The sequence below is a fragment of the Streptomyces sp. WMMB 322 genome, from assembly GCF_900090145.1.
Taxonomy (GTDB): Bacteria; Actinomycetota; Actinomycetes; order Streptomycetales; family Streptomycetaceae; genus Streptomyces.
This window is the reverse complement of sequence record NZ_FMHI01000002.1, coordinates 343,561-453,865: the sequence shown is the minus strand read 5'-3', so window position 1 is coordinate 453,865 and position 110,305 is coordinate 343,561. Positions and strand designations below refer to the sequence as shown.

Sequence of the window (110,305 nt, the reverse complement as noted above, 5' to 3'; positions counted from 1 at the left end):
TGTCCTCGCCGTGGATCGAAATGCCGTCATGCCCCGGGTCGCCGCGGGTGCCCCTACCCCCTGACCCTTGGCCCATGCCCGGACGCCGGAATGACCCCGCTCCCGCGTTGGAGGCTACAGGCTCGGGGAAGTCGAATGGACGGTGCCGGATCAGCCATCCAAGCGGCTGCGGCACCCGGCTGGCAAGTTCGCAGGCGACGGGCGGGAGGCCAGGCGGGACGGGGTCCGGGGCCCGTGCGTGCGGTCACGCACACCGGGACTTCCGGCGCAAGAGTCGCGGTGCAGCAGAGCCGTGACAGTTGTGGCCGCAGGTTACGCATCCGATTACGGAACGGGCACTGCGCTTGACGTGGCAGAGCCCTCCGGCAGACTTGGGCGGGTATAAGAATCAGGGAGTTTCCGGGGCTTGAAATCTGCCCTGAAAAAACTGTGCGGGGGCATGCCGCCGAGGGGGAGCAGTCAGATGAGTGACGTCGGCGGACAGGCAGACGCGGAGTACGCGGGCCGCACGGTCGGGAACGGCCGTTTCCAGCTTCGGAGTCTGCTCGGCGCCGGCGGCATGGCCTCCGTCTACCTCGCGTACGACTCCGTTCTCGACCGCAAGGTCGCGGTCAAGACCCTCCACACCGAGCTGGGCCGTGAGCAGTCCTTCCGCGAGCGCTTCCGCCGCGAGGCACAGGCTGTCGCGAAGCTCACACACACCAACATCGTCTCGGTCTTCGACTCCGGCGAGGACGAGATCGACGGCGCGATGGTGCCGTACATCGTCATGGAGTACGTCGAGGGCGAGCCGCTGCGCTCCGTGCTGGACGAGGACATAGCGAGCCTCGGGGCGATGCCCGCCGAGAAGGCGCTGAAGATCACCGGCGACGTGCTCTCGGCCCTGGAGGTCAGCCACGAGATGGGGCTGGTCCACCGGGACATCAAGCCCGGGAACGTGATGATCACCAAGCGCGGCGTCGTCAAAGTCATGGACTTCGGCATCGCGCGGGCAATGCAGTCCGGTGTCACGTCGATGACGCAGACCGGCATGGTCGTCGGCACGCCGCAGTACCTGTCGCCGGAACAGGCCCTGGGGCGGGGCGTGGACGCGCGTTCCGACCTCTACTCGGTCGGCATCATGCTTTTCGAACTGCTCACCGGGCGGCTGCCGTTCGACGCCGACTCCCCGCTGGCCATCGCGTACGCGCACGTGCAGGAGGAGGCGCCCACTCCGTCGGCGATCAACCAGTCGCTGACGCAGGCCGTCGACTCGCTGGTCGCGCGCACTCTGCGGAAGAACCCGAACGAGCGCTTCGACTCCGCAGAGGCGATGAACGAGGAGTGCAGGCGCGTCGCCCGGCAGACCGCGGGCGGCGCTCCCTCCATCATCCAGGGCGGCCCGCCGGCGCAGAGCGGCGCGGGAGTGGGGCATGCCGTCTTCCCGCAGGTGGGCGAGGGCACCCCGCCGCCGCCCGGAGCGCAGCAGCCCTATCCGCTGCAGCAGTACGGCGCGTTCGGGCCCTCCACGCCTCCGCCGCCCAGCACCGCTCCGATGGGCCAGTACGCGCCGGGCACGCCGTACGGCCTGCAGCAGGGCGCAGGGCAGCACACGCCCCCGCCGTACACGGTCTCCCCGCAGCCGGCCGGCGGCGGTGGCGGGCGCAAGAACAACACCCCGCTGATCGTCGGTTCGGTGATCGCGGTGGCCGTCGTGCTCACCGCGGTGATCATGGCGCTGGTGCTCGCGCAGGGCGGGAACGACGACGACCCCGAGGCCAAGCCCATTCCCACCGAATCCGCTGACAGGGTCACGCCTGAAGCCGAGCCCAGCGCAACCGCCGAAGACGGCGGGGTCAACGGTTTCAAGCCCGAGGACAAGTCCAAGACCATCGAAACCCGCCGGTGCACGGACGCACCTGACAGCTACTCGGACAGGGACAAGAAGATCGTCCCCGACTTCACCTACAAGAACCTGGACTCGGTGAAGAAGTGCATCAAGGCGGCGGGCTGGAAGCTCGGTGAGATCTCGCACGAGGACGAGAACATCTGGGGCAAGAACATGGTCCTGGAGCAGTCGCCGGACGGCATCGAGTACCTGGACCCGGAGGAGGACAAGATCGACCTGACGGTCTCCACCGGCAAGCCCAGCGACTGACGGGTCCGCACCACCAGTCGACCGCAGCCGGAACCGAGCCGGTCGAACCGGTACGAGCCGGTCGAGCCGTCCAACCGGCAGGGGGCGCCCGGCGCGCATCGCATGTGCGTCGGGCGCCCCCTTCTGTCAGCCCGCTCCTGCTGCCCGTTCTCTCTGCGAGCGGCGCGTCAGCCGTCGGCGGACGCGGGCTCCGCCGGCCTGCGCACCTCGACGGTCCGGAAGCGGTCGGCGACGAAGGCGGTGTCGCACAGCGCCGCGTTCGCGGCCGGATTGCCGCCGGAGCCGTGGAAGTCGGAAAACGCCGCCGTCTGGTTGACGTACACCCCGCCGGTGAGATTGAGGGAGAGCTGAGCGCACTCGTCCATGCAGGCGTCCTCCACGAGGCGCTCGGCGACCGGCGACGTGGTGTAGGCACCGACCGTCATCGCGCCCTTCTCACGCACCGTTCGCCGCAGCAGCGCCACAGCGTCCTCGGTCGAGTCGACGGCGACCGCGAAAGAGACCGGACCGAAGCACTCCGAGAAGCACGCCGCCTGCGACTCCGGCTTCGCGGAGTCCAGCTTGACGATGACGGGCGTGCGCACCTGCGCCCCGGGAAAGTCCGCGTTCTCGATCGACCGTGATTCCAGGGCCACTTCGCCCAGCGAAGCGGCCGACTCGACGCGCTCACGCACCTGTTGGTTGACGATGGCGCCCAGGATCGCGTTCGCACGGGCGTCGTCGCCGAGCAACTTGCCCACTGCGGTGGCCAGATCGGCGACCACCTCGTCGTAGGACTTCTCGCCGGCGTCGGTGCTGATGCCGTTCCGCGGGATCAGCAGATTCTGCGGGGTGGTGCACATCTGTCCGCTGTAGAGCGAGAGCGAGAAGGCGAGATTGCCCAGCATGCCCTTGTAGTCGTCGGTGGAGTCGATGACCACCGTGTTGACCCCCGCCTTCTCGGTGAAGACGCGGGCCTGGCGGGCGTTGCTCTCCAGCCAGTCGCCGAAGGACGTCGAACCCGTGTAGTCGATGATGCGGATCTCGGGACGGACCGCCAGGTCCTTCGCGATGCCCTCGCCCTCCCGCTCGGCGGCGAGCGCCACGAGGTTCGCCTCGAAGCCGGCCTCCGTCAGCACCTCGCGGGCGATGCGCACCGTCAGTGCCAGCGGCAGCACGGCACGAGGGTGGGGCTTCACCAGCACCGGATTGCCCGTGGCGAGGGAGGCGAAGAAGCCCGGGTAGCCGTTCCAGGTGGGGAAGGTGTTGCAGCCGATCAGCAGCGAGACGCCACGGCCGACCGCCGTGAACCGCTTGCTGAGTTCGAGGGGCTCACGCTTGCCCTGCGGCTTGGACCATGCCGCCGCCTCGGGAGTGCGGACCTGCTCCGCGTACGCGTAGGCCACGGCCTCCATGCCGCGGTCCTGGGCATGCGGGCCGCCCGCCTGGAAGGCCATCATGAAGGCCTGCCCGCTGGTGTGCATCACCGCGTGCGCGAACTCGTGCGTACGGGCGCTGATCCGGGCCAGGATCTCCAGGCACACCGCCGCCCGCAGCCTGGGGCCCGCCTCGCGCCACGCCGGCATCGCCTTGCGCATCTCGGGCAGCAGCACGTCGAGGTCGGGACGTGGGTACTCGATGCCCAACTCGAGTCCGTAGGGGGAGACTTCGGTCGAGACCCAGCCGCCCTGCGGGCCCGCCGTGCCCGGCTGCCCGTCGATCTCGAAGCGGCCGCCGCGCAGCGCGTCGAAGGCGGCCTGGCCCTGTCCGGCGCTCAGCGAGCCCGCGATGGCCGAGTCCTCCCCGTACGCCTTGGGGTGCTCGGGGTGCGGCGACCAGTAGTCGCGGCTGCCGATCGCCTCCAGAGCACGGTCGAGAGTGGGACTGTGCCTCTCGAGCAGCCCGGCCGCGGAGAGCGGGGGACTGCCGGCCGGGGTCGCGGATGTGGTCACGGGTGCGGTCACGAACGACCAACTCCTCGTCGGGCTGGGGGCTGGGTGGCTGGCGCTGTCCTGCGCCGCATCGCCTGCCCGGGCCTGCTGGATGTGCACGGCCGGGCAGGCCCTTGCACGGCTGCACGGGCTGTCGGTCCTGCGGCGACAGGTAGATACTGCAACCGAACGATCGGTCGGTGCAAGGGGGAAGGTGAGCCTGTGGACAACGCGGATAGCATCGGCCGCATGCCGGTCAAGCGCGACACCTACACGCCCGATTCGCTGCTGAAAGTCGCCGTGGAGGTGTTCATCGAGCGCGGTTACGACGGCACCTCGATGGAGCACCTGTCGCAGGCCGCCGGCATCTCGAAATCGTCGATCTACCACCACGTGCGCGGCAAGGAGGAGCTGCTGCGCCGGGCCATAAACCGCGCCCTCAACGGGCTCTTCGGCGTCCTCGACGAGCCGCGTGCGCGCGAGGGCCGCGCGATCGACCGGCTCGAACACGTCACGCGCCGCACGGTCGAGGTGCTCATGGCGGAGCTGCCCTACGTGACGCTGCTGCTGCGCGTACGCGGCAACACCGACACCGAGCGGTGGGCGATGGCGCGCCGCCGCGAGTTCGACCACCGCGTCTCCGAGCTGCTGAAGCAGGCCGCGGCGGACGGCGACCTGCGCGGCGACGTCGAGATCAGGCTGGCGACCAGGCTCCTCTTCGGCATGATCAACTCCATCGTGGAGTGGTACCGGCCCTCGCGCGCCGGCCGCGGCGGCACCGCCACCAGCGACGAGGTCGCAGAGGCCGTCGTACGCGTCGCCTTCGCCGGCCTGCGCAGCTGACGACGCCCGTCCGACGGCCCCACGACGCCCGCACCCAGGCCTGCCGGCAGCGGCGCCGCCCCGGTTCCGGCGCCGGGGGCGGGGCGGCCGGACCGCGCCACCGGGGCCGGGCCGCCCGGTCCTGCCCGGTCCCGCGTCAGCCGCGCTCCCGGGGCTGCGTGTCGACGAGGACGCCCGGATTGAGGATGCCCCGCGGGTCGAGCGCCGACTTGGCGGCCCTCAGCGCGAGGGCGAAGGGTTCGGGGCGCTGACGGTCGTAGCCCGGCCTGTGGTCCCTGCCGACGGCGTGATGGTGGGTGACGCTCGCGCCGTGCCGCACGAGGATCTCCATGGCCGCGCTCTTGATCTCGTCCCACATCGCGGCCTCCGCGCCGCGGCGGCCCGTGGCGATCACCGTGAAGTACGGGGCGGCGCCGTCCGGATAGACGTGCGTCAGGCGGCAGTTGACGAGCCCCGGGCTGCCCGTGACCTCCTCCACCGCGGCCCCGATTCCGGCGCGTACGGCTTCGTAGAGGCCGGTGAACCGGTCCCAGGTGCACGCCGTCTCGAACGTCTCGGTGATGGCGCTCATCCGCGCCAGCCCGTCCCGCAGGTACGGCATGCGCAGGAAGGCCGACCGCCAGGCGCCCACGGCGTCCCCCTCGCCCGCCTCGGTCCCGCTGCCGCCGCTGCCGCCGGGATCGCCGACCGTGCCGCCGTGGTCGCGGGCGAGGGCGCACAGCTCCGCGAGCCGCCCGTCCACCGGGTGGTGCGCGGACTCCACGCCGAGGACGAGCACGCTCTCCGCGTCCTGCGCGGCGCCGGCGAGGGCCGCCTCACCCGGGTCGAGCAGCCTGCAGTTGGCGGGGTTGAGCCCGGCCTGCGCGATGGCGCGCACGGCCTCGACGGCGTCCGCGAACGCGGCGAAGCGCACGGCGGCGGACGCCTTGTGCACGGGACGGTCCTGCAGCCGCATCCACGCCTCGGTGATCACGCCGAGGGTCCCCTCCGAGCCCAGGAAGAGCCGGTCGGGGGACGGGCCCGCGCCCGAGCCGGGCAGCCGCCACGAATCGCAGACGCCGGCCGGGGTGACCACGCGCATCGACTCGACGAGGTCGTCGATGTGCGTGTACAGGGTGGCGTAGTGGCCACCGGCGCGGGTGGCCAGCCAGCCCCCCAGCGTGGAGAACTCGAAGCTCTGCGGGAAGTGGCGCAGCGTCAGCCCCCCGCCGTGCCCGCGGAGCTGGTCCTCGAGCGAGGGCCCGAACACGCCGGCCTGGATGCGGGCGGCCCTGCTGGTGGTGTCCACCTCCAGCACCCGGTCCATGGCGGACAGGTCGAGGGAGAGCACCCCGGCGTGGTCGCCGCCGCGGTACTCGACCCCGCCCGTGACCGAACTGCCGCCGCCGTAGGGGATGACGGCCACGTCCGCCGTGCCCGCCCAGTCGAGCAGGTCCACCAGTTCGGTCTCGGTGCGCGGGTGGGCGACGAGGTCGGGTGCGGCGGCCATGTCGCCGTGCAGCGCGCGTACGACGTCCCGGTAGGCCTTGCCGTAGGTGTGGGCTGCGCGGTCCGCCGGCCCGTCCGAGACCAGATGCGCGAGCGCGCCGGGCGCCCGGATCCGCGGCGACGCCATGGTCAGCTCCCCGGTCCCCGGAACCGGAAGCGGCTCCTCCGGGAGGCCGGGGAGCAGCGCGGCGAGAGCCCGGCACTCGCTGTCGGGCAGGGCCTGGTCGGTGCGTCCCCACCCCCACCAGGACCTGCCCGCACCTGCGTGTGCCCCGGCGCCGGGGCGGGCGGGACCGCCGCTCGCGTCCGGTGAGTGCTCCCTGGCCGTCATGGGTGACCTTTCGCTCCGGCGGTCCGCGGCCGGGGTGACCGCGGACGGAAAATTACCGAAGGGTAATGACGCGTGCGCCGCCGGCGCAAGATCGCCGTGGGCGTCCGCCGGGCCCGCCGGGCGTCAGATGTCCGGCTCCAGGTGGGTCTCCTCGAAGACCAGCAGCGTCCGCGTGCTGATCACCTCGGGGATCGAATGGATCCGCGTGAGCACCAGTTCGCGCAGCGACCTGTTGTCGGCCGTGTGCACCAGCAGTAGCACGTCGAAGTCTCCGCTGACCAGCGCCATGTGGGCGGCCCCCGGCAGCCGCAGAAGCTTCTCGCGGACGCTGCGCCACGAGCCCTGCACGATCTTGAGCGTGATGTACGCGGAGGCGCCCTGCCCCGCCCGTTCCTCGTCGATGCGGGCGCTGAAGCCACGGATCACTCCGTCGTCGACCAGACGGCCGATGCGCGCGTAGGCGTTCGCGCGGGAGATGTGGGCCTGTTCCGCCAGCGCGCGTACGGACATCCGGCCGTCCGCCCGCAGCAGCCGCAGTATGGCTCTGTCGACGGAGTCGAGGGGACGGACCGGGGGACGGACTTCCAGCCCTTCCGGCTCGGCCCCGCCGGCGCCGTCGGGATCGCCGGCCGGACCGGCAATCTGTCCGTCCGGCATGCCCTGCGGCCTCCCCTCACTGGACGTCTTGCCTCCATCGAACGCACGGTCGCTCAACTTGTCCACAGCCTGACGCCGCCTGTAGCCAAAATGTGCCGTCAACCGAACAATCGGTAGGGGAGTGCAGCAACACGCCTCCGCCCATCGGGGCCTGTCCGGTGACCCGCCCCCGGACAGGCCCCGGCTCCAGCAACCGGCCCCCAGCGAGTGAGGTGCTCACCCATGACCGTCCTCGAGCAGTCCGGTGCCTACCACCTCGCACCACCCCCGGCCTGGCGCCCCCGCCGGGACCCGGCCCCCCTGCTGCCCGACCGGGAACCGCTGCGGCTGCTCGGCACGGGCGCGGAGCTCGACGGCGCGCTGCTCATCGAGCTGTACGGACAGCTGGTGCGGGGCCGCCGGTACAACGAGCAGGCCACGGCTCTGACCAAGCAGGGCCGCCTCGCCGTCTACCCCTCCTCCACGGGACAGGAGGCCTCCGAGGTCGCGGCGGCGCTGGCCCTCCGCGAGCAGGACTGGCTCTTCCCCAGCTACCGGGACACCCTCGCGGCCGTCGCCCGCGGCCTGGACCCGGTCGCCGTGCTCTCGCTGCTCCGCGGCGACTGGCACAGCGGATACGACCCGCGCAGCAGCCGCGTCGCCCCGCTCAGCACCCCCCTGGCGACTCAGCTTCCGCACGCGGTGGGCCTGGCCCACGCAGCCCGCCTCAAGGGCGACGACGTCGTCGCGCTCGCCATGGTCGGCGACGGAGGCACCAGCGAGGGCGACTTCCACGAGGCCCTCAACTTCGCCGCCGTGTGGCAGGCGCCCGTCGTCTTCCTCGTGCAGAACAACGGCTTCGCGATCTCCGTGCCGCTGGCGAAGCAGACGGCCGCGCCGTCCCTCGCGCACAAGGCCGTCGGCTACGGAATGCCCGGCCGACTCGTCGACGGCAACGACGCGGCAGCCATGCACCATGTGCTCACGGACGCCGTGGAGCGGGCCCGCAGGGGCGAGGGCCCCTGCCTCGTCGAGGCCGTGACGTACCGCCTCGACGCACACACCAACGCCGACGACGCCACCCGCTACCGGGAGAACTCCGAGGTGGAGGCCTGGCGCGAGCACGACCCGCTCGTGCTGATGGAGCAGGAGCTGCGCTCCCGAGGTCTCCTGGACGACGCCGGCGCGGAGAAGGCCCGGGAAGAGGCGGAGCGGATGGCGGGCGACCTGCGCGAGCGCATGCACCGGGAGCCGGAGTTGCGCCCGATGGACCTCTTCGACCACGTCTTCGCCCACAGGACGGCGCAGTTGGACCAGCAGGCGGAGGGACTGCGCGCCGAGCTCGACGCCGCCGGGGCCGAGGAGCCCCCGGCGGGCGACCGGAACGCCCACGAGCAGGTGCACACAGACGAACGGGGGAGCCGGAAATGAGCACAGCGACGGGCACGTCGTTGCAGCCCGGTGCGCAGCCGCCGCGCGAGCCGGCACGCAAGCCGTCCACGATGGCGCAGGCCCTCAACCGCGCACTGCGCGACGCCATGGCCGCCGACCCGGACGTGCACGTCTTCGGTGAGGACGTCGGCAAGCTCGGCGGTGTCTTCCGGGTGACCGACGGCCTGGCGGCGGAGTTCGGGGAGAACCGCTGCACCGACACCCCGCTCGCCGAGGCGGGCATCCTCGGCACGGCCGTCGGCATGGCCATGTACGGCATGCGGCCGGTGGTCGAGATGCAGTTCGACGCCTTCGCGTACCCCGGCTTCGAGCAGCTGGTCTCGCACATCTCGCGGATGCGGAACCGCACGCGCGGCGCCCTTCCCATGCCGCTGACCGTCCGGGTGCCCTACGGCGGCGGAATCGGCGGCGTCGAGCACCACAGCGACTCCTCCGAGGCGTACTACATGGCCACGCCCGGGCTGCACGTCGTCACACCGGCGACGGTCGCCGACGCGTACGGGCTGCTGCGCCGCTCCATCGCGAGCGACGACCCGGTGATCTTCCTGGAGCCGAAGCGGCTGTACTGGGGCAAGGACGACTGGTCGCCGCAGGAGCCGCAGGACGTGCCCGGCATCGGCCGCGCCGTGGTCCGCCGCCCGGGCACCTCGGCGACCCTCATCACCTACGGCCCGTCGCTGCCCGTCTGCATGGACGCCGCCGAGGCCGCCGCGCGGGACGAGGGCCTGGAGCTGGAGGTCGTCGACCTGCGGTCGCTGGTCCCGTTCGACGAGGAGACGGTCGTGGCCTCCGTGCGGCGCACCGGCCGGGCCGTGGTCGTGCACGAGTCGACGGGTTTCGCCGGGCCGGGCGCGGAGGTGGCGGCACGCGTGAGCGAGCGCTGCTTCCACTATCTGGAGGCGCCGGTGCTGCGCGTCGCGGGCTTCGACATCCCGTATCCGCCGCCGATGCTGGAGCGGCATCATCTGCCGGACGTGGACCGGGTGCTGGACGCCGTCGCGAGGCTCCAGTGGGAGAGCGAGTGGCGTGAGGGCGAGGGGCCCGTGGGTGCCGGGGAAGGGGTCGGCTGATGGCCTCCGTACGGGAGTTCACCCTCCCCGACCTGGGGGAAGGACTGACGGAAGCCACCGTCGTGCGGTGGCTCGTGTCCGTCGGCGACGTCGTGGCGGTGGACCAGTCCGTCGTCGAGGTCGAGACGGCCAAGGCGCTCGTGGACGTTCCCTGCCCCTACGGCGGCGTCGTCACGGCCCGCTACGGCGACGAGGGCACGGAAATCCCGGTCGGGGCACCCCTGTTGACGGTCGCCGTGGGCGCACCGCAGGACGGGGCACCGCCGGCCGCGCCCCGCACGGGGACGGACGGTGAGGCGGATGCCGGCGCAGCATCGGACGCCGTGGCGGGTGCCGCCACCGCAAACGGAACGGGCACCGCACACGGGACGGGCACCGCCCGCGGGACGGACAGGGGCGCGGGGTCGGACAGGAGCGCCGGCGCCGCCGCGGAGAGCTCCGGAAACGTGCTGGTCGGCTACGGCACGGCAGCCCCCGCGGGCCGCCGTCGCCGTGCGCGCCCTGTGGACGGCTTCCGCGCCGGTTCCGCCGCTGCGTCGGCCCCGTCCTCTGCCCCGGCTCCTGCCGCGCCGCCGACTCCCAGGGCGGTGCGGCAGGGTCCGGTCCCGGTCATCTCCCCGCTCGTGCGGCGGGTGGCCCGGGAACACGGTCTCGACCTGCGCGGCGTCACCGGCTCGGGCCCCGACGGGCTGATCCTCCGCGCGGACGTCGAGCGGGCGGCACGCTCCCGCACGGCGCCGCCCGCCCAGCCGGCACCGCCGGCACCACAGGCCCAGCCGCAGCCGCAGGCGCAGCCCGCCCCCCTGCCCGAGGCACGCCCCGCCGCCCCGGCGGCACACGCGGCGCAAGAGACGGTCACCCGTATCCCGCTGACCGGATTCCGCCGCACCGTCGCCGACAAGATGTCCCGCAGCCGCCGGGAGATCCCCGACGCGACGTGCTGGGTCGACGCCGACGCCACCGAACTGCTCGCCGCCCGCAGGGCGATGAACTCGCCGTCCCTGGAGGCCCGGGGCGCCCCCAAGGTCTCCCTGCTGGCCCTGCTCGCCCGCATCTGCACGGCGGCACTCGCCCGCTTCCCGGACCTCAACGCCACCGTCGACACCGAGGCCGGCGAAGTGGTGCGCCACTCGGCGGTGCATCTCGGCTTCGCCGCGCAGACCCCGCGGGGGCTCGTCGTCCCGGTCGTACGGAACGCGCACACCCTCGACGCCGTCGGGCTCAGCGAGGAGCTCGCCCGGCTCACCGGGTCCGCCCGCGACGGCACCCTCAAGCCGGGCGACATGACCGGCGGCACCTTCACCCTGAACAACTACGGCGTCTTCGGCGTCGACGGCTCGACCCCGATCATCAACCACCCCGAGGCAGCGATGCTCGGCGTGGGCCGGATCGCCGAGAAGCCGTGGGTCCACGAGGGGCAGCTGGCCGTGCGCCGGGTCGTGCAGCTGTCGTTCACCTTCGATCACAGGGTGTGCGACGGCGGCACAGCGGGCGGCTTCATGCGGCACGTCGCGGACTGCGTGGAACAGCCCGCGGTGCTGCTCCGTACGCTCTAGGGCGTGACACCTGACGCCCACGCGCACACCCACGACGCCGTCGTCCTCGCGGGCGGCGGCGCCAGGCGGCTCGGCGGCGCCGACAAACCGTCGCTGACCGTCGGGGCCCGCACCCTCCTCGACCGCGTGCTGTCCGCCTGCGCCGACGCGTCCACCACGGTCGTCGTCGGCCCCCGCAGGCCCACGCACCGGCCGGTGGACTGGGTGCGGGAGGACCCCCCGGGAGGAGGTCCGCTCTCCGCGCTCGACGCGGGCCTGCGCGGCGTCACCGAGGAGACGGTGCTCGTCCTCTCCGCCGACCTGCCCTTCCTGCGGGCGGAGACCGTACGGACGCTGCTCTCGGCCGTGGGCGATGCGCCGCGCACCCACGCGGAAGGCGGCCCCGGCGGCAACGGGCCGGCGGACGGCGAAGCGCCCGAGGGCGCGCTGGTCAACGACGGCCGCGACCAGCCGCTGCTCGCCGCCTACCGCACCGAACCGCTGCGCCGCGAACTGGCTCTGCTGCGCACCGAATACGGCAGCCTGACGGGTCTCCCCTTGCGGCTGCTCCTTCCTGAGCTGAGACTTCGTCGCATCGACATCGATGTTGGTCACCGACCGACCGCCACCGACGCCCTCGACTGTGACACCTGGGAAGACGTCGCGGCGGCGAGGGCCCGTATCAGGGAGCATGACACCGTGCTGGACGAATGGATGGCCGCGGCGAAGGCCGAACTCGGCGTCGACCTGGATGTCGACACCGCCGCACTGCTCGACCTGGCCCGCGACGCGGCACACGGCGTCGCACGCCCCGCCGCCCCGCTGACGACCTTCCTCGTGGGTTACGCCGCCGCCCGCCGCGGCGGCTCTCCCGAAGACATCGCGGAGGCCCTGGAGAAAGCGGCCCGGCTGGCCGCGCGCTGGGCCGAGGAGAGCGAAGGGGAGCAGGGCGACGGGCGATGAGCGGCGCCGACGAACTCGACGAGGCCGTCGCCCTGGCGAACGGCGCCGCCCACGGCGCCCGCAGGGGCGACGGCCGGGAGGCTCCCGAGGGCGGTGAGACCCCGCGGCCCCGCAGCGGCGATGCCGCGAGCGGGACGGGGAGGGGCGCCGGGAACAGGACGGACCGCGAATCCGGCTCGCAGACCCGCGACGTCCCGGGCTCCGCCGACGGCTCCGGTGCCGGCTCCGGTACCGACGGCGGCCCCCGCGGGGGGAGCCCGGCCCCGTCCCCGGACGACGGTGACGAACTGGCCGCCCCGGACTGGGTCACCCCCCGCTCCGCGCGGGGCGGCGGCCACCGGTCCGGACGGACGGCGGGGGAGGCGCCGTCCCATGCCCGCGACGCCCCCTGGCCCGACGCCCGCACTCACGCCGCACGGGCCGCCGGCCCGCTCCCCTCCCTCGCTCTCCCCCTCGACCAGGCGCTGGACCATACGCTCGGCGCCCCGCTCGACGCCCTCACGGACCTGCCGTCCTTCGACACCTCGGCCATGGACGGGTGGGCCGTCTCCGGCCCCGGCCCGTGGTCCCTGGCGGACGACGCCACCGGCACCGGCATCCTCGCCGGTGACACCTCCGAGCCACGCCCGCTGCCGGACGGCCGTGCGATTCCCATCGCGACAGGTGCGCGCATCCCGCCCGGCGCGAGCGCGGTGCTGCGTTCCGAGTACGGCGAGAGCGAAGGCGGGCGGCTGCGCACGACGCGGCGCCCGCAGCCCGGTACGGACATCCGCCCGCGCGGCCAGGAGTGCCGCTCCGGCGACCGGCTGCTGCCGGCCGGCACCCGGGTCACCCCCGCCGTGCTCGGTCTCGCCGCCGCCGCGGGCTACGACCGGTTGACCGTCACCAGGCGCCCGCGCGCGGAAGTCCTCGTGCTGGGCGACGAGTTGCTGCACCGCGGCGTCCCGCACGGCGGCCGCATCCGCGACGCGCTCGGCCCGGCGGTGGCGCCCTGGCTCTCGGCCCTGGGCGCGGAGGTGATCGTCACGCGGCGTCTCGGTGACGACGCCGAAGCGCTCCACGAAGCGGTCGCCACGACGACGGCCGACCTCCTCGTCACCACGGGAGGCACCGCACGCGGCCCGGTCGACCATCTGCGTCCCACGCTCGCCCGCGTCGGAGCCCGTCTCCTCGTGGAGGGCGTACGCGTGCGGCCCGGGCATCCCATGCTCCTGGCCCGGCTGCCGGAACGGCAGGAGCCGGGCACGGGCGGCGGTCCGCTTCTGGTCGGTCTGCCGGGCAATCCCCTCGCGGCGGTCTCCGGTCTGGTGACGCTCGCCGCGCCGCTGATCCGTGCGCTCGGCGACCGGCCCGCGGAGCGGGAGGTGTTCGCGCGGATCACCGAGGACGTGCAGGGGCATCCGCGGGACACGCGGCTCGTGCCGGTCGCCTTCGCCCCCGCGGCGTCGCGGGCCCGCCCGCTCCACTTCAACGGCCCGGCCATGCTCCGCGGCGTCGCCACCGCGACCGCCCTCGCGGTGGTCCCGCCGGGCGGCGCCTCCTCGGGCAGCGACGTCCAGGTGCTGCCGCTCCCCTGGTTCGCGTGGTGACCGCGCGGTGAGGACACAGCCCGACGGGAGCGACCAGTACCGCATCCTGCTGCCGCGTTCCGAGGTCAGCCCGCCCGTGCAGGTGGGGCGGCGCCTGCTCGCCGCGCTCCTCGTACTGATGACGACCGTCCTGATCGTCTACCTCGGCCGCGACGGGTACACCGACAACGCCGACGACAACGAGGTCTCCTTCCTCGACGCCGTCTACTACACGACCGTCACTCTCTCGACCACCGGCTACGGCGACATCGCGCCCGCGAGCGACAGCGCCCGCATCGTGAACATCCTGCTCGTGACGCCGCTTCGCATCCTGTTCCTGATCATCCTCATCGGCACCACGCTCGAAGCTCTCACCGACCGCACCCGCGAGCAGTGGCGCCTGTCCCGTTGGAGGTCCCAGTTGCGCGACCACACCGTCGTCGTCGGCTTCGGCACGAAGGGCCGTTCGGCGGCGCAGACGCTGCTGTCCACCGGTGTGCGCCGGGACCGGATAGTGGTGATCGACCCGAACCACCACGTCGCGAAGGCCGCGAACGACGAGGGCTACGTGAGCGTCGTCGGCGACGCCACCCGGAGCGACGTACTCGCCCGCGCCGAGGTGCGGCGGGCCAAGCAGATCGTGATCGCGACGCAGCGCGACGACACCGCGGTGCTCGTCACGCTCACCGCACGCCAGCTCAACCGCCGCCTCAAGATCGTCGCGGCGGTGCGGGAGGAGGAGAACGTGCCGCTGCTGCGGCAGTCGGGAGCGGACTCCGTGATCACGAGCGCCAGCGCCGCCGGCCGCCTCCTCGGGCTCTCCGTGCTGAGCCCGAACGCGAGCTCCGTCATGGAGGACCTCATCCAGCAGGGTTCGGGGCTCAGTCTCACCGAACGTCCCGTCACCAAGGCCGAAACGGGCCGCTCACCGAGGGAGTGCAAGGAACTGGTCGTCACCGTCGTGCGGGGGCACCGCCTGCTCGCCTACGACGATCCGCAGACGGACCCGCTCCAGTCCACGGACCGCCTCGTGGTGATCCAGCGTGCGGCTGCGCCGCATCCGTCGGACACCGGGCTGGGCAGCACCGACCCGACGCACAGCGGCACTCCCGGTCCCGGGGGCTCCGAAAGCGAGCCGGGCACGGGCGGCCCGTCCGGCCCGGGCTCCGTCGGTTTCTGGCGCGGTGAACGCGGGGGCGGCGACTGACCGTCCGTCTCCGCGGCCCGGTCGGCACGTCAGCACCCGCGGATGCGGCGGGAGTTGGGGCACGGCAGCCACAGGCCGCCGCGAACCGGGCGGCGGACGGGAGGACCGGGACGGGGCGCCGGCACGGAAGTTGAGCCGCCGGCCGGCGTGGCCACGAGCACGGCACGTACGAGCGCCGCGGAAAGTACGGTGCGGGGCGGTGCCGCATCTTCGGGGCCCGGGAGTAGCGTTCGGCCCCATGGGTACGTCCAACTCCACGATGCACGCGGTCACCATTCCCGAACCGGGCGGGCCCGAGGCCCTCGTCTGGGCCGAGGTCCCCGTCCCCGAACCCGGCGAGGGCGAGGTGCTGGTCGAGGTCGCGGCGAGCGCCGTCAACCGCGCCGACATCCTCCAGCGGCAGGGCTTCTACGATCCGCCGCCCGGTGCCTCCCCCTATCCCGGCCTCGAGTGTTCGGGCCGGATCTCGGCAGTGGGCCCCGGTGTGAACACGTGGGCCGTCGGCGACGAGGTCTGTGCGCTGCTCGGCGGCGGCGGCTACGCCGAGCAGGTCGCCGTCCCCACGGGCCAACTGCTGCCCGTACCGGAGGGAATCGACGTGCAGACCGCCGCGTCCCTGCCCGAAGTGACCAGCACGATCTGGTCGAACGTCTTCATGGTCGCGCATCTGCGTCCCGGCGAGACGCTGCTCGTGCACGGCGGTGGCAGCGGCATCGGCACCATGGCGATCCAGCTGGCGAAGGCCGTCGGCGCGAAGGTGGCGGTGACGGCGGGCAGCAAGGAGAAGCTGGACCGCTGCGCGGAACTCGGCGCCGACATCCTGATCAACTACCGCGAGCAGGACTTCGTCGAGGCGGTGCGTGCGGGCACCGACGGCAACGGCGCCGACGTCATCCTCGACATCATCGGCGCGAAGTACCTGGAGCAGAACATCAAGGCGCTCGCGGTCAACGGCCGTCTCGCCGTCATCGGCCTCCAGGGCGGGCGGAAGGCCGAGCTGAACCTGGGAGCGCTGCTCGCCAAGCGGGCCGCCGTGACGGCGACTTCGCTGCGGGCTCGTCCCGCCTCGGAGAAGGCGGCGATCGTCGCGGCCGTTCGCGAACACGTGTGGCCGCTGGTCTCGGACGGCCGGGTGCGTCCCGTCGTCGACAGGACCGTGCCGATGAGCAGTGCCACGGACGCGCACCGGGCCATGGAGGAGAGCAGCCACGTGGGGAAGATCCTGCTCGTTCCCTAGAGCTTTCCGCAGTACGGGAAGCAGACGGCAGAGACCCTTCCGGATGCCGGACTTGTCCAATTGTGCAACGCTGATTGCATTATTGGACCTCCGCAACGGGAGGGTCTCTGCCGTGCGGCACAGACGTGACACCCTCACCCCTGCCCATATCCGCAGACTCCGTGTGACCGCGGTGATGCCGTGCGTGGCCGCGATGCTCGTCGCGGCTCTCACGGGGGCAGCGCCCGCTCCGGGTTCGCCCTCCGGCGGGCACAGGGCCTCCGCGGTGGCGCACGAGCACGCGGACCCCGCGGTGAAGTCTCCGGATGATCACGGAACTTCGCCCGTGGGGCCCCCTCCCCCTGCCTCGTCACGGACGGACGAGGGCGGCCCCCGCGACTACGGCGCCGCAGGCGACGCAGCCGGCGACGGTCCGGGACTCTTCGGCACCCAGGATCTCCACGAGCCCGGGCCCGGCACGGGCTACGGCTCCGCGCCCTCCTCGCAGCATCCGCCCACGACCGCCGCAACGCGCCATGTCTCCCCCGTGCTTCCCCTGGGCGCCGGGATGACGCTGATCGGTCTGGGACTCGCCCTGATCGCGCTCCGGTTGAGGCGCGCGTGACGCCCGGGGCGGCGAACGTCGCGGCGGCCCCCTGCCCGTGCGCGGCCCGGTGAGGGACTCCGCGGACACCCGGCGACGCCATGAGTGCAGAATGGGGGCATGACACAGCCGAGCAACGAACGCCCGAAGGAGAACAAGCACGTCCTGGTGGTCGGACCGGACGGCATGGCTCTCGGCAGCGCCGACTCCAAGGCGGGCGGCGAGGACGGCGAGGAGCAGGCTGAGGTCCCCGTCACGGAGATGGTCGAGCAGCCCGCGAAGGTCATGCGCATCGGCAGCATGATCAAGCAGCTCCTCGAGGAGGTGAAGTCGGCCCCGCTGGACGAGGCGAGCCGGGTGCGGCTCAAGGAGATCCACACCAGCTCCATCAAGGAGCTCGAGGACGGTCTCGCCCCCGAGCTGATCGAGGAACTGGAGCGGCTCTCGCTGCCCTTCACCGAGGACACGGTGCCGACCGACGCCGAGCTGCGCATCGCCCAGGCACAGCTGGTGGGCTGGCTCGAAGGGCTCTTCCACGGCATCCAGACGGCGCTCTTCGCGCAGCAGATGGCCGCACGGGCGCAGCTGGAGCAGATGCGCAGGGCACTGCCTCCGGGGACGCTCCCCGAGGACGGCACCTTCGGCGACGAGGAGCCGGGGCGCCCCGCCCGCTCGGGCGGCCCGTACCTCTGAGGCGTGCGTGTGCGTGCACCGGCCCGGCCCCGGCGGGTCGGCCTGTCCTGCGCGTGACGTCGGGCCCGTCCTGCGCGTGACGGTGTCGCTCCCGGCGCGCGGACGGCAGGCAAGGGCGCTCAGCTCCGCGCCGGACCGGCCGCGCCGGGCGGCTGTGCGTGTCCCGCCATCCAGTGGTAGAGCGTCATCGCGACGCTCGTGGCCAGGTTGTAGCTGGAGACCTGCGGCCGCATCGGCAGGGCCACCAGGTGATCGGCGCGATCCCGCAGCCCGTCCGAGATCCCGTGCCGCTCCGACCCGAACGCCACGAGCGCGTCGTCGGGCAGCACGAGACCGCGGATGTCCCGCCCGGCGGGGTCGAGCGCGTAGAGCGGACCCGGCGGGAGACCTGAGGGTTCGCACCGCCTTACGGCTGTCGCGAAGTGCAGTCCCGCGCTCGCCCTGACCACGTTGGGATGCCACGGGTCGACCGTGCCGGTGGTGAACACCCCTGCCGCGCCGGCTCCCGCCGCGAGCCGGATCACCGCCCCCACGTTGCCCAGATGGCGCGGGTTGTCGAGCACGACGACGGGTGCGGCGCGGACGTCCGGAACCTGCCCGCTGCCGCGTACGGCCAGCGCCGCGACGCCCGTGGGGTGGGGGCGCGGCACCAGCCCGCTGAGCGTTCCCGGCGGCACCTCGCTCAGGAGTCCGCTCATCGGCTCCGTGAGATCGGGCGCGAGGTCGGCGGCGAGCGCGAGCACCGCCGCGCGGTCCTCCGTCAGCGCGAGCGGGACGCCCGCGCCGAAGCGCAGTGCGTGCTTGAGGGCATGGAAGCCGTCCAGCAGCACGCTGCCGTCCGCGAGTTCCCGCCACTGCCGCAGCAACTCGGCCGCGCGCACGCCGCGGCGCCCCGTGGAGGGGTCGGCCGCCCCTGTCTCGTCTCCGGCGGTCATGGCGTCAGCGTACGGACACCCCGTCGTCCTTACGCTGCTGAGGTACCGAAGCGGGGGACGTCCCGCCGTCGGCACCGTCGGCACCACCGTCGCCGTCGTCGGCGTCTCCCGGACCGCCTCCGCTGCGGTTCCCGGCTGCCCGTCCGGGAGCCAGCCGGGCCAGCACCCGGCGTCGGCCGCCGTCGAAGCGGTGACCGAGCCAGACGAGGGCGACGGTCGGCAGGAAGACGGCGTCGGCCGCGATCATGGCCATGGAGAAGAACGGCAGCCCGAGCAGCACGGCGATGCTCATGTGCTCCGCGATCATGGCGGCCAGCAGGGCGTTCTTGACGCGCCTGTTGAACAGCGTGAACGGGAAGGCCACCTGGACCGCGACGGTGCCGTAGGTGATCAGCAGTATCAGCAGGCCGTTGGCGGCCAGGAAGGAGCTGAGCTCGGGCCAGGGCGAGAAGTAGTCCAGGTTCATCGGGTAGTAGACGGCGGTGCCGTCCTGCCACCGGGAGCCCTGGATCTTGTACCAGCCCGCCGTCGCATAGATCAGGCAGACCTCCACGACGATGACCAGCAGCGCCGCGTTGTGCACGAGGTTGGCCAGCATGTCGCAGACGGTCCGCGCCTCGCTGCCGGGCATGTAGCGGTTGACCGTCCACCATGCGGCCTGCGCGGCCCACAGCGTCCAGAAGAACAGGCCCCAGCCGATGCTGAGCCCTCCGGCCACGGTCGACGCGAGCATGATCACGCCGAAGACGGTCCACAGCACGACACCGGTCACGTCACCGCCGGCGTGCGCGGGCGGACCGCCGGACGTACCGGCCGCCGCCTTCCTCCGCTGCCGCCGCGCATCGAGGGACCAGACCTGGGCGCAGCGCGTGAGCACCACGTACATCGCCATCAGGTGGATCACGTTGTCGCCGCCGTCGCCCATGAAGACGCTGCGGTTCTGAAGCGTCAGCACGCCGACCATGTAGACGACCGACGCGGTCCGCGTGCGCCAGCCGACGACGACCGCGACGCTGGCGGCGACGGCCAGCGCGTAGACGAACTCGAACCACGCGGTGCTGTCGGACCACATGAGCACGGTGAAGGCGTGGTTGGACTCGATCAGCCGCTCGGCCAGCTTCCAGCTCCAGGGGCCGTCGGGCCCGTACAGCTCGTGGCGGTGCGGGAATTCGCGGAGCAGGAAGAAGAGCCAGGTGAGGGCGAAGCCGATCCGCACGACCGCCGCCTGGTACGGGGCGAGGGCCTCCACGGTGACCCGGGCGAGGCCGCGCGAGACGAAGCTCTCCTCCTCCGTCGCGGTCGCGGCCGCGGGCTCCCCGGAAGGGGTGCGCTGAAGTTCCGTCACTTGTCCCAGCCCCCCGGGAGGTCCGCGCTGGCGACCTGCCACCAGGGCTGCACCTGGTATTCGGTCTTCGAGTCGGTCTTCTCGTTGCTCCAGGGGGGAGGACCGACGGGCGTCGTCGCGGAACGGACCTGTATTCGCTCGACGGTTCCGCCGTTGAGCTCGGTCCCGAAGCGCAGCATGACTATTCGCCTGATGTAGCTCTCGGACAGTTCGCCGCGCAGGCCGACGGGCTTGCCCTTGTCGTCGTGGGAACCGCGGTAGAACTCCCAGCCACGGCGGAGTTCGTTCTGCACGGTGTGGCTGGGGGCGAGGCTGTGATCGATGGCCTCGCCGTCCATCTTCGAGAGGTTGACCCAGCCGGTCGTCTCGGAGGTGCCGTCGTCCTTGGCGACGCGGGCGCGCGCGTGGACGGCGATGTTCTGCTGGAGCGGGTTGGGCGCGAAGAGCTTCCAGTTCTGCTCGAACTCGGGATAGACGTAGTCGTCTATGCCCTGCCCGTGCTTCTTGCTGAGCGTGTTCGAGGGAGCCACGTGCAGGAAGACCATGGAGAGGTGGACGGCGACCGCGAGGACCACCGCCGCCGCGGCCACGGCCACGACCGCGCGGCCGAACCGGGAGAGGCCCTCGGGGCCCGGAACCTCCCTCTCGGCCCTGGCGGGCCCGGTGGAACCCCCGTCCTCGGCCATGGCAGGCCCGGTGGAACCCCCGCCCTCGGGGCCGGCGGGCCTGGTGGAACCCCCACCCTCGGGGCCGGAGCGCCCGGGGGGAGCCCCGCCCTCGCGTGGTGGCCGGGGCCGCGCCTCCGCATGTGGCGCCTGCTGCTCTTCTGGCTCCATGCCCTCCCCTGCTCCCCGCGTTCATGCGTCGGCCGGCCGATACGACCCCCAGAGATTATCGAGCCTTGACACCCTGTGGGCCCTCAGCTCACCATTGAACCGAACGATCGGTCGGTTGGGATTGCGGCTTCGGCCGCCGGCAAGGGGGTCGGGATGACATCGGTGCTGCTCGGCGAGGGCGGGCAGGCCGCCGGAGAGCCGGCGGAGCCGCTCGCGGCCTTCGACGGCGCCATCGCCGCGGACGAGCGGATCGAGCCGCGCGACTGGATGCCGGACGACTACCGCAGCACGCTCGTCCGTCAGATGGCCCAGCATGCGCACTCCGAGATCATCGGCATGCAGCCCGAGGCGAACTGGATCACGCGGGCGCCCTCGCTGCGCCGCAAGGCCATCCTCATGGCCAAGGTGCAGGACGAGGCGGGGCACGGCCTGTATCTCTACAGCGCGGCCGAGACGCTGGGCACCAGCCGCGACGAGCTGCTCGACAAGCTCCACTCGGGCCGCCAGAAGTACTCCTCGATCTTCAACTACCCGACGCTGACGTGGGCCGACGTGGGCGCGATCGGCTGGCTCGTCGACGGCGCCGCGATCACCAACCAGGTGCCGCTGTGCCGCTGTTCCTACGGGCCGTACGCGCGGGCGATGATCCGCATCTGCAAGGAGGAGTCCTTCCACCAGCGGCAGGGCTTCGAGCTGCTGCTGGCGCTGAGCCGGGGTACCGAGGCACAGCACGCCATGGCGCAGGACGCGGTGGACCGCTGGTGGTGGCCGTCGCTGATGATGTTCGGGCCGCCGGACGACGAGTCCGCCCACAGCGCCAAGTCGATGGAGTGGAAGATCAAGCGGCACTCCAACGACGAGCTGCGCCAGCGCTTCGTCGACATCTGCGTACCGCAGGCGGAGGCGCTCGGCCTGACCCTTCCCGACCCGCAGCTGAGCTGGAACGAGTCGCGAGGGCACTGGGACTTCGGCCCCATCGACTGGGAGGAGTTCCGCCAGGTACTCAAGGGCAACGGGCCGTGCAACGAGGAGCGGCTGCGCCGCCGCCGCGAGGCCCACGAGAACGGCGCCTGGGTACGTGATGCCGCGGCGGCGTACGCGGCGAAGCACGCGTCCCCGGCCCGTGGCAGGGTGCGGGAAGCGGACCTGACGGAGACGGCGGTGAGCGCGTGATGAGCGGTACGGACTGGCCCCTCTGGGAGGTGTTCGTACGCAGCAGGCGCGGCCTGTCGCACACGCACGCCGGAAGCCTGCACGCCCCCGACGCGGAGATGGCGCTGCGCAACGCGCGCGATCTCTACACGCGCCGCTCCGAGGGCGTCTCCGTGTGGGTCGTGCCGTCCCACGAGATCACGGCGTCCTCGCCGGACGAGAAGGACCCGTTCTTCGGTCCCGCCGCCGACAAGCCCTACCGCCACCCCACCTTCTACGAAGTGCCGGAAGGGGTGCGGAACCTGTGACGGGCGCCGAGGGGCTCTCCGCGCGCAGCGCGGCCGCGCTGACCGATCCGCTGCTGCCACTGGCGGACGACGCGCTGGTGCTCTCCCACCGCCTGGGGGAGTGGGCCGGGCACGCCCCCGTGCTGGAGGAGGAGCTGGCCCTGGCCAACATCGCCCTGGACCTGCTCGGGCAGGCCAGGGCCCTCTACGCCGAGCTCGGCGACGAGGACGAACTGGCCTTCCTCCGCGAGGAACGGGCCTTCCGCAACTGCCAGTTGGCCGAGCAGCCCAACGGCGACTTCGCCCACACGATGATCCGTCAGCTGTACTTCTCCGCGTGGCAGGAGCTGCTGTACGGCCAGCTGGCCGCACTCGGGCAGCCGCTGGCCGCGAAGGCGGTCAAGGAGTCGGAGTACCACCGCGACCACGCCGAACACTGGACGCTGCGCCTCGGCGACGGCACGGAGGAGAGCCACGAGCGCACCCAGCGCGCCGCGGACTCCCTGTGGAGGTTCACGGGTGAGCTCTTCGAGCCCTGGGGGCACTTCCCCGCGAAGCGCGGGGAAGAGGGGGCCGGTCCGGTCGGCGAGGTCGACTGGGAGGCCCTGCGCACGGGCTGGACGGAGCGGATCACCTCCGTGTTCCAGCGGGCCACCCTCACGGTGCCCGGGTCCCCGCAGTCCTGGGGGTCCCCCCAGGCCCACCAGGGCCGAGGGGGAGCATGGGCGGCGGGGGCGGGGCGGCAGGGCCTGCACACCGAGTCCTTCGGCCGGATGCTGGCCGAGATGCAGCATCTGCACCGCAGCCACCCCGGAGCGTCGTGGTGATCCCCACGCTCGGCCCCGGGGGGCCTGGGAGCCTCGGGGGGCCTGGGGAGCCGGCGCCCCCCACCGGCACCGGGACCCGGGCGGAGATGCCCGCGGACGCGGCCGGGCAGGGAGCGGACGCGGCCGGTCAGCGGCAGCGGGAACTGGAGGCGTGGGCCGGTTCCGTCCCGGACCCGGAGCTTCCCGTCATCACCCTCGCCGAGCTGGGCGTGCTGCGCGGCGTCCGCGAGACGGCACCGCACGGCCCCGTCGAGGTCGAGCTGACCCCCACCTACACGGGCTGCCCTGCGGTGGAGGCCATGACCGCCGACATCGAGCACGTGCTGCGTGAGCACGGCGTTCCCGAGGTCACCGTGCGCGTCGTGTACGCGCCTCCGTGGAGCACCGACGATATATCGGACGAGGGCCGTCGCAAGCTCGCCGCCCACGGCATCGCGCCCCCGCGCGCCGGCGCCTCGGCATCCGGCGGCCGTGCCCCGCAGGGCCCGGTCCCGCTGACGCTCGCCATCCGCTGCCCGAACTGCGGCTCGACGGAGACGACGCTGCTCAGCCGCTTCTCGTCCACGGCGTGCAAGGCGCTGCGCCGCTGCGAGTCCTGCCGGGAGCCCTTCGACCACTTCAAGGAGGTGTGAGGGCGCCGTGAGCACCTTCCATCCGCTGCGCGTCACAGCCGTCGACCAGCTCACCGACGATTCCGTTGCGCTCACCTTCGCCGTCCCGCCCGAGCTGCGCCACCTCTACGGCTACTCGCCGGGCCAGCACATCGCGCTGCGCCGGCACCGCGCCGGGGGCGACGCCGTCGCGGCGGGCGCCGAGGTCCGGCGCACCTACTCGCTGTGCGCGCCCGCCTGCGACGAGCCGTCGGAGCTGCGCATCGGCATACGGGGCGTGGAGGGCGGCGACTTCTCCAGCTATGCGGTCAAGGAGCTGCGGCCCGGCGACACCGTGGACGTCCTGCCGCCCACGGGCCGCTTCGTGCTGGAGCCGCGCCCGGGCCGGTTCGCGGCCGTCGTCGGCGGCAGCGGCATCACCCCGGTGCTTTCGATCGCCTCGACGCTGCTCGCACGTGAGCCGGAGGCGCGCTTCTGCCTCGTACGGAGCGACAGGTCCACGGCGTCGACGATGTTCCTTGAGGAGACCGCGGACCTCAAGGACCGCTTCCCCGACCGCTTCCAGCTGGTCACGGTCCTCTCCCGCGAGGAGCAGCAGAGCGGACTGGCGAGCGGCCGCCTGGACGAGCGGCGGCTGAGCGCGCTGCTGCCGTCGCTGCTGCCGGTGCCGGACGTCGACGGCTGGTACCTGTGCGGGCCTCTCGGCCTGGTCGAGGAGGCGTCACGGGCCCTGCGCGGCCTCGGCGTACCCCGTGCCCGCATCCACCAGGAGATCTTCCACGTCACGGAGGTGCCCTCGGCGCCTGTCGCCTCGCGCGCGGACGCGGGCGGACTCCGCTCGGTGTCCGTGACGGCCAACCTCGACGGCCGCTCGGGCTGCTGGCCCATGGACGACGGCGAATCCGTGCTGGAGACGGTGCTGCGCCACCGCGCGGACGCGCCCTTCGCCTGCAAGGGCGGGGTCTGCGGCACCTGCCGGGTCCGGCTCGTCTCCGGTGAGGTGCGGATGGAGCGCAACTATGCGCTGGAGGACGACGAGTTGGAGGCGGGCTACGTGCTGGCCTGCCAGTCCCGCCCGGTGAGCGAGGCGGTAGAGGTCGACTTCGACGGCTGAGACGCCGCCGTGAAGGAGCCGGACGCCCGCGGTGCCGACCGCAGGCACGGTGCCGGGCGACACCCGTGGCAGCAGCCGGAGTTGCGGCGCCGGCCTGCATGCGCGGACGCAATCAACGCCCGCGGTGCCAGGCTGAGTCGAGGCACCGGTCGGCACCGGCGCTGCCGACCGGATTTCGGTGACAGCCCAGGTTCCGCTGCGGGAGCAGAGCCCGTACACGGGGCGGGGTCAGAGCACGTGCGCGCTGTCGGCGTCGGCTGTCAGCGGTCGGCCGGCCGCCTCCCACGCGAGCATTCCGCCGTCCACGTTGACCGCGTCCACGCCCTGCTGCCGCAGGTACTGCGTCACCTGGGCGGAGCGCCCGCCAACCCGGCAGACGACGTAGACCCGCTCGCCCTCGCCGGCGCGCTCGGTCAACTCGCCCAGCCTGCCGACGAATTCGCTCATCGGGATGTGCAGTGCGCCCTCGGCGCGCCCTGCCGCCCACTCCTCGTTCTCCCGGACGTCCAGCAGCAGCGCGTCCGCAGGAACCGATGCGACATCGACCTGCGGCAACTGACCGAATTCCATGACGACTTGCTCTCTCTCAGTTCTCTGTCGGTTCTCTGTCGGTTCTCTGTCGGTTCTCTGTCGGTTCTCTGTCGGTTCTCTGTGGGTTCTCTGTCAGTTCTCTCTGAGCGCTCCGGAAGTGCTTTCGGTTTGCTCTTGAAGTGCACTCTCAGTGCTCTTCCGCACTCGCGCCCGCGGCCCCGGCCGTTCCGGCGTCGCGCTGCTCCACCAGCCGGGCCAGCTCGCGCTCGCGGTCGGCCACCTGTTCCAGCAGCTGCTCCGCGATCTCGTCGAGGAGCGCGTCGGGATCGTCGGGCGCCATCCTCAGCATGGCGCCGATCGCGCTCTGCTCCATCTCCGCGACCATCGCCGTGAGCACTTCCTTGCGCTCGGCCAGCCACTCCAGGCGTGCGTAGAGAAGCTCCCCCTCCGGCAGCTGCGGTTCCGGTTCCTCCTCGCGGGGACCGTTCTCCCACTCGTCCAGCAGGTTCCGCAGGGCGTCCGCATCCCCTTCCGCGTAGGCCTTGTTGACCCGTACGAGAAACTCCTCACGGCGCTGCCGTTCCGCGTCCTCCTGCGCCAGGTCGGGGTGTGCCTTGCGCACCAGCTCGCGGTAGGCCTTGCGCGCCTCCTCGCTGGGACGCACCCGCTCGGGCGGACGCACGTTCTGCCCGGTGAGCATGGCGGTGGCCTCCGGCGGCATGCCGTCGGAGTCGATCCACCCGTGGAAGAGCTCCTCCACCCGCGGCATCGGCAGCACGGCCGCCCGGGCCTCCTGCGCCTTGCGCAGATCATCCGGGTCTCCGCTGATCTCGGCGGTGACCTCGAGGATCGAGGCGTCCAGCTCGTCGAGGCGCGCGTACATCGGTCCCAGACGCTGGTGGTGGAGCCGCGAGAAGTTCTCCACCTCGATCCGGAAGGTCTCCACCGCGATCTCGAACTCGATCAGCGCGGTCTCGGCCGCCCGCACCGCCTGCTCCAGGCGCTCCGTGCCCGGTTCCCCGGAGCCGGGGGCCTCCTCCGGTGCCGTGGCTTCGCCGGACGGACCGGGCTTCTCGTGCTGTTCCGGCCGCTGCTCCGGCTCTTCGGCTTCCGGGTTCGCTTTCATCGGGCCCACCCTACGGAAGCGCTCCCGGCCTTTCCCAGCTCGCTCGTGGGATCAGGCCCTGAACTCCGTGGGGCAGCCCGCCGCTTCGTCCGGAAGGTGCGTGTCCGCCCACCGTGTGAGCTCCGTCATCGCCGGCCGCAGCGCCAGCCCGGCGTCCGTGAGCCGGTAGCTGACCCGCAGCGGCGGGCCCTCCTCCACGGAGCGCACGACGAGCCCCAGCGACGCCAGCTCGGTCAGCCTGTCGGAGAGCATCCGCTCGCTGATGCCGGGCACGGCCCGGCGCAGCTGCGCGAAGTGGCCGGACCCGTTCATCAGGGCCGCCAGGACGACTCCCGTCCAACGCTTGCCCAGCACCTGGAAGACGCGCGTGATGCTGCTCTCGGGCTCGCTGCACCCGCCTGCGGTGCCGAGCGCCCCCTCCTGTCGCGTCTTCTCCCCGGGCTCTGCCATGCGTCAAGGGTACTGCGCCCGCACAAGGGAGTGCAGAAAAGTAAGTACCTGTGTTATTAATAGCTACGTACTCAACACCACTTGCTTACGCACCCCCAGGAGCTTCCCTCATGGCCACGCTGCTTCACCTCGACTCCTCCGTCTTCCCGCAGGACGCCTCCGTCTCCCGCGACGTCGCCGCCTCCTTCCGCAAGGCATGGGAGGCGGAGCACCCGGACGGGACGGTCATTCACCGCGACCTGGCCGCCGAGCCGCTGCCGCACCTCGACGGCGTGGCGGCCTCCGCGGCCTTCGTCTCCCCCGAGGCCCGCACTCCCGAGCAGGCCACGGCCTACGCGCTGCGCGACGAGCTGGCCCGTGAACTGGAGCAGGCGGACGCCGTGCTGATCGGCGCCCCCATGTACAACTTCACGATCCCCTCGACCCTCAAGTCGTGGATCGACCAGGTGCTGATCAACGGGCGCACCTCGGCGACCGAGACGCCCTCGGCCGCCGGCACCCCCACCGTCGTCGTGGCCAGCCGCGGCGGCGGCTACGGCCCCGGAACGCCGCGTGAGAGCTGGGAGTTCGTGCAGAACTACCTCGGGAAGGTGCTCGGCGAAGCCATGGGCCTGGAGCTGGAGTTCGTCGTGCCGGAACTCACCCTGGCCGCCCGGACCCCCGGCATGGAGTCGCTGGTGGACCTCGCCGAGGCCTCACGCACCAGGGCCCACGAGGAGGCCGGCGCCCACGGCAAGACGCTCGCCGCGCGGCTGGCGGCAGCCTGAGGCCGGACGCCCGGAGCGCCGCGGAGGCACGGCAGCCTTCCGCCGGCGTGACTCAAGCGGCACGGCTCACGGTCCATCCCCCGGGACCGGCCGTGAGCCGGAGCGCGTCGACGCCTTTACCCGGATGTGGAGCGCGGCAGCGGCGCGCGGCAGCGGCGCGCGGCAGCGGCGCGCGGCAGCGGCGCGCGGCAGCGGCGCGGGGAGCGGCGCGCGCCCGAGGCGACCTGCACGACGCGGCAGGTCGGCCCCTCAGCTCAGCCCAGATCGAAGCGGACGTCCACCACGCCCTCGACGGAGCGGATGAGCCGTGCCGCGACCGGCGCCAGAGAGGAGTCGGGAAGCCGGCCACGCACGGTGGCCACCCCGTTCTCGACCGCGACCCGGAGACCGTCGCCCCCGCCGGGAAGCAGGCCGATCACCTCGCGGCGGATCTCCTCGGCGATGTCCTCGTCCTCCCGCAGGAACACCTTCAGGAGATCACCGCGGCTGACGACGCCGCGCAGCCTGCCCTCGCCGTCCACGACCGGCAGGCGCTTGACGTGCCTCCGCGCCATGATGCGGGCGGCCTCGGTCAGTCGGGCGTCCTCGCGGACGGAGACGGCGGGACTGCTCATCAGGTCACCGGCCGTCAGCGCGCCCGACTTCAGCAGCCGCGCCATGCGCTCGCGGGGCTCGTTCATGCCCGGAACGCCGTCGCGGTACTCCTCCTTGGCCAGCAGGTCGGCCTCGGAGACCACGCCGATGACGCGTCCGTCGGCCTCCAGGACGGGCACGGCGCTCACGCGCCACTCCTGCATGCTCCGCGTGACGTCCTTGAACGTGGCCTGCCGCCCGACGGCGACCACGGTGTGCGTCATCACGTCACCGACGGTCCGGGGCTGCGACCCGGGCGCGGGGCCCTGTGCATACGCGCCGTCGGGCCGGCGGTCCCGGTCCCGGCGGCGTACGTCGGCCTCGTGTGCCATGTCCACTCCCCTTTCCGGGGCGGCTCCGTTCCCGCGCCGGTCCCGGTTCCAGCGTGGAATCCGTCCGGCACGGCGGACCAGCCCCGAAGGGCCCCTCCGGGAGTGCCGAAGGTCCCGGCCGCGGGCAGGCGGGCCCCGGACCCGTGCGTTTGAAGGTGCGGGCCGTAAGACCCTGTGACCGGCCCGTTCGGCCCTCGTCCGGCTGTCTCCCCGGCTCGACCCTGGGGATGAGAAAAGTCCGTGAGAGAGCGAGGAGGGAGCGATCATGGCTGGATCAGTGGAACGCCGTCACACGGGGGCGACCCTGCCCGACCTGTTCGACTGGATCATCCCGGACTTCCCCGGGGCCGTGCCGACACTGCGCTCCGGTGCCCACAGCATCCGCATCGAGGAGAGCATGAAGGACGGCAAGTTCGAGCTGAACGCCGAGCTCCCCGGCATGGATCCCGACAAGGATGTGGAGATAACGGTCGAGGGCGACATGCTGACGATCCGCGCCGAGCGGAGCGAGACGAAGCAGGAGGGCAAAGGCCACTCCGAGTTCCACTACGGGGCGCTCGCCCGGGCCGTGAAGCTGCCTGCCGGGGCACGCCCGGACGAGGCCGAGGCGGACTACAAGGACGGCATCCTCACGGTGACGGTGCCGGTGGCCAAGCCCGGTGCCGAGGCGCGCACCATCTCGGTGCGACGGAACACCTGACCGGCCCGGCACGGTCACGTCGGCCGGCGGACGCCGCTCAGGCGCTGCTGCCGGCCGGCGCTCGTGAGGACGGACGGACCGTCGCGCCGCCTCCTCCACCGGCGCCGTTGCGCGGTGTGCCGTATCCGCCGCCGCCCGGGGTCTCCACCACCAGCACGTCGCCCGCGTCCACCTCGGCCGAGTCGCATGCGCCCATGGCGAGGCTGCTTCCGTCGGCGCGTTCCACGCGGTTCGAGCCCAGTGCGCCCGTGCCGCCGCCGGCCATTCCGTACGGAGGCACCCGCCGGTGGCCCGAGAGGGTGCTCACGGTCATCGCCTCACGGAAGCGGAGCCTGCGCACTGCGCCGTCGCCGCCGCGCGTTCTGCCCGCTCCACCGCTGCCGTGCCGGATGGCGAACTCCTCGACGAGCACCGGCAGTTGCCATTCGAGGACCTCGGGGTCCGTGAGCCGCGAGTTGGTCATGTGGGTCTGCACCACGGACGCCCCGTCGAAGCCGTCGCCCGCTCCCGAGCCCGAGGCGACGGTCTCGTAGTACTGGTGCCGCTCGTTGCCGAACGTGACGTTGTTCATCGTCCCCGAGCCCTCGGCCTGCACGCCCATGGCTGCGTAGAGCGCACCGGTGATCGCCTGGGACGTCTCGACGTTGCCGGCGACGACGGCGGCAGGGTGGACCGGGGCCAGCATCGACCCGGGCGGGATGATGATCCGCAGCGGCCTCAGGCAGCCGTCGTTGAGCGGGATGTCGTCGGCGACCAGCGTGCGGAAGACGTAGAGGATCGCGGCGGTCACCACCGAGGTCGGGGCGTTGAGGTTCGAGGTGAGCTGTTCGGAGGTGCCGGTGAAGTCCACGGTGGCGGAACGGTGTTCGCGGTCCACCGACACCCGTACGCAGATGGCCGGTCCGGAGTCGGTCTCGTAGCGGTACTCGCCGTCCTCCAGGGCGTCGACGACCTTGCGCACGGCCTCCTCTGCGTTGTCCTGCACGTGGTGCATGTACGCCTGCACCACGTCCAGGCCGAAGTGGCGGATCATCTGGGCGACTTCCTCGACGCCCTTCCGGTTGGCGGCGACCTGCGCACGCAGGTCGGCGAGGTTCGTCTCCGGGTTGCGGGAGGGGTACGGCGCCCCGGTGAGCAGCCGCCGCGTCTCCTCCTCGCGGAGCCGGCCGTCCTCGACGAGCAGCCAGTTGTCGAAGAGCACGCCCTCCTCCTGGATCTCCCGGCTGTCCGCGGGCATGGACCCGGGGGTCAGTCCGCCGATCTCGGCGTGATGCCCGCGGGAGGCGACGAAGAAGAGAATCCGCGGGCCCGCCGGGTCCTCGGCCTCCGCGGGGTCCTCGAAGGCCGGGGTCACCACGGTGATGTCCGGCAGGTGCGTGCCGCCGTTGTACGGGTCGTTGACGGCGTAGGCCTCGCCCGGCTTCATCGTTCCGGCCCGGCGCCGGATCACCTCCTGGACGGTGGTGCCCATGGAGCCGAGATGCACGGGGATGTGCGGGGCGTTGGCGACGAGACCGCCTTCGGGGTCGAAGAGCGCACACGAGAAGTCGAGCCTCTCCTTGATGTTGACGGACTGCGCCGTCGACTCCAGCCGCGCGCCCGTCTGTTCGGCGATCGACATGAAGAGGTTGTTGAAGATCTCCAGGAGGACGGGATCGGCCTCGGTTCCGACGTCGGCCCCCGCGGGGGCCACCACGCGCCGCACCAGCAGGTGACCCGTGGACGTCGCCGACGCGCTCCAGTCCGCGTCGACGACGGTCGTCGCGTTGGCCTCCGTGATGACGGCCGGCCCTCTCACGCGGTCGCCGGGCCGCAGCGACCCGCGGCGGTGCAGGGGCACTTCCCGCCATTTCCCGGCCGTCCAGAGCTGCACGGTGCCGCCCGCCGCCTCGCTCCCGCCCGGCCCGCCGGGTCCGCCCGGCTCGCCGGGTCCTACGGCGCCGCCGTCCGTCTCGCCGAGGCCGCCGAGGGCGGGCTCCTCCGTGACGCCGACGGCCTCCACCGACACGGCCTCCACGACGACGGGACGGTCCAGGAGGAACGAGTACATGGAACGGTGGCTCGCTTCGAACTCCTCTGTCATCGCTGCGGGTTCGCTGAGTCCGACGGCCAGTGCGGTGTCGGTCCCGTCGTAGCGCAGCTGCGCGCGGCGCGCCACGCGGACCCGGTCCTCGCCGATGTCCTGGTCGAGGAGTTCGGTGCGCGTCGCCGCCTCCAGGTCCGCTGCGACGGCCCGGATGCGCTCCATGTGCCGTTCCTCCAGCGTGAGCTCGACCGACTGTTCACGCATGGCTGTCGTGTCGGCCAGGCCCATGCCGAGGGCGGAGAGCACACCGGCCATCGGCGGGACGAGGACGGTGCGGATGCCGAGGGAGTCGGCGACGGCGCACGCGTGCTGGCCGCCGGCCCCGCCGAAGGTGGTCAGCGCGTACCGCGTGACGTCGTGGCCCTTCTGGATCGAGATGCGCTTGATCGCGCTGCTGATGTTCGTCACGGCGATGTGGAGGAAGCCCTCGGCGACCTGCTCGGGGGAGCGGCTGTCGCCGGTGCGTGCGCGGATGTCCCCGGCCAGCCCGTCGAACCGCTGCCGCACGGTCTCCCGGTCCAGGGGCCGGTCGCCGTCCGGGCCGAACACGTGGGGGAAGTAAGCGGGCTGGACCCGGCCGAGCATCACGTTGGCGTCGGTGACGGTCAGCGGGCCGCCGCCCCGGTACGAGGCCGGCCCCGGGTGGGCGCCCGCGGAGTCGGGCCCCACCCGGTACCGGCTGCCGTCGAAGTGCAGGACCGAACCGCCGCCCGCGGCGACGGTGTGGATGTCCAGCATCGGAGCCTGCAGGCGCACGCCGCCCACCTGCGTGCGCAGCACCCGCTCGTAGCCGCCCGCGTAGTGGGAGACGTCGGTGGAGGTGCCGCCCATGTCGAAGCCGATCACTTCGTCGAACCCCGCCAACCGCGACATCCGCGCCATCCCGACGATGCCGCCCGCCGGGCCGGAGAGGATCGCGTCCTTCCCGCGGAAGTGCCCCGCCTCGGCGAGGCCGCCGTTCGACTGCATGAACAGCAGGCGCACACCCCGCATCTCGTCGGCGACCTGCTCCACGTAGCGCCGCAGAACCGGCGACAGGTAGGCGTCGACGACAGCGGTGTCGCCGCGCGGCACGAGCTTCATGAGGGGGCTGACCTCGCTGGAGAGCGAGACCTGGGGGAACCCGGTCCGCTCGGCGAGTTCGCCGACGGCGATCTCGTGCTCCGGGTGCAGATGGCTGTGCAGGCACACCACGGCGACAGCCCGGATGCCGTCCTCGTAGGCACGCCGCAGCTCGGGCGCGAGTGCGTCGAGGTCCGGGGAGCGCAGCACCGTACCGTCCGCGGTGATGCGCTCGTCGACCTCGATGACCCGCTCGTACAGCGCCCGGGGAAGCGTGATCTCCCTGTCGAAGATGCGCGGCCGGTTCTGGTAGCCGATGCGCAGCGCGTCGCGGAAGCCCCGCGTGATCACCAGGGCCGTGCGCTCGCCCTTGCGTTCCAGCAGGGCGTTCGTGGCGACGGTCGTTCCCATCCGCAGCGCCTCGACCTCGCTGCCGGGGATGTTCGCGTCCGTCTCACGGCCGAGGAGCGTGCGGATTCCGGCAACGGCGGCGTCGTCGTACCGGGCGGGGTCCTCCGAGAGCAGCTTGTGCGTCAGCAGCGTGCCGTCGGGGCGCCGGGCCACGATGTCCGTGAACGTGCCGCCCCGGTCGACCCAGAACTGCCACCGTCCGGCACCCTCCGTCATGTCCGCTCCGTCTCCCGCGCGCCCGCCCGCGCGTCACGCCCCCGCCCGCCCACGCTCAGACCCCTGCCCGCTCCGAGCGGAGCCGGGCCGCGATGCCGCCGCCCCAGGCGCTCACTTCCTGCTGGTCGCGCAGGTCCCCGCCGGGTCCCTCCCCGAGCAGCCGCCCGGCCAGGGCGCCGCCCGCCCCGTCGGTGAGGCGGCCGCCGAACGTGCGGTGCTCCTCGGCGCCGAGCCTCCTCGCGATGCGCGCGACGCTGGGCGGGGGCGGGATCCGCTCCCGTCTGCGTGAGGTGTTGCGACGCCCGCTGCTGAAGAGCCACAAGGGCATGCGCCGCAGCTGGTGCCGGTGAAGGCGCGCGAAGCGGGTCGCGTCGCTGCGCCACCGCCCCGCGTACACGGCGGAACCCAGCACCACCGCGTCGTACCGGGAGATGTCGTGAGCCTTCTCGGCAGCGGTGACGTCCGCCTCCAGCCCTTTGTCGCGAAGCGTCTCACCGATCCACGCGGCGATCCCGGCCGTGGACCGGTTCCTGCTGCTGTAGGCGACGAGTACGCGGAGCAGAGTCATCGGGTCCTCTCCTGGTGCTCCTCTCCAGCGTCGGCGGCGCGCGCACGGTGTGCCAGGCCCGGTGGGCCCTGTACGGGGCGGGCCGAAGGTCCCTGGCGGGACGGCGCTCCCGCGGCCGGGGCCACGCGGCGGCGGGAAGAGCGGCAGGAGGAGGGGCGTCCAGGCGGATGTGGCAACTGCGGCAGGTGGCGGGCCCGGCCGTCGGCCGTGACACGGCCTCGGGCCCCGGTGTCGCGGGCATCCCTTGACCCCGTCGGCGTCAGAGCACCGTAAAGATCGCCCGTTGGGGCGTCAGGAACTCGTCAAGGGCGGCCGTGCCCGGCCCGCCGGGGAGTTCTCTCGTGCGTGAGCCCGCGTCCGCGGGCTTCACAGCCCGAGTTTCCCGGGGAGTTGCGATGGCCGATCTGGCTTTCGTCGTCACCGTCGTCGCGGTGTTCGCGCTCGTTGTCCTGGTCGCCAGGGGAGTGGCGAAGCTGTGAGCGCCGAGAACATCGCCGGCCTGGTCCTCGCCGTCCTCGTGCTGGGCTACCTGGTCGTCTCGCTGATCTTCCCGGAGAGGTTCTGACCGATGAACAGCACTCTCGCGGGCGTGCTCCAGGTCGGGGCGCTGATCGCTGCCCTGGCTCTGGTGCACCGGCCCCTGGGCGACCACATGGCCCGCACCTACAGCTCCACCCGCCATCTCCGCGTCGAACGGTGGATCTACCGCGCGATCGGTGCGAACCCCGCCGCGGAACAGCGCTGGCCCGCCTACCTGCGCGGCGTCCTCGCCTTCTCAGCGGTCTCCGTCCTCTTCCTGTACCTGCTCCAGCGGCTCCAGAACCGGCTGCCGCTGTCGCTCGGCTTCCGGCCGGTCTCCCCCGACCAGGCCTTCAACACGGCGGCCTCCTTCGTCACGAACACCAACTGGCAGTCCTACTCCGGCGAAACGACCATGGGGAACCTGGTGCAGACGGGTGGACTGGCGGTGCAGAACTTCGTGTCCGCGGCCGTCGGCATGGCCGTCGCCGTCGCGCTGGTACGGGGCTTCGCACACACGCGGACGGGCGAACTGGGCAACTTCTGGACCGACTTGGTGCGGGGTGTCGTGCGGATCCTGCTGCCGGTGGCGACGCTGGCGGCGATCGCCCTGGTCGCGGCGGGAGCGGTGCAGAACTTCGCCTCGCCGCAGGAGATCACCACGGTCAGCGGTGCAACCCAGCACCTGCCCGGGGGCGCGGTTGCCTCCCAGGAAGCGATCAAGGAACTCGGCACCAACGGCGGGGGCTTCTTCAACGCCAACTCCGCCCACCCGTACGAGAACCCCGACGCGCTGACGAACCTCTTCGAGATCTTCCTGCTCCTGGTCATCCCGTTCTCGCTGCCGCGCACCTTCGGCAGGCTCGTCGGCAGCGCCAGGCAGGGGTACGCGATCGTCGCCGCGATGGGAGTGATCTGGCTCGGCGCCGTGATCGCGGTGACTGTGCTGGAGTCCGCACATCCCGGGAGCGCAGCACAGGCGGCGGGCGGCGCGATGGAGGGCAAGGAGACCCGCTTCGGCGTCAGGGCGTCCTCCTTGTTCGCGGTCTCCACGACCATGACGTCGACCGGCGCGGTCGACGCGTCCCAGTCGTCGTTCTCGGCGCTCGGCGGCGGAGTGCTGCTGCTGGGCATGATGCTCGGCGAGGTGGCGCCGGGCGGTGTGGGTTCGGGCCTGTACGGGATGCTGATCATCGCGGTGATCGCCGTCTTCATCGCGGGGCTCATGGTCGGACGGACGCCCGAGTATCTGGGCAAGAAGATCCGCCCCAGGGAGATGAAGCTCGCCGCCTGCTACATCCTCATCACGCCGGCCCTGGTGCTGGCGTTCACCGGCACCGCTCTGGCGCTTGCGACGCCGCAGCTCTCGATCCTCAACTCCGGGCCGCACGGCTTCTCCGAAATCCTGTACGCCTACACGTCGGCGGCCAACAACAACGGGAGCGCCTTCGCCGGGCTGAACGCCGACACCCAGTGGTTCAACACCACTCTCGGACTGACGATGCTGCTCGGGCGGTTCCTGCCGATGGTGTTCGTACTCGCCCTGGCCGGATCCCTCGCCGGCCAGCGGCCGGTCCCGGCGAGCGCGGGGACGCTGAAGACCCAGAAGCCCCTCTTCTCCGGGCTGTTGGTGGGCGCCGTGCTGATCGTGGCCGGTCTGACCTTCTTCCCCGCACTCGCACTCGGCCCGCTGGCGGAAGGGCTGTCATGACGATACGCACCGGCAACCGCACCGGCATCCCCGCACCCTCACATCCCGGGACACCCCCAGCGAAGGACACCACCCCCATGTCACCGGCCGGCTCCGCCGCACACCCGGCGGCCTCCCAGAACCCCTCGCCCGGCATGTTCGACCCCCGGCAGCTGCTGACGTCCGTGCCCGGAGCCTTCCGGAAACTGGACCCGCGGCTGATGGTCAAGTCGCCCGTGATGTTCGTCGTCGAGATCGGCTCGACGCTGACGACGGTGCTGGCGATCATCGACCCCGGCTGGTTCGCATGGTCGATCGCGGTATGGCTGTGGCTGACCGTCTTCTTCGCCAACCTCGCCGAAGCGGTGGCCGAGGGACGCGGCAAGGCGCAGGCCGACACCCTGCGCCGCGCCAGGACCGACACCGTGGCCCGCCGCCTCGACCAGGACGAGGCGGGCGGGACCACCGAGAGCAGGGTCCCCGGCAGCGGGCTGCGCGTCGGCGACGTGGTGGTCTGCGAAGCCGGGGACGTCATCCCGGGCGACGGCGACGTCATCGAGGGTGTCGCCAGCGTCGACGAATCCGCCATCACCGGCGAGTCCGCGCCGGTGATCCGCGAGTCCGGCGGTGACCGCTCGGCCGTCACGGGCGGCACGAGGGTGCTCTCCGACCGCATCAAGATCAGGATCACCACGAAGCCCGGTGAGACCTTCCTCGACCGGATGATCGGTCTCGTCGAGGGCGCCGCCCGTCAGAAGACACCGAACGAGGTCGCGCTGAACATCCTGCTCGCGTCGCTGACGATCATCTTCCTGCTGGCCACCGTCACACTCCAGCCCTTCGCGGTGTACGCGGGGGCCGAGCAGTCCATGACCGTGCTCACCGCGCTCCTCGTCTGCCTGATCCCGACGACGATCGGCGCGCTGCTCTCGGCCATCGGCATCGCCGGCATGGACCGGCTCGTGCAGCGCAACGTCCTGGCGATGTCGGGCCGGGCGGTGGAGGCCGCGGGCGACGTCACGACCCTGCTGCTGGACAAGACCGGCACCATCACGCTGGGGAACAGGGAGGCCGCGGCCTTCGTACCGCTCGGGAACGCGGACGCGGACGAACTCGCCGACGCCGCCCAGCTCTCCTCGCTCGCCGACGAGACGCCCGAGGGCCGCTCCATCGTCGTCCTGGCGAAGGACAAGCACGGCCTGCGGGCCCGAGACGAGGGCGAGCTGGGCAACGCCGAGTTCATCCCGTTCACCGCGCAGACCCGGATGAGCGGCGTCGACGTCGAGGACGGCGGCGGCGTGCACCGCGTACGCAAAGGAGCCACCGACGCCGTCACCGCGTGGGTGACCGAACGCGGCGGCACCGTCCCCGAGGACGCCCGCCACGAGGTGGAGGCCATCTCCACCTCCGGCGGGACCCCGCTGCTCGTGGCCGTGGAGGACGGCCGCGGCGCCCGGATCCTCGGGGTGATCCACCTGAAGGACGTCGTCAAGCACGGCATGCGCGAACGCTTCGCCGAACTGCGCAGCATGGGCATCAGGACGGTGATGATCACAGGTGACAACCCGCTCACCGCGAGGGCCATCGCCGAAGAGGCCGGAGTGGACGACTTCCTCGCGGAGGCCACCCCGGAGGACAAGATGGCCCTGATCAGGCGGGAGCAGGGCAGCGGGAAACTCGTCGCGATGACGGGCGACGGCACCAACGACGCCCCCGCACTGGCACAGGCCGACGTGGGCGTCGCGATGAACACCGGGACCTCGGCCGCCAAGGAGGCCGGGAACATGGTGGACCTGGAGTCCAACCCGACGAAGCTGATCGAGATCGTCGAGATCGGCAAGCAGCTGCTGATCACGCGCGGAGCGCTGACGACGTTCTCCATCGCCAACGACGTGGCGAAGTACTTCGCGATCATCCCCGCGATGTTCGTCGCGGCCTACCCGGGCCTCGACGCGCTCAACATCATGCGCCTGACCAGCCCCCAGTCCGCGATCCTCTCAGCGGTCGTCTTCAACGCCCTCGTGATCATCGCGCTGGTGCCGCTCGCCCTGAGAGGGGTGCGCTACCGGCCGATGAGCGCCGACGGCATGCTCCGCCGCAACCTCGGCATATACGGAGTCGGCGGGCTCGTCGTCCCCTTCATCGGCATCAAGGTCATCGACCTGCTCATCTCACTCCTCCCGGGGGCCGGCTCATGAACGCGTCCGTCCGCAACAGCTCACGTCTCGCCTGGGCCGCGCTCAGAGCGCTGCTGGTGCTCACCCTCGTCACCGGCGTGCTGTACCCGCTGCTGGTGACGGGCATCGCGCAGGCCGCCTTCCCCGGGCAGGCCGACGGTTCCCTGGTCCGCAGCGGAGGCAGGGACGTCGGGTCCTCGCTGATCGGCCAGACCTGGAACGGCAAGGGCGGTGAGCCGGCACCGCAGTGGTTCCAGCCCCGGCCCTCCGCCGGGGACTACGACGCCCTCGCGTCCGGGGCCTCGAACCTCGCGGCCACCAGTCCGGAACTGCGGAAGGAGGTCGAGGCCCGCAAGAAGCGCATCGCGGACTTCAACAACGTCCCGCGCCCGGACGTTCCGGCGGATGCGGTGACAGCGAGCGCCTCGGGCCTCGACCCGGACATCTCGCCCGCGTACGCCAGGATCCAGGCCGGCCGGGTCGCCGAAGCCCGCCACCTCGACCCGGCCGCGGTCCGCGCACTGGTCGAGCGGCACACACAGGGCCGCATCGCCGGCTTCCTCGGAGAGCCGGCGGTCAACGTCCTCGAACTCAACCTCGCCCTGCGCGAACTGCAGGACTGAACCCCCGATCCCACCGGCGGCCGAAGCCCGTACCTCTCGATCACCGGGCCGCCGGCGCCCACCGACGTGGAAGACAATGGAGCCATGGCCCGCGGCAAATTGCGCATCTACCTGGGAGCCGCCCCAGGGGTCGGCAAGACCTACGACATGCTCTCCGAGGCCCACCGGCGTCTGGAGAGGGGCACGGACGTGGTGGTCGGCTTCGTCGAATGCCACGGCCGCCCACGCACCGAGGTGCTGCTCCACGGCCTGGAAGTCGTACCGCGCCGCGAGGTGGCCCACCGAGGAGCGCACTTCACGGAAATGGACCTCGACGCGGTACTCGCCCGCGCGCCCGCCGTGGCCCTCGTCGACGAGCTGGCCCACACCAACGTCCCCGGCACCAGGAACGAAAAGCGCTGGCAGGACATCGAGGAGCTGCTCGACGCGGGAATCACCGTGATCTCCACGGTCAACATCCAGCACCTGGAATCCCTCACGGACGTCGTGGAGTCCATCACCGGCGTACGGCAGCGCGAGACCGTTCCCGACGGCGTCGTCCGCCGGGCCGACCAGATCGAGCTGGTGGACATGAGCCCGCAGGCGCTGCGCCGGCGTCTGGCACACGGCAACGTCTACGCGGCGGACAAGATCGATGCGGCCCTGTCGAACTACTTCCGGCCCGGCAACCTCACCGCCCTGCGTGAACTCGCCCTGCTGTGGACCGCGGACAGGGTCGACGAATACCTCCAGCAGTACCGCGCCGAGAAGGGCATCTCATCCCCCTGGCCGGCCCGCGAACGCATCCTCGTCGGCCTCACCGGCGGCCCCGAGGGCCGGACCCTCATCCGGCGGGCGACCCGCATCGCGGCCAAGGGCTCCGGCAGTGAGATCCTCGCCGTCCACATCTCCCGCAGCGACGGACTGACGTCGGCCTCGCCGGAGGAACTCGCCATCCAGCGCAGGCTCGTCGAGGATCTCGGCGGCACCTTCCACACCGTCGTCGGCGACGACGTTCCGGACGCGCTGCTCGACTTCGCCCGCGCTGTGAACGCCACGCAGATCGTGCTCGGCATCAGCCGGCGGAAGTCCTGGCAGTACGTGCTCGGCCCCGGGGTGGGGGCCACCGTCGCGCGCGAGTCCGGCCTCGACATCGACGTGCACATCGTCACCCACGAGCACGCCGCCGCCGGCCGGGGGCTGCCGGCCGCCCGCGGAGCCCGGCTGGGCCGCAGCCGACTCGTCGCCGGGTGGCTCACCGGCACGGCCGGGCCGGCCCTGCTCACGCTGCTGCTCACGGCCGCGTGGCCGGGGCTGGGGCTCGCGAACGAGATGTTGCTCTTCCTCACGCTGACGGTGACGGCGGCGCTGCTGGGCGGGCTGATCCCCGCCCTCGTCTCCGCCGTCGTCGGATCGCTGCTGCTGAACTTCTTCTTCACCGCCCCCGTGCACACCTGGACCATCTCCGACCCCAACAACATCCTCGCCATCGTGATCTTCGTGGTGGTGGCGGTCGCCGTGGCCTCCGTCGTGGATCTGGCGGCCCGCCGCACCCACCAGGCGGCCCGGCTGCGTTCCGAGGCCGAAATCCTCAGTCACCTCACGGGCGGTGTACTGCTCGGGGCGGCCCACGCGCACCCGGCGGAACCCGAACCGCGTGAGCGGGGTGTCTCCGCGCCGGGCCAGGACGAAGAAGCGATGCCGACCGAGGCGGCCGAGCCCGCCCGGGGAACGGAACCGGCCGAGAGGGCCGAGCTGGGCGTCCTGCTGGAGCGCGTCCGGGAGACCTTCGGCATGGAGTCCGCCGCCCTGCTGGAGCGCACCGGCGAGCGAGGCGGCTGGAGACGCGCCGGAAGTGCGGGGCCCCGCCCGGCCGGCCAGCCCGACGACGCGGAGGTGGCCGTGCCTGCCGGGGACAGCACGGCACTGGCGTTGCGCGGCAGAGTGCTGCCGGCCGAGGACCGGCGTGTCCTCGGTGCCTTCGCCGCGCAGGCAACCGCCGTTCTGGAACGTCGGCGGCTGATCGCCGAAGCGGAACGGGCCCGCCGGCTGGAGGAGACCGACCGCATCCGCACCGCCCTCCTAGCAGCGGTCTCGCACGATCTGCGCACACCCCTCGCCGCCGTCAAGGCGTCGGTCTCGTCGCTGCGTTCCGAAGACATCGCCTGGTCGGAGGCCGACAGGGCGGAACTGCTCGCCGCCATCGAGGAGGGCGCCGACCGGCTCGACCACCTCATCGGCAACCTGCTGGACATGAGCAGACTCCAGACCGGAGCCGTCACCCCGATCATGCGCGAGACCGACCTCGACGAGGTCGTTCCGCTCGCGCTCAGGGGCGTGCCCGAATCCGCGGTGCGGCTGGACGTCCCCGAGACCCTGCCCATGGTCACCGCCGACAGGGGGCTGCTGGAACGCGTCGTCGCCAACGTCGTGGAGAACGCCGTCAAGTACAGCCCCGGCGGCATCCCGGTACTGCTGTCCGCCAGTGCCTTCGGGGACACCGTCGAGCTGCGCACCATCGACCGCGGTCCCGGTGTACCGGACACGGACAAGGAACGCATCTTCGAGCCGTTCCAGCGCCGCGGTGACGCGCCGCGCGGCGACGGCGTCGGCCTCGGTCTGGCCGTCGCCCGCGGCTTCGCCGAGGCCATGGGCAGTTCGCTGACCGCCGAGGACACTCCCAGCGGCGGCCTGACCATGGTTCTCACTCTGAGAACCGCTCCCGGCAGGCCCCCTGCCCGGCCCGATCTCCCCGCGGGAGCCCTCTCATGACCCGAACCCCGGCAACCGCCCCGCGGCACGAGGGAGGAAGAATGCCCCGGGTCCTCGTCGTCGACGATGAACCGCAGCTCGTACGGGCTCTCACGATCAACCTGCGCGCCCGCAAGTACCGCGTGGACTCCGCCCATGACGGTGCCTCAGCCCTTCAACTCGCCGCCGCCTCACACCCCGACGTGGTGCTCCTCGACCTCGGCCTTCCCGACATCGACGGCATCGACGTGATCAAGGGCCTGCGCGGCTGGACCCGGGTGCCGATCATCGTGCTCTCCGCCCGCCACACCTCGGACGAGAAGGTGGACGCCCTCGACGCCGGCGCCGACGACTACGTCACCAAACCCTTCGGCATGGACGAACTCCTCGCCCGGCTGCGCGCCGCCGTCCGCAGGGCCGCCCCGGCCGACGAGGAGGACATCGTCGTCGAGACCAAGACCCTGACCGTCGACCTCGCGGCCAAGAAGGTCCGGCGGGACGGCAATGACATCCGGCTCACCCCGACCGAGTGGCACGTTCTGGAAATCCTCGTACGCAACTCGGGACGCCTGGTCACGCAGCGGCAGCTGCTGCGGGACGTGTGGGGGCCCAACTACGAGACGGAGACCAACTACTTGCGGGTCTACATGGCCCAGCTGCGCCGCAAGCTCGAACAGGACCCCGCGCACCCGCGGCACTTCATCACCGAAGCGGGGATGGGCTACCGCTTCGAGCGGTAGCCCGTGCCCGGCCCCGAGTCCAGCCGTGCGTCGGACGGAGCCACCCCTTCCACCGGCGGATCCGCCGGCACCGTGACCGGGATACGGCGGATCCGCCGGCACCGTGACCGGGATACGGCGGGTGCCCGAAAACGCCGGCGGGCGGCGTACCCCGGGTGGTGCCGGAGTACGCCTCCCCTGGAGCGGGACGATCCTGCGGTCATGCGGCCCGCAGGCCCAAGCCTCCCTACTTCGGGTCGCGGTTGAACAGCGACCGGGACCAGACGCTGCCGAGGACAGCCAGGCCCAGGCACCAGGCCACCGCCAGCCACCCGTTGTGGCCGATCCCGCTGCCCAGCAGCAGGCCTCGCAGGGTCTCGATGGCCGGGGTGAAGGGCTGATACTCGGCGAGGGGCTGGAACCAGCCCGGCATCGCGTCGACCGGGACGAACGCACTGGAGATGAGCGGCAGGAAGATCAGCGGCATCGCGTTGTTGCTGGCCGCCTCGGCGTTCGGGCTGACCAGGCCCATTCCTACCGCGATCCAGGTGAGCGCCAGGGAGAACAGCACGAGCAGCCCGAGCGCCGCGATCCATTCCAGGACCGTGGCGTCCGTGGACCGGAAACCGATGGCCACCGCGACGGCCCCGACGAGGACCACGCTCATCACGCACTGCAGCACGCTGCCGACGACGTGCCCGATGAGCACCGACCCGCGGTGGACAGCCATCGTGCGGAAGCGGGCGATGATGCCCTCGTTCATGTCCATGGCGACGGACACCGCGCTGCCGATCGTGGTACTTCCGATGGTCATCAGCAGCAGGCCCGGTACGAGATAGGCGATGTACTCGGACCGGTCCGCCCCTCCGCCGCCGATCCCCGCGCTCATGGTGTCGCCGAAGATGTAGACGAAGAGCAGCAGCAGCATCACGGGCGTGAGCAGCAGGTTGAGGGTCAGGGACGGATAGCGGCGCACGTGCAGCAGGTTGCGGCGCAGCATCGTGGACGAGTCGCGCACGGCGAGGGGGAACCGGGCCGGGCGGGCGGGAGCAGCGGGAGCAAGAGAAGCCCTCATCGGACAGCCTCCTTCGGCCGGCCGGTCTGGTCGGTCCCACCGGTCCGGCCGGACACGCCGGCGCCGGTGAGGGCGAAGAACACGTCATCGAGGTCGGGCGTGTGCACGGTCAGCTCGTCCGCGTCGATGCCCGCGGAGTCGAGCCGGTCGAGGACGGAGCGCAGCTCGCGCGGGCTGCCGTCGCTGAGGATCTGCAGGGACAGCGCCTCGTCGTCCCGGCCGGCCTCGGCCAGGGCGGAGGCCGCCGACCGGTACGCCGCCGGATCGGAGAAGCGGAGCCGGACGTGTCCGCCCGGGATCAGCCGCTTCAGCTCGTCGGCGCTCCCCTCGGCCACGATCCTGCCGTCGTTCAGCACCGCGATCCGGTCCGCGAGTTCGTCGGCCTCGTCCAGGTACTGGGTGGTGAGGAAGACGGTGACGCCGTCGGAGACCAGCTCGCGGATGATCTGCCACATGTTGTGGCGGCTTCGCGGGTCGAGGCCGGTGGTCGGCTCGTCGAGGAAGATGATCCGCGGCTTGCCGACCAGGGTCATGGCGATGTCCAGGCGCCGCTTCATGCCGCCGGAGTAGCTCTGGGCGGGCTTCCTGGCGGCGTCGACGAGGTCGAACCGCTCGAGCAGCTCGGCGGTGACCCGCCGCCCCTCGCGCTTGGAGAGGTGGTTCAGGTCCGCCATGAGGAGCATGTTCTCCTCGCCGGTGATCAGTCCGTCGACGGCTGAGAACTGGCCGGTGACGCCGATCGCGGCGCGCACCCCGTCCGGTGCCGTGGCGACGTCGTGGCCCGCGACTTGGGCGTGCCCGCCGTCGGCGGTGATGAGCGTGGAGAGGATCTTCACGGCGGTGGTCTTGCCGGCGCCGTTGGGCCCGAGCAGCGCGAACACTGCCCCCGCGGGAATCCGCAGATCGATGCCGTCGAGGACGGTCCTGTCGCCGTACGACTTGCGCAGACCGACGGCGGAGAGGGCGGCAGGCGACGAGTGACCATCGCCACGTCTAGATGTGGGCATGACAGATGAACGCATGGCGCTCCTCCGTTGGAAGGCCGAAGTGACTGGCGGGGTGGGTGAGTTGAGGGCGGTTCTTCCGGATCAGGCCTTGGCGCGGAGGACATCGATGGTGCCCCAGTTGGTCCGTGCGCGGACCTTGACGGTCTCCTCGGTCTGCTCCGGGGCCTCGGACGCGGCGAGCCTGTTGCGCACCTGCCCGTGGGTGGAGCTGACGTCGAGCCAGGCGGCGGTGTCCTCGCGGATGCCGACCTCGATGGCGCCGTAGTTGGTCTCCAGCTGAACGGTGCCGCGAGCGACGTCGGCGACGCGCAGGGCGCCGTGGGCGGTTGCGGCGGCGACCGAACTCTCGGCGCGCGCGATGTCGACGTCGCCGTGGGCACCGCTCACCCGCAGGTCGCCGATGACCGCACCGACGGTCGTGGTTCCGTGCGAGTTCTTGAGGACGGCTGCGCCTTCGACGGTGCCGACGCGCAGGCTGCCCGAGCTGGAGGTGATCTCGGCGTTGCCCTCGACCTGGTCGACGGTGATCGAACAGTGCGAGGCGGTCAGCCGGAGCGGCCCGGTCGCCTCGAGGCGGACGTCACCGCCCGAGGTCTTCAACTTGACCTCGCCGAGCCGGCCCTCGCCGAGCACCTGGGTCCAGGAGCCGGTGAGGTCGACGTGCGAGCCCGTGGGCAGTGCGACCGCCACGGCGACGGATCCGGTGGGCCCGATGAGGCGGCGCTCCTTCGTCCTGACGGTCAGGACGCCGCTCACGTACGTGACTTCGGTCTGCTCGGCGGCCCGCAGGTCCTTGTCCCGCTTCGGGTTGCCGGGGCGCACCTCGACGACGGTGTCGCGGCGGTCGCTCGCGGTGAACCGGATGGAACCGGCGCCGACGTGGGCGGTGACCGAGATCGGTTCGGGTGTGTCGAAAGCAGGCATGGCTGTCCCGTCCTCTTGGGTCTCAAGGACGTCCCCGCTGGTGGGACGTGGTGTGGGTGAAGTGGTGCGGGTGAAGTGGTGCGGGAGGGGGTGCGGTCAGCGCACCCAGCCCGTGAAGCTCTGTCCGATGGTCCGGGTCTTCTCCGCCGTACGAGGCCGCGTGCCGCCGTCGACCGCTGCCGACACGGCCCGCACCAGCCACGCGTTGACCGACAGGCCCTCGCGGGTCGCGGCCTCCTCGGCGCGGGCCTTGAGTTGGGCGGGCAGACGCAGGTTGACGCGTGCGGTGCCACCCTCGTCACTGTCGGCGGGTGCCGAGGCCGTGAAAGGTCCGAGGGGTGCAAGCGGCTCCGCGGGGCCACCTTCGGCGGGCGGCGGCGTCACCACGAAATCGGGGTCCGTGCCGCGCAGCCGTACGTCGACCGACCCGGGGGCGAGCTCGCGGGTGATCTCGTCCATCGCGGCGGAGAGCACATTGAGCATGGTCAGACGCGTCGCCGACTCCAGGGGAGCGGTGAGGCGATCGGCCAGCTCGCGGGCTTCGTCACCGCCGGCCTCGGCGGCCACCGCGAGCTCACGGCGGAGGGTGTCGACATACGGGGTGAGGTCCATGACGCCATAGTGGCACTACTATGGCGCCACGCGCAAGCCCGATTGGCACCGATTACTGGACGGGCACGGGGAATCCCAGGCTGAACTGGGGAAAGACGTGGAAACCGAATCGAGCCGTTGTGGCGCCATGACCCCGCGCCCCTTGGGTGTCGTTGTGCAGTGACAGTCCGGAGGCACCGTCATGGCACCGCTCGGCGCCACAACGACGCCACATGGCGCCATTGCAGCCGAGCGGCGCCCCGTGCTGACACCGCCAGAAGGCGGTCTGCCCCTCCTCGCACCCTGAGGGCCGGGGGCGGAAACCTCGGCCGGGCCTCGCCCCGTCCACGGGCTGAGGGGCGGGCCGCCTCACCCGCGCAGGGCGGCGAGTGTGGTGTCGAGGTCGGCGGCACGGGGCCGGTTGTGCGGCAGGCGGGCCAGCACCGCGGCCATGCCGCAGGTGTCGGTGACGGCGGAGAAGACCAGTCCCCCCGCGACGAATGCGGAGAGCAGCAGCGCCCAGGGGAGCACCAGGCCCACGAGCAGACCGACGAGGACGAGACTCCCCGCGGCAAGCCGGACCTGGCGTTCCATGCCCCAGGTCGTGCGTGCTCCTTCGGGGCGGTGCAGATCGTGGCCGCGGTCGCTCCAGGCGTTGGTGCCGCCGTCGAGTGTGGCGGCGTCGACTCCCCGGGCGGAGAGTTTCCGGGCGGCCTGGGCGGAACGGGCCCCGGAGGCGCAGACGAAGAGGAGCCCGCCGCGGCCTGCCGCCTCCGTCAGCGCGGGAAGGGCCCGGTCCAGCTGGTCCAGGGGAACGTTGTGCGCGGAGGGCAGGTGCCCGGAGGAGTATTCGCCGGGGGTGCGGACGTCGATGACGGTCAGGTCGTGGATCCGGGTGCCGACCTGGTCGACGCCGAGGCTGGTGGGTGTGGTCATGGCAGATGTCATCCTTGGTGTCGCGGGGACATACCCCGGTGGGTTACCCCGAGGGGTAGGGAACGGGAGTTCGACGTGGAGTTGGAACTGGCGGGTGCGGAGCTGAAGGCCGTGGTGAACCGGCTGCGCCGCGCACAGGGGCAGATCGCAGGGATCATCAAGATGATCGAGGAAGGACGGGACTGTGAGGACGTGGTGACCCAGCTCGCTGCGGCTTCCCGTGCTCTGGACCGTGCGGGCTTCGCGATCATCGCCACGGGACTGCAGCACTGCCTCGCCGACAGCGAGCAGGTGGCCGACCGGGACGAGATGCGGGCCAGGCTGGAGAAGCTGTTCCTCTCCCTGGCGTGAGCGGCTGCCCGCTCACACCGGCACCTCATGTCTCGCCCCGGCCTCATATGAGGGTGTCCGCGAACATGAACGCCGCCACGGCCAGCAGGACGACGGCGAAGCTGCGCTGCAGCGCCGCGCCCGAAAGGCGTGCCGCCAGCCGCTTCCCGTCCCAGGCCCCCAGGACCGCGGCTCCCGTGAACGGCGCCACGACGGTCCAGTCGAGCCCGTCCACGGTCGCGAATCTCGTGCTCAACGCGGCCAGGGAGTTGACCCCGATAACCAGCAGGCTGGTGCCGATCGCGGCCCGCATCCGGAAGCCCAGTGCACCCACCAGGGCGGGTACCGCGAGGAAGCCGCCGCCGACGCCGAGCAGGCCGGTCAGTCCGCCCAGGCCCGCACCGGCGGAGACGGCCCGTACGGGGCGGGCCGGGGTCTCCTGCTCCCCGTCCTCCGTCGACGCTTTCGTGCGGAGCATCCCTGCGGCCGCGATCGCGGCGATCACTGCGAATGCCACGGTCAGTACGTTGTGCGGCAGCCGGGCGGCGGCGGCCCCCGCCAGCGCGGCGGGGACCAGGCCCGCCGCGGCGAAAGCGGCCCCGGCCTTCCAGCGGACGTTCCCCGCCCTGGCGTGCGTGAGCAGACCGGTGAGCGAGGTGGCGGTGACGATCAGCAGACTCGCGGTCGTCGCGGCCACCGGGCTGAAATCCAGCAGGTAGATCAGCGCCGGAACGGCCAGAACACTGCCGCCGCCGCCCAGCCCGCCGAGCGCGAGGCCCACAGCGGCACCCGCGGCGAGCGCCATGAGAAGTGCGGTCACGCTGTGGCACCGCTTCCGCCACGGCCGTCGTCCACGGGCAGGCCGGCCTCCGTCCAGGCCTGCATACCGCCGATGACGTCGACGGCGTCGATCCCGCGTTCCGCCAGCAGTTCGGCGGCCTTCTGCGAGCGCCGTCCGGAGCGGCAGACCGCCACGACGGGGCGGCCCCGGGCGGCCGTCGGCAGCGGCGCTCCGTCGAGCAGTTCCGGCAGCGGGGCGTGCACGGCCCCGGTCGCGTGTCCGGCTGTCCACTCGGACGTCTCACGTACGTCGAGCAGGACCGGGCCGGCCGGGTCGCGGTTCTTCGTTCGCTCGTGGGCCTCGGCCGCGGTGATCCGGCCGGGACCGGAACGGATCGAGAACATCGGTGTCACTCCAGTCGTGGCTGGGGGCGTGCGGCTCAGGTGCCGGTGGTGAGGGAGAGTCCGGCGTCGCGTGCGGCGTCGAAGCCGTCGTCCACGGCGACCACGTCGCGGTCGGCGGAGTCCAGAAGGGAAGCGGCGATCGCCGCCCGCATCCCGCCCGCGCAGTGCACCCACACGGTGCCGGGCGGAACCTCGCCGAGCCGGTCGTGCAATTCGTGGATCGGGATGTGGACCGACCCCTCGATGTGGCCGGCCGCCGCACGCTCCGAGTCCCGCCGCACGTCGAGGATCACGATGTCGCCGTGGTCGGTGTCCGCCAGGCCCGCGAACGTGGAGCGTGGGAAGGAGCGCAGTTCCGCGCCCTCGGTGAGCCACGACTCCGGGTTCCCCGTCGCAGCGGCTGCCGGGCGGTCGATGCCGACCCGCGCCAGTTCCCGCTGGGCCGCGGCGACCTGGCCGGCCGTCTCGGCGAGCAGTGTGACGGGCTTGCCCCACGGGATCATCCACGCCAGGTAGGTGGCGAGCTTGCCGTCGGACTCGAAGTTGAACGAACCGGCGACGTGCCCCTGGGCGAAGGCGACCCGGTTGCGCAGGTCCACGACCCACTCGCCGGCGGCCAGGCGGCGGGCGATCTCCCCGCCGTCGGCGGCCTGGGGCGGCCTCAGGTCCACGGCGGCCGGACCGGATGCATTGGCGGGGCCCATGTGCGTGTAGTAGGCAGGCACGTCGTCCAGACCGGCGAGCATGTCGGCCACGAACGCATCGACGTCCTTGACCAGGGCGTCGTTGCCGGCCCGCTCCTTGCCGATGGTGGAGCTGTCGCCCGCTCCCTGCGAGGAGGAGCAGAAACTGCCGAACCCGTGAGTCGGCAGGACGGGGACGTCGTCGTCCAGTTCTCCCACCAGCCGGTGCGCGGAGGCGTACTGGTCACGGGCGAGCTGCTCGGTCAGCCGCGGCTCCACCAGATCGGTGCGCCCGACGCCGCCGATGAGCAGCGCTCCCCCGGTGAACGCCGCCACCCCGCGGCCGTCCTCCTCCAGTGCGTACGAGGTGTGATGCGGGGTGTGGCCGGGGGTTGCGATGGCCCGCAGGGTCAGGCCTTCGTCGATGTCAGCGGTGTCTCCGTCGGCGACGGGGACCCGCTCGAAGGACACCCGCGCACCGGCCGGCACCAGGTACCGGGCGCCTGTCACCCCGGCCAGCGCCGGCCCGCCCGTGACGTAGTCGTTGTGGATATGGGTCTCCACCACGTGGGAGATCCGCACTCCGCGGCGGGCGGCAGCCGCGATCACCTGGTCGATGTCGCGTGGCGGGTCGACGGCGACAGCGGTGTGCTGCCCACCGGCGAGGTAGCTGCGGTTGCCCAGCCCCTCCAGCTCCATGGTGTCGATGAAGAACACGTCTGCACTCCCTTCGGTTTTTTACCCCGGGGGGTATCCTTGGCCAACGTAACATACGTACCCCCCGGGGTATTTTTGGAGCGGAGCCAGGCCGCAGGCGGAATTCGGGGCCAGGTACCCGTACGGGTATTGCCGACACGGGGCACGGGACGAGGAGGGGCCCACATGAACCAGGACCAGGACCAGGAAGCGATCGGCGCGGTGCTCAACCGCCTGCGCAGGGCCCAGGGCCAACTCACCGGCGTCATCGCCATGATCGAGGCCGGACGCGACTGCAAGGACGTCGTGACTCAGCTGTCGGCCGTCTCCCGCGCCCTGGACCGCGCCGGTTTCAAGATCATCGCCGGCGGGATGCGGCAGTGCCTGGACGGGACGGACGACCAGAAGGGCTCGCTGACCGAGGAGGAACTCGAGAAGCTCTTCCTCTCCCTGGCCTGATCAGACGCGACCGGCACACCGTCGCGCCTGCGGTGTGAGCCGCGGGCGGCGACGGCGAACAGTACGCCGGCTCCGGAGCCGCACCCGCCCCGCCCGAGGGCCGGCACGAGGCACCCGGGGACGAGGGCCCTGGGACGAGGCGCCTGGAGGTCACGACTCCGACGACGCCGGACAGCCGAGCCGCACATGCGTCGAATGCCCGCTTCGTATAGATCTCGGACTGTCGATCAGTGGCGTCCGGGGGCCGGGACCGAACGGTGACCGGGCGTCAGGAGAACCCGTCCACCCTGTCCGTCCATAGCCAAGGGAAGCCGCATGCCCCACACGCTCAGACGCGTCACCGTCACCGCAGCCACCGGACTCGGCCTCTGCCTGACCCTCCTGCCCGCCGGACAAGCACAGGCCCAGGCGCCGACCCGCGTCCCCTGCAACGACATCGCCGCGCTCAAGACCGCCATCAGGGACGCGAACACCGGCGGCGGCAGCATCGTCCTCGCCCGCAACTGCACCTACTCCCTCACGGCGCCGGACAACACAGACGACGGCCTGCCCGAGATCACCGGAAAGGTGCGCATCACCGGGAACGGCAGCATCATCCAGCGCGCCCCGAGCGCCACCGGAGCCTTCCGCCTCTTCCATGTGACGCCGAACAGCAGCCTCACCCTGAACTCGGTCACCGTCCGCGGCGGCGAGGCGTCCGGCGAAGGCTTCGGACAGGCCGGCGGGGGCCTCTTCAACGACCGCGGCGCGCTCGCCCTGAACGGCGTGACGGTCAGGAACAACACGTCCGAATTCCTCGGCGGGGGGATCTGGAACAACACGGGCACCCTCACCCTGCGCAACACCTCGGTACGCGACAACACCAGCAGTGTCGGCGGCGCCGTCGCCACCAGCGGGACGATGACGATGCGGGGCGGTGCCCTCAACGACAACACGGCCGCGGCCTGGGGCGGCGGCCTCGCGAACGCGGGAAACACCAGGCTCGACGACGTCTCCGTCGCCGGCAACATCGCCGGTGACGGCAGGGGCGGCCTCGGGGCCGGGATCATGACCATGAGCATGAGCAGCGGCACGGGAATCCAAAGGGGACCCCTGCGCCTGAACTCCACCGAGGTCGAGGGCAACATCGCCGAGACCTCCGGCGGCGGCATCTTCGTGGGGACCGACCAGCCGACGACCCTGTACAGGAGCGTCGTCACCCGCAACACCGCCAACGGCGGTGCCACCCAGGGCGGCGGCATCAACAACGACGGACGTGGCTTCGGCGTCATCATCCGTCCGACCGGCGACCCCGAGCGTCAGCAGAGCAAGGCGAGCGGCGCCGCGGAACAGGCCCTGCCCAAGGTGAAGCTCATCGAGAGCAGAGTCTTCAAGAACCATCCGACCAACTGCGCGCCTCCCGGCAGCGTCCCCGGCTGCGACGCCGTCGGTTCCGCGCCCGCCACGGTCAAGCCCGGCAAGAGCTGAGGGCGCGCGGCAGCGGCGTGACAGCGACGGACGCGACGGACGCCGTGAACGCGCTGCGCAGCGCCACGCCGCTCCCGCCGGCCTGATCCCCCGGTTCACCGGCGCGGGCAGGCACACGGAGGGCGGGACCCGGTCGCCGGGTCCCGCCCTCCGTGTGGGTGTGGCCGTGCGTCGGCCAGGCCGTGCGTCAGCCCCGCCGGCTCACTTCCCGGGCCTGATGTCGTCGGCGGGCGGGAGCTTCGAAGCCGGCGGGGTGACCGCAGCGGCCGGGTTGGTGCATCCCGGGACGCTGCCCTCCGGGACGCAGTTGTCCGGGGCGTTGCGGACGACCTTGCTGGCGGTGAGCGTGACCTGCCCGCCTTCCTCATTGGCGATGCCGCCGCCTGAGGTGATCGCCGTGTTGCGCGTGACCAGGCTGCGCACCAGTGTCGCCGTACTGGCGTTGTTCGAGATGCCCGCGCCGGTGACGGCGATGTTGTCCCGGACGGTGGTCGACTTCAGGCGCAGCGTGGAGCCGTTCGTGTTGCGGATGCCGCCCCCCACAAGAGCCGTGTTGCCCCTGACCGACGCGGACTCCAAGGAGGCGGTGCCCAGGATGTTCTCCAGCCCGCCGCCGTTGCTGGTGAGCGCCCGGTTGCCGTGCAGGGACCCGCCCTTCATCGTCATCGTGCCGTTGCCGTCGTTGACGATCCCGCCGCCGAACCCGGATGCGGTGTTCCGCTCGACAGCGCTGCGGTCGAGGTTGATCCGTCCACCGAGGCTGTAGATGCCCGCGCCCGAGACGGCGCGGTTGTTCTTCACGGCGGCGCGGTTCAGGTTCAGCGTGCCGCCGTCCTCGTTCCTGATGCCGCCGCCGAGCCCGCTCGTGAGACGGCCGCCGCTGACCGTGAGCGACTTCAGGGTGAGCTTGCCGCCGTCCGCCACGTGGAAGATGCGGAAGTCCTGCGTCGCGTCCGGGGAGCGCCGGATGGTGGTCTCGCTGCCGGAGAGGGTCACGTTGCCGGTGATCTCCGGCAGTCCGTCGTCCCCGTCGTCGGGTGCGGTCAGGGTGTAGGTGCAGTGGGACGCAAGGGTGATGCGGCCGCCGTCGGTGTTGGCCCGGTCGATGGCTGCGACCAGGCCGGCGGTGTCGTTGCACCGCACATGGGTTCCCCCGGCCGCATTGGCCGGTGCGGTCGGCAGGACCGCGGCGAACAGTCCCGCACCGACCGCGGCCGTCACGGCACCGGACCGCAGAATGAGCTTCATCGCGCGACTCCCTCGGGGTCGGAGAGTGAAACGGCACGTCTCCTGCCCTAGCGGCGCGCCGGGGACGGGATGACGAGTTGACGTCTCATCCGTAACCGCGGCGGCCGCAGCCTCACTTGGCCCGCCGCCGAACGGTCCCGTCCGGGAAGCCGCCTGACATGGGGGTCCTGCTCAGCCCTCGCCCGCCTGCCGGTCGTAGATCCCGTCGGGGCCGCGCTGATAGATGTCGGGGATGTTGTCGGCGTTCTCGTCCACGTTCTCCGCCTTCCACAGCCTGCGGTAGACCCGGTCACGGCGCTTGAGGAGCACCGCGGCCAGAATCGCGGCGATCAGCGAACCGAGAAGGACCGCCGTCTTCACGTGCTGGGCCTGGGAGGGGTCGGGGAAGGCCAGTTCGCCGATCAGCAGGGAGACGGTGAAGCCGATGCCGGAGACCGTCGCCAGCGCGAGGACGTCGGCCCACTTCAGGTCGGGGTTCAGCCGTGCGCGGGTGAAGCGTGCCGCGAGGTAGGTGCCGGCGAAGATGCCGACGGACTTGCCGACGACCAGGCCCAGCACCACGCCCAGGGGTTCGGGCCGCGAGAAGACCTCTCCCACGTCGGTCAGCGAGACCGCGACACCGGAGGCGAACAGGGCGAACAGCGGCACCGCGACCCCGGCGGAGAGCGGTCGCAGCAGGTGTTCCGTGCGCTCTCCGGGAGCGGCCGACTCCGCCTTGTACCCGGATCCCTCCTCGTCACGCCGGGTGCGGAGGATCAGTCCCATCGCCACACCGGCGACTGTGGCGTGGACTCCGCCGTTGTAGGTCAGCGCCCAGATCGCGATTCCCAGCGGGACGTACCACCACCAGCCGCGCACACGGAAGCGCTGAAGCAGATAGAAGACCACGAGTCCGACGCCGGCGCCGATGAGCGCGGGCGGGTTCAGGTCGCTGGTGAAGAAGACGGCGATGACCAGGATCGCGCCCAGATCGTCCACGACAGCGAGGGTGAGGAGGAAGGCACGCAGGGAGGAGGGCAGATGAGTGCTGAGGACCGCGAGCACTGCCAGCGCGAATGCGATGTCGGTGGCCATCGGCACCGCCCACCCGTCGGCGGAGCCGCCCCCGGCAACAGCGGTGGCGATGTAGATGCCCGCGGGTACGACCATGCCGCTGACGGCCGCGACCACAGGCATCGCCGCTGCCGCGGGTTTGCGCAGTTCGCCCACCACCAGCTCGCGCTTGAGCTCGATGCCGGCGACCAGGAAGAAGACGGTGAGGAGACCGTCCGCGGTCCAGTGGCCCACGGAGAGGTCCAGCCCCAGAGCGGGAAAACCGAAGTGGAAGTCCCGGACGGCCTCGTAGGCGCCGCTCCACGGGGAGTTCGCCCACACCAGTGCGGCGACCGCGGCGGCCAGCAGCACCAGCCCGCCGATCGTCTCGGTCCGCAGCGCCCGCGCGATCGCGGTGCGCTCGGGCCAGGACAGCAGGCCCAGGAAGGTGCGGCGTTCGTTCACGGAGTCAGGGCGCTGCACGAAAGCTCCAGGTCGTCGGCGTTCGGACACTACGGTCCCCAGTGCCGACCAGACTTCCCGGCTCACCTCGCGCTCTTGAACGCGTGTAGAACATCTTATCGGCACGGCTTTTTCATCCTGTGGGCAGCTATCTCCCCCGAACCACTCCTCTATCTCCCCCGAACCACTCCTCGCGATGCTGCAGCCCCGGGATGGCCCCCACCTGCGGCGGACCCACCGTCCCAGGACAGCCGTACCCAGCCGAGGCGTGGCCAAGCCTCGGAAACGCACGTTCACGGACGTGCGTGTCCTCACCGTCCGTCCCCGCCGTCCACCGGCTGCACGTGCCCTTCGTTGCCCGTCCCCTTCGCTGCCCGTCCCCGCGTTGTCCGCGCCTGCGATCGCGCGGCCGACGGCGACCGGACGGAAGGAGGGCCCGGCCGGCCCCGGACAGGGCCCTCCGGCTCTCCCGGGCCGCCCCTTCCCCGATGACACTGGCAGGAGGGGAGCGCCCGTTCCGGACCAGGAGGGTTCCGTTCCCGGCTCGTTCGAGGGAGGAGCCATGGCCGACACCGTCATCGCAGGCCTGGACGGGACGACCGGAAGCGTCGCCGCCTCCGACTGGGCTGCCCGCGAGGCGCAGCGCCGGGGCGCGGAAGTGCGTCTGGTGCACGTACAGGAGCACACCCCCGGCTACGACGAACACCGCGGGGTCGTCGGCGGGATACGACCGGGGACCCTCGAGGAGCTGCGCGCCAGACACCCCCAGGTGCCGATGGTGCTGGAGGAGGCTCCCGGCCAGCCCGCCGCCGCCCTCGCCGATCTCTCGGAGGACGCCGAGCTCCTGGTACTCGGCTGCCGGCAGCTCCACACCGTGGCGGGCTACCTTCTGGGCTCCGTGTCGCTCGCCACGGTCGCGCGGACGATGTGCCCTCTGGTTCTCGTGCGCCCCTCCAGCCGGCCGGAGGAGGAGCACATGCCCGACGCGTCCGGTCTTCCCTCCGCGGCGACCCCGTACCGGGAGATCGTCCTGGGAGTGGCCTCCGAGCCGTGCAGCAGCCAGACGGCCTTCGCCTTCGACGCGGCCGGCCGCCGCGGCGCCACGCTGCACGCCGTTCACGGCTGGCGGCCGCTGCCGGTGCCGCCGGACAGTCCCGAAGCTCTCGCCCTCGGGAAGACGGAGGCGCTGGAGGCCGACGCGGCCCGCCTGCTCGCGGAGCGGCTGGCCCCGTGGCGTGAGAGGTTCCCCGAGGTCGAGGTGAAGGAGGAGGCCTCGCTCGGCCCGCCGGGCCGGCTGATCGTGGAGGCCGCGCAAGGGGCAGGGCTGGTCGTTCTCGGGCGCCCGGCCCGGCACAAGCCGTACGGCGCCTACGTGGGACCGGCGACGTACGCGGCACTCCATCACGCTCCCTGTCCCGTGGCGGTCGTACCGGAGGGCTGAGCCGCTGCCGGAGAGCCGAGCCGCTGTCTCCCGGGGGATCGCACCCGCTGCTCCTGGCGGGTTACCGGCCTTCGCCCGTCTGCGGGCCGCGGTCCCCCGGGTCCACGGACCGCGGCGGCTGTGCCTCAGCCGCCGCGGCTGTCGCCGAACCATCCCGGGGACATACGGGCCGGTCAGCGGGACACCCGGCCGATGGCACCCGTCCGTCCGGTCGGGGCCGGGCTGCCGTCCGGAGGATCACCATGGACGCCTGGACGTGGCTGTACGAGGGCTACGAGCCGGAGCAGGAACAGCTGCGTGAGGCGCTGTGCACCCTCGGGAACGGCCGCTTCGCCACCAGAGGAGCCGCCGTCGAGCTGCCGGCCGGCGGCGCGCACTACCCGGGCACCTACGCGGCCGGCTGTTCCAACCGCCTCGTCTCCGACGTCTCCGGGCACGAGGTGGAGAACGAGGACATGGTCAATCTCCCCAACTGGCTCCTCCTGCGCTACCGCCTCCACCCCGCCGGCGGCGAGCGCGGCGACTGGCTCTCCCCCCGCTCGCCCGAGATGGTGGCCCACCACCGCCGGCTGGACATCCGGCACGGCGAACTCACCCGCTACACCGCCTACCGCGATGCCGGCGGGCGCGAGCTGGAAGTCGAGGAGACCCGCATCGTGAGCATGGCCGATCCCCAACTGGCGGCTCTGCGGATCGTCTTCACCGCACGCGGCTGGTCGGGCAGCATCGACATCGAGTCGTGCCTCGACGGCGACGTGCGCAACGACGGGGTCGCCCGCTACCGCGACCTCGCCGACCGGCACCTGTGCGACTGGGACACCGGGACCACGGAGCCGCAGGTCACCTGGCTCCGCTGCCGGACGACCAGCTCCGGCATCGACATCGCCCTCGCCGCACGCACCACAGTCGCCGCTCCGGCGGGCGGTCCCGGGCAGGCGGCACCTTCGTTCGCGCCCCGCAGGACGGCCGACCGAAGGAGCGTTCCGATCGCGGAGAGCTTGCCGGTGACGGTCGAGAAGACCGTCGCGCTGCACACCTCACGTGACAACGCGATCAGCGACCCGCTGCACGCCTCGGTCCAGGCGGCCCGCAGGGCCCCGGTGTTCAGGCACCTGCGCGCGGCGCACCGCACGGCCTGGCGCAGGCTGTGGACCGACACACGGATGGAGGTTGCGGGGGAGGCCGGACGCATCCTGCGCCTGCACCAGTTCCACCTGTTGCAGACCCTCTCCCCGCACACCGCCTCCCTGGACGCGGGTGCGCCGGCACGGGGACTGCACGGTGAGGCCTACAGAGGGCACGTGTTCTGGGACGAGCTGTTCATCCTGCCCTACTCCACCCTGCACGTGCCGGACGTGTGCCGGGCCCTGCTCGACTACCGCCACCGCCGCCTGCCGCAGGCATGCCGCGCCGCCCGTGACGCGGGGTACGAAGGCGCGATGTACCCGTGGCAGAGCGGCAGCGACGGACGCGAGGAGACGCAGACGCTGCACCTCAACCCCCGCTCCGGCCGGTGGCTCCCGGACCGCTCCCGCCTTCAGCGCCACGTCGGCTCCGCCGTCGCCTACAACATCTGGCACTACGCGCAGGCCACCGGCGACCTCGAATACCTCTACACCAAGGGGGCGGAGATGCTGCTGCTCATCGCCCGCTTCTGGAGCAGCCTGGCCCGGTGGGACGACGCGGCGGGGCGTTACCGCATCACGGGCGTGGTCGGCCCCGACGAGTACCACGACGCCTATCCCGGGGCCGACGAGCCGGGCCTCGCCGACAACGCCTACACCAACGTCGGCGCCGCCTGGGTCCTGGCGCGTGCCCTGGAACTGGTCTCGACGCTGCCCGACCACCGCCGGGGGGAGCTCTTCGAGCAGCTGAGACTCGCGCCCGGGGAACTGGAGCGCTGGGAGGACGTCTCGCGCCGCCTGAGGGTCCCGTACCACGCCGGTGTCATCAGCCAGTTCGACGGCTACGGGGACCTCGCCGAACTCGACTGGGAGCGCTACGAGGCCGTCTACGGAAACGGGATGAGACGCCTGGACCGGGTGCTGGAGGCCGAGGGCGACAGCGTCAACCGCTACCGCGCCTCCAAGCAGGCCGACGTCCTCATGCTCGGCTACCTCTTCCCGCCGGCCGAACTCAAGGCCTTGTTCGACCGGCTCGGCTGTCCGCTGGACGACGCGCTCTGGGAGCGGACCTGCGACTACTACCTCCGCCGCACCAGCCACGGGTCGACCCTCAGCAGCCTCGTCCACGCCTGGGTGCTGGCGCGGGAACACCGGGCGGACGCCTGGCAGCACTGCCGGGAGGCGCTGCTGTCCGACGTCGCCGACCTTCAGGGAGGCACCACTGGTGAGGGCATCCACCTCGGCGCCATGGCGGGCACCCTCGACCTGGTTCAGCGCGGGCTGACGGGCCTCCGGGTGCATGCCGGGGCCCTGCACCTGGACCCGGCACCGCTGCCGCAGCTGTCGAAGTTCAGCTGCACGGTTCACTGTCTCGGCCACTGGGGCGTCGAGATCAAGGTGCGCAAGGACCGGCTGCACGTGGCGGTACCGGCTTCGGCGGCCGATCCGTTGCGTGTGGAGGCGGGCGGACGGACCTACAGGATTCCGCCCGGCCGGGCGCGGTGGATGGAACTCCGGCCGGGGTGAGAGCGGCCTTCGCCACAGAGGGCGCGGTGGTGCCGCGCGTTCACCCGGTGCGGGCGCCCGTGTCCGGACCGGTCGCGCCCTTGCGTGCCGCGCGCTCTGCGCTGTCCTCGTCCTCCCCGCTCTCCCCGCTCTCCCCGCGCTCTGCGCTCGCCCCGCCCTCCCCGCTCGCCTCGTGCTCTGCGCTCTCCTCGCGTTCGACGTGCAGCCGCAGGAAGTGCGCGGAACACGAGATGCACGGGTCGTGGTTGCGGACCGCGCGCTCGCCCACGGCGGCCAGTTCCGCGTCGGTGGCGGGGCCGGCGCCCAGGCGTTCCTGGAGCGCGCGGCGGACGTCCTCCTCGATGGCTCCCTGGTTCTGCGAGGTCGGCGGCACCAGCACGGCATCGGTGACGGTGCCGGCCGCGTCCAGCGTGTACCGGTGGTAGAGCAGCCCCCGGGGTGCTTCCGTCGCTCCGTGTCCGGTGCCGGCACGGGCGGGGACGTCGACGTGGGGCGACGGCGGCGGCTCGTAGCCGTCGATGATGCGCAGTGCCTCCTCCACCGCGTAAAGGACCTCGATCGCCCGTACGACGATGCTGCGGAAGGGGTTGCGGCACACCTCGCCCCCGGCGGGATCGCCGAGCCCCGACTCCGTTGCCAGACCGCGCAGTTCAGGCGGGAGCCACCGGCCGCTGACGGCGAACCGGGCGAGCGACCCGGTCAGATGGCGGCGGCCGTCCAGCCGGGAGTGCAGTGCCGTGGAGTGGGCCACCTGGTACTCGACGACGTGCTCGCTGAACGAATCGAGCGGAAACGTGCGGTGAGCCGCCTGCTCCGGCGGCTCCGGCGCGGAGTCGGAGGCTGCGGAAGAGGAGGCTGCGGAAGGGGAGGCGGCCACCACCGCCGGGGTGCCGGACTCGATCGCGTAGGTGCCGGGTTCCGCGAGGGCGAGGAAGTCGACGTCGACGGCGGCATCGGGGAAGTCGAATCCGGCGACCCAGCGCACCGTCGCCTCCGCGTCGTCCCGTGCCCGGACCAGCATCTCCCGCAGGGGCCGCAGTTCGGTGCGTGCCGGTACCCGGTGGAAGCCTCCGAGCTGTGCGTTGACCGGGTGGATGGAACGCCCGCCCAGCTGCTCCACGACGGCGTTGCCGGCCTGCTTCAGGCGCAGGCCGCGCTCGACTTCCGTCCGGGCGAGGCCGGCGAGGCCGATCACGTCCGCACAGCCCAGGAAGTCCGGGGCGTGCAGCATGTAGATGTGCATGGTCTGGCTCTCGATCCACTCGCCGCAGTACAGGAGCCGGCGAAGGGCCGCCAACTGCCCGCCGACGACGGCACCGCAGGCGTCCTCCAGGGCCCGGCAGGCGCTCATCTGGTATGCGACCGGGCAGATCCCGCAGATGCGTGAGGTGATGTCGGGCGGTTCGGTGAAGGAGCGGCCCCGCAGGAAAGCCTCGAAGTAGCGCGGGGGTTCGTAGATCGCCAGCAGGCTCTCGACGAGCTGGTCGCCGTGCAGCCGCAGCCTCAGCGCACCCTGGCCCTCGACCCGGGTGAGGCCGCCCAGGCGCAGCTCTCTCGTAGTCCCGGTGCTCACCCGAGCTCCTCCTTCCTGGAGGCGGCGTCGAACTCCGGCGCCGCGGTGTTGAAGGTCCGCAGCAGACGCACGACGTCCATGCCGTCACGGCGCAACAGCGGTACGAACGCGGGGAAGTTGGTCGAATCGGAAGGGCCGAAGCAGCCGTAGCAGCCCCTCCCGTAGGCGGGGCACAGGGCACCGCACCCGGCGTGGGTGACCGGCCCCATGCACGGCACGCCGCGGGCGACCGTCACGCAGGGCGTGCCGCGCCGCTTGCACTCGAAGCAGACGCTGTGAGCCGGCACGTCCGGTGTGCGTCCGTCCAGGAAGGCGGTGACGACTTCGAGGAGTTGGCCGCGGTCGATGGGGCAGCCCCGCAGTTCGAAGTCGACCGGCACGTGGGCGCTGACGGGGGTGGAGGTGGCGAGGGAGTCGATGTAGTCGCCGCGGGCGTAGACGACGGCGCGGAACTCGGCCACGTCCGCGTAGTTGCGCAGCGCCTGGATGCCGCCGGCCGTCGCGCACGCACCCAGGGTCACCAGGTGGCGGGAGACCTCCCGTACGTGCCGTACGCGTTGCGCGTCCTCGGGCGTGGTGATGGAGCCGTCGACCAGCGCGAGGTCGTACACGCCTTGGTCGGGCGCGGTGACCGCCTCCTCGAAGTACGCGACGTCGATGCGCTCGGCCAGCGCGAGCAGTTCGTCCTCGCAGTTGAGCAGCGTCAGCTGACAGCCGTCGCAGGAGGCGAACTTGAAGACCGCCAGTCGGGGTCGGCGGCGCCCGCTCCCCTCGTCCTCCGTGCTCATCTCACAACTCCCTTACGGCGAGGAGCGGTTCGGCGACGTTCCAGGGCACCACGGGCCCGTCCCGGCACAGCAGGAGAGGACCGAGCTGGCAGTGGCCGCAGTGTCCGGTGCCGCACTGCATGGTGCGCTCCAGCGAAAGCTGGATCCGCTGCGGCGGCAGCCCGCGCCGCAGCAGGTCGCGCGCTGTCGCGCGCATCATCACCTCGGGCCCGCACACGAAAGCCGCCGCGCGGCCGGGGTCGAAGCCGGTCCTGCCGACGAGTCCGGTCACCACGCCCACGTCGCCGCGCCAGGTCTCGTCCGGCCGGTCCACCGTGACCAGGACCGTGGCGCCCGCGGTGCGCCACGTCTCGAACTCTTCGCCGTAGAACAGGTCGCCGGGGGAGCGCGCCCCGATCACGACGTTCACCCTGCCGAACCCCTCCGGAGCGGCCAGCACCGCACCGATCACGGGACGCAGCGGGGCGAGGCCGAGGCCTCCCGCGACGATCAGCAGGTCCCGCCCGGCCGCCGCGGACAGGTCCCAGCCGGCGCCGTAGGGGCCTCGCACACCGACCACGGTGCCGGCCGTCAGGGTCTCCAGGCGGGCGGAGACGGCGCCGGCGGAGCGGACGGTGTGCGAGAGCCGGTCCCCTTCGAGGCGTGAGACGGACAGCGGGACGTCCCCCACGCCGAAGCCGTGGACCATGGCGAACTGGCCGGGATCGAACGGCGGCAGCGCCGAGCGCACCGGGTCCAGCACGATCGTCGACGTGTCCGCCGTCTCCTCCTTGCGCATCACCACCCGGTAAGGGGACGGCGGCCGGGCGGGGACGGCACCGGGCGGGGGGAACGTCACCGGGCCGCCCCGCGCGGGGCGGGCGCCGGCTCCGGCCCGTTCCCGTACAGGTCCATCAGCCGGGTGCGGGCGGCTCGCAGGCGCTCGCCGATGACCTGTTCGGCGATGGTGCGGAAGAGGGCCAGCCCGGCGGCCGGCGAGTCCTCCATGGCGTCGCGCACCAGCCGGGCGTCGAACTCCCACGCGTGGACCTCGGTGCGGGTGCGGGCGCCCAGATGCCACCGGTAGGGCTCGAAGAGCCATGACCAGCCGAGCAGTTCACCGTCCGCAACGGTCTCGACGACGACGGTCCCGCGGCCGGGGACGTGCACGTCGAGCGCCACCAGACCGCTGCGCAGGAGCCAGAAGCGGTCCGCTGCGCCTCCCTCGTCGAACATCCTGGTCCCGGCGGGGAAGCTGGTCTCGTGCGCGAACCCGAGGAGCCAGCCCCGGTGGATGCCGGGCAGGGCGTCGAGGAAGCCGCGCCGGGCGGCGCTCACGCCGGGCCCTCCGCCGGAGGCGCCGGGGCCGCGGGGGCCGCCGCAGACGCCGGAGCCGCCGCAGACGCCGAGCGCTCCGCGTGCAGGGCGTGCACTTCCTCCGTGATGTCGATTCCCGTCGGGCACCACACGATGCACCTGCCGCAGCCCACGCAGCCCGTGCTGTCGAACTGGTCGTGCCAGGTGCCGACCTTGTGCGTCAGCCACTGCCGGTACCGGCTCAGCGGCGTCGCCCGGACAGGACCGGAGGTCAGGTGGGTGAACTCCACGTCGAAGCACGACTCCCAACGCCGCCAGCGCTCCGCGTGGGTACCCGTCAGATCCGTGACGTCCTCGACGCTCGTGCAGAAGCAGGTGGGGCAGGCCATCGTGCAGTTTCCGCAGGTCAGGCAGCGTGCGGTGACGTCGTTCCAGCGTTCGGCGTGCAGGGTGTCCCGCATCAGGTCCCGCAGGTTCACCGGCGGCATGCTGCGTCCCATGCGTCCGGCCGCCGCCTCGACCAGTCCCCTGGCCGCTTCCGACGTGCGCTCGTCGGCCGGCGCACGCGGGAGACGGGCCAGTACCGTCGCTCCTTCGTCGCTGCCCGCCCGTACCAGGAACCGGTGGCTGTCCGGCTCGACGATCTCGGTGAGCGCCAGGTCGTAGCCGGGTCCCGCGGCCGGGCCCGACCCCATGGACACGCAGAAGCAGGTGGCACCCGGTTCCGTGCACTCCGCCACGACGAGGAACGCCCGCCGGCGGCGTGCCGCGTACCGGGTGTCGGTGTGCGGACCGCCGCCGAGGACCCGGTCCTGGATCGCGATCGCCCGCAGGTCGCAGGGTCGTACGCCGATGAAGGCGTACGAAGGCACGGCACTGTCCTCCTCGTTGAAGACCAGGTCGCCGTCGTCCGTGAGGTCGGTGGTCCACTGCCGTTCGCGCTGCGGATGCAGGTACGTCTTCCAGGACTGGGGGCCGGCGCTGTGCGCGAAGGCGGCCCCGTCGGAGCGCGGCTGCAGCCGATAGCGCCCCGCCTCCAGCTCCACTCCCCACCCGTACGGCAGGTCGCGGCCGCCGCCGATCTCGTCCAGCACGATGGCCTCGTCACGCACGGTCGGCCCGATGACGGTCCGTCCGTCCTGCGCGAGCAGGGCGATGAGCGCGTCGATCCCGTCCTTGTCGAGCACCGCGCTCTGCCGGGAGTCCTCCGTCATCGCTCACCTTCCCTCGCGGAACCGGGACGGCCAGTATCCGAAGCGCGGGCGGCTGCCCGACGTACCGACAGCCGGGGGTGAAGCCAGACGGGTCCGTGCCGTCACTCTGTACGGTGGCCTCGCGCGGGAGCGGGCGACCGGGCCCGGGCGGCTCGGTAGGAACCCCTGATGAATCCCCTCCGCGTCCCCGCACGCACCGTCGTCATCGGCATCGGCAACGTCCACCGGCGGGACGACGGAGCGGGACCGCGCGTCGTCACCCGGCTCGCAGCCGGGCGGGGAGTCCCGGCCGGCGTCGCACTCCACGTCAGCGACGGGGAACCCGGGCGCCTGGTGGCCCTGTGGAAGGACGCCGAATCCGCCATCGTGGTCGACGCCGCCCGTGCCCGGCCGGGACAGCCGGGGACGGTCCACCGCCTCGAAGCCGCCGACATCGGGCTGCTGCCCGCCCCGGAAGCCGGAACGCACGGGCTGGGCCTGGGCGAAGCGGTGCGTCTCGCCCGGACGCTGGGCAGTCTTCCGCCGCGCCTCCTCGTCTACGCCGTGGAGACCGCCGACACGGGCTTCGGCACGGGACTGACCGGCCGAGTCGAGGCGGCGGTCGAGACCCTCGCCCGGCTCATCCGGCGGCAGCTGCCCGGCCACGGCGGCGCGGCCGCAGGGGCTCCGGAGCCCGGCGGCTGCGGGGGCCCGGCGGGCCGGTGATCCGCCGGCCCTGCCGCCCGGTCACGGAGCCGGTCCGCTGCCCTGGGGGCCGTACAGGTCCAGCAGCCGCTTGCGGGCCGCCTGGAGGCGGCCTCCGATGATCTCGGCGACGCAGTGGTTCAGCGCCTTTCCGAACGGGGGGTCCTCGTCGCACAGTTCGCGCACGGGCCGCGCATCGAACTCCAGCGCCCCCACGGCGGTCACCGCTCCCGCCCCCAAGTGCCAGGTGTACGGCGGGAACAGCCACGACCACCCGATGAGGTCCTGGGAGTGCAGCGTCTCCAGCGTCGCGGCGTGACGGCCCGGCACGTGCATGTCGAGGAGGACGGTGCCGGAGCGGATGATCCAGAAGCGGTCCGCGGAGCTGCCCTCCTCGAAGATGCGCGTGCCCCTGGGGAAGTGCACCTCGCGGGAGTGCTCCATCATCCGGTCGTAGCCCGGGGAGGGGAGCGCGTCCAGCAGCCGGGGCCTCGACGCCGTCGTCACGGCGCTGCCCCGGGGGCGGCGCCGCCCGTCCCGCCCGGTCCTCTCCGGGCGGGCTCCCGCGCGGCCGGAACGCGTCTCGCGGCAGCTCCTGCGGCAGTTCTCACGGCCGCCCGCGCGGCGGCTCTCACGGCAGCACCGCCGCACCGGGCGCCGTCTCGGACCGGCCCGTGAGCCGGCTGCGTACCTTGACCACACCGTCGACGCTCTGGCACAGACGTTCCACGACCGGGACGAGGTGGACGGGAGCGACCTCGCCGCTCAGCGTCACGCAGCCGTCCTGCACCTCGACGGCGAGCTGCCGGGCGGCCAGGCCGAGCGTCCGCTCCAGGACGTCGCGCACGATCTCCTCGCGGATGGCGTCGTCCCGGCGCAGGAAGACGCGCAGCAGGTCCGAGCGGCTCAGGATGCCGACGAGGCGGTCCGCCTCGTTGACGACGGGCAGCCTCTTGACCTGCCGGTCCGCCATCAGGCGTGCTGCTTCCACGACGTTCCACTCGGGACGGGCGACCACGGGAGGACTCGTCATCAGCTCGTCCGCTCTGGCGGCCTCCCCGGGAGGCCGGCTGCCGGGCCGGGGCTCGCGTGCGGGCATCAGCCCGGAGGGGTCGGGCTGCCCCGCCTGTTTCCCCAGCAGGTCGGCCTCGGAGACGACACCGACGGGATGCTCGTCGTCGTCGACCACGGGGAGCGCCGTGATGTCGTACTCGGCCAGGATCTCGGCGATCTTCTTGAACCCGGTGTCGCGGTGAACGCGCACCACGGCGCGGGTCATCAGATCGTGGACGGTCCGGTGCTGCATCAGCCGTCTCCCTCACGTAGGCCCCGGAGCGATGCCGCTCCCTCCCACCATCGGCCGCGTGCGGTGAGCCCGCCACAGGGTTCCGCGTGCGGGGCGGAGGGCCCGTGGCCTCCGGTTCCGGGGGCGGGGCCGTGCGGAAGCGGCAGCTTGGGGCTCGCTCCGGGCCCGCTCCGGGCTCGCCCGGGGCCTGCTCCGGGCCGCCACCCACGCCCGCCGCACCCTTCGGCCGAACGGATGAGCCGTGCCGCGCCCCCGCCCGCCCCCAGGTCCTCCCTCCCGGCTCGCGCGCCACCGCACCGGCCCGTGTACTGGTACGGGACCAGTCGCACACAGGGCAGGGAGAGGGGAGCCGATGACCTACGCTGCCCCGCGCATGGCGGAGACGTACGCCTTGCTGACCGACGGCAGAACCGTGCAGATCCGGCCCGCGCGGCCCTCCGACCGCGGCCAGGTCGAGGCGCTGTACGAGGGCATGTCGCAACAGGACCACAAGCAGCGGTTCTTCGGCGCGGGCGCCGGCCTGCGCGAGCGGGAGATCGACCGGGTCTTCGGCCCGGGCCGTTCGGACCTGCTGGTGCTCCTCGCCCTCCACGGCTCGCAACTCATCGGCACGGCCGAGTACGAGAAGCTCCTCGAGGAGCCGGCGGCAGCGGAGATCGCCCTCGCCGTCGCCGACGGGTTCCAGCACTGCGGCGTCGGCACCCTGCTGCTGGAGCACCTGGCGCACGCCGCGCGAGCCGAGCACATCACCACGTTCACCGCCGACGCACTGGCCGAGAACCGGGACGTCCTGGATGTCTTCGAAAACCTGGGCCTGCGCTACGAGCGCACCTTCGAGAACGGCGAAGTTCGCTGCCGCGTCGACCTGACGCCGCACGAGAGCTATCTGGCCGCCGTCGACGCCCGGGGCAGCACTGCCGACGTCGCCAGCATGCGACCGCTGCTCCAGCCCCGCTCCGTGGCGGTCGTCGGGGCGGGCCGCTCCCCGAAGTCGGTGGGCCGCGCCGTGCTGAGGAACCTGCGCCGCTCCGGTTTCACGGGCGCTGTGCACGGGATCAACCCGCACGCCGCCTCCATCGAGGGCTTCGCCTGCCGCCCCGCCGTCTCCGAGCTGCCCCACACCCCCGACCTGGCGGTGATCGCCGTACCCGCGCACGCCGTCCCGGAGGCGGCGGACCAGTGCGGCCGCTTCGGCGTACGGGCCCTGACCGTCCTGACGTCCGGGCTGGACGAGGCGCTGGGCGGCGCCCTGCTCGACATCTGCCGCCACTACGGCATGCGCCTCGTGGGGCCCGACTGCCTGGGCATCGCGAACACCGAGGACGGCATCCGCCTGGACGCAACCTTCGCGGCCGATCTTCCCGAGCCGGGCACCGCGGGGGTGGCCGTGCAGTCCGGCGGGGTGGGCATCGCGCTGCTCAGCGACCTCGCCCGGCTGGGAATCGGCGTCTCCAGCTTCGTGTCACTGGGCGACAAGTACGACGTGAGCGGCAACGACCTCCTGCAATGGTGGGAGGCCGACGAACGCACCAGGGTGGGCCTGCTGCACCTGGAGTCCTTCGGCAACCCCCGCGCCTTCTCCCGTACGGCCCGGCGCGTCACCCGGCTGATGCCCGTACTCACCGTGGACGCGGGCCGCTCCGACGCCGGCCGCCGCGCCGCGGCCGGGCACACGGCCGCCGCGGCGACCCCGGCCATGACGCGGCAGGCCCTCTTCCACCAGGCCGGAGTGACCGCGACCCTCTCGCTGGGGGACCTGACGGCGACGGCCGCGCTCATGCACAGCCAGCCGCTGCCGACCGGCACCTCTGTCGCCGTCGTCTCCAACGCGGGCGGCACGGGCGTACTGACCGCCGACGCCTGCGACGAAGCGGGACTGACCCTGCCGGAGCTGCCCGAGGACGTCGCCGCCGAGCTCCGCACCCTGCTGCCGGAGGCGGCGCGTGTGGCCAATCCGCTCGACACGACCGCGGCCGTCGGCCGGGGCGCACTCGCCGAATGCGTGGAACTGCTGAGCACCCGGGCTCCTGTGGACGCGGTGCTCGTCGTGCTCGTCCCGACCGCGACCGCGGCGGCCGGCGGGGACGACCTGGTGCGGGCGGCGGCCTCGGCCGAAGCTCCGGGAGGTGGCCGCACCCTGGTGACGGTCCTCCCCGACCAGAGCGAGCGCGTACGCCTGGTGCGGACGCCCGGAGGCACCGGGCCGGCCGCGGTCCCCGCCTACGCCGACCCGCAGGACGCGGCCCGCGCCCTGGCGCACGCCGCCGCGAGGTCACGATGGCTGGCACATCCTCCCGGCCACGTGCCGGACCTGAGCGGACGGGTGGACACCGACCGGGCCCGCACGCTCGTACAGGCGGCTCTCTCCGAGCACCCCGAGGGCACCTGGCTCGACCCGGACCGGTGCGGGCACCTGCTCGACCTCTACGGCATCCCCCGCGTTCCGCAGTCCGTGGTCCGCGACCGGGCCGGAGCCGTCCGCGAGGCTGCACGGCTGGCGCCCGGCGGCGGACGTCTCGCGCTCAAGGCGTACGGGCCCGACCTGCTGCACAAGAGCGCTCACGGTGCGGTCGTCCTCGACCTCGAAGGCCCCGATGCGGCGGGCGGCGCGTTCCGGGACCTCCGGAACCGGCTGGGGGAGCGGATGGACGGTGCGATCGTCCAGCCCATGGCCGGACGCGGAGTGGAACTGATCGCGGGCGTCGTACAGGACGACGTCTTCGGCCCGCTGGTGCTCTTCGGACTCGGCGGCACCGCCACGGACGTGCTGGCCGACCACGCCGCCCGTCTGGCGCCGCTCACCGACCGGGACGTGCACGAACTGGTCGCCGCACCGCTGTGCGCCCCGACCCTCCGGGGCCAGGGCCAGGGCCAGGGCCAGGGCCAGGGCCGGGGGCGGGGCCGGGGCTCCGGCGAGGCCGTGGACCTGCCGGCTCTCGAGGACCTGCTGCTGCGGGTGTCGAAGATGGCGGACGATCTGCCCGAACTGGCCGAGGCCGACCTCAATCCGGTCCTGGCCCGTCCCGACGGTGTCGCCGTCCTCGACTGCCGCATCCGCCTCGCCCACCCGCGCCCGCCCCGCCCCGGACGCGGCACAGGCCCCCACGCCTACCCGCGACGGCTGCGCTGAGCGGCGGCGCCGAAGGCGGGGCGCCGAGCCGCGGCGCCGAAGGCGGGGCTCGCGTTGCGGCGGACGGGAACCGGTCGGAGAGCAATCAGGCGTGCGGCACGACCGCGACAGGGCACGGAGCGTTGTGCAGCACAGCATGGCTGGTCAGTCCGAGTTCGAGGCCGACTCTTCCATGCCGCCCGCGGGCCCCCACCACCAGCAGGCCCGCCTGGGCGGCCGCCCGCACGAGTACGTACTGAGGGGGCCCCTCGGTGGACACCTGACGCACGGTCACCTTCGGATACTTGGCCATCTCGTCATGAAGCAGGTTCTGGACGAGTCTGTCGGCCTCGCGGGCGATCGCTTCGCCGCTGGGGCTCTCGGGTGCCACGTCGTTGGGGAGCCGCCAGGCGTGGACGGCAACGAGGTCGCAGCCGCGCGCCGCCGCCTCCCGGAAGGCGAAGGTCATCGCCGGGGAACCGACCGTGTGGTCCACACCCAGCACAACCGGCTGCCGCTCCTCGGGAAGGTCGGACTCCGAAGGGCGGACGACGACCGTGGGGCAGGTTGCCCGACCGGCGACGCCGAGGCTCACGGAACCGAGGAGGATGCCCGCCAGGGCTCCGTGCCCGCGGGTTCCGACGACCACTGCGTAGGCAGAGCGGCCCTCCTCGACCAGCGCGTCGACCGCGTCCATCAGCCGTGTCTCGCCGGTCACCTTGAGGTCAGGCCGCCCCTGTGCCGCGCGGTGCTCGGCCGTGGCGACGATGTTCTCGGCCATCACGCGGGCAGAGGGGCGGTCGAGGCCGACGCCGGCGAAGTTCTCGTACCGCTCCCAGCGAGTGGCATGCACGACGTGCAGCGCACAGCCGTGACGGACCGCTTCGTCCGCCGCCTTGTCCAGGGCGAGCCAGCCCGGGTCCGAGCCGTCCACACCGACCACAACGCGCTGCTCCACCCGTCCTCATCCTCTCGGTCGTGGTTGCAGACCGGGGCGGCCACGCGCGCGTGGCCGGAAGCTTGCAGTTCCAGGAGAGCACTGACGTCGTTGCTTCGCCATGCGAGCCGATGGCGCCGGAGCGGCAGAAGGGGAACCCCAGGAACCGGCGGAACCGAGGGGATCGGCGGGGCTGACGAAACCGAGGGAACCGGCAGGGCAGGGAGGGACCGGCGGAACCGGCGGGCCGGGGCCCTCAGAGGCGAGGGGTGTCCTGCTTCACGACCGCGACAGGGCACGGCGCGTGTCGCAGCAGAGCCTGGCTGACGGAGCCGAGCAGCATTCCGGCGAACCCGCCCCTCCCGCGCGCACCCACCACCAGCAGCCGCGCGCCCTCGGCGGCGCTCATGAGTTCCTGACGGGTACGGCCGCGCAGCGTGCGGCGCTCCACCTGCACGTCCGGATACTTCTCACCCGTCCCGGCCAGCGCTTCCGCCAGCAGCGCCTCCTCCTCGTCCTTCAGCTCGCCCGGCTTCTTCGCGTACGCCGGCGACTTGTCGCGCGGAGGCGTGGGCGGCACGGACCATTCCGACCAGACGTGTACGGCGCGGAGGTCCGCTCCCGCGAGAGAGGCTTCGGCGAACGCGAACGCGATCGCCGAGGAGTTCGCCGGCGAGCCGTCCACGCCGACCACCACCGGGCCCGACGGATTCGGTGTACCGCGCAGCACCATGACCGGGCAGTGTGCGTGAGCGGCGAGGTGCGACGCGACGGACCCCAGCAGCAGCCCGGTGAACTCGCCCAGTCCCCTGTGCCCGACGACGATCATCGAAGCGGAGCGCGACAGCTCGACCAGCATGCGAACGGGTTCCCCGGCCGGAGCTGAGTTGCTGATCCGGACACCGGGCGCGGCGGCACGGGCACGCGACTCGGCCTGGGTCAGGTGCCTCTCCGCCCCTTCGTACATCGCATCACGCACCGCTTCGTACGTTCTGAGGCCCGCGCCGGCCGGGAGAGTCACCATCGTCACGGCGGTCACGATGTGCAGACCGACCCCGTGCAGGGCCGCCTCCCGAGCGGCCTGTTCCACGGCGGAGTAACTCGAGGCGGAGCCGTCGACGCCGACGACCACAGCGTTGCTCGGTTCCACCGGGGCTCCTCTCGGGTCCTGGGCGTCCGGCGAGCGGCGGTTCGGCGTCGCCCGTGGGACGGTGCCGCCGGCCGGAGCAGTGCGTGCGCCGGGGCTGCCCCGCCGGACACCGGCCAATGGACACCGGGCGCTGCGAACTGCTCTGCGTGCAGGCCGCGGCAACCTGTCCGCTGTCCACGGTGTGGTTCGCCACGAGGGCGCGCAACCGCAGCAGGACCGTCCCGGGATCCGCGATGCCGGAATTTGCGAGGGCGCGAGGGCGCGAGGGCGCGAGGGCGCGAGGGCGCGATGCTGAAGGCCGCAGGGCCGCGGCTCGGCGAGGCCGCGCGAGAAGCGCATGGGCCCCCGGGGCCGCACACGGCTCGGGGCTGAGGCGGCCCTCGCCCGCCTCGGCCCTGCTCAGCCCGTACTCAGCCAGCCCCCACCCGGCCCGTATCCATCCGCTCGCCGGCCACCGGCCACCGGCCGCCGCCCGCCGGCTCGCTCACAGTGGCGTCGCCGCGTGCAGGACGGAGACGAGCGCGACCGTCGCGTTGGCCGAGGAGAAGGCGGACGCGGTGGTGCCTGCGGCGGCCGTCCACAGCGCCAGGCCCGCCGCGGTGCAGGCGGGGGGCCAGTTGCGGGCGTCGGGTGCGGGGTCGAGCAGGGCCTGCACGCGACGTGGCACGGGCCCGGGCGCGGCGAAGCCGGCGAAGGTCTGTGTGCGTGCGGGACGCGAGACCAGTGCGGCCTTTCCGACGGTCCGGGCCATCAGCCGGCGGTCTCCGACCGTGTGCGCGGCGGCCTCGTCGGCCCAGCGTTCGGCGCTGAAGGCGATGGCCGTCCTGAGCGGACGCAGGAACGGGTTGGCCCGGGCGGCCAGTTGCGCCGCCAGCAGGAAGCGGTGGTGGTGCGCCGTCAGGTGGGTGCGTTCATGGGCGAAGAGGGCTTCGCGTTCCTGGGTGTCGAGGCACGCCAGCATCGCCGTGGAGACGACGATGCGGCCCTGCCCACGGCCCGGGAGGGCGTATGCGTAGGCGGTCTCGTCCGGCAGGACGGCGACCTGCGACGACGGCAGTCCCCGAAGGGCCTGCCCGGCCCGGCACCGCAGCCGGGAGTGGCGCCAGAGCGTCCGCGCGCATGCCACTGCCACCGCGACGAGCGCGGGAATGGCCACCTTGCCGGCCACTTCGTCGTAGGGGACCGCTGCCCGGACCTCCGGGTCGGACCAGCCGTCGGGGAGGGGGTTTCCCGGCAGCTGGGCCGTGCCGACCACCATGATCAGGCCCAGGCAGAGCGTGCTGCACACCGCGAGGACCACGCCGACCGCGGTCAGCAGACGGGCCGCGGTGCGCGGATGGAGACGTCGCTGGGCGAGCCCGGCGATGGGCCAGGCCGTCAAAGGCAGGACGAGTGGCAGAAAGACGAAGACGCCCATCGCTCTAGTCCTCTGCCTCCTTCTCGGCTTCCCCGGCCTCTCCGGCTTCCCCCACTTCTCCGGCCTCTCCCAGCAGGTCGCGGAGCAGCCGTTCGTCCCCGGGGGGAAGGGCCGTCACGAAACTGGTGAGGACCGCCTCCCGGTCCGCCTCGCTGTCGAGGACCCGCTGCATCCGCAGTGCGGCCAGACCGGCCGCGTCGACCGCGGGCTGCCAGTCGAAGGAGCGACCCGAGCGCTCACGGGTCACCGCCCCCTTGGCGAGCAGCCGGGACAGGATGGTCACGACGGTGGTGTAGGCGAGGCCGCCGTCCAGCCGCTCCTGCACCCAGGCTGCGCTGACGGGCCCGGGAGCGCTGTGCAGCACGGTGAGGACCTGGGCTTCCAGTTCACCCTGACCGCGGCGCGGGGACGGGGAACCGCTCGTCGGCGCGCTGTTCCGCTTCGCCAAGGCCCCTCCCTCACGCCGGCTGGTTCGGACCTCGGGCGTGCCGGCGCCGTCCGCCCGCGTCCCGAGTGGGGGTCATCGTAGCGAAGGACCCGTCCGCGATCATGACTTCTACAGTGCTGTAGATTTACGCCGACGGCCGGTCCATCGACGTCAGGAGGAGATCATGGGTGTTTCCCTGTCCAAGGGCGGCAACGTCTCGCTCACCAAGGAGGCACCGGGCCTCACTGCGGTGCTGGTGGGCCTGGGTTGGGACGTACGCCTGACGACCGGCGTGGACCACGACCTCGACGCCAGCGCCCTGCTGTGCGACGAGTCCGGCAAGGTGGTCTCGGACCGGCACTTCGTCTTCTACAACAACCTCACCAGCCCCGACGGCGCGGTCGAGCACACCGGAGACAACCTGACCGGAGAGGGCGAAGGGGACGACGAGGTCATCAAGGTCGATCTGGCGGCCGTGCCCGCGGAAATCTCCAAGATCGTCTTCCCCGTCTCGATCCATGACGCCGAACAGCGCGGCCAGAACTTCGGGCAGGTCCGCAACGCGTTCATCCGGGTCGTCAACCAGGCCGGCGGTACCGAACTCGCCCGCTACGACCTGACGGAGGACGCGGCGACGGAGACCGCGATGGTCTTCGGCGAGCTCTACCGCCACGGGGCGGAATGGAAGTTCCGCGCCGTCGGGCAGGGTTACGCGTCGGGGCTCGCGGGAATCGCCCAGGACTTCGGCGTCAACGTCTGACCCCGGCCCGGTCACCGGTCACCGGTCACCTCTCGTCGCCGGTCGCCGGTCATCGGATCCACCGCACGGGAAGAACCGGTTCACGGAAGGGACGGATGGGCGGGTCGGGCCGTGCAGGCCGGCCCGGGCGCAGCGGAATCGGAGTTCCTCAGGGCCGGTACACGCGCAGGTCGCTCACCTCGTAGGACAGCGACCGGGTGGTGGGCCGCGGAGGCGGGTGGTATTCGCCGGCGCTCACCGACATGTTCACGATGAGGTAGGCGCACCAGTCGTCCCCCACGCCGACGCCGTCCGCGAATGCCCGGGAGCCGTTGACGTGCCACGTGACGCAGTCCGCGCCGAACTCGACGCTCACGTCGATCCGGGCACCGGGACGGACGCAGGGGTGTTTGAAGTCGTGGCCGCTGCCGCGGACATGGTTGGACAGCTCCAGCACATCCGGGTTGTCGGGGTGGTACTCGAAGACGTCGACCTCGTTCCCGCCGTCCCGCCACGTCCACACGGCGGGCCACGCTCCCACCTCCTCCGGCAGCCGCAGGCGTGTCCGGAGGACGTCGCCGGTGCGCAGGGTGAAGCCTTCCCGGCTGTCTTCGGTGGTCAGCAGACCCGCACTCCACATGCCCGAGGCCCGGCGAGTGGCCCGGAAGACTCCGCCGCGGGAGTAGGAGGGGTCGGCCACCAGGTGGTCGAGCTTGTTGTCGCCGGGGTTCGTGGGGCCGCCGCCGGGATAGGCCCAGGACCGGCCCGCCTCCCACTGCCGCGTCGAGGAGAAGTCGGCGACGAAGACGGGGCCGCCCCGCGGCGCCCCGGACCGGTCCGGACCCGCAGCGGGCGGGCGGCCGCCTGAGGTGCCGAGCTGAAGTCTCTCCCTGAGCCGGCCCATGAACCCCGGCAACTGGTCGGTCATAAGGGTGCGCCTCCCGGGCAGAACGCCGGCGAGCACGTCCGTGCCTGTGTCGTTCCCGTGCCTGTGCCCGCGGCGTGCGTCCGTGCGTCGGTGCCTGCGGCCGTTCCCTGTGCCCGCTTCGCGGTGTCCACCGGCAGGCGGGCCCTGTGCTGCTCCTGCGACAAGGCCCACCCGTCGCACCTAACCGAAGTGGCTTTCCATGCGATTGCTCGCAGGCTACGGCGAGCGCACTGCCGGGCCGGGCACGACACACGCGGCATCTACAGGCGTGTAGACACCGTCGGCCCACGGGCTCGGCCGCCCGGTTCACCGGGGACTCCGCCCCGGGTGACCGGCGCGCTCAGCGCCGGGAGTTGCCGGCGATCATGCGGTAGCCGATCAGCAGGACGAGTGATCCCGCGATCGCGGCGACCCAGGTGGCAAGGTCGAAGAACTGCTTGTCCACAGGCCGGTCGAGGACGGTGGCCGAGAGCCAGCCGCCCAGGAAGGCACCGGCCACGCCGATGAGTGTGGTGACGATCAGACCGCCCGGGTCCCGGCCGGGGAGCAGCACCTTTGCTATGGCTCCCGCGAGCAGACCCAGGATTATCCAGCTGACGAATCCCATGAGTTTTTCCGTTCCTTGGTGAATTGCGAGGGTCCCCACCTGCGAGGACGACTCGGCGAGCGGCGATGGTTGCCTGCCGGTCAGGACTCGTTCGGGCCGGGTGTGCCCTTGTGACCGTCCGCCCCTGCCGTTCCCTTCTCAGGGGGCGGGTGGACGATGTACGAGGCCGAGCCCGCCCCGGAAGCCGAGCGGTCCGTCTTCAAGGCCTTGGCCTCGCTCTTGAGGATGCGCGCGGACTTGCCCAGGGAACGGGCCAGTTCCGGCAGTTTCCTGGCGCCGAACACGACGACGGCGACGAGGATGAGCAGGGCCACTTCGCTGATGCCGAACATTGCGTCCCCCTTCGTGACCGCCGGCGCCGTCAGAGATCGAACTCGGCGGGGGGCACGTCCAGGGAGAAGCAGGCCTCGCGGACGACCGCACGCTCCGTGGCGTCGAAGTCTCCGTCGGCGCCTCCGATCACGATGCCGATCTGGATGACGGCGCGTGCTTCGGTGGGCTTCTTCTTCACCTTCGCGATCTCCTGCAGGACGGTGACCTTCCCGAAGTCGAAGTCCGAGGTGAGCTTGCCCAGGTACTCGTCGAAGCGCTGACGCAGATCGTCGGCCGGGAAGTTCTGCAGGACGTCGTTGCCGGTGATCAGCTGAGCGACGCGCTGACGTTCCGCGGGGTCGATGGAACCGTCCGCCGCTGCGACGAGGGCGCACATGGCCATGCTCGCGTCGCGGAAGGCTCCGCTCTTCAGGTCGTTCTTCTTTGCCTCCAGTTGGGCCTGCATCGTCTGAGCGGACTCCTTGATGCGATCCCACAGGGCCATGACGTCTCCAGATGAAGCGTGGGCCCGGGCCGCGTCGGCGGCCCGGGCACGACGGGAATTTCTACAACAATGTAGAAGTTACCAGCTTCCGTGAAGGCACCTTTCAGTCTTCGCCGCTCTCCTCTTCCTCCTCCTCGAAGGCGTCACCGATCTCGTCGACCACCTCGGCCGCGACGAGTCCGCCGGCCACGCCTGCGGCCACTCCCACCGCCCCGGCTGCGACCGCGGCCCCCATGCCCGGCCGGGAAGAACCGTGGTGACCGCCGTGTCCGTGACCGCCCCCGTGGTGAAGGCCGGCGTGGTGCGGGTCCCCGTGCGGGTCCCCGTGCACGTATGCGCCGTGAGCGCCGCCGTGGCGCTCCATGAGCGCTCGCCCCCAGCCTTCGACGGTGCCGACCCAGTCGGCGGAGGCGATGTCCGCCTCGCTCACGTGGTGCCGGTTGACCACGTCGTGACCGCCGGAGAAGAGACCACCGCGCTTGTCGGCCTCGAGGACGACCTCCACTCCTGACGGGGACGCCAGGAACGTCAGCTCGACCTCGTTGACGGCATGTGCGTACTGGCCGGGCGGGGTGAGTTCGATCTCCTGGTAGAACGGCAGCTGCTGGCCGGTCCCGTGGATGTGGCCGAGCTCCAGATCCGCCGAGCGGAAGCCGTAGCCGAGCCGGCCCAGGGCGTCCAGAACGGCCTCCTGGACCGGCAGGGGGCCCACCCGCAACGGGTCCAGGTCACCCTTGTCCCGGGCGCCGGCGATGTGCAGTTCGGTCCGCACGCCCAGCACGACCCCGAGGGCCTGGCCGTGCAGTTCGGTCACCGGCGTCTCCCACGGCAGCACGAGGGAGAACGGGACGGACCTGCGCTCCCCTTCGTCGAGGCGGAAGCCGCCGCCCACCGTCACCCGGTCGAAGACGACCGCACCCTCGTGCTCCCCGTCGTGGCCCTCGGCTTCGACGCGGGCGACGAGTTCGAGGACGATCTGCTCGATCTCCGCGTCCGACGAGCCGCCTTCCAGATGCACCTGGCCGGCCAGTGCGCCGCCGGGAAGAACCGGTCCGCCGTCGAGGACCGTGTCCACCGAGGGACCCCCGACCCCGATCGCCCCGAGCAGCTTCTTGAACACCATCGTGGCGTCCACTCCTTCGTGTTCAGCGTGACTGCGGATCACCTACGGCGCCTGCCGGGGCGTCGTCGCGCCCGGCGACGGTGATCCGGACACACGTGAACGGCAGTGCGGCACGTCCACGTGCGTCGGCATAAGTGCCGGTACAGATCCATGATCACCAGTTGTTTCTACAGCGGTGTAGGTTTCGGCACCATCATGCACCGTCCTCGACGGACGGAAACGCCCGCGAGGTCTCCGCAGGGGCGCCGTGCGGCCGCGCCGCGCCTCAGTGAGGGACTTTCGGCCACGGCGGCTCGCGCACGCAGGACGACGCATCTCAACTGACAGGCACTGGCCGCGACTTCGCGCGAACGCCCGGGCCGGCGCCGGGCATGCCGCCGTTCGGCGGGCGGAGCCGACAGAGCCCGGGCCCTCACGCTGGACCCGGGCTCGTGCCGACGGCGTCGAAGCCGTCAGTTCACGTCAGTACACGTTGACGCCGTAGGCGTTGAGTGCCTCGACGACGGGCTGGAAGAACGTCGTACCGCCCCACGTGCAGTTTCCACTGCCGCCCGAGGTCAGGCCGATCGCCGTGTTCCCGGAACGCAGCGAGCCGCCGCTGTCGCCGGGCTCCGCGCACACGTTCGTCTGGATCATGCCGTAGACGACGTCGCCGCCTCCGTAGTTCACGGTGGCGTTCAGGCCGGTGACGGTGCCGCTGTGGGTGCCTGTGGTGCTGCCGTGCCGGGTGACGGACATCCCGACGTAGGCGTTGGCGGCGCCCGTGATGTCGACACCTCCCGCAGTGCCCGGGTGGCTGGCGGAGGAGGAGCTGTAGCGGATGAGGCCGTAGTCGTTGCCGGGGAAGCTGGACCCGACCGTCGGGCCGATCACCGACGTGCGGCCGGAGTTGGAGTACCAGGTGCCCGCGCCGTCGGTGCAGTGCCCGGCGGTGACGACGTAGTACGTGCTGCCGCTGCGGACGTTGAAGCCCGCCGAGCAGCGCCAGCTGCTGGCGTAGATGGCGTCGCCGCCCTGAAGCAGCTTGCTGAACTTGCCCGGGGTGCGCTCGATCTTCAGGGCAGCGGCCTCGGCACCCGCCGCCTTCTTGATCTTGGCTATCTCAGCCCGGGAGACGGTGCTGTCAGCCGTGACGACGAGGGTGTTGTTCTTCTTGTCCACGTGCCAGGCGGTGCCGGCGACGTCGGCGTCGAGCACTGCGTCACTCGCCGCGGACAACTGGGAGGCGCTGAACTGGGAGGTGGGGGCGTCCGCTGCGACAGCAGGCGTGGTCAGCGCTGCCGCGGCGATCATTCCGGACGCGAGGGCGATCAGCCGGGTGCGTCTCTGGGTGCCCGTGGTGGGGCTCTTGCGCCTGATCCTCACTTGTTCCTCCAGGGTGTGGGGAATCGGGGGTCCGCTGCACGGACCCGTGAGGCGCAGCCAATGGGCACGTCGAACCAGTGGCCTTCGTGCCCATGACAAGCGCCGAAGGGAGTATTCGGCGCTTGTGAGCAGAAAGACAAGAGTCTTGTCCGTCCTAGTTCATGTTTTGACTGATCTAACCGCTTCTGTAGTGCTGTTTTCTGACAAGCCAGTTGGCAGACAAGAAAGGTGACGAAGCATCAGTTCCATGGAGACTCCGGGCCTTCGCCTCGCGCAGCGGCGGTGCGGGACCTGAACCGGAAGCGCCGCGCGACCTGTTGGGCGGGGCTCACCCACGAAGGCCGTGCGCCATCCCGACGCCGGCTGCCGGGCCCGTGACCCACGCGGTCCCGACGCCGCCGAAGCCGCCCCGCCGGCACCGCCGGGCACCGCGGGAGCGGAACGAGGAGGAGGGAGAAAGCGGAGGGGTTCGGCCGAGGGCCGGTCTCTCGGGCGCACGGATTTCGGCGGACAACGGGCGTGCATCCATGACCTGGGGTGCGGGTCGTCGGCCGGCCCGTAGCTCACGTATCGTCTCCCGATATCGGAGGGCGTAACGTCAGCGCCTGTGCCGCCGAGGGAGTGGACCATGAGCAAGCCGCCGACCGCCGCCGGGATGCCGGACGAACTGAACCGCCGGCTCGGGGTCTTCGATGCCGTGGTGATCGGTCTGGGGTCGATGATCGGCGCGGGAATCTTCGCCGCGCTCGCCCCGGCCGCACGGTCGGCCGGCTCCGGGCTGCTGACCGGTCTGGCGCTCGCGGCGGTGGTCGCCTACTGCAACGCCACCTCCTCCGCGCGGCTCGCCGCCCGCTATCCGGCCTCGGGGGGCACGTACGTCTACGGCCGTGAACGTCTCGGCGAGTTCTGGGGCTACCTGGCGGGCTGGGGGTTCGTGGTGGGCAAGACCGCCTCCTGCGCTGCGATGGCGCTCACAGTCGGCTCATACGTGTGGCCGGACCAGGCCCACGCGGTCGCCGTCGCGGCGGTGGTGGCCCTGACCGCCGTGAACTACGCCGGCGTGCAGAAGTCCGCCGTACTGACCCGGGTCGTCGTGGGCGTGGTCCTGGCCGTCCTGGCCGCAGTGGTGGCCGCCGCGCTCACCTCCTCCGCCTCGGACCCGGCACGGCTCGACGCCGGTGACGACGCGGCCTTCGGCGGCGTGCTACAGGCGGCGGGCCTGCTGTTCTTCGCGTTCGCGGGATACGCGCGCATCGCGACCCTGGGCGAGGAGGTCCGCGACCCCGCTCGCACCATCCCCCGGGCCATCCCGGTCGCACTGGGCATCACCCTGGTCGTCTACGCCGTCGTCGCCGTCTCCGTGCTGAGCGTCCTCGGCCCGGAGCGACTGGCGGAAGCCACCGCGCCGCTGACGGACACGGCCCGGGCGACGGGCGCCGAATGGCTCGTACCGGTCGTGCGCGCCGGTGCCGCCGTGGCCGCACTGGGCTCGCTGCTCGCCCTGATCCTCGGCGTCTCCCGCACGACGCTGGCCATGGCCCGCGACCGGCACCTGCCTCACGCTCTGGCCGCGGTCCACCCGAAGTTCAAGGTGCCGCACCGCGCCGAGCTCCTGGTGGGCACGGTCGTGGCGGTGGTCGCGGCGACGGGGGACGTGCGCGGGGCGATCGGCTTCTCCTCGTTCGGCGTCCTGGCTTACTACGCCGTCGCCAACGCCTCCGCCTGGACCCTCACCCCGCACGAGGGCCGGCCGGCGCGGATCATCCCGGCCGTCGGGCTGGCCGGCTGCCTCGTCCTGGCCCTCGCCCTGCCGGCGTCCTCGGTGATCGGCGGCGCCGCAGTGCTGGCCCTCGGCGCCGCGGCCTACGGGGTGCGCCGCATGGTGCGGAGGCCTGAATAGCCCGTTGCGGAAGATGCGCGGCGCGGGCGGACTCGGTCAGAACGTGATGACTTGGTCGGCCCAGAGGGTCCAGTCCGTGAGCTGTTCGAGAGTGGAGCGGTGGGCTCCCTCGACGAGTTGCTCTTCGGCGAGACCACGAGCGTCCAGGCAGGTCCCGCAGCAGCCGGTCCCGGTGCCGTGGTGAACGACCGTGGAGATCATCCGGTCGAGATGGTAGTGGCCGTCGGGCACCTTCTGGCCCCGTACCGCGCAGCCGACGGCGTCGCCGAGCAGGAAGATCCGGACTTCGACTTCCGGGCGACGGGCGAGAGCGCCGGCAACCCGGATGGCGTTCCAGGAGCGCTCGGTTCCGTAGGGCGGGTCATTGGCGATGATCAGGAGGTTGCGGGTCACGACGGTCCTCCCGTGCGCCGCCCGGGCCGCGCGGCACCGGGTCATTCGCTGTCAGGTGCAGGGACGGGTCTCGTACATCCGTACCGCGTCCACCAGGCTGGGAACGGCGGTGGAGGCGGCGACCGCCCAGATGGCCGGACGACGGCATCGGCGCCGCGGACGGCTCCGACGAGAAGGGCCGCCGGCGGCGAACCGCCACAGCACCGGCGCCGGAAAGGGCCGACCGCGCGGGCACGCCAGGCTGTGCGGGCGACGTCGCCGAGGACGGTGAGCAGGGACGGGTGGACCAGGGCGGTTCCGGAACCGAGCGGTCCCCGGCGAGAGACCGGCTCACCGGTCCGCCGCCCGCCGGCCTACGGGGCTTCGCCGCCCAGGACCTCGCGGGCCAGCTCCCTCAGTGCCTGCCGGTCCTCCGCCAGGGCCTTCCTGCCGGCCTCGGTCGCCCTGTACACCCGCCGGGTGCGGCCGTCGACCACCCGCTGCTCGGACACCAGCAGCCCGTCCGCCTCCAGACGGTGCAGCGTCGGGTACAGGGTGCCGGGACTGATCCGGTGGCCGTGGCCGGCCAGCTCCTCGGTCATCCACGCACCGTGGATCTCCTCCTCGGCCGCGTGGTGCAGGATGTGCAGCCGCACCGCGCCCCGCTGGAACTCCCGCACCGTGGCCACCTCCGGCAGTGACGGAACCGATATCGGGATCCGATCCTACGCCCCGCCGCGGGCTTCACCCGGTCGCGGTCTCCGGGGCGATCTCGCCGATGAGGCCCTCGATGCGGGTCCTGATCTCGTCGCGGATGGGACGTACGGCCTCGACGCCCTGGCCGGCCGGGTCCTTCAGCGTCCAGTCGAGATAGCGCTTGCCGGGGAAGACGGGGCAGGCGTCGCCGCAGCCCATCGTGATGCACACGTCGGAGGCCTTCACGGCGTCCACGGTGAGGATCTTGGGGGTCTCGGCGGCGATGTCGATGCCGACTTCCCGCATGGCCTCGACGACGGCGGGGTTGACGGTCTCTGCGGGCGCCGACCCGGCGGAGCGCACCTCGACGCGGTCGCCCGCCAGATGGGTCAGCCACGCGGCGGCCATCTGGGACCGGCCGGCGTTGTGGACGCAGACGAACAGCACGGAGGGCTTCTCGGGCATCGGGGCTCTCTTGTCTCACGTCGGTTCAGGCGCACTGACATCAGCGCCCAGTGGCGTCAGTCACCACTGATGTGACAGTATCAGCCCATGATGACGTCAGTCGACACTGACCTGATCCGGGTCCTCGCGGACCCCCTCAGGCTTCGGATCGTGACCCTGCTGGCCCACGAGACCCTCTGCACCACGCATCTGGTGGAGGAGACCGGTGCGCGGCAGACCAACCTCTCCAACCACCTGAGGGTGCTGCGGGAGGCCGGGGTCGTGGACACCGAACCGTGCGGCCGCTTCACGTACTACAAGCTGCGGCCCGACGTCATCGAGGCCGTGGCCGGCTCCTTCTCGGAGCTCGCCGCCACCGCCCGTGCCACCGCTGCAACCGACAAGAAGAGGGCCTGTCCGTGACCCGCACCGAACCGTCCACGACCACGACCCCGGAGCCTGCGCCCGGGGTCGTCGCCAAGTTGTCCACGCTGGACCGCTTCCTGGCGGTGTGGATCCTCATCGCAATGGGCCTGGGGCTGGGCCTGGGGCGTGTGATCCCCGGCCTGAACGACGCCCTCAGCAAGGTCGAGATCGGCGGCATCTCGCTGCCCATCGCCGTCGGGCTGCTGATCATGATGTACCCGGTGCTGGCCAAGGTCCGCTACGACAAGCTGGACGCGGTCACCGGCGACCGGAAGCTCATGCTCTCCTCCCTGGTCATCAACTGGATCCTGGGACCTGCGGTGATGTTCGCCCTCGCCTGGATCTTCCTGCCGGACCTGCCCGAGTACCGCACCGGACTGATCATCGTCGGCCTGGCCCGCTGCATCGCCATGGTCATCATCTGGAACGACCTGGCCTGCGGCGACCGCGAAGCCGCGGCCGTCCTGGTGGCCCTCAACTCTGTGTTCCAGGTACTGGCGTTCGGCCTGCTCGGCTGGCTCTACCTGGACCTGCTGCCCGGCTGGCTCGGCCTCGCGGGCGGCGAGCAACTCGACATCTCCATGTGGAAGATCGCCTGGAACGTCGTCATCTTCCTCGGCATCCCGCTGCTGGCCGGCTTCCTCACCCGCCGCATCGGCGAGAAGAAGGCGGGCCGTGAGTCCTACGAGAGCAGCTTCCTGCCGAGGATCGGGCCGTTCGCCCTGTACGGGCTGCTGTTCACCATCGTCATCCTCTTCGCACTTCAGGGAAAGACGATCACCTCCCAGCCGCTGGACGTCGCCCGCATCGCCCTGCCGCTGCTCGCCTACTTCGCGATCATGTGGTTCGGCTCCTTCGCCCTCGGCAAGAGCCTCGGCATCCCGTACGACCGCACCACCACCCTCGCCTTCACCGCCGCGGGCAACAACTTCGAACTCGCCATCGCCGTCGCCATCGCCACCTTCGGCGTCACCTCCGGCCAGGCGCTCTCCGGCGTCGTCGGCCCTCTCATCGAGGTGCCGGTCCTGGTGGCCCTGGTGTACGTATCGCTGGCCTGGCGACGGAAGTTCGCAGTGCCGGTCGTGAACACGCAGGCGCAGGAGAGCTGATGCACCGTCTTCTCTCCGCCGCAGGCCCCCGGGGCATTCCCGCGTGACCGGTAGGACAGTCGACGTGGTGGTGATCGGCGGCGGCCAGGCAGGGCTCGCCGCCGGCTACCACCTGCGTCGCGCGGGCGTCGACTTCGTCGTCCTCGACTCACAGCAGGCACCGGGTGGGGCGTGGCCTCACATGTGGGAGTCGCTGCGCCTGTTCTCCCCGGCCGCCTACTCCTCGCTTCCCGGCCGCCTCATGCCGCCCCAAGGAGGCCGGACCTACCCGGGCACCGAGCATGTCGTGGCCTACCTGACCGACTACGAACGGCGCTACGACCTGCGCGTAGTCCGACCGGTGCACGTCACGGGCGTACACAGGGACGGCGGCCGCCTGCGGGTGGCCAGCGACACCGGCACCTGGAGCGCACGGTTCGTGATCAGCGCGACGGGCACCTGGTGGCGGCCGTTCCTGCCCGCCGTCCCCGGAAGCGAGACGTTCACCGGCCGTCAGCTGCACACGGTCGACCACCGTCGCCCCGAAGACTTCACGGGCGAGCAGGTGGTCGTGGTGGGCGGCGGGAACTCCGGTGCGCAGATCGCCGCGGACCTCGCCGGGCACGCGGACCTGACCTGGGTCACCCGGCGGCCACCGCGTTTTCTGGCCGACGACATCGACGGCCGAGCATTGTTCGACGCCGCATCCGCCCGCCGCCGTGCCCTCGACCACGGCGACACCGACACCGGAGGTGTCGCCTCCCTGGGCGACATCGTCGCGACACCAGCCGTACGGGAAGCCCGCGATGCGGGACTCCTCAAGGCCCAGCCCATGTTCACCCGCCTCGATGCGGACGGGCCGGTCTGGGCCGACGGGACGATCGTCCGAGCGGACGCCGTCATCTGGTGCACCGGATTTCGCCCCGCGCTCTCTCACCTGTCCCCGCTCGGCCTGCGGGACCGGAATGGCCACATCCCCACCGACGGCACCCGCGCCCTCGCCGAACCCCGGCTGCACCTGCTCGGCTACGGCGACTGGACGGGCCCGGCCTCCGCAACGCTCATCGGTGTCGGCCGCCCGGCACGGGATGCCGCACGGGAGATCGCCCGACAGCTCAGCTGATCGCGGGGCTGCGGCGCTCGACCAGTACGACGTCCCGCCACCTTCCGTGATGCCGTCCGACGCGTTCACGGGTGCCGACGGTGCGGAAGCCGGCGCTCCGGTGGAGGGCGAGGCCGGCGGTGTTCTCGGGGAAGACACCGGACTGGACGGTCCATACGCCGGCGCTCTCCGCCGAGGCGACCAGCGCGTCCAGGAGAGCGCGGGCGATGCCACGGCCACGTGCGCTGGGATGAACGTAGACGGAGTGCTCGACAACCCCCGCGTACGCCTCCCGTGGTGAGGTCGGGGCGGCGGCGGCCCAGCCCAGTGCTTCGCCGGTCGCGTCGTCGACGGCGACGTATCGGTGCAGGGGCAGCTTCGACGCGTCGAACGCCTCCCATGCGGGGGCAGCGGTCTCGAACGTCGCGTTCCCCTCGTCGATCCCGGCCTGGTAGATCGTCAGCACCGCTTCGGCATCGTGCGCACGGATGGGGCGCAGGATGATTCCCTCGGGGGCAGCGGGCTTGCGGGCCTTCACGATCGCCGAATACACACCCACTCCCGCGTCCGCCGTGGGGACGATGTCGATGCCCGTGAAGCCGGCGGCCAGGAGCAGCTCCCGGTACTCCTCGGCGGTGAGGGTCGTGGCGCAGCCGGTGACCCGCTCGGCCTCGGCACGTTGAGCCGCGGTGAGCCCCGGGTGGGCCAGGACGTCGCTGACGCCGAAGTGACCCCCCGGCCACAGCACGCGGTAGGCCTCCGCCAGCACCCGGGGCTTGTCCGCGGACAGGTTGATCACACAGTTGGAGATGACGGCCTCCACATGGGCGTCCGGCAGGGGGATCTCCTCGATCCTGCCGTGCAGGAACTCCACGTTCTCCACACCCGCCTGCCGTGCGTGGGCGCGGGCGAGGTCGACCATCTCGTCGGTGGCGTCGAGGCCGTAGGCGATGCCGTCGGGTGCAACGCGGCGGGCGGAGAGCAGTACGTCGATGCCACCGCCCGACCCGAGGTCCAGCACGCAGTCGCCGGGAGCGAGGGGAGCGACGGCGACGGGGTTGCCGCAGCCGAGGCTGGCGCGGACCACACCGTCGGGCAGGTCTTCGGTCTGCTCGTATCCGGCGGCTCCGAAGCAACCTTCTTCGAAGGCGTCTTCTCCACAGTCCACGATCTGCTCACCGGCCGCGGCGGCGCGGGCGAGTGCTCCGTAACGGCTGGTGACGTCCTCCAGCCGGTCAACGGCCGGTGCCGGTTGTGGGCTGGTCATGACGATCACTCCTCTTCGGTGTCCGGGAGCGGACTGCTGGGTGCGGGACGCCCCATGACGACGTCGGCGGCCGAGGGGAAGCAGGTCACGCACTCGTCGTTGATGCGGTAGTAGCCGGCCGTGCCGGCGTTCTCGACGAGGACGAAGCCGACCTTGGCGAGCTGCTTCAGGTGGGCTGAGACGGTGGACTGCCCCACCTGCACGGCGTCGACGATCGCGCCGACACTCATCGGCTGCCCGCGTCGAGCCAGCAGCGAGACGATCTGGACCCGGGTCGCATCGGCCAGCACCTTGAACCAGGAGGCGTACTCCTGGGCGGTGTCACGGTCGAGAGGCCGAACTGTATTCATCGTTAATCGACGATAAACGATTAAAGCTCGGACGCAAAGGCCCGGAACTGAGAATGATTCCGCGGCCGGGCACGGCATCGGCGCACTGGACCGCGTCACGGCGCCGAACGGGCGCCGATCACCCGGAGGCGGAGAAGCTCCGCGCCATGGACGCCATCACACTCGGAGCGACTCGGTAGTACACCCACGTACCCCGCCTCTCGGAGGTCAGGAGCCCGGCCTCACGAAGCTTCTTCAGGTGGTGGCTGACGGTCGGCTGGGAGACGCCGACGTCGGAGATGTCGCAGACGCACGCCTCGCCGCCTGCGTGCGAGGCGATCTGCGAGAAGAGCCGCAGCCGCACCGGGTCGCCGAGCGCCTTGAACATCGCCGCGGCCCGCTCCGCCTCCTCCGACGTCAAAGGCCGTTCGTCCAGCGGCGGGCAGCACGGCGCCACGTCTGTCTCTATCAGCGGCAACGCCTTCGCATTCGACATACGTCTATTTTGACACGCATCTAACAGACGGGGCGCGCCTCTACCTCCCGGCGAGATGCGCCGACAGGCGCCGTGCCATGCGCTCGGCGTCCCGTCCGACGCCACGAAGCGAGGCGGACGCCAGACTGCGCTGCCACTCCAGGCCCACGTACGCCACAGCCGGATCGACGAGGGATGCGCCATCGTGGTGCAGCGGGAGCCCCTCCTCACCGAGAACCCCCAGAGGTGCAAGACAGCCGAGGTCGGGACGGTACCCGGTGGCGAGCAGGAGAGTGTCGACGTCCTCGGCGCTGCCGTCGCTCCACGTGACTCTGGAACCTTCGATCCTGCTGAACATCGGGCAGCGGTCGGGGGCGCCGGCCTCGAGCGCGGTCCGATAGCGGCCGTCGTCGATGACCATCTGGGTGGGAGGGTTGCGCAAGAAGCGTCCCAGGGGTGCGACGTCCAGGCCACTGACGGTGAGCCAGAAGTGCAGGTCCCGACCGCCGAAGGGCCGCTGCTTGGCCCAGCGCACCGGGGCACGGCTCGTAAGGGTGACCCGGGCGCGTGTGGCGAGTTCTGCCGCTACTTGCACAGCGGAGTTGCCGGCGCCGACCACGACGACGCGCTGACCTGCGAACGGTTCAGGGGAGCGGTAGTCCGCGACGTGCAGCAGGGTGCCGGTGAAGGAGTCCAGGCCCGGCAGGCGGGGACGGTGGGGACGGCCGAAACTGCCGGTGGCGGCGACGACTGCCCGCGCACCCAGCCGTCCCCCGCCGTCGAGGAGGAGGGTGAATCCCTCGCCGTCGCGGTCGACGCTTCTCACGCGCCGGCCGGTGCGGATCTCCACGTCCAGCCGGTCCGCGTAGCGCTGCAGATAGGCGACCACCTCGTCCCGGTGGGGATAGCGGTCCGGGTCACCGCCGAAGGGCAACCCGGGCAGCGAGCTGTACCGAGCCGGGGAGAAGAGGGTGAGGCTGTCGTAGTAGCGAGGCCAGGACCCGGCCGCCTGCCCGGACGCCTCCAGCACGACCGGGCGCAGCCCGCGTTGCCGCAGAGCATGAGCCGCGGCCAGGCCGGACTGCCCACCGCCGACGATCACCACGTCGAAGCTCTCCATCGTCCATCCTTGGTTCACGGAACACCTGTTTCGATGAATGTCTATGTTGACATCCATCGAAACAGGTGTGATGCTGACAGTGCAAGTCATAGACAAACGTCGAAGCAAGTTGGGGAGTCGCCGTGAACGAGCCCACCGCCGCTCTGCCCACCGTGGTGATCGGAGCCGGGCCGACCGGCCTGGCCGCCGCGGCTCATCTCGTCGCGCGGGATCAGAACCCGCTCGTCCTGGAGGCCGGTCCCGGTGCGGGTACCGCCGTGCGGGAGTGGAGCCATGTGCGGCTGTTCTCGCCCTGGGCCGAGGTCGTCGACCCGGCCGCAGAGAAGCTCCTCGCCCCCACCGGCTGGAACCGTCCCGAAGACGCCTCCTACCCCACCGGCGGGGAGTGGGCCGAGCGCTACCTGCAGCCACTGGCCGACGCACTGGGGGACCGCGTCCGCTACGGGGCCCGCGTGACCGGAGTCTCGCGAAGCGGCCGGGACCGCGTCGTCGACGCCGACCGTGAGGAACGGCCCTTCACCGTCCATCTCGTCACGGCCGAGGGCCGGGAGGAGCGTCTGACAGCGCGCGCAGTCATCGACGCCTCCGGCACCTGGGCCATGCCCAGCCCCCTCGGCGGCGACGGTCTGCCCGCTCTCGGTGAGCACACCGCCGCCGACCGGATCACCTACCGCATCCCCGACTTCAAGGACCCTGCCGTGCGGGCCCGTTACGCGGGAAAGCGCACGGCCGTGATCGGCTCCGGCTCCTCGGCGTTCACCGCGCTCGCCGGTCTCGCCGATCTCGCAAGGGAACACCCGGGCACCCGCACCGCCTGGGTCCTGCGGCGAGGTGTCGGCGAGAGCACTTTCGGCGGCGGCGAGGCCGACCAGTTGCCCGCGCGCGGAGCGCTCGGCCTGCGCGCCAAGGCCGCAGTCGACGACGGGTACGCCGAGGCGGTCACCGGATTCCGTACCTCCGAGGTCGAGCGGGAGGACGGGCGCCTCGTGCTCGTCGCCGACGGCGGACACCGCCTCGACCCCGTCGACGAGGTCGTCGCGCTGACCGGCCTCCGCCCCGATCTGTCCTTCCTCGACGAGGTGCGTCTCGGCCTGGACGAACGCCTCCAGGCCCCCGTGCGGCTGGCCCCGTTGATCGACCCCAACGTCCACTCCTGCGGCACCGTCTATCCGCACGGCGCGAACGAACTGGCCCACCCCGAGCCGGGCTTCTACCTGGCCGGCATGAAGAGCTACGGACGCGCGCCGACCTTCCTCGCGATGACCGGCTACGAACAGGTCCGCTCCATCGCGGCGGCCCTCGCCGGAGACCAGGAGGCCGCCGAGCGCGTCGAGTTGACGCTGCCGGAGACGGGAGTGTGCGGCGGCGCCGGACTCTTCGACGAACCGGAGACCGAACAGGGGGAGGCCGAAGGCGAAGGAGGTGGCTGCTGCGCAGCACCGGCCACCGTACAGACCGCAGATCTCGAACCCCCGGCCCCGACCGGCGGCCGCTGATCCCAAGGAGGTGCAGCATGTCACGCGTACAACTCGCGCTCCGCGTTCCCGACCTGGAGGCGTCCGTGGCCTTCTACAGCAGGCTCTTCGGCTCGGAGCCGGCGAAACTCCGCGACGGATACGCCAACTTCGCGCTCACCGAACCCCCGCTCAAGCTCGTCCTCATCGAGGGCCGGGCCGGGGAGGAGACACGCATGGACCACCTGGGAGTCGAGGTCGAGTCCTCCCAGGCCGTGAACGCCGCCACCACCCGCCTGAGCGAGGCGGGACTGGCCACAACGGAGGAGAGCGACACCACTTGCTGCTACGCCGTCCAGGACAAGGTCTGGGTCCACGGGCCCGGCAAGGAGCCCTGGGAGGTCTACGTCGTCAAGGCGGATGCCGAATCCCTCACCAAGCAGGAGGACAGCACGTGTTGTGCGGACGGGAACACCACCCCCGACAGTGCGGCCGTCACCTCCGGCTGCTGCTGACGCCCGGGTGACCGGCCTTCACACCAGCGGCAGCACAAGCGGGGCTGCTACCGGTACGGGGGACCGGCCGCAGCCCCGCTTCGCCCTGCCCGCCCTGTGCGTCACCCAGATCACCGGCTGGGGCGTCCTCTACTACGCCTTCCCCGTACTCCTGCCCCACCTGACGGCCGAGACAGGGTGGTCCGGCACCGCCGCCACGGGCGCCTTCTCCGCGGCCCTGCTCGTCAGCGCCCTCGTGGGCATCCCCGTGGGGCGCGTCCTGGACCGGCGCGGCCCACGCGCCGTGATGACGGCCGGATCGGTCCTGGGCGCAGCATCCGTACTGGCCGTCGCAGCGGCCCCCGACTTCCTTGTATTCGCCGGGGCTTGGCTGTGCGCGGGAGCCGCCATGGCCGGGACGCTCTACCCGCCCGCGTTCGCCGCCGTCACCCGCTGGTGGGGCCCCGACCGCGTACGGGGACTGACGATCCTGACCCTCGCCGGCGGACTGGCCAGCACCGTCTTCGCACCGGTCACGGCCGCACTCGTCGAGCACATGAGCTGGCGCGCCGCGTACGCCACCCTCGCCGTGATCCTCGCCGCCGTCACCGTTCCCGCCCACGCGCTCGCCCTGCGCGCCCCCTGGCCTCCGGCGCCCGACGCCCCGAACTCAGCCGGGCAGCCCGGGACGGCAGCCAAGCCGCGGAGGCCGGTCGCCCGCACCCGGCCGTTCGTACTGCTGGCCGTCGCGCTGACGCTCTCCGCGTGCTCGTCGTTCGCCGTCGTCATCGGCATCGTCCCCCTGCTGAACGAACGCGGCGCCACCTCCACCCAGGCGGCATGGGCGCTCGGGCTCGGCGGCCTGGGCCAGACCCTGGGCCGCATCTGCTACTCGCCCTTCGCGCGCCGTACCGGTGTCACCACCCGCACCGGCGTCCTCATCGCAGCCGGGGGCGTCACCACCGCGACTCTCGCCGTCGTCCCCGGACCGGTGCCCCTCCTGATCGCCCTCGCCGTCGGAGTCGGCATGGTCCGCGGCAACCTCACGCTCCTGCACGCCACCGCCGTCACCGACCGCTGGGGCACCCGGCACTACGGGAAACTCAGCGGCATCCTCGCCGCCCCCGTCACCGTCGCCACCGGTCTCGCCCCCTTCGCCGGAGCCGCCCTCGCCGGTCCCCTGGGCGGATACCCGGCGCTCTTCCTCACCCTGGCCGCCGTCTCGGTACTCAGTGCCGTACTGGCGCTCGGTGGAACTCCACGGGCACCGGAGGCCGGACAACCGTGCGTGCGGTGACAGGAGGAGACGGCGACTCCGGCTCAGTCGGACCCTCTGCTCGTGGCGTTCAGCGGGCTCGTACTCCGCTTGTGCGCACAGCCGTTGGAGAAGTGCCGCTCCCCGTCAGTGATAGGCGTGCACAACGGCGTGCCCCTTGCCGCGCCCGATCATCCACCTGTTCACGGGCGTGGTGATCAGGAAGGCAACGGCGAAGCCGCCCAGCAGCGCGGACCAGAAGAGGCTCTCGGACAGATGGGCGTCCAGCGCTCCCGGGGTCACGGCGATGATGACGTTGTCCACCAGCTCCATGACGGTGATGGAGACGGTGTCGGCGGCGAGGGCGACGCGGATCGCGGCCTTGAGCCCGAGACCGGCCCTGCGCACCGCGTACATCGTGAAGGAATAGCCGAAGAGGAATGCCAGAGCGATCGCCAGGACCATCGTGGGGATGTTGCTCCACAGCAGCGCTGTGCCGATGGCCATGCCCAGGATCTCGCCGATGACGCAGCCGGTCAGGCAGTGCAGGGTCGCTTTGGCCGCGGTGCCCCACGGCGCGCGGCCGTGCGGTTGTCCGCTCTCGCCGGCCTGGTGGGAAGGGTGATTCATGAGGACTCCTTGCCGATGGAGCGGGGTCGCTGTGCAGTGCTCGTCATCGGGCTGGACCGGGCGTGACGCCGAGCGGGGCGTTATACCCCTAGGGGGTATTTGCTGTACCTTCTCACGTATACCCCCACCCCCTGTCGATGAGCAAGCCGGAACCCAGGAGCCGCCCGACCTCGCCGGAGCTCCGGCCGAGCGAACCGTGAAGCAAGGAGCACGCATGCCCGAGGACATCTCCCACCCGGTGTTCGCACGCATCTACCCGCGGATCGAGCGGTTCGCGCTGACCCATGGAGCCGCAGCTCACCGGGAAGAACTGCTCGACGGTGCCGGAGGCCGGATTCTGGAGATCGGCGTCGGCACCGGTGCGAACATCCCGTTCTACCCGCCCGCCGTCGAGAGTCTCGTCGCCGTCGAACCGGAGCCGCGGCTGCGCGCGCGTGCACAGCGAGCCTCCGAGGAGGCCCCCTTCCCGGTGGAGGTGGTGCCCGGCAGGGCCGAGCAACTCCCGTTTCCGGACGACGCGTTCGACACCGTGATCGTTTCCCTCGTGCTGTGCTCCGTACGGGACGTCGACCGCGCCGTCACCGAGATCCGTCGCGTGCTGCGGCCGGACGGGCACCTGCGTTTCTACGAGCACATCCGCTCCGACCGGCCGCGGTTCGCGAGGATGCAGCGCTCCCTGGACCTCATCTGGCCCCGGTTGGGCGGCAATTGCCATCTCAGCCGCGACCCGGAATCGGCCCTGGTACGGAACGGGCTGGCCGTCGAGACCGTGCGTCACTTCGATTTCGCCATCAACGGCCGCCTCAATCCCTCCTCCCCCTGCGCCATCGGGCGCGCGTCCGCGGAGTGAGCCGCACCAGCACCGCCGCAGCGGCGTCGACGAGCCGGACCCTCGTGCAGCCCGGGGCGGCGGCCGGCCACTCGACCCCGACTGGGCATCCAACGGCGAGAAGGAGGGCTCGCAACGCCCGGTCGGCACCCGGATCAGGACCACCGCGAACCGTTCGCCGGCTCCTGGAAGACAGTCGGCTCCCGTCGAGCCGGTGCAGGGAACCGGTCCGAGGGTTATCGACTTCGGCATCTCCAAGGCCCTCGAGACCTTGGAGACCGCCGGAAGCACCGATCTGACCGGGGCGGGAACGATCCTCGGCACACCGGGTTTCATGGCGCCCGAACAGGCACTGGGGCGGCCGGCGGGCCCGCCTGCGGACGTCTTCTCTCTCGGCTCTCTGCTCGTCCACGCGGCCACGGGCACCGGACCCTTCGGCGACGGTCCGTCGCACACCCTGCTCTTCCGCGTCGTGTACGAGGCGCCCGATCTCGGCGCAATGCCTTGCGGCCTGCGGGAGTTGGCACAGGACTGTCTGCACAAGGCACCGGAGGACCGACCGGCCGCCGCTGAACTCGTCTCGCGTCTCGCACAACACCGGCCGACGACCCCCGGCCCGCCCGCCGCGCCGGACGACGTCGAGGCGGACCCGCGAGGCCGAGATCGAACCGGACGTCCGCGGCCGGCTCTCCGGCTTCTTCGCCGCTCTGTCCGGGCGCCCGTATCCGATCAAGCACCCCAGGAGGACGCCTGCAGCGCCCACCCGACGAGAAAGGGCCCCCGCCGCGACTTTCGTCACTGGCGGAGACCCGTTTCGTCGGTGTCTCTCTGTGGGGAACCGACGAAATTCACTGGCCAGGCACTACTTGACCTGCGCAAAGATCGTTTCCCGCGCTGTTGAAGATCGTTTCCCAAGTCCCTGGCGAAGTCGGCCGCCGCCACGATGGGTGCACCAGGCAGCGGTCACCCGCACTGCGCCGAACGCACACACCCTTGTCGAGGACGAAACCCCGCGAACCATGACAACAAATCAGCAGCGATCACACAGTGCCTCTTCCCAGTCATCCTGCGTCATCGTTACCGTAGGCGGCCTGGGTCGTGAGATGCCTACGGGCGTTGACGGAGCAGGGGGGCGGCATGAAGAAGCTGTGGGTCAGGCACATCAAGGACGCACTGCACACCGGCTTCGAAGAACACATCGACTTGAGTGACTACGAGAAAGCTCCTGCCTCAGTCCGGGAGAAGGCATTTCTCAGCCGTGCCCTGGCTGCCCTTGCGGTGCAGCGGTTCACTGAACTGTCTGCCGGGGAGGCCGCTGCAGCAGTTGTCGACGGATCTGGCGACAACGGAATCGACGCGATCGCGATCGACGCTCAGCAACGCAAAGTTATCGTCGTCCAATCCAAGTGGGACGGGTCAGGTGACGGCAGCCTGGGCCTCGGAGACTCCCGGAATTTCGCGGCCGGGTTCAAAGACCTCCTCGACACAAAATTCGATCGCTTCAATTCGCGCCTTCGGGCGCACGAAGAGAAGATCACCGCGGCTCTCGACGACATAGATGTAAAGTTCGTGCTGGTGGTGGCCACCACCGGGATCACTGAGCTGGCAGGCCCATCCTCGGCTGTATTCGACGATCTGCTCGCAGAAATGAACGAAACCCAAGAGGTTGTCTCGATGGAAGTCTTGGGTCTCACCGACTTTCATTCATTTATTTCTGAGGGGCTTGGCGGTTCACGCATCGACTTCAATGCCCAGTTAGGAAATTGGGGTACCATAAGCGAGCCTTACGAAGCGTACTATGGCGTTGTGTCCGCCGCAGACATCGCGGGATGGTACGAACGCTTCGGCGACCGCCTTTTCTCTCAGAACATCAGAAAGGCTCTTGGAAACACCGGAGTCAACGAGTCAGTGGCGCAGACCCTGCTCAAAGACCCGCAGCACTTCTGGTATTTCAACAACGGCGTCACCGCTCTCTGTGAGAGCGTCAAGAAGACCCCGAGAGGGGCAGCAACGCGAACTTTCGGCGATTTCGCGCTCACGGGAGTGAGCATCGTCAACGGGGCCCAGACTGTCGCGAGCATCAACCAAGCCGCGCACAGGGGTGATAACGGCTTGGACCAAGCTCTGGTCTGGGTGCGCTTCATCAACTTGGAAGGCTGCCCCGAGGGCTTCGCCACAGATGTGACCAGGGCAACAAATACGCAAAATACGGTCGAAACTCGCGACTTCGTAGCACTCGATCCAGAGCAGGACCGCCTAAGAACGGAACTGGCACTTTCACTCAAGAAGACATACTCGATCAAGCGCGGCGAAAAGACTCCCAGTCCTGAGCACGGCTGCACAGTGGTGGATGCGACCGTGGCTCTGGCGTGCGCTAACCGCGAGCCCAGCCTTGCCGTGCTGGCGAAGAGCCGGGTCGGCGGACTCTGGGAGTCAACAGAAAAGCCCCCTTACCGGACACTCTTCAATCCGGGTGTCGGACCCTATCGCGTCTGGCGCTGCGTCGAGGTCATGCGGGAGGTGGACGCCACCCTTGAGGAAGCGAAGCGTGAACTCGAAGGCCGCGCCCGATCCATATGCCTCCAAGGCAACCGGATTGTCCTCCATCTGGTCTTCAGAGAACTCGACCTCCAGCGGATCGATGACGCAGAGCACGATTGGTCCCTGGAGCTGAAGCGGGTCCCCTCTCTGGCGAATAGGGCGTTGCAAGCCCTCACTTCGAGCGTGGAGGAGGCACACCCGGGCAGCTACCTGACGAGCCTCTTCAAGAACCGCACCAAGTGCCGAGACCTTGTTCAGAGAGTTCGTGCCGAGTGACCCCGGGCACGATCGCGGAGCCGGACTCCGACAGGACGACCGCTGACCGCCGGGCCAAGTCCCCGCCCGCCTGCGGTCGGACAGCACTGGACCCGCTTCACACCAGCGAGACCTCTCCATCCGGCAGCCAGCCCTCCCAGTAGCCATCCACGAGGTCGAGCAACTGCGGCGGCTCGACTTGGATCCGTTCCGACTCGAGTGCGTGGAGCGTCCACCAACGAGCTCCCGGCCCCAGCATCCGGCCAGGCTTGTCTTTCCAACCTCCGGCTTCCGGCAGCCCGAGTACGACGTACCCGAGCTTCTCGGTGTCGTCGATGGCGAACAACCGCCCGATTACCGGAGCGATACGCACCGGTCCCAGCTTCCGCCGGCGACGCATGAACTTGACCGCGTCGGATCGGTAGCTGACGCCAGTTCGGACGGTCACCTTCGGCGCGCTCCAGCAGGCGCTCGCCGCAGATCCGCTCCGAACGAGGAGGACACGTTGCGTGGACGGATCCAGCATGACCACGTACACGAATTTCCGGGATCTGCACGTTGAGGTAGGCGTCATGGAGCAACCCTCCAGGGTTGCTATTCGAATCGCATCTTCAGTGGGGCCATGCGTGGATCGCGGCGGCGCAGGGCGCTGATCAACAGCGAGCCGCGCATGTCACTCGCGCTGGTGGTGTGCTCCCGAGCCGGGATTCAACAGGGACGACGCGCTCCAAGATCTGGTGCATGGGAGCAACCACCTCGCGGACTCAAAGCCCCTCCATCCCTCGTCCGCGCACGGACGCTGCTGCCTTGCAGCCGCTCGAGGGAGAGTCCCTGGCCAGCTGGATCCAGGCCGTGGCCCGCAACCGCGGAGTTGAGACCTCGGCACTCTTCAGAGACCTTCGCCTGTACTCCGACGACGCTCTTTCGAGGGCACAGACACGCTTGACTGCCAAGACAGCTCGTCGGCTGAGCAACGAGACGGAAACGAGCGAAGAAGTCCTCCATGGGATGACCCTGGCTCGCTACGCGGGTAGCGCTCTGCCCCACATGCCTCCGATTCCTTGGACGGATGGGACCGTCTTCAAGCAGTGGCGGACTTCGGCCTGGTTCTCGGACCACCGAGCACGCTGGTGTACTCAGTGCCTGCGTGAGAACGACTCCCGATGGTTGCTGCAGTGGCTCCTACCGTGGAGCTTCGCCTGCCTGAAGCACCGCGTCTTCCTGGCCGCGGAATGCATTCGGTGCTTGTCACCGGTGTACTTCGGCCGTCACTTCGCCCTCGATTACTGTCTGGCCGGCGGCGAAGCGCGGTTGAACCCATACGGCTACGCCGAGGCGTGCGACTTCTGGGTGCGCATGCACAGGCCTCTGCCTGTTACCGCGGACTCCGTGATCCGTCACCAGGAGAGGGTCAACGCCTGGCTCGACGGATATCCGTCGAGCAACGACAGGGAATTCGTGTCCCTCACGGCTGTCCTGGTCATGCTGGTCACCCCGATCATGCTGCAGCGCCGTGGCGAGGATCCCGCGATCTTGTGCGGGTTGCGATCGGGCCGCAGGACGGGCCTGATTCGTGAGCGCGGTATGTGGGCCGATCCCCTGCGGGTCGCTGCGGCCGCATCCGTGGCAGACCGACTGCTGCAGCGGTACGGTGCGTCTCCCATCGAAGTGGCCCGGTACATCGAGGGCATGAGATGCGTGGACTGGCAACCGCAGTACGAATTGGACGTCATGGACTGGGCTTACGGCTCAGCGCTTCGCCCGAATGCCTACGTCGAAGAGCTGGTACGCCTCGGCGTGATCACCATCTGCGCGTCGACTCGCAAGTGAACCGGCCTCGGAAGCGACCGCAACCTGCCGCCGGGCTGGTAGCTCGACACCGCACCTCCTCGGCTGGCCGGAGGCAAAACAGCGAACGACTCGGCACCGCATACCTCGCAACGGCCCTCGCGCACACCACTCGGGTAACCCACCCGGGCAGCCGACGAGGCGCCACCACAGCGGCCGATCAGTGAACAGGATGTGCACCTGCCATCGCCCGCAGTCGAGCTCCCGCTTCCGACACCTCTTGAGCGGCGGCTCGCCGGACGCGTCGCCGCGCTCGACAGAGCCTCGGACGCCCGGACAGGGATACCGCCTCCGCCGAGAACGACAACCGGCTTGCAACCTTTCCCTAACGTGAGAGTAGGGTTGAGGGTGAAGGGCGGTGGTGATGGCGGCTCACAGGCTGATGCGGATCGGCGAAGTGGCGGAACGGACGGGGCTTTCGCTGCGGACGATCCGGTTCTACGGAGAGGTCGGGGTGGTCGGCGCCGCCGAGCGGAGCGAGGGCGGCTTCCGGCTCTACACCGAGATGGAGGTGCGCCGCCTGGAGCTGGTGCGGCGGATGCGGCCTCTGGGGTTCTGCCTGGAGGACGTGCGCGGCCTGTTGGACGTCCTGGAATTGCTGCCGGAGACGGCCTCCTCCGAGCCCTTCTCGGACAGGAACGCTCACGAGGAACTGGTAGGCAGGTTGCGCAAGTACTGGCAGGAGACGGACGCGCGGTGTGAGGACCTGCGGGCAGAGCTGGCCTCGGCGGAGGCGTTCGCCCGTTCCCTGCACGGCCACCTGGCGCGTCTGGTCGATGCCGCTCCCGAACGTCGCCCCGGGGCAGACCGGTGACGGCGGCAGCGGTGGCGGCAGAGGCCGCGCGGCGCCGTACGTTCGCCGTCATCAGCCACCCGGATGCGGGCAAGTCCACGCTCACCGAGGCCCTGGCCCTGCATGCCCGGGCACTGACCTCCGCCGGCGCCGTGCACGGCAAGGGTGACCGGCGCGGAGTCGCCTCGGACTGGATGGAGATGGAGAAGACCCGCGGGATCTCTGTGACCTCGGCGGTGCTCCAGTTCGCCTACCGCGGCCAGGTTCTGAATCTGCTCGACACCCCGGGTCACGCGGACTTCTCCGAGGACACCTACCGGGTGCTGGCGGCCGTGGACTGCGCGGTGATGCTCATCGACGCGGCCAAGGGGCTGGAGGAGCAGACCCGGAAGCTCTTCGACGTGTGCCGGCACCGCGGCATCCCCGTGATCACCTTCATCAACAAGTGGGACCGGCCCGGCCGTGACGCGCTGGAGCTCCTGGACGAGATCGAGCGGGAGTTCCGGCTGCGACCCACGCCGGTGACCTGGCCGGTGGGCATCGCCGGGCACCTTCGTGGGCTGGTCGACGCACGGGATCCCGGGCGGATGCTGCGCTACGCACGTACACCGGGCGGCGCGAAGGAGGCGGTCGAAGAGCACCTCACCGCGGCGCGGGCCGCCGCCGAGGAGGGCGCGGACTGGGAGCAGACGGCCGAAGAGCTGGATTTGCTGCGAGAGACCGGGGCGGTGCACGACGAGGAGGAGTTCCTGGCGGGGAAGTCGACGCCGGTCTTCTTCGGGGCCGCGGTCTCCAACATCGGGGTGCGGCTGCTGCTGGATGCCGTGGTCGACACGGCGCCACCACCCTCGCCCCGTCCCGTGGAAGGGGGTGGCAGCCGCCCGGTGGATGCGGACTTCTCCGGCCTGGTCTTCAAGGTCCAGGCAAACATGGACCCTTCGCACCGTGACCGGATCGCTTTTCTGCGGGTGTGTTCCGGCGTCTTCCGGCGCGGCACCACGGTCACCCGGGCGCAGGGCGGCAAGCCGTTCGCGACGAAATACGCGCACAGCGCCTTCGGCCAGGACCGCTCCGCGGTGGAGACCGCCTACCCGGGCGACGTGGTCGGCCTGGTCAACGCGACCGCGCTGTCCGTGGGCGACACCCTCTACAGCGGTGAGCGCGCCGTCTTCCCTCCGATGCCGACGTTCGCACCCGAGCACTTCGCCGTTGCCCGCCCGGTCGACGTCGGACGCTCCAAGCAGTTCCGCCGCGGTATCGCACAGCTCGACGAAGAAGGTGTGGTGCAGGTACTCGCCTCGGACCGGCGGGGTGAGCAGTCGCCGGTGCTGGCCGCGGTGGGGCCGATGCAGTTCGACGTGGTGGCGCACCGCATGGAGCACGAGTTCTCCGCACCCCTGCGGCTGGAGTCTCTGCCGTACCGGCTGGCGCGCGCCACGGACAAGGCGGGCGCCGAGGCCCTGAACGGCTCCCGGCTGGTCCAGGGCGAAGCGCTGACCCGCCTGAGGGACAACCGCTGGCTGGCGCTCTTCCCCAGCCGCTGGCAGGCGGGTTCCTTCGAACGGGAATTCCCTGCCGCCCCGCTGGAACACCTCGTCGCCGCCCACGAATAGACCCGGACCAGGAGAGAAGGCCGCCTCATGGCACACGAGTTGAGCTGCCCCTCGTGCGGAGAAGCCGAAGACCTCTCGGGAGCCCCGCAGGACGACGACATCCGCGTCACCTGTCACGGGTGCGGCGCGGAGTGGATGCGGGGTGCGCCGGTCTGCGCCACCTGTTCGGGCAGCGACCTCGTCGAGCGGCCCCAGGCCATGACCCGGCACTCGCGCGGGACCCAGCTCTCCATCATCGGGTGGCGTCAACTGCCGCTCTGCCGCCGCTGCGACGCGCAGGCGCTGGAGACCTCCCTCGGGGAGAACATCCCCGTGCCGAGTCCGTACGTCTCGGCCGCGCTCCACGCCGGCGGGAAAGCAGCGCCGGTACCGGCGGCTCCTCGCAAGCCGCCCGGCCGGACCGACAACCCTGCAGCCCCCGCAGCGCCGCAGCCGCAGCGCTCTCCATCCTCCGTGCCGCGGCCCCACCACACCCCGGGCAAAGACGACGGCCGCCCGAGCACCGGCAACGCCACCGGTACCGCGGACCGCCCCCGCCGCTCGCGTCCGCAGCCCGCCCGCACTCAGGTTCCGACCGTCGGACAGGCCATCACGGCCTTCCTCACAGAAGCGTCCGGCGAGGCCGACCACACCGCGCTGGTGCTCCTCGGCGCATATCTCGGCTCCTACAACCGGCTCTCCGTACTGGACGCCGAATCGAGTGAGGACTGGCTCACGGCCTGGTTCGACAAGCGCTGGAAGGACCGCGATTCGCCCACCGCACGCCGCGCCCGGGACACCTTCTGCAGGGCCGTCGACTTCTGGGGCGCCCGCGGCTGGCTCGCCCGCGACCCGGTCTCCGCTCTGCGTTGAGCCCCGGCGCGACCAGGAGCGGCCCTGAGAGGAGGCTGGAGACACCTGTCAGGGCCGCGTCGACGGGGACACGGCCCGGCGCCGCATGGGGGGGGAGGCGCCGGAACCGGGTCCTCTGTGCGGGTTCCGGCACGACGGGGGTCCGGGCCGGAACCGTATGGGCCACTCCTCACCAGTCCAGGAGGAGGTGGCCTTCAAGCCCCCATACTCTCACATAACGTGAGAGTTGGACAGCTCGCCGAGCACTCTGCCAGGGCGACAGAGATCACCAGAAGCGTAACCAGGAGGCCCGCGCGAGTGAGTGGAATTTGCCTGCCAACTCTCCCCTTGCGTTAGAGTATGGAGTGCTCGCCGAGTTCGCTCGGCCTGCTTCCGAAGCCGCCTCCGGGGCTGCGTGCCTCCTGTCGTCGCGCCCCCTCGGAGGCGGCCCCAAGTGCCGAAGCCGCGCACTTGTTCCTGATCGTTCCGGTGTCCGGGAGAGGGCATGTCCATGGATGTCACGCGTCTGGAGATCGCCCGCCATCTCGAGCCGCTCTTCGCACACGGCGGCACGGCCGACCGTGATGCGCTGCTGCGTGCCGTCTCGGCGAGCCGCCCCGAAGTCGCCCAGGTGCTGGGGCAGTTGCCCGTGCGGCAGTTCACCTCGCTGCGGCAGATCTGGGAATACCTGCCGCAGGTGCCCATCGGCCTGTGAAAGGAGCTTTGTGATGGCGGTGTTCAGACTGTGCCTGTCCGACGGGGGCGAGAGAGTCGTCGAGGCCGGGCGGGCCGTACGAACGGACTCAGGCCGCATCCTCCTCGAGGACACAGATTCGCTCGGACGGTGGGAGCTGCTGGAGTCGTTCGAGCCCTCACGCGTGGCGGCCGTCTACCGCAGGGGGCCCGCAGAGGGGGGCGTCTACACGTGGGTTCCGCGGCCGGACACCGGCCGGTGGTGGAGCTACTGAGCGGCCCTGAGTCGCCGGCCCCCGGGTCAGGAGATGTCCTTGAGCCTGCTGCGCAGGGTGGCCGCGAAATCCTCGGCGGCCATCAACTGGACGCGCAGAGTCTCGCAGCGCGCATCGGCGACCTTGCGGTAGGCGTCCAACCGCTCCCGCAGCCGCTCCACTTCGCCCTCCTCCGCGTCGCCCGCGCCGAGCCGGTCGGTGATCTCCAGCAGGTCCCGCATCTCCTCCAGCGAGAAGTCCAGCGGCTTCATCCGGCGGATCACCATGAGCCGTTCGATGTCGGACTCGGTGTAGAGCCGGAAGCCGCCCTTGCTGCGCGCGGACGGGATGACGAGGCCGACCTCTTCGTAGTGACGGATCGTGCGCAGGGACAGACCTGTCCGCTCGGCCACTTCACCGATCTGCATCCGCCGGTCCGTCGTCGCCATCAGCACACGCTCTCCTTCTCGGGGGGGGCATCGGCCCTGTCCCCTTTTCTACAGGGGGTCGATGGGTTGGCTGTCATGCGGTTCACAGGCTGGGCAGGAAAAACGCCTCTCACGTTAGGGTAGAGTCGCGTTCGCAGGTGGAACCCCGCCTCGCTATGGCCCCTTCGGAAGGCCCCCCTTGACCTGTCGGGCAATGATGCCCGACCCGCGGCCTGATGAGCCGCCCTCCTGATGCCTCGTTCAGCGTGAGGGCCTCACACCGTGGCCGGCGGCGCCGACCGCCTCGGCAGAAGAACGTCCTTCGCCCGCTGCGGAGTCGACGAAGCACGCACGATGTGCGCGATCTGTTCGCGCGCCTGATCAGAAACGGATGCATGTCCGCTGAAAGCCCCGCGGCCACGACGTCGCGACTGTCCCTGTCCCGTCTCGCCCGGCCCGAGTTCACGAGGTCCCCGAGGATCTTCCGCACCGAGGTGCTGGCCGGTCTCGTCGTCGCTCTCGCCCTGATTCCCGAAGCCATCTCCTTCTCCATCATCGCCGGGGTCGACCCCAGCGTGGGGTTGTTCGCCTCGTTCACCATGGCCGTGGTGATCTCCGTCGTCGGCGGCCGGAAGGCGATGATCTCCGCGGCCACCGGCGCCATCGCCCTGGTCATCGCGCCGCTGAATCACGAGCACGGGCTGGGGTACCTGATCGCCGCCGTCATCCTCGGCGGCGTGATCCAGGTCGTCCTGGGCGCCGTCGGCGTCGCCAAGCTGATGCGGTTCGTGCCACGCAGCGTCATGGTCGGCTTCGTCAACGCCCTGGCCATCATGATCTTCATGGCACAGGTTCCGGAGATGACGGATGTGCCGTGGGCGGTCTATCCGCTCATCGCGGGCGGCCTCGCCCTCATGATCCTCTTCCCCAGGATCACCAGGACCGTCCCCGCGCCGCTGGTCTCCATCGCCGTCCTCACGATGATCACCGTCGGCGCCGGCATCGCGGTGCCGACGGTCGGCGACAAGGGCAAGCTGCCCTCCTCCCTCCCCGTGCCGGGCCTCCCGGATGTGCCCCTCACACTGGAGACCCTGACGGTCATCGCCCCGTACGCGTTCGCGTTCGCGCTGGTCGGCCTGATGGAGTCGCTGATGACCGCCAAGCTCGTCGATGACATCACCGACACGCACTCGGGAAAGACCCGCGAGTCGATCGGGCAGGGCGTCGCCAACATCGTCACCGGGTTCTTCGGCGGCATGGGCGGCTGCGCCATGATCGGCCAGACGATGATCAACGTGAAGGCGTCCGGGGCCCGCACGAGGCTTTCGACGTTCCTGGCCGGGTCCTTCCTGATGGTGCTGTGCATCGCCTTCGGACCGCTGGTCTCCGACATCCCGATGGCCGCGCTGGTCGCGGTGATGATCCTGGTCTCAGTCGCCACCTTCGACTGGCACTCCATCCAGCCGAAGACGCTCAAGCGGATGCCGGTCTCCGAAACCGTGGTGATGACGGTGACCGTGATCGTCGTCGTCGCCACGCACAACCTGGCCGTCGGTGTCGTCGTCGGTTCGCTCACCGCCATGGTCGCCTTCGCCCGCCGCGTGGCGCACCTGGTCAACGTCTCCGGCGTCGTCGACCCGGACGGCACTCAGGCCGTCTACGCGGTCACCGGGGAGTTGTTCTTCGCCTCCTCCAACGACCTCGTCTACCAGTTCGACTACAAGGGCGACCCCGACGACGTGGTGATCGACCTGTCGGACGCCCACATCTGGGACGCCTCCTCCGTCGCCGCGCTGGACGCGGTGGAGACCAAGTACGCCGACCGCGGCAAGAAGGTGACCATCGTCGGCCTCAACAGGCCCAGCGCCGCCATGCACGACCGGCTCGCCGGACAGCTCACCGACGCCCACTGAAGCCCCGCCGCCCTTCCCTACCACCTGCGGGGAAGGGCGGCGAGCACCCCCGACCGCACCAACCCCCTGCCCGGCGACCGGAGATGTCCGATCTGGAGTAAGCCTTGACCGAACGCGTCACCGGCTGCGAAGGCTCTGCCGCACTGCCGGCCGCACCGGCTCCGTCCGAGGGCCGGGCTCCCAGGAAGCATCGCACCGGTGGCTTCTACGGCTGGCGGATCGTCGCCTTCAGCGCCATGGCCATGGCGCTGACCGCGCCCGGGCAGACCACCGGCATCTCTCTGTTCATCGATCCGCTCATCGACGATCTGGGCATCAGCCGCACCGAGATCTCCACCGCCTATCTCGCGGGCACACTGACCGGGGCCTGCGCGATGCCGCTCGTCGGACGGGCTGTCGACCGCTTCGGCCCCCGCCGCGTCATGGCCGTCGTCGCCGCCGTCTTCGGCGCGATCCTCCTCGCACTCTCCTTTGTCACCGGCCTCGTCGGACTCACCGCGGGCTTCATCGGCATCCGCATGGCAGGACAGGGTGCCCTGTCCCTGGTCGCGACGACCACTGTCGCCTACTGGTTCGACAAGCGGCGCGGCCTCGCACTCGGTATCACCAGCGCCGTCGGCACAGCCGGCATCTCGCTGGCCCCCGTGGCCCTGGAGCGGCTTGTCGCCGGGATCGGCTGGCGCCAGGCATGGGCCGCCGAGGGCCTCGCCGTCTGGGCCCTCGTCCTGCCGATCGCCCTGTTCGGCATCCGTAACCGGCCTGCCGATGTGGGGCAGCACGTGGACGGCGCCTCCCGGCCGCCCGACGAGCACGCGAACGAGGAACTGACGGGCTGGCCACTGCGCCGGGCGCTGCGGACGGGCATGTTCTGGGCCGTCGCCGCATGTCTGGCTGCCAGCAGCATGCTGACGACCGGCCTGAACTTCCACCAGATCGGGCTGCTCGGCGAACGCGGTCTCACCCCCGTCGAGGCCGCGGCCAACTTCCTGCCTCAGACGGCAGCGGCCCTGATGATGACGCTGGTCGCCGGTGCGCTGCTGGACAGGGCATCGCCCAAGGCCGTGCTGACCGGTGCCATGACGATTCTCGCGGCATCCATGATCCTCATACGGTTCGTCACACCCGGGTGGAGCGCCGTGGGATTCGGCGTGCTGTTGGGAACTTCCAACGGCCTGCTGCGAGCCGTCGAAGCAGGCGCCTACCCCCGGTACTTCGGAACCGCCCACCTCGGCGCGATCCGCGGCAGCGCCCACACGATCACCATCGCCGCCAGCGCCTTCGGCCCCGTCGCGGTCGCACTCGGACATGACGTCACGGGGCACTACGCGCCCGCGATGCTCCTCTTCGCAGCCGTCCCCGTGGCGGCAGCGGTCGCGCTCCTCCTGGCCCGAAACCCAGAGCCGGAGTCGGAGTCCGGCGGATCCCGACGAACAGCACACGACCCCGACCTGAGTGAGGGAATCACATGAGCGCACGCTTCGAGGAACTCGACTGGCGGCCGACCCCCAAGGGCGAGATCAGCCTGCGGCGACGCCGGGACCCTTCGTCCGGCGCGGACGTCTTCGAGGTCAAGCTCGACGACGACTTCCTCATGTCCAGCCTCTTCACCGCCGGAGAGGTCGCCCTGGCGCAGCTCGCACTGGACGAATGCTCGGGCGAGGATCTGGACGTCCTGGTCGGTGGGCTCGGACTCGGGTACACCGCGGATGCGGTGCTGCAGGATCCGCGGGTCCGGTCCCTCACCGTCCTCGAAGCCCTCCCCGAGGTGATCGAGTGGCATGAGCGTGAACTGGTACCGCTCGGCGCCCGATTGACCGCAGACCCCCGCTGCCGCCTCATCCCAGGCGACTTCTTCTCCCAGGCACGGCACGCCGAGCCAGGTCTCGACCCGGTGACTCCGGGGCGCCGCTTCCACGCCGTCCTGGTGGACATCGATCACTCCCCGAGCCATGTCCTGCACCCGAGCCATGCGTCCTTCTACCAGCCGGAGGGGCTGCGCAGGCTGGCCGAAAGACTGCACCCTGGAGGCGTGTTCGCGCTGTGGTCGGACGACCCGCCGGAGGAGAGCTTCGAATCGGCGCTCGCGGAGGTCTTCGCCGAATCCACCCCGCACGTCGTCACCTTCGACAACCCGCTGCGCGGCGGCACTTCGGACAACACCGTCTACGTGGCACGTTCACAGACGGGATGAGACTCCCGCGTCGGGCCCCCTTGCCCTCAAACGCCAGCAAGCTCTGCCCCTGGTTACCCCGTGCGGTCCGCTCCGCTGATCCTCACCGCGGGATGGAAACGGTCGAAGCCGGTGCGAAGGAGGCCCGGCCACTGGTGGACCTGCTGCCAGCGGGCGCTGTCCACGCTCGCCGGTAGTCGGTTCGTGATGGCGGTGTGGTGGGCCGTCTCGTCTCTCCACTCAGCGTAGTTGAACACGTATCGGCCGTCGACACTGACGTAGAAGCGGGCCGAGAGCAGCCCGTCCGGCGGCGGGGCGGATTCGGTGCTCTCGACGAGGGCGTCGACGAGCCGCCGTGCGCGCTGGAGGTCCGGGGTCTCGAACTCGCGCGTGACCAGCACCACGCAGCCGGCGGCGTGCTCGCCATCGGCTGTCCGGTGGCGGTACAGGCGGGTTGCGGTCACGCCGAGGCGCTCGATTCCCGGCACGGCCCGGTCCACTTCCCGCTTCCACGCCTGGCCAGGCTCTGCCGCGTGCTTCTTCGCACCTTCGGCCCACTCGGAACGGTGGAGGAGCAACGTGCCGCAGGTGCTGGCCAGAACCTCGTAGCAGCGAAGCCCAGGATCAGGCCCGGATCGGGACGGCCAGCTCGCTGACAGGGCCCGTACGACCTCCCGCTGCCGTGCGGACGTGCCGACCCGCCACGTGCCGAACAGGGTGAGCCCAGAGCCGGTGTCCATCCCACACCTCCTACTGTTGACCGCTCAGATGCCACTGAGTGGCAAAATCTACTGAGAGGCTATCGCGCTTTGGTGGCGTGCGCACCGGTAGGCTGCGGGCATGACGCTCCAGACCCCGCCGCCCGACCCCCGGCCGACCCTTAGAGAGCGCAAGAAGCAGCGCGCGCGTCGCGAACTCGTCGAGACTGCGCTGCGCCTGTTCCTGGACAGGGGATTCGAGGCCACCACGCTCGACGAGCTCGTCGACGCGGCGGAGCTGTCCAAGCGCACCTTCTTCCGGATGTTCTCCTCCAAGGAGACCGTCGCCCTCGCAGCAGAGACGGATCTGTGGGACGCCTACCTCGAACGGGTCGAGCAATCCGAACTCCGCGGCACCGTCCTGCACGTGCTGCGCGACACGCTGGTGGAGACGATCCGGGCCATGGACGGAGAGTGGACCCGGCGCTTCCTGGCCACCCGCGGCCTGGCGGCGCGCACACCCGCGCTGCGGGACCGCAGCGACCTGACGTCGATCACCATCCAGCGGAGGCTGGTGGAGATCCTGGAGCGCCGACTGGGGCTGGACAGCCGAGACGACGTGCGGCTGCGCCTTCTCGGTGAGATGTCGCTGGGCGCCTGGCGGTGCGCGGCGAGGAACTGGATCCGCGGAGGCTCCGGTACCCGGCCCGGAGCCGAGGCGCAAGGTGAACTCGTGGACGAGGTCGAGCAGGCCTTCGACGCCCTGCCGGCCTGCTTGGCGCTTTCCGCGTCGTGACCAGGCCGGTCTGCTGCGGCGCGACAGGAACGCCACCCGCTACCGGTGGCGCCGCTGCGACATGAGCAGGAAACCGCGCTCGCGCGATAGGCGCGCGGGTACGAGGGACGCGGCAGCGTCACCACACTTGTCTAGGACGCGCCCGACCGCGCCTCACTCCGAGCCCTGGCCCTGGCGCCGACCGGCCTTGGGCTGAATGCTTTTCGGTTCGTCGCTCCCCGATGCACAGGCCAGGCAGGCCATGACCGCCAGTCCGAGACTCACCGTCATGACGGCCGCCATGGGCGCCGGGCTGTGGGTACCAAACAGTCCCACCGCCGGTGATGCCGCCGCTCCGAGAGCGAACTGGCCACTGCCGAGCAGCGCGGACGTGGCTCCGGGAGCGTCACGGCCTCGGCTCTGCGCCACGGTGGTGACGGCGGGGAAGAAGACGCCGAACGCCGTGATCGAGACGAACAGGCATCCCCACGTGATCCACAGGCCGCTTCCGACCGTCACCTGCACGCAGAGCAGCAGCAGCGCCCCGCTCAGTGCGACAGCGCCCGCGGCGGTCTGCAGTCTCTCCGCGCGCCAGCGTGATACGAGCCGGCCGTACGCGAGGCTCCCGGCCATGTTGCCGACGGCGTTGAGTCCGTACACCAGGCTGCAGACGCCGGCGGTCTGGTGGTAGATGTCCTGGAAGACGAACGACGTACCCGCGATGTAGGCGAACACCGCGGCGCCGCCGAAGGACAGCGACAGTACCGGCGCCAGCACCGTGCGGCGCGTCGCCACCCGCCCCACCGAGCGCAACCCACCGGTGATGCCGCCGGATGTGCGCTTCGGCCGGGGAAGAGATTCCGGCACCCACCTCAGCACGCCCACTAGGAGCGCCAGGCCGAAGAACGCCAGCAGGAAGAAGACTGCACGCCACGAGGCCACCGCGAGGACCGCTCCACCGAGCAGAGGTGCCACGACCGGGCCGAGGGCGGTGATGGCCCCCAGTGTTCCGATCTTCTTGGCGAGTCGTACACCGCGGAACAGGTCCGTCATCACCGCACGGGCTACGACGATCCCTGCGGCACCGGCGACGCCTTGCCCCACCCGTGCGACGTCCAAGACCACCGCCAGAGGAGCGAACCCGCAGACGATGGAGAAGGCCGCGAACAGCAGCGTTCCACCCAGCAGTACGGGGCGGCGGCCCACGCCGTCGCTCAACGGCCCCAGGACGAACTGGCCGACGATGACACCGGCCAGAAAGGCCGTCAAAGACACCTGGACGCCGGCGCTGTCGGTCTGCAGGGAGCGCGCCACCTCCGGAAGACCCGGCACGTACATGTCGGTGGCGAGCGGACTGGCAGCGCTCAGCCCTGCCAGCACCAGGAGCAGACGTAAGCCGCGCTGACGCCGCCCCGAGTGGTCAGGAGCGGACTGCCGCGTCGTACCGGTCCGGTCGGTCGTCACAGCGACGGCGCCGCCCCACGTCCGCCGTTGCCCTCTCCGTCGCCCGGATCGCTGCGGCTGACGTCCCGTTCTGCGACGGCCAGGTCCTGCAGCAGTCCTGCCGCGATGCGAACCACACCGCGCTCAGCGGGAGAGAGCGTCTGACGCAGCGCTGCAGCCAGCCAGGCGTTCCCCTCGGCGACATGCTCGCGCAGCGCCTGATGACCGGCCTCCGTGATGCCGACGTCCTGGCTGCGCCCGTCACTAGGGCTGCGCGACCGTACGATCCGCCCCTGCTCCTCCAGCTCATTCAGCACACGGGTCAATGACTGCGGCCGCAACCCCTCGATGCCGGCCAGCTCCGTCGGGGTCAGCCGGCCCTCGTGCCGGAGATTCGCCAGCACCGAGATGGCGAGACGAGACAGCCCCGGCCTGTCGCCGGACTGCTCCGCCCTCAGCCGGGAGGCCAGGCGCGACACCCCCCACCGCAGCATCTCCGCAGTCTCTTTTACTTCGTCTGAATCGCTCACAGTACGAAGCTAATGCTTCGCAGCTATCCGCGAAAGACCAGGATTCAGAGAAGGAAAAGAAGCATCTGCATGCTACTTAACAAGTAGGGACCAACCGAGGCCGGTCCACCAGTCGGCTTCCGTCGCAGGAGGTGAGACCCTTCCGCTCGCCACTCTCACGCGTAGATGTCCTCAATGGCGGCGAGCACCTGGTCCCGCGCGGACGCGGCAGGCGTCGCGCCGATGAGCACGTAGTACGCGAGCCCTTCGGCCAGGGCCACGAGCGCCACGGCGTCCTGCTCGGGATCCCGGGTGGCGCCGACGCGGCCGGCAGCTTGATCACGGCGCAGCAGCGAAGCCATCTGCTCGTGGAACCGGGCATACGCCTCCCGCATCCTCTCCGCGATCGCTTCCTCCACCAGAGCCAGAGCCCCGAACGACTGGCGCACCCGCATGTGCGCCCAGGTCTCGGCGTCGTAGGGGATGAGCTCGGTCAGGACGATCGTGAGCACAGTGCGGGCCGGAGCAGCGTCGAGGTCCGACCCGGCCTTCTCCCTGATGCGCGCGCCGCTCAGCGCGTTACCGCGCTCGAACGCGGCCTCCGTCAACTCCCGCTTGGTGGCGAAGTAGTGCTGAACGCGCCCCGGCGAAATGCCCGCCTGCTCGGCGACCGTTGACAGCGACACCGCGGCCAGGCCCCGGTCGGCAACGATCACCAGCACCGCGTCCGCGATCTCCTCACGCCGCTGCGTGTGTTGGGCCCCGGGACCGCGCGTGCGTGGACTCATCGACCGAACCTTTCCAATGTGAGCGCATCGGATTGCCCCTGTGAGTGTATCCGGGTAACGTCTCGAAGCAGCAAAGCAATGCGTTCACATTGCTTTGCTCCGTGTATCTCGTGTTACCCGCCGTTCAACGGCTCCCCGTCACGGATGAAGAGGAAGGGCGCAGCCGCATGGCCACAAGTCCTCAGGCCGCTCCGCGACGCGGAGCGGGTACGACGACGCCCGCAGCCGGCTGGTCGCGCCGGTCTTCCTGGATTCTGGGCCTGGCTTGCACGGTGCAGTTCATGGTGGTCCTCGACATCTGCGTCGTGAACGTTGCGCTTCCGTCGATACGCGAGGACCTGCACTTCACCGCGGCCGGCCTGCAATGGGTGGCGAACGCATACGCACTGGCCTTCGGAGGTTTCCTTCTCCTGGGGGGCCGACTTGCGGACCTGTACGGCCGACGCGGGACAACCCTCACCGGCCTCGTCGTCTTCTCCGCCTTCAGCCTCCTGGGCGGCCTGGCCCATACACCGGTTCTGCTCGTCGCCGCCCGTGCCGGCCAGGGACTGGGCGCCGCCGTACTGGCGCCGGCCGCGCTGACCATCCTGACCACTACTTTCCCTCCGGGAAGCATGCGCACCCGCGCACTCGCGGTCCTCGGCGCCGTGACGTCAGTAGGGGGCGCCGCGGGCAACCTCGGGGGCGGCGTGCTCACACAAGCTCTGTCCTGGCGCTGGATCCTGCTGGTCAACGTACCGATCGGCATCGCGGCGGCACTGCTGACCGTCCGCTACCTGTCCGCCGACGATCGAGGGACGCAACTCAAGACCCTGGACGTTCGCGGAGCGGTGTCGGTGACAGTCGGCCTGACAGCTCTCACCTACGGCGTCAGCCAGGCCAACTCCGGCGGATGGAAAGACTCCCTCACCGTCGGAAGCCTGATCACTGCACTCATCGCCCTCACCGTCTTCCTCCTGGTCGAAGCGCGCATCGCTCTACATCCCCTGATCCCCCTCCGGCTGTTCCGGTCCCGCGGCATCTCCATCGGCAACACGGTGGTGCTGCTCGCAGGAGCCGTCTTCCAGATCCCGATGTGGTACTTCCTCACGCTCTACCTGCAGGA

Annotated in this window: 107 protein-coding genes and 1 pseudogene (1 of these 108 cut by a window edge); 54 read left to right on the top strand and 54 right to left on the bottom strand. The window is 71.2% G+C overall.

Features of this window, described 5'->3' with window-relative positions; all coding sequences use genetic code 11:
* The first annotated feature begins 463 nt into the window (after positions 1 to 463).
* Complete coding sequence (locus tag H180DRAFT_RS05545) at positions 464 to 2,137, top strand: protein kinase domain-containing protein (RefSeq protein ID WP_055484820.1); 1,674 nt, start codon at positions 464 to 466, stop codon at positions 2,135 to 2,137.
* A 167-nt stretch (positions 2,138 to 2,304) separates the two neighbouring features.
* Here H180DRAFT_RS05545 and paaN read toward each other — a convergent pair whose 3' ends face one another.
* A complete protein-coding gene (paaN, locus tag H180DRAFT_RS05540; protein WP_055484938.1) occupies positions 2,305 to 4,068 on the bottom strand; it encodes a phenylacetic acid degradation protein PaaN in 1,764 nt (587 codons plus the stop codon).
* Positions 4,069 to 4,296: 228 nt separating this feature from the next.
* Here paaN and H180DRAFT_RS05535 point away from each other — a divergent pair, with 228 nt between their 5' ends.
* On the top strand, positions 4,297 to 4,890 hold the full coding sequence (locus H180DRAFT_RS05535; protein ID WP_055484937.1) for a TetR/AcrR family transcriptional regulator: 594 nt from the start codon (positions 4,297 to 4,299) through the stop codon (positions 4,888 to 4,890).
* A gap of 136 nt (positions 4,891 to 5,026) precedes the next feature.
* Here the strand turns inward: H180DRAFT_RS05535 and H180DRAFT_RS05530 are convergent, their stop codons facing one another.
* Both H180DRAFT_RS05530 and H180DRAFT_RS05525 read right to left on the bottom strand, forming a co-directional pair.
* Positions 5,027 to 6,709: an FAD-binding oxidoreductase gene (locus H180DRAFT_RS05530; protein WP_055484819.1), complete on the bottom strand. Its 1,683-nt coding sequence runs from the start codon at positions 6,707 to 6,709 to the stop codon at positions 5,027 to 5,029.
* Between the two features lie 123 nt (positions 6,710 to 6,832).
* On the bottom strand, positions 6,833 to 7,366 hold the full coding sequence (locus tag H180DRAFT_RS05525) for an Lrp/AsnC family transcriptional regulator (protein WP_055484818.1): 534 nt from the start codon (positions 7,364 to 7,366) through the stop codon (positions 6,833 to 6,835).
* A gap of 222 nt (positions 7,367 to 7,588) precedes the next feature.
* On the opposite strand from H180DRAFT_RS05525, the gene pdhA reads away from it, so the two are divergent.
* From pdhA to H180DRAFT_RS05480, 9 genes are all read left to right on the top strand, one after another.
* On the top strand, positions 7,589 to 8,776 hold the full coding sequence (gene pdhA / locus H180DRAFT_RS05520) for a pyruvate dehydrogenase (acetyl-transferring) E1 component subunit alpha (RefSeq protein ID WP_055484817.1): 1,188 nt from the start codon (positions 7,589 to 7,591) through the stop codon (positions 8,774 to 8,776).
* Positions 8,773 to 9,867 carry an alpha-ketoacid dehydrogenase subunit beta gene (locus H180DRAFT_RS05515; protein WP_055484816.1) on the top strand — a complete coding sequence of 365 codons (1,095 nt, stop codon included), beginning with the start codon at positions 8,773 to 8,775 and terminating at the stop codon, positions 9,865 to 9,867. Before pdhA ends, H180DRAFT_RS05515 begins: the two co-directional genes overlap by 4 nt.
* On the top strand, positions 9,867 to 11,423 hold the full coding sequence (locus tag H180DRAFT_RS05510) for a dihydrolipoamide acetyltransferase family protein (protein WP_055484815.1): 1,557 nt from the start codon (positions 9,867 to 9,869) through the stop codon (positions 11,421 to 11,423). The genes H180DRAFT_RS05515 and H180DRAFT_RS05510 overlap by 1 nt, the downstream gene beginning before the upstream one ends.
* A gap of 3 nt (positions 11,424 to 11,426) precedes the next feature.
* Positions 11,427 to 12,365, top strand: coding sequence for a DUF6457 domain-containing protein (locus tag H180DRAFT_RS05505; RefSeq protein WP_055484814.1), 939 nt, complete (start codon positions 11,427 to 11,429; stop codon positions 12,363 to 12,365).
* Positions 12,362 to 13,954, top strand: a complete 1,593-nt coding sequence (locus H180DRAFT_RS05500) for a molybdopterin molybdotransferase MoeA (protein WP_055484813.1) — start codon at positions 12,362 to 12,364, stop codon at positions 13,952 to 13,954. The genes H180DRAFT_RS05505 and H180DRAFT_RS05500 overlap by 4 nt, the downstream gene beginning before the upstream one ends.
* A 7-nt stretch (positions 13,955 to 13,961) precedes the next feature.
* On the top strand, positions 13,962 to 15,140 hold the full coding sequence (locus H180DRAFT_RS05495; protein ID WP_254665890.1) for a potassium channel family protein: 1,179 nt from the start codon (positions 13,962 to 13,964) through the stop codon (positions 15,138 to 15,140).
* Positions 15,141 to 15,399: 259 nt separating this feature from the next.
* On the top strand, positions 15,400 to 16,377 hold the full coding sequence (locus H180DRAFT_RS05490) for an NAD(P)H-quinone oxidoreductase (protein ID WP_055484936.1): 978 nt from the start codon (positions 15,400 to 15,402) through the stop codon (positions 16,375 to 16,377).
* A gap of 112 nt (positions 16,378 to 16,489) precedes the next feature.
* The gene (locus H180DRAFT_RS05485; RefSeq protein ID WP_139151363.1) at positions 16,490 to 16,981 is read left to right on the top strand and encodes a hypothetical protein; all 492 of its coding nucleotides are present in this window, start codon (positions 16,490 to 16,492) and stop codon (positions 16,979 to 16,981) included.
* 99 nt (positions 16,982 to 17,080) lie between these two features.
* A complete protein-coding gene (locus tag H180DRAFT_RS05480; RefSeq protein ID WP_055484811.1) occupies positions 17,081 to 17,653 on the top strand; it encodes a bacterial proteasome activator family protein in 573 nt (190 codons plus the stop codon).
* A gap of 119 nt (positions 17,654 to 17,772) precedes the next feature.
* On the opposite strand, the gene H180DRAFT_RS05475 is transcribed toward H180DRAFT_RS05480, so the two are convergent.
* From H180DRAFT_RS05475 to H180DRAFT_RS05465, 3 genes are all read right to left on the bottom strand, one after another.
* Complete coding sequence (locus tag H180DRAFT_RS05475) at positions 17,773 to 18,588, bottom strand: TrmH family RNA methyltransferase (RefSeq protein WP_079099856.1); 816 nt, start codon at positions 18,586 to 18,588, stop codon at positions 17,773 to 17,775.
* A gap of 4 nt (positions 18,589 to 18,592) precedes the next feature.
* The gene (locus H180DRAFT_RS05470; RefSeq protein WP_254665905.1) at positions 18,593 to 19,837 is read right to left on the bottom strand and encodes an HTTM domain-containing protein; all 1,245 of its coding nucleotides are present in this window, start codon (positions 19,835 to 19,837) and stop codon (positions 18,593 to 18,595) included.
* Between the two features lie 92 nt (positions 19,838 to 19,929).
* Positions 19,930 to 20,619, bottom strand: a complete 690-nt coding sequence (locus H180DRAFT_RS05465) for a DUF5819 family protein (protein ID WP_254665889.1) — start codon at positions 20,617 to 20,619, stop codon at positions 19,930 to 19,932.
* Between the two features lie 303 nt (positions 20,620 to 20,922).
* Here H180DRAFT_RS05465 and paaA point away from each other — a divergent pair, with 303 nt between their 5' ends.
* The 5 genes from paaA to H180DRAFT_RS05440 all read left to right on the top strand — a co-directional run bounded on the left by paaA (position 20,923) and on the right by H180DRAFT_RS05440 (position 24,760).
* Entirely contained in the window at positions 20,923 to 21,942 is a 1,020-nt protein-coding gene (paaA, locus tag H180DRAFT_RS05460) for a 1,2-phenylacetyl-CoA epoxidase subunit PaaA (protein WP_055484809.1), read from the top strand.
* Complete coding sequence (gene paaB / locus H180DRAFT_RS05455) at positions 21,942 to 22,229, top strand: 1,2-phenylacetyl-CoA epoxidase subunit PaaB (RefSeq protein ID WP_055484808.1); 288 nt, start codon at positions 21,942 to 21,944, stop codon at positions 22,227 to 22,229. The genes paaA and paaB overlap by 1 nt, the downstream gene beginning before the upstream one ends.
* Positions 22,226 to 23,035 carry a 1,2-phenylacetyl-CoA epoxidase subunit PaaC gene (gene paaC / locus H180DRAFT_RS05450; RefSeq protein ID WP_302622426.1) on the top strand — a complete coding sequence of 270 codons (810 nt, stop codon included), beginning with the start codon at positions 22,226 to 22,228 and terminating at the stop codon, positions 23,033 to 23,035. The genes paaB and paaC overlap by 4 nt, the downstream gene beginning before the upstream one ends.
* An 86-nt stretch (positions 23,036 to 23,121) precedes the next feature.
* Positions 23,122 to 23,667, top strand: a complete 546-nt coding sequence (gene paaD / locus H180DRAFT_RS05445; protein ID WP_055484807.1) for a 1,2-phenylacetyl-CoA epoxidase subunit PaaD — start codon at positions 23,122 to 23,124, stop codon at positions 23,665 to 23,667.
* Between the two features lie 7 nt (positions 23,668 to 23,674).
* On the top strand, positions 23,675 to 24,760 hold the full coding sequence (locus H180DRAFT_RS05440; RefSeq protein ID WP_055484806.1) for a 2Fe-2S iron-sulfur cluster-binding protein: 1,086 nt from the start codon (positions 23,675 to 23,677) through the stop codon (positions 24,758 to 24,760).
* A gap of 228 nt (positions 24,761 to 24,988) precedes the next feature.
* Here the strand turns inward: H180DRAFT_RS05440 and H180DRAFT_RS05435 are convergent, their stop codons facing one another.
* The 3 genes from H180DRAFT_RS05435 to H180DRAFT_RS05425 all read right to left on the bottom strand — a co-directional run bounded on the left by H180DRAFT_RS05435 (position 24,989) and on the right by H180DRAFT_RS05425 (position 26,867).
* The gene (locus H180DRAFT_RS05435; protein ID WP_055484805.1) at positions 24,989 to 25,330 is read right to left on the bottom strand and encodes a rhodanese-like domain-containing protein; all 342 of its coding nucleotides are present in this window, start codon (positions 25,328 to 25,330) and stop codon (positions 24,989 to 24,991) included.
* Positions 25,331 to 25,478: 148 nt separating this feature from the next.
* Positions 25,479 to 26,417, bottom strand: a complete 939-nt coding sequence (locus tag H180DRAFT_RS05430; RefSeq protein WP_055484804.1) for a J domain-containing protein — start codon at positions 26,415 to 26,417, stop codon at positions 25,479 to 25,481.
* Positions 26,418 to 26,468: 51 nt separating this feature from the next.
* Positions 26,469 to 26,867: a winged helix-turn-helix transcriptional regulator gene (locus tag H180DRAFT_RS05425; protein WP_055484803.1), complete on the bottom strand. Its 399-nt coding sequence runs from the start codon at positions 26,865 to 26,867 to the stop codon at positions 26,469 to 26,471.
* Between the two features lie 110 nt (positions 26,868 to 26,977).
* Between H180DRAFT_RS05425 and H180DRAFT_RS05420 the strand changes: the two genes are divergently transcribed.
* Positions 26,978 to 27,634: an FMN-dependent NADH-azoreductase gene (locus H180DRAFT_RS05420; RefSeq protein ID WP_055484802.1), complete on the top strand. Its 657-nt coding sequence runs from the start codon at positions 26,978 to 26,980 to the stop codon at positions 27,632 to 27,634.
* Between the two features lie 254 nt (positions 27,635 to 27,888).
* Here H180DRAFT_RS05420 and H180DRAFT_RS05415 read toward each other — a convergent pair whose 3' ends face one another.
* Entirely contained in the window at positions 27,889 to 28,491 is a 603-nt protein-coding gene (locus tag H180DRAFT_RS05415; RefSeq protein ID WP_055484932.1) for a CBS domain-containing protein, read from the bottom strand.
* Between the two features lie 373 nt (positions 28,492 to 28,864).
* Between H180DRAFT_RS05415 and H180DRAFT_RS05410 the strand changes: the two genes are divergently transcribed.
* Positions 28,865 to 29,299, top strand: coding sequence for an Hsp20/alpha crystallin family protein (locus H180DRAFT_RS05410; RefSeq protein WP_055484801.1), 435 nt, complete (start codon positions 28,865 to 28,867; stop codon positions 29,297 to 29,299).
* 37 nt (positions 29,300 to 29,336) lie between these two features.
* Here H180DRAFT_RS05410 and H180DRAFT_RS05405 read toward each other — a convergent pair whose 3' ends face one another.
* Together H180DRAFT_RS05405 and H180DRAFT_RS05400 are read right to left on the bottom strand one after the other, a co-directional pair.
* On the bottom strand, positions 29,337 to 33,074 hold the full coding sequence (locus H180DRAFT_RS05405) for a hydantoinase B/oxoprolinase family protein (RefSeq protein WP_055484800.1): 3,738 nt from the start codon (positions 33,072 to 33,074) through the stop codon (positions 29,337 to 29,339).
* 55 nt (positions 33,075 to 33,129) lie between these two features.
* Complete coding sequence (locus H180DRAFT_RS05400) at positions 33,130 to 33,642, bottom strand: flavodoxin domain-containing protein (RefSeq protein ID WP_055484799.1); 513 nt, start codon at positions 33,640 to 33,642, stop codon at positions 33,130 to 33,132.
* A gap of 341 nt (positions 33,643 to 33,983) precedes the next feature.
* Between H180DRAFT_RS05400 and H180DRAFT_RS29710 the strand changes: the two genes are divergently transcribed.
* The 7 genes from H180DRAFT_RS29710 (at position 33,984) to H180DRAFT_RS05365 (ending at position 42,121) form a co-directional block, all read left to right on the top strand.
* Positions 33,984 to 34,121, top strand: coding sequence for a hypothetical protein (locus H180DRAFT_RS29710; RefSeq protein WP_159033560.1), 138 nt, complete (start codon positions 33,984 to 33,986; stop codon positions 34,119 to 34,121).
* On the top strand, positions 34,118 to 34,207 hold the full coding sequence (gene kdpF / locus H180DRAFT_RS28460) for a K(+)-transporting ATPase subunit F (RefSeq protein WP_055484798.1): 90 nt from the start codon (positions 34,118 to 34,120) through the stop codon (positions 34,205 to 34,207). The genes H180DRAFT_RS29710 and kdpF overlap by 4 nt, the downstream gene beginning before the upstream one ends.
* Before the next feature lie 3 nt (positions 34,208 to 34,210).
* Positions 34,211 to 35,872, top strand: a complete 1,662-nt coding sequence (gene kdpA, locus H180DRAFT_RS05390) for a potassium-transporting ATPase subunit KdpA (protein ID WP_055484797.1) — start codon at positions 34,211 to 34,213, stop codon at positions 35,870 to 35,872.
* A 77-nt stretch (positions 35,873 to 35,949) separates the two neighbouring features.
* Complete coding sequence (gene kdpB, locus H180DRAFT_RS05385; RefSeq protein WP_055484931.1) at positions 35,950 to 38,049, top strand: potassium-transporting ATPase subunit KdpB; 2,100 nt, start codon at positions 35,950 to 35,952, stop codon at positions 38,047 to 38,049.
* Complete coding sequence (gene kdpC / locus H180DRAFT_RS05380) at positions 38,046 to 38,651, top strand: potassium-transporting ATPase subunit KdpC (RefSeq protein WP_055484796.1); 606 nt, start codon at positions 38,046 to 38,048, stop codon at positions 38,649 to 38,651. The genes kdpB and kdpC overlap by 4 nt, the downstream gene beginning before the upstream one ends.
* Before the next feature lie 84 nt (positions 38,652 to 38,735).
* On the top strand, positions 38,736 to 41,402 hold the full coding sequence (locus tag H180DRAFT_RS30290) for a sensor histidine kinase (RefSeq protein ID WP_055484795.1): 2,667 nt from the start codon (positions 38,736 to 38,738) through the stop codon (positions 41,400 to 41,402).
* 41 nt (positions 41,403 to 41,443) lie between these two features.
* Entirely contained in the window at positions 41,444 to 42,121 is a 678-nt protein-coding gene (locus tag H180DRAFT_RS05365) for a response regulator (RefSeq protein ID WP_055484794.1), read from the top strand.
* Between the two features lie 226 nt (positions 42,122 to 42,347).
* Here H180DRAFT_RS05365 and H180DRAFT_RS05360 read toward each other — a convergent pair whose 3' ends face one another.
* The 5 genes from H180DRAFT_RS05360 to H180DRAFT_RS05340 form a co-directional block, all read right to left on the bottom strand.
* On the bottom strand, positions 42,348 to 43,175 hold the full coding sequence (locus H180DRAFT_RS05360; RefSeq protein WP_055484793.1) for an ABC transporter permease: 828 nt from the start codon (positions 43,173 to 43,175) through the stop codon (positions 42,348 to 42,350).
* Positions 43,172 to 44,197, bottom strand: coding sequence for an ATP-binding cassette domain-containing protein (locus H180DRAFT_RS05355; protein ID WP_254665888.1), 1,026 nt, complete (start codon positions 44,195 to 44,197; stop codon positions 43,172 to 43,174). The genes H180DRAFT_RS05360 and H180DRAFT_RS05355 overlap by 4 nt, the downstream gene beginning before the upstream one ends.
* Positions 44,198 to 44,263: 66 nt before the next feature.
* On the bottom strand, positions 44,264 to 45,106 hold the full coding sequence (locus tag H180DRAFT_RS05350; RefSeq protein ID WP_055484791.1) for a DUF4097 family beta strand repeat-containing protein: 843 nt from the start codon (positions 45,104 to 45,106) through the stop codon (positions 44,264 to 44,266).
* Positions 45,107 to 45,202: 96 nt separating this feature from the next.
* A complete protein-coding gene (locus H180DRAFT_RS05345) occupies positions 45,203 to 45,718 on the bottom strand; it encodes a toxin-antitoxin system HicB family antitoxin (protein ID WP_055484790.1) in 516 nt (171 codons plus the stop codon).
* Between the two features lie 348 nt (positions 45,719 to 46,066).
* Positions 46,067 to 46,633 carry a rhodanese-like domain-containing protein gene (locus H180DRAFT_RS05340; RefSeq protein WP_055484789.1) on the bottom strand — a complete coding sequence of 189 codons (567 nt, stop codon included), beginning with the start codon at positions 46,631 to 46,633 and terminating at the stop codon, positions 46,067 to 46,069.
* A gap of 75 nt (positions 46,634 to 46,708) precedes the next feature.
* Between H180DRAFT_RS05340 and H180DRAFT_RS05335 the strand changes: the two genes are divergently transcribed.
* On the top strand, positions 46,709 to 46,984 hold the full coding sequence (locus tag H180DRAFT_RS05335) for a metal-sensitive transcriptional regulator (protein ID WP_055484788.1): 276 nt from the start codon (positions 46,709 to 46,711) through the stop codon (positions 46,982 to 46,984).
* Positions 46,985 to 47,027: 43 nt separating this feature from the next.
* On the opposite strand, the gene H180DRAFT_RS05330 is transcribed toward H180DRAFT_RS05335, so the two are convergent.
* The 3 genes from H180DRAFT_RS05330 to H180DRAFT_RS05320 are packed head-to-tail and all read right to left on the bottom strand — an operon-like array spanning position 47,028 to position 49,548.
* A complete protein-coding gene (locus tag H180DRAFT_RS05330; protein WP_055484787.1) occupies positions 47,028 to 47,783 on the bottom strand; it encodes a sulfite exporter TauE/SafE family protein in 756 nt (251 codons plus the stop codon).
* Positions 47,780 to 48,148 (bottom strand): rhodanese-like domain-containing protein, encoded by a 369-nt coding sequence (locus tag H180DRAFT_RS05325; protein ID WP_055484786.1) that lies wholly within the window; start codon positions 48,146 to 48,148, stop codon positions 47,780 to 47,782. The genes H180DRAFT_RS05330 and H180DRAFT_RS05325 overlap by 4 nt, the downstream gene beginning before the upstream one ends.
* 35 nt (positions 48,149 to 48,183) lie before the next feature.
* The gene (locus H180DRAFT_RS05320; protein WP_055484785.1) at positions 48,184 to 49,548 is read right to left on the bottom strand and encodes an MBL fold metallo-hydrolase; all 1,365 of its coding nucleotides are present in this window, start codon (positions 49,546 to 49,548) and stop codon (positions 48,184 to 48,186) included.
* 165 nt (positions 49,549 to 49,713) lie between these two features.
* Between H180DRAFT_RS05320 and H180DRAFT_RS05315 the strand changes: the two genes are divergently transcribed.
* The gene (locus H180DRAFT_RS05315; protein ID WP_055484784.1) at positions 49,714 to 49,986 is read left to right on the top strand and encodes a metal-sensitive transcriptional regulator; all 273 of its coding nucleotides are present in this window, start codon (positions 49,714 to 49,716) and stop codon (positions 49,984 to 49,986) included.
* Positions 49,987 to 50,301: 315 nt separating this feature from the next.
* A complete protein-coding gene (locus H180DRAFT_RS05310) occupies positions 50,302 to 51,453 on the top strand; it encodes a hypothetical protein (RefSeq protein WP_055484783.1) in 1,152 nt (383 codons plus the stop codon).
* Between the two features lie 201 nt (positions 51,454 to 51,654).
* Here the strand turns inward: H180DRAFT_RS05310 and H180DRAFT_RS05305 are convergent, their stop codons facing one another.
* Both H180DRAFT_RS05305 and nhaA read right to left on the bottom strand, forming a co-directional pair.
* Positions 51,655 to 52,701, bottom strand: coding sequence for a hypothetical protein (locus H180DRAFT_RS05305; protein WP_055484782.1), 1,047 nt, complete (start codon positions 52,699 to 52,701; stop codon positions 51,655 to 51,657).
* A 171-nt stretch (positions 52,702 to 52,872) separates the two neighbouring features.
* Positions 52,873 to 54,216, bottom strand: coding sequence for a Na+/H+ antiporter NhaA (nhaA, locus tag H180DRAFT_RS05300; protein ID WP_055484781.1), 1,344 nt, complete (start codon positions 54,214 to 54,216; stop codon positions 52,873 to 52,875).
* 541 nt (positions 54,217 to 54,757) lie between these two features.
* Here nhaA and H180DRAFT_RS05295 point away from each other — a divergent pair.
* Both H180DRAFT_RS05295 and H180DRAFT_RS05290 read left to right on the top strand, forming a co-directional pair.
* Positions 54,758 to 55,636, top strand: a complete 879-nt coding sequence (locus H180DRAFT_RS05295) for a universal stress protein (protein ID WP_055484780.1) — start codon at positions 54,758 to 54,760, stop codon at positions 55,634 to 55,636.
* Between the two features lie 242 nt (positions 55,637 to 55,878).
* On the top strand, positions 55,879 to 58,287 hold the full coding sequence (locus H180DRAFT_RS05290) for a glycoside hydrolase family 65 protein (RefSeq protein WP_055484779.1): 2,409 nt from the start codon (positions 55,879 to 55,881) through the stop codon (positions 58,285 to 58,287).
* Between the two features lie 40 nt (positions 58,288 to 58,327).
* Here H180DRAFT_RS05290 and H180DRAFT_RS05285 read toward each other — a convergent pair whose 3' ends face one another.
* Genes H180DRAFT_RS05285 through H180DRAFT_RS05265 form a run of 5 tightly spaced genes read right to left on the bottom strand, consistent with a single transcriptional unit; the run spans position 58,328 to position 63,158 of the window.
* Positions 58,328 to 59,860 (bottom strand): Ni/Fe hydrogenase subunit alpha, encoded by a 1,533-nt coding sequence (locus H180DRAFT_RS05285; RefSeq protein ID WP_074466636.1) that lies wholly within the window; start codon positions 59,858 to 59,860, stop codon positions 58,328 to 58,330.
* The gene (locus H180DRAFT_RS05280; RefSeq protein ID WP_055484778.1) at positions 59,857 to 60,648 is read right to left on the bottom strand and encodes an NADH-quinone oxidoreductase subunit B family protein; all 792 of its coding nucleotides are present in this window, start codon (positions 60,646 to 60,648) and stop codon (positions 59,857 to 59,859) included. Before H180DRAFT_RS05280 ends, H180DRAFT_RS05285 begins: the two co-directional genes overlap by 4 nt.
* Position 60,649: 1 nt before the next feature.
* Complete coding sequence (locus tag H180DRAFT_RS05275) at positions 60,650 to 61,426, bottom strand: FAD/NAD(P)-binding protein (protein ID WP_055484930.1); 777 nt, start codon at positions 61,424 to 61,426, stop codon at positions 60,650 to 60,652.
* A gap of 56 nt (positions 61,427 to 61,482) precedes the next feature.
* Positions 61,483 to 61,965: a cyclic nucleotide-binding domain-containing protein gene (locus H180DRAFT_RS05270; RefSeq protein ID WP_055484777.1), complete on the bottom strand. Its 483-nt coding sequence runs from the start codon at positions 61,963 to 61,965 to the stop codon at positions 61,483 to 61,485.
* The gene (locus H180DRAFT_RS05265; RefSeq protein ID WP_055484776.1) at positions 61,962 to 63,158 is read right to left on the bottom strand and encodes a 4Fe-4S dicluster domain-containing protein; all 1,197 of its coding nucleotides are present in this window, start codon (positions 63,156 to 63,158) and stop codon (positions 61,962 to 61,964) included. The genes H180DRAFT_RS05270 and H180DRAFT_RS05265 overlap by 4 nt, the downstream gene beginning before the upstream one ends.
* Before the next feature lie 168 nt (positions 63,159 to 63,326).
* Here H180DRAFT_RS05265 and H180DRAFT_RS05260 point away from each other — a divergent pair, with 168 nt between their 5' ends.
* Entirely contained in the window at positions 63,327 to 63,863 is a 537-nt protein-coding gene (locus tag H180DRAFT_RS05260) for a hydrogenase maturation protease (RefSeq protein ID WP_055484775.1), read from the top strand.
* A 21-nt stretch (positions 63,864 to 63,884) separates the two neighbouring features.
* On the opposite strand, the gene H180DRAFT_RS05255 is transcribed toward H180DRAFT_RS05260, so the two are convergent.
* Positions 63,885 to 64,349 carry a Crp/Fnr family transcriptional regulator gene (locus H180DRAFT_RS05255; RefSeq protein WP_254665887.1) on the bottom strand — a complete coding sequence of 155 codons (465 nt, stop codon included), beginning with the start codon at positions 64,347 to 64,349 and terminating at the stop codon, positions 63,885 to 63,887.
* 124 nt (positions 64,350 to 64,473) lie between these two features.
* Positions 64,474 to 65,148: a CBS domain-containing protein gene (locus H180DRAFT_RS05250; RefSeq protein ID WP_055484774.1), complete on the bottom strand. Its 675-nt coding sequence runs from the start codon at positions 65,146 to 65,148 to the stop codon at positions 64,474 to 64,476.
* A 352-nt stretch (positions 65,149 to 65,500) separates the two neighbouring features.
* Between H180DRAFT_RS05250 and H180DRAFT_RS05245 the strand changes: the two genes are divergently transcribed.
* A complete protein-coding gene (locus H180DRAFT_RS05245; protein ID WP_055484773.1) occupies positions 65,501 to 68,278 on the top strand; it encodes a bifunctional acetate--CoA ligase family protein/GNAT family N-acetyltransferase in 2,778 nt (925 codons plus the stop codon).
* Positions 68,279 to 68,363: 85 nt separating this feature from the next.
* Here the strand turns inward: H180DRAFT_RS05245 and H180DRAFT_RS05240 are convergent, their stop codons facing one another.
* The 4 genes from H180DRAFT_RS05240 to H180DRAFT_RS05225 form a co-directional block, all read right to left on the bottom strand.
* Positions 68,364 to 69,215 carry a universal stress protein gene (locus H180DRAFT_RS05240; protein ID WP_055484772.1) on the bottom strand — a complete coding sequence of 284 codons (852 nt, stop codon included), beginning with the start codon at positions 69,213 to 69,215 and terminating at the stop codon, positions 68,364 to 68,366.
* 235 nt (positions 69,216 to 69,450) lie between these two features.
* Complete coding sequence (locus tag H180DRAFT_RS05235; RefSeq protein ID WP_254665886.1) at positions 69,451 to 70,344, bottom strand: universal stress protein; 894 nt, start codon at positions 70,342 to 70,344, stop codon at positions 69,451 to 69,453.
* Between the two features lie 484 nt (positions 70,345 to 70,828).
* Complete coding sequence (locus H180DRAFT_RS05230) at positions 70,829 to 71,761, bottom strand: M56 family metallopeptidase (protein WP_055484771.1); 933 nt, start codon at positions 71,759 to 71,761, stop codon at positions 70,829 to 70,831.
* Positions 71,762 to 71,765: 4 nt separating this feature from the next.
* Complete coding sequence (locus tag H180DRAFT_RS05225; protein ID WP_055484770.1) at positions 71,766 to 72,209, bottom strand: BlaI/MecI/CopY family transcriptional regulator; 444 nt, start codon at positions 72,207 to 72,209, stop codon at positions 71,766 to 71,768.
* A 163-nt stretch (positions 72,210 to 72,372) separates the two neighbouring features.
* Between H180DRAFT_RS05225 and H180DRAFT_RS05220 the strand changes: the two genes are divergently transcribed.
* Entirely contained in the window at positions 72,373 to 72,948 is a 576-nt protein-coding gene (locus H180DRAFT_RS05220; protein ID WP_055484769.1) for a TerD family protein, read from the top strand.
* 148 nt (positions 72,949 to 73,096) lie between these two features.
* Here H180DRAFT_RS05220 and H180DRAFT_RS05215 read toward each other — a convergent pair whose 3' ends face one another.
* The 6 genes from H180DRAFT_RS05215 to H180DRAFT_RS05190 form a co-directional block, all read right to left on the bottom strand.
* The gene (locus H180DRAFT_RS05215; RefSeq protein ID WP_254665885.1) at positions 73,097 to 73,855 is read right to left on the bottom strand and encodes a LamG domain-containing protein; all 759 of its coding nucleotides are present in this window, start codon (positions 73,853 to 73,855) and stop codon (positions 73,097 to 73,099) included.
* A gap of 340 nt (positions 73,856 to 74,195) precedes the next feature.
* Positions 74,196 to 74,462 carry a GlsB/YeaQ/YmgE family stress response membrane protein gene (locus H180DRAFT_RS05210; RefSeq protein ID WP_055484768.1) on the bottom strand — a complete coding sequence of 89 codons (267 nt, stop codon included), beginning with the start codon at positions 74,460 to 74,462 and terminating at the stop codon, positions 74,196 to 74,198.
* A gap of 80 nt (positions 74,463 to 74,542) precedes the next feature.
* Positions 74,543 to 74,794, bottom strand: coding sequence for a twin-arginine translocase TatA/TatE family subunit (locus H180DRAFT_RS05205; protein ID WP_055484767.1), 252 nt, complete (start codon positions 74,792 to 74,794; stop codon positions 74,543 to 74,545).
* A gap of 29 nt (positions 74,795 to 74,823) precedes the next feature.
* Complete coding sequence (locus tag H180DRAFT_RS05200; protein WP_055484766.1) at positions 74,824 to 75,279, bottom strand: tellurite resistance TerB family protein; 456 nt, start codon at positions 75,277 to 75,279, stop codon at positions 74,824 to 74,826.
* A 103-nt stretch (positions 75,280 to 75,382) separates the two neighbouring features.
* Positions 75,383 to 76,402, bottom strand: a complete 1,020-nt coding sequence (locus H180DRAFT_RS05195) for a sporulation protein (protein ID WP_055484765.1) — start codon at positions 76,400 to 76,402, stop codon at positions 75,383 to 75,385.
* Between the two features lie 462 nt (positions 76,403 to 76,864).
* On the bottom strand, positions 76,865 to 77,767 hold the full coding sequence (locus H180DRAFT_RS05190) for a S1 family peptidase (protein ID WP_055484764.1): 903 nt from the start codon (positions 77,765 to 77,767) through the stop codon (positions 76,865 to 76,867).
* 628 nt (positions 77,768 to 78,395) lie between these two features.
* Here H180DRAFT_RS05190 and H180DRAFT_RS05185 point away from each other — a divergent pair.
* Complete coding sequence (locus tag H180DRAFT_RS05185) at positions 78,396 to 79,667, top strand: APC family permease (protein ID WP_055484763.1); 1,272 nt, start codon at positions 78,396 to 78,398, stop codon at positions 79,665 to 79,667.
* Between the two features lie 36 nt (positions 79,668 to 79,703).
* On the opposite strand, the gene H180DRAFT_RS05180 is transcribed toward H180DRAFT_RS05185, so the two are convergent.
* The 3 genes from H180DRAFT_RS05180 to H180DRAFT_RS05170 all read right to left on the bottom strand — a co-directional run bounded on the left by H180DRAFT_RS05180 (position 79,704) and on the right by H180DRAFT_RS05170 (position 81,200).
* The gene (locus H180DRAFT_RS05180) at positions 79,704 to 80,060 is read right to left on the bottom strand and encodes a DsrE/DsrF/TusD sulfur relay family protein (protein ID WP_199822470.1); all 357 of its coding nucleotides are present in this window, start codon (positions 80,058 to 80,060) and stop codon (positions 79,704 to 79,706) included.
* A 353-nt stretch (positions 80,061 to 80,413) separates the two neighbouring features.
* Entirely contained in the window at positions 80,414 to 80,719 is a 306-nt protein-coding gene (locus H180DRAFT_RS05175; protein WP_055484927.1) for an Rv3488 family transcriptional regulator, read from the bottom strand.
* A gap of 64 nt (positions 80,720 to 80,783) precedes the next feature.
* Complete coding sequence (locus H180DRAFT_RS05170) at positions 80,784 to 81,200, bottom strand: arsenate reductase ArsC (protein WP_055484761.1); 417 nt, start codon at positions 81,198 to 81,200, stop codon at positions 80,784 to 80,786.
* Between the two features lie 87 nt (positions 81,201 to 81,287).
* Between H180DRAFT_RS05170 and H180DRAFT_RS05165 the strand changes: the two genes are divergently transcribed.
* The 3 genes from H180DRAFT_RS05165 to H180DRAFT_RS05155 are packed head-to-tail and all read left to right on the top strand — an operon-like array spanning position 81,288 to position 83,816.
* Positions 81,288 to 81,602, top strand: a complete 315-nt coding sequence (locus tag H180DRAFT_RS05165) for an ArsR/SmtB family transcription factor (RefSeq protein WP_055484760.1) — start codon at positions 81,288 to 81,290, stop codon at positions 81,600 to 81,602.
* A complete protein-coding gene (arsB, locus tag H180DRAFT_RS05160; protein ID WP_055484759.1) occupies positions 81,599 to 82,714 on the top strand; it encodes an ACR3 family arsenite efflux transporter in 1,116 nt (371 codons plus the stop codon). The genes H180DRAFT_RS05165 and arsB overlap by 4 nt, the downstream gene beginning before the upstream one ends.
* A 43-nt stretch (positions 82,715 to 82,757) precedes the next feature.
* Complete coding sequence (locus tag H180DRAFT_RS05155; RefSeq protein WP_055484758.1) at positions 82,758 to 83,816, top strand: ArsO family NAD(P)H-dependent flavin-containing monooxygenase; 1,059 nt, start codon at positions 82,758 to 82,760, stop codon at positions 83,814 to 83,816.
* Here the strand turns inward: H180DRAFT_RS05155 and H180DRAFT_RS30285 are convergent.
* The 5 genes and pseudogenes from H180DRAFT_RS30285 to H180DRAFT_RS05130 form a co-directional block, all read right to left on the bottom strand.
* Positions 83,809 to 84,297: a GNAT family N-acetyltransferase gene (locus H180DRAFT_RS30285; RefSeq protein ID WP_055484926.1), complete on the bottom strand. Its 489-nt coding sequence runs from the start codon at positions 84,295 to 84,297 to the stop codon at positions 83,809 to 83,811. The genes H180DRAFT_RS05155 and H180DRAFT_RS30285 overlap by 8 nt on opposite strands.
* 99 nt (positions 84,298 to 84,396) lie before the next feature.
* Positions 84,397 to 85,062 (bottom strand): annotated as a pseudogene (locus H180DRAFT_RS30280) (methyltransferase domain-containing protein); the annotation flags it as partial.
* Positions 85,063 to 85,067: 5 nt separating this feature from the next.
* Positions 85,068 to 85,412, bottom strand: coding sequence for an ArsR/SmtB family transcription factor (locus tag H180DRAFT_RS05140; RefSeq protein ID WP_055484757.1), 345 nt, complete (start codon positions 85,410 to 85,412; stop codon positions 85,068 to 85,070).
* Between the two features lie 118 nt (positions 85,413 to 85,530).
* On the bottom strand, positions 85,531 to 85,887 hold the full coding sequence (locus H180DRAFT_RS05135) for an ArsR/SmtB family transcription factor (RefSeq protein WP_055484756.1): 357 nt from the start codon (positions 85,885 to 85,887) through the stop codon (positions 85,531 to 85,533).
* A gap of 40 nt (positions 85,888 to 85,927) precedes the next feature.
* The gene (locus tag H180DRAFT_RS05130) at positions 85,928 to 86,986 is read right to left on the bottom strand and encodes a flavin-containing monooxygenase (protein ID WP_055484755.1); all 1,059 of its coding nucleotides are present in this window, start codon (positions 86,984 to 86,986) and stop codon (positions 85,928 to 85,930) included.
* 122 nt (positions 86,987 to 87,108) lie between these two features.
* Here H180DRAFT_RS05130 and H180DRAFT_RS05125 point away from each other — a divergent pair, with 122 nt between their 5' ends.
* The 3 genes from H180DRAFT_RS05125 to H180DRAFT_RS05115 are packed head-to-tail and all read left to right on the top strand — an operon-like array spanning position 87,109 to position 90,231.
* Positions 87,109 to 88,482, top strand: coding sequence for an NAD(P)-binding domain-containing protein (locus H180DRAFT_RS05125; protein ID WP_055484754.1), 1,374 nt, complete (start codon positions 87,109 to 87,111; stop codon positions 88,480 to 88,482).
* Positions 88,483 to 88,499: 17 nt separating this feature from the next.
* Positions 88,500 to 88,955, top strand: coding sequence for an ArsI/CadI family heavy metal resistance metalloenzyme (locus H180DRAFT_RS05120; RefSeq protein ID WP_055484753.1), 456 nt, complete (start codon positions 88,500 to 88,502; stop codon positions 88,953 to 88,955).
* 7 nt (positions 88,956 to 88,962) lie between these two features.
* Positions 88,963 to 90,231 (top strand): MFS transporter, encoded by a 1,269-nt coding sequence (locus H180DRAFT_RS05115; RefSeq protein WP_055484752.1) that lies wholly within the window; start codon positions 88,963 to 88,965, stop codon positions 90,229 to 90,231.
* A gap of 105 nt (positions 90,232 to 90,336) precedes the next feature.
* On the opposite strand, the gene H180DRAFT_RS05110 is transcribed toward H180DRAFT_RS05115, so the two are convergent.
* Positions 90,337 to 90,819, bottom strand: a complete 483-nt coding sequence (locus H180DRAFT_RS05110) for a DUF4396 domain-containing protein (RefSeq protein ID WP_055484751.1) — start codon at positions 90,817 to 90,819, stop codon at positions 90,337 to 90,339.
* 214 nt (positions 90,820 to 91,033) lie between these two features.
* On the opposite strand from H180DRAFT_RS05110, the gene H180DRAFT_RS05105 reads away from it, so the two are divergent.
* From H180DRAFT_RS05105 to H180DRAFT_RS05095, 3 genes are all read left to right on the top strand, one after another.
* Positions 91,034 to 91,669 carry a class I SAM-dependent methyltransferase gene (locus H180DRAFT_RS05105; protein WP_055484750.1) on the top strand — a complete coding sequence of 212 codons (636 nt, stop codon included), beginning with the start codon at positions 91,034 to 91,036 and terminating at the stop codon, positions 91,667 to 91,669.
* A gap of 193 nt (positions 91,670 to 91,862) precedes the next feature.
* Positions 91,863 to 92,549: a protein kinase domain-containing protein gene (locus H180DRAFT_RS05100; protein ID WP_074466635.1), complete on the top strand. Its 687-nt coding sequence runs from the start codon at positions 91,863 to 91,865 to the stop codon at positions 92,547 to 92,549.
* A 236-nt stretch (positions 92,550 to 92,785) separates the two neighbouring features.
* Complete coding sequence (locus H180DRAFT_RS05095) at positions 92,786 to 94,465, top strand: AIPR family protein (protein ID WP_055484749.1); 1,680 nt, start codon at positions 92,786 to 92,788, stop codon at positions 94,463 to 94,465.
* A 97-nt stretch (positions 94,466 to 94,562) separates the two neighbouring features.
* Here the strand turns inward: H180DRAFT_RS05095 and H180DRAFT_RS05090 are convergent, their stop codons facing one another.
* Positions 94,563 to 94,892, bottom strand: coding sequence for a hypothetical protein (locus H180DRAFT_RS05090; protein WP_139151362.1), 330 nt, complete (start codon positions 94,890 to 94,892; stop codon positions 94,563 to 94,565).
* A 293-nt stretch (positions 94,893 to 95,185) separates the two neighbouring features.
* Between H180DRAFT_RS05090 and H180DRAFT_RS30765 the strand changes: the two genes are divergently transcribed.
* The 6 genes from H180DRAFT_RS30765 (at position 95,186) to H180DRAFT_RS05060 (ending at position 100,497) form a co-directional block, all read left to right on the top strand.
* Positions 95,186 to 96,274 (top strand): TniQ family protein, encoded by a 1,089-nt coding sequence (locus H180DRAFT_RS30765; RefSeq protein ID WP_079099850.1) that lies wholly within the window; start codon positions 95,186 to 95,188, stop codon positions 96,272 to 96,274.
* Between the two features lie 382 nt (positions 96,275 to 96,656).
* Positions 96,657 to 97,106 carry a MerR family transcriptional regulator gene (locus H180DRAFT_RS05080; protein ID WP_055484925.1) on the top strand — a complete coding sequence of 150 codons (450 nt, stop codon included), beginning with the start codon at positions 96,657 to 96,659 and terminating at the stop codon, positions 97,104 to 97,106.
* Complete coding sequence (locus H180DRAFT_RS05075; protein WP_055484746.1) at positions 97,103 to 98,698, top strand: peptide chain release factor 3; 1,596 nt, start codon at positions 97,103 to 97,105, stop codon at positions 98,696 to 98,698. Before H180DRAFT_RS05080 ends, H180DRAFT_RS05075 begins: the two co-directional genes overlap by 4 nt.
* A 27-nt stretch (positions 98,699 to 98,725) precedes the next feature.
* Entirely contained in the window at positions 98,726 to 99,550 is an 825-nt protein-coding gene (locus H180DRAFT_RS05070) for a hypothetical protein (RefSeq protein ID WP_055484745.1), read from the top strand.
* Positions 99,551 to 100,040: 490 nt separating this feature from the next.
* Positions 100,041 to 100,244: a hypothetical protein gene (locus H180DRAFT_RS05065; RefSeq protein WP_074466654.1), complete on the top strand. Its 204-nt coding sequence runs from the start codon at positions 100,041 to 100,043 to the stop codon at positions 100,242 to 100,244.
* A gap of 13 nt (positions 100,245 to 100,257) precedes the next feature.
* Positions 100,258 to 100,497 carry a hypothetical protein gene (locus H180DRAFT_RS05060; protein WP_055484743.1) on the top strand — a complete coding sequence of 80 codons (240 nt, stop codon included), beginning with the start codon at positions 100,258 to 100,260 and terminating at the stop codon, positions 100,495 to 100,497.
* Between the two features lie 26 nt (positions 100,498 to 100,523).
* Here H180DRAFT_RS05060 and H180DRAFT_RS05055 read toward each other — a convergent pair whose 3' ends face one another.
* Positions 100,524 to 100,925: a MerR family transcriptional regulator gene (locus H180DRAFT_RS05055; protein WP_055484924.1), complete on the bottom strand. Its 402-nt coding sequence runs from the start codon at positions 100,923 to 100,925 to the stop codon at positions 100,524 to 100,526.
* A gap of 374 nt (positions 100,926 to 101,299) precedes the next feature.
* Between H180DRAFT_RS05055 and H180DRAFT_RS05050 the strand changes: the two genes are divergently transcribed.
* From H180DRAFT_RS05050 to H180DRAFT_RS05040, 3 genes are all read left to right on the top strand, one after another.
* On the top strand, positions 101,300 to 102,817 hold the full coding sequence (locus tag H180DRAFT_RS05050; protein ID WP_055484923.1) for a SulP family inorganic anion transporter: 1,518 nt from the start codon (positions 101,300 to 101,302) through the stop codon (positions 102,815 to 102,817).
* Between the two features lie 104 nt (positions 102,818 to 102,921).
* The gene (locus H180DRAFT_RS05045) at positions 102,922 to 104,286 is read left to right on the top strand and encodes an MFS transporter (RefSeq protein ID WP_254665883.1); all 1,365 of its coding nucleotides are present in this window, start codon (positions 102,922 to 102,924) and stop codon (positions 104,284 to 104,286) included.
* The gene (locus H180DRAFT_RS05040) at positions 104,283 to 105,008 is read left to right on the top strand and encodes a polyamine aminopropyltransferase (protein WP_055484742.1); all 726 of its coding nucleotides are present in this window, start codon (positions 104,283 to 104,285) and stop codon (positions 105,006 to 105,008) included. Before H180DRAFT_RS05045 ends, H180DRAFT_RS05040 begins: the two co-directional genes overlap by 4 nt.
* 53 nt (positions 105,009 to 105,061) lie before the next feature.
* Here H180DRAFT_RS05040 and H180DRAFT_RS05035 read toward each other — a convergent pair whose 3' ends face one another.
* Positions 105,062 to 105,727, bottom strand: coding sequence for an antibiotic biosynthesis monooxygenase (locus tag H180DRAFT_RS05035; RefSeq protein WP_055484741.1), 666 nt, complete (start codon positions 105,725 to 105,727; stop codon positions 105,062 to 105,064).
* A 100-nt stretch (positions 105,728 to 105,827) separates the two neighbouring features.
* Between H180DRAFT_RS05035 and H180DRAFT_RS05030 the strand changes: the two genes are divergently transcribed.
* Positions 105,828 to 106,481, top strand: a complete 654-nt coding sequence (locus H180DRAFT_RS05030) for a TetR family transcriptional regulator (protein WP_055484740.1) — start codon at positions 105,828 to 105,830, stop codon at positions 106,479 to 106,481.
* Positions 106,482 to 106,634: 153 nt separating this feature from the next.
* Here the strand turns inward: H180DRAFT_RS05030 and H180DRAFT_RS05025 are convergent, their stop codons facing one another.
* From H180DRAFT_RS05025 to H180DRAFT_RS05015, 3 genes are all read right to left on the bottom strand, one after another.
* Positions 106,635 to 107,924: a multidrug effflux MFS transporter gene (locus H180DRAFT_RS05025; RefSeq protein WP_079099849.1), complete on the bottom strand. Its 1,290-nt coding sequence runs from the start codon at positions 107,922 to 107,924 to the stop codon at positions 106,635 to 106,637.
* Positions 107,921 to 108,433, bottom strand: coding sequence for a MarR family winged helix-turn-helix transcriptional regulator (locus H180DRAFT_RS05020; protein ID WP_254665882.1), 513 nt, complete (start codon positions 108,431 to 108,433; stop codon positions 107,921 to 107,923). The genes H180DRAFT_RS05025 and H180DRAFT_RS05020 overlap by 4 nt, the downstream gene beginning before the upstream one ends.
* A gap of 155 nt (positions 108,434 to 108,588) precedes the next feature.
* Positions 108,589 to 109,200 carry a TetR/AcrR family transcriptional regulator gene (locus H180DRAFT_RS05015; protein WP_055484738.1) on the bottom strand — a complete coding sequence of 204 codons (612 nt, stop codon included), beginning with the start codon at positions 109,198 to 109,200 and terminating at the stop codon, positions 108,589 to 108,591.
* A gap of 167 nt (positions 109,201 to 109,367) precedes the next feature.
* Between H180DRAFT_RS05015 and H180DRAFT_RS05010 the strand changes: the two genes are divergently transcribed.
* Positions 109,368 to 110,305, top strand: the 5' portion of a protein-coding gene (locus H180DRAFT_RS05010) for an MFS transporter (protein ID WP_079099848.1). The gene runs 517 nt beyond the window's last position; 938 of the gene's 1,455 nt are visible here — the first part of the coding sequence; its start codon is at positions 109,368 to 109,370; the stop codon falls past the right edge of the window.

What these genes read in the sequence shown, in the direction of transcription:
- H180DRAFT_RS05545 (WP_055484820.1), top strand. Translation starts at nt 464, where the DNA reads ATGAGTGACGTCGGCGGACAGGCAGACGCGGAGTACGCGGGCCGCACG.
- H180DRAFT_RS05535 (WP_055484937.1), top strand. Translation starts at nt 4,297, where the DNA reads ATGCCGGTCAAGCGCGACACCTACACGCCCGATTCGCTGCTGAAAGTC.
- H180DRAFT_RS05530 (WP_055484819.1), bottom strand. Translation starts at nt 6,709, where the DNA reads ATGACGGCCAGGGAGCACTCACCGGACGCGAGCGGCGGTCCCGCCCGC.
- H180DRAFT_RS05525 (WP_055484818.1), bottom strand. Translation starts at nt 7,366, where the DNA reads ATGCCGGACGGACAGATTGCCGGTCCGGCCGGCGATCCCGACGGCGCC.
- pdhA (WP_055484817.1), top strand. Translation starts at nt 7,589, where the DNA reads ATGACCGTCCTCGAGCAGTCCGGTGCCTACCACCTCGCACCACCCCCG.
- H180DRAFT_RS05515 (WP_055484816.1), top strand. Translation starts at nt 8,773, where the DNA reads ATGAGCACAGCGACGGGCACGTCGTTGCAGCCCGGTGCGCAGCCGCCG.
- H180DRAFT_RS05510 (WP_055484815.1), top strand. Translation starts at nt 9,867, where the DNA reads ATGGCCTCCGTACGGGAGTTCACCCTCCCCGACCTGGGGGAAGGACTG.
- H180DRAFT_RS05500 (WP_055484813.1), top strand. Translation starts at nt 12,362, where the DNA reads ATGAGCGGCGCCGACGAACTCGACGAGGCCGTCGCCCTGGCGAACGGC.
- H180DRAFT_RS05490 (WP_055484936.1), top strand. Translation starts at nt 15,400, where the DNA reads ATGCACGCGGTCACCATTCCCGAACCGGGCGGGCCCGAGGCCCTCGTC.
- H180DRAFT_RS05480 (WP_055484811.1), top strand. Translation starts at nt 17,081, where the DNA reads ATGACACAGCCGAGCAACGAACGCCCGAAGGAGAACAAGCACGTCCTG.
- H180DRAFT_RS05475 (WP_079099856.1), bottom strand. Translation starts at nt 18,588, where the DNA reads ATGACCGCCGGAGACGAGACAGGGGCGGCCGACCCCTCCACGGGGCGC.
- H180DRAFT_RS05465 (WP_254665889.1), bottom strand. Translation starts at nt 20,619, where the DNA reads ATGGCCGAGGACGGGGGTTCCACCGGGCCCGCCAGGGCCGAGAGGGAG.
- paaA (WP_055484809.1), top strand. Translation starts at nt 20,923, where the DNA reads ATGACATCGGTGCTGCTCGGCGAGGGCGGGCAGGCCGCCGGAGAGCCG.
- paaB (WP_055484808.1), top strand. Translation starts at nt 21,942, where the DNA reads ATGAGCGGTACGGACTGGCCCCTCTGGGAGGTGTTCGTACGCAGCAGG.
- paaD (WP_055484807.1), top strand. Translation starts at nt 23,122, where the DNA reads ATGCCCGCGGACGCGGCCGGGCAGGGAGCGGACGCGGCCGGTCAGCGG.
- H180DRAFT_RS05435 (WP_055484805.1), bottom strand. Translation starts at nt 25,330, where the DNA reads ATGGAATTCGGTCAGTTGCCGCAGGTCGATGTCGCATCGGTTCCTGCG.
- H180DRAFT_RS05430 (WP_055484804.1), bottom strand. Translation starts at nt 26,417, where the DNA reads ATGAAAGCGAACCCGGAAGCCGAAGAGCCGGAGCAGCGGCCGGAACAG.
- H180DRAFT_RS05425 (WP_055484803.1), bottom strand. Translation starts at nt 26,867, where the DNA reads ATGGCAGAGCCCGGGGAGAAGACGCGACAGGAGGGGGCGCTCGGCACC.
- H180DRAFT_RS05420 (WP_055484802.1), top strand. Translation starts at nt 26,978, where the DNA reads ATGGCCACGCTGCTTCACCTCGACTCCTCCGTCTTCCCGCAGGACGCC.
- H180DRAFT_RS05415 (WP_055484932.1), bottom strand. Translation starts at nt 28,491, where the DNA reads ATGACGCACACCGTGGTCGCCGTCGGGCGGCAGGCCACGTTCAAGGAC.
- H180DRAFT_RS05410 (WP_055484801.1), top strand. Translation starts at nt 28,865, where the DNA reads ATGGCTGGATCAGTGGAACGCCGTCACACGGGGGCGACCCTGCCCGAC.
- H180DRAFT_RS05405 (WP_055484800.1), bottom strand. Translation starts at nt 33,074, where the DNA reads ATGACGGAGGGTGCCGGACGGTGGCAGTTCTGGGTCGACCGGGGCGGC.
- H180DRAFT_RS05400 (WP_055484799.1), bottom strand. Translation starts at nt 33,642, where the DNA reads ATGACTCTGCTCCGCGTACTCGTCGCCTACAGCAGCAGGAACCGGTCC.
- kdpA (WP_055484797.1), top strand. Translation starts at nt 34,211, where the DNA reads ATGAACAGCACTCTCGCGGGCGTGCTCCAGGTCGGGGCGCTGATCGCT.
- kdpB (WP_055484931.1), top strand. Translation starts at nt 35,950, where the DNA reads ATGTCACCGGCCGGCTCCGCCGCACACCCGGCGGCCTCCCAGAACCCC.
- kdpC (WP_055484796.1), top strand. Translation starts at nt 38,046, where the DNA reads ATGAACGCGTCCGTCCGCAACAGCTCACGTCTCGCCTGGGCCGCGCTC.
- H180DRAFT_RS30290 (WP_055484795.1), top strand. Translation starts at nt 38,736, where the DNA reads ATGGCCCGCGGCAAATTGCGCATCTACCTGGGAGCCGCCCCAGGGGTC.
- H180DRAFT_RS05365 (WP_055484794.1), top strand. Translation starts at nt 41,444, where the DNA reads ATGCCCCGGGTCCTCGTCGTCGACGATGAACCGCAGCTCGTACGGGCT.
- H180DRAFT_RS05360 (WP_055484793.1), bottom strand. Translation starts at nt 43,175, where the DNA reads ATGAGGGCTTCTCTTGCTCCCGCTGCTCCCGCCCGCCCGGCCCGGTTC.
- H180DRAFT_RS05355 (WP_254665888.1), bottom strand. Translation starts at nt 44,197, where the DNA reads ATGCGTTCATCTGTCATGCCCACATCTAGACGTGGCGATGGTCACTCG.
- H180DRAFT_RS05350 (WP_055484791.1), bottom strand. Translation starts at nt 45,106, where the DNA reads ATGCCTGCTTTCGACACACCCGAACCGATCTCGGTCACCGCCCACGTC.
- H180DRAFT_RS05345 (WP_055484790.1), bottom strand. Translation starts at nt 45,718, where the DNA reads ATGGACCTCACCCCGTATGTCGACACCCTCCGCCGTGAGCTCGCGGTG.
- H180DRAFT_RS05340 (WP_055484789.1), bottom strand. Translation starts at nt 46,633, where the DNA reads ATGACCACACCCACCAGCCTCGGCGTCGACCAGGTCGGCACCCGGATC.
- H180DRAFT_RS05325 (WP_055484786.1), bottom strand. Translation starts at nt 48,148, where the DNA reads ATGTTCTCGATCCGTTCCGGTCCCGGCCGGATCACCGCGGCCGAGGCC.
- H180DRAFT_RS05315 (WP_055484784.1), top strand. Translation starts at nt 49,714, where the DNA reads ATGAACCAGGACCAGGACCAGGAAGCGATCGGCGCGGTGCTCAACCGC.
- H180DRAFT_RS05310 (WP_055484783.1), top strand. Translation starts at nt 50,302, where the DNA reads ATGCCCCACACGCTCAGACGCGTCACCGTCACCGCAGCCACCGGACTC.
- H180DRAFT_RS05305 (WP_055484782.1), bottom strand. Translation starts at nt 52,701, where the DNA reads ATGAAGCTCATTCTGCGGTCCGGTGCCGTGACGGCCGCGGTCGGTGCG.
- H180DRAFT_RS05295 (WP_055484780.1), top strand. Translation starts at nt 54,758, where the DNA reads ATGGCCGACACCGTCATCGCAGGCCTGGACGGGACGACCGGAAGCGTC.
- H180DRAFT_RS05290 (WP_055484779.1), top strand. Translation starts at nt 55,879, where the DNA reads ATGGACGCCTGGACGTGGCTGTACGAGGGCTACGAGCCGGAGCAGGAA.
- H180DRAFT_RS05280 (WP_055484778.1), bottom strand. Translation starts at nt 60,648, where the DNA reads ATGAGCACGGAGGACGAGGGGAGCGGGCGCCGCCGACCCCGACTGGCG.
- H180DRAFT_RS05275 (WP_055484930.1), bottom strand. Translation starts at nt 61,426, where the DNA reads ATGCGCAAGGAGGAGACGGCGGACACGTCGACGATCGTGCTGGACCCG.
- H180DRAFT_RS05265 (WP_055484776.1), bottom strand. Translation starts at nt 63,158, where the DNA reads ATGACGGAGGACTCCCGGCAGAGCGCGGTGCTCGACAAGGACGGGATC.
- H180DRAFT_RS05260 (WP_055484775.1), top strand. Translation starts at nt 63,327, where the DNA reads ATGAATCCCCTCCGCGTCCCCGCACGCACCGTCGTCATCGGCATCGGC.
- H180DRAFT_RS05250 (WP_055484774.1), bottom strand. Translation starts at nt 65,148, where the DNA reads ATGCAGCACCGGACCGTCCACGATCTGATGACCCGCGCCGTGGTGCGC.
- H180DRAFT_RS05245 (WP_055484773.1), top strand. Translation starts at nt 65,501, where the DNA reads ATGACCTACGCTGCCCCGCGCATGGCGGAGACGTACGCCTTGCTGACC.
- H180DRAFT_RS05230 (WP_055484771.1), bottom strand. Translation starts at nt 71,761, where the DNA reads ATGGGCGTCTTCGTCTTTCTGCCACTCGTCCTGCCTTTGACGGCCTGG.
- H180DRAFT_RS05220 (WP_055484769.1), top strand. Translation starts at nt 72,373, where the DNA reads ATGGGTGTTTCCCTGTCCAAGGGCGGCAACGTCTCGCTCACCAAGGAG.
- H180DRAFT_RS05215 (WP_254665885.1), bottom strand. Translation starts at nt 73,855, where the DNA reads ATGACCGACCAGTTGCCGGGGTTCATGGGCCGGCTCAGGGAGAGACTT.
- H180DRAFT_RS05210 (WP_055484768.1), bottom strand. Translation starts at nt 74,462, where the DNA reads ATGGGATTCGTCAGCTGGATAATCCTGGGTCTGCTCGCGGGAGCCATA.
- H180DRAFT_RS05205 (WP_055484767.1), bottom strand. Translation starts at nt 74,794, where the DNA reads ATGTTCGGCATCAGCGAAGTGGCCCTGCTCATCCTCGTCGCCGTCGTC.
- H180DRAFT_RS05200 (WP_055484766.1), bottom strand. Translation starts at nt 75,279, where the DNA reads ATGGCCCTGTGGGATCGCATCAAGGAGTCCGCTCAGACGATGCAGGCC.
- H180DRAFT_RS05195 (WP_055484765.1), bottom strand. Translation starts at nt 76,402, where the DNA reads ATGGTGTTCAAGAAGCTGCTCGGGGCGATCGGGGTCGGGGGTCCCTCG.
- H180DRAFT_RS05185 (WP_055484763.1), top strand. Translation starts at nt 78,396, where the DNA reads ATGAGCAAGCCGCCGACCGCCGCCGGGATGCCGGACGAACTGAACCGC.
- H180DRAFT_RS05170 (WP_055484761.1), bottom strand. Translation starts at nt 81,200, where the DNA reads ATGCCCGAGAAGCCCTCCGTGCTGTTCGTCTGCGTCCACAACGCCGGC.
- H180DRAFT_RS05165 (WP_055484760.1), top strand. Translation starts at nt 81,288, where the DNA reads ATGATGACGTCAGTCGACACTGACCTGATCCGGGTCCTCGCGGACCCC.
- H180DRAFT_RS05140 (WP_055484757.1), bottom strand. Translation starts at nt 85,412, where the DNA reads ATGAATACAGTTCGGCCTCTCGACCGTGACACCGCCCAGGAGTACGCC.
- H180DRAFT_RS05135 (WP_055484756.1), bottom strand. Translation starts at nt 85,887, where the DNA reads ATGTCGAATGCGAAGGCGTTGCCGCTGATAGAGACAGACGTGGCGCCG.
- H180DRAFT_RS05130 (WP_055484755.1), bottom strand. Translation starts at nt 86,986, where the DNA reads ATGGAGAGCTTCGACGTGGTGATCGTCGGCGGTGGGCAGTCCGGCCTG.
- H180DRAFT_RS05120 (WP_055484753.1), top strand. Translation starts at nt 88,500, where the DNA reads ATGTCACGCGTACAACTCGCGCTCCGCGTTCCCGACCTGGAGGCGTCC.
- H180DRAFT_RS05110 (WP_055484751.1), bottom strand. Translation starts at nt 90,819, where the DNA reads ATGAATCACCCTTCCCACCAGGCCGGCGAGAGCGGACAACCGCACGGC.
- H180DRAFT_RS05105 (WP_055484750.1), top strand. Translation starts at nt 91,034, where the DNA reads ATGCCCGAGGACATCTCCCACCCGGTGTTCGCACGCATCTACCCGCGG.
- H180DRAFT_RS05095 (WP_055484749.1), top strand. Translation starts at nt 92,786, where the DNA reads ATGAAGAAGCTGTGGGTCAGGCACATCAAGGACGCACTGCACACCGGC.
- H180DRAFT_RS30765 (WP_079099850.1), top strand. Translation starts at nt 95,186, where the DNA reads ATGGGAGCAACCACCTCGCGGACTCAAAGCCCCTCCATCCCTCGTCCG.
- H180DRAFT_RS05080 (WP_055484925.1), top strand. Translation starts at nt 96,657, where the DNA reads ATGGCGGCTCACAGGCTGATGCGGATCGGCGAAGTGGCGGAACGGACG.
- H180DRAFT_RS05070 (WP_055484745.1), top strand. Translation starts at nt 98,726, where the DNA reads ATGGCACACGAGTTGAGCTGCCCCTCGTGCGGAGAAGCCGAAGACCTC.
- H180DRAFT_RS05065 (WP_074466654.1), top strand. Translation starts at nt 100,041, where the DNA reads ATGGATGTCACGCGTCTGGAGATCGCCCGCCATCTCGAGCCGCTCTTC.
- H180DRAFT_RS05060 (WP_055484743.1), top strand. Translation starts at nt 100,258, where the DNA reads ATGGCGGTGTTCAGACTGTGCCTGTCCGACGGGGGCGAGAGAGTCGTC.
- H180DRAFT_RS05055 (WP_055484924.1), bottom strand. Translation starts at nt 100,925, where the DNA reads ATGGCGACGACGGACCGGCGGATGCAGATCGGTGAAGTGGCCGAGCGG.
- H180DRAFT_RS05050 (WP_055484923.1), top strand. Translation starts at nt 101,300, where the DNA reads ATGTCCGCTGAAAGCCCCGCGGCCACGACGTCGCGACTGTCCCTGTCC.
- H180DRAFT_RS05040 (WP_055484742.1), top strand. Translation starts at nt 104,283, where the DNA reads ATGAGCGCACGCTTCGAGGAACTCGACTGGCGGCCGACCCCCAAGGGC.
- H180DRAFT_RS05035 (WP_055484741.1), bottom strand. Translation starts at nt 105,727, where the DNA reads ATGGACACCGGCTCTGGGCTCACCCTGTTCGGCACGTGGCGGGTCGGC.
- H180DRAFT_RS05030 (WP_055484740.1), top strand. Translation starts at nt 105,828, where the DNA reads ATGACGCTCCAGACCCCGCCGCCCGACCCCCGGCCGACCCTTAGAGAG.
- H180DRAFT_RS05015 (WP_055484738.1), bottom strand. Translation starts at nt 109,200, where the DNA reads ATGAGTCCACGCACGCGCGGTCCCGGGGCCCAACACACGCAGCGGCGT.